Annotated in this window: 104 protein-coding genes and 4 pseudogenes; 27 read left to right on the forward strand and 81 right to left on the reverse strand. The window is 35.4% G+C overall.

The genetic code is table 11. The annotated features are described in order from the left end of the window. Positions 1-105: 105 nt before the first annotated feature. The 9 genes from AC3WVA_RS25310 to AC3WVA_RS25350 form a co-directional block, all read right to left on the reverse strand. Positions 106-1,812, reverse strand: coding sequence for a peptide ABC transporter substrate-binding protein (locus AC3WVA_RS25310; RefSeq protein WP_492322257.1), 1,707 nt, complete (start codon positions 1,810-1,812; stop codon positions 106-108). Positions 1,813-2,119: 307 nt separating this feature from the next. After that, entirely contained in the window at positions 2,120-3,823 is a 1,704-nt protein-coding gene (locus tag AC3WVA_RS25315; protein ID WP_048527599.1) for a peptide ABC transporter substrate-binding protein, read from the reverse strand. A 348-nt stretch (positions 3,824-4,171) separates the two neighbouring features. Next, complete coding sequence (locus AC3WVA_RS25320; RefSeq protein WP_048527597.1) at positions 4,172-5,434, reverse strand: dicarboxylate/amino acid:cation symporter; 1,263 nt, start codon at positions 5,432-5,434, stop codon at positions 4,172-4,174. A 198-nt stretch (positions 5,435-5,632) separates the two neighbouring features. Beyond that, on the reverse strand, positions 5,633-6,670 hold the full coding sequence (locus AC3WVA_RS25325) for an LCP family protein (RefSeq protein ID WP_492322258.1): 1,038 nt from the start codon (positions 6,668-6,670) through the stop codon (positions 5,633-5,635). A gap of 17 nt (positions 6,671-6,687) precedes the next feature. Further along, a complete protein-coding gene (locus tag AC3WVA_RS25330) occupies positions 6,688-7,686 on the reverse strand; it encodes an anti-sigma factor (RefSeq protein ID WP_098520422.1) in 999 nt (332 codons plus the stop codon). Positions 7,687-7,697: 11 nt separating this feature from the next. Then, the gene (locus tag AC3WVA_RS25335; RefSeq protein WP_098346142.1) at positions 7,698-8,231 is read right to left on the reverse strand and encodes a sigma-70 family RNA polymerase sigma factor; all 534 of its coding nucleotides are present in this window, start codon (positions 8,229-8,231) and stop codon (positions 7,698-7,700) included. A gap of 127 nt (positions 8,232-8,358) precedes the next feature. Continuing rightward, a complete protein-coding gene (locus AC3WVA_RS25340; RefSeq protein WP_098346143.1) occupies positions 8,359-8,730 on the reverse strand; it encodes a VOC family protein in 372 nt (123 codons plus the stop codon). 50 nt (positions 8,731-8,780) lie between these two features. After that, on the reverse strand, positions 8,781-9,587 hold the full coding sequence (locus AC3WVA_RS25345) for an ABC transporter permease subunit (RefSeq protein WP_492322259.1): 807 nt from the start codon (positions 9,585-9,587) through the stop codon (positions 8,781-8,783). Beyond that, positions 9,580-10,473, reverse strand: coding sequence for an ABC transporter ATP-binding protein (locus AC3WVA_RS25350; RefSeq protein WP_492322260.1), 894 nt, complete (start codon positions 10,471-10,473; stop codon positions 9,580-9,582). The genes AC3WVA_RS25345 and AC3WVA_RS25350 overlap by 8 nt, the downstream gene beginning before the upstream one ends. 137 nt (positions 10,474-10,610) lie before the next feature. Between AC3WVA_RS25350 and AC3WVA_RS25355 the strand changes: the two genes are divergently transcribed. Further along, a complete protein-coding gene (locus tag AC3WVA_RS25355; protein WP_141539493.1) occupies positions 10,611-11,231 on the forward strand; it encodes a TetR/AcrR family transcriptional regulator in 621 nt (206 codons plus the stop codon). A gap of 25 nt (positions 11,232-11,256) precedes the next feature. Here AC3WVA_RS25355 and AC3WVA_RS25360 read toward each other — a convergent pair whose 3' ends face one another. The 8 genes from AC3WVA_RS25360 to AC3WVA_RS25395 form a co-directional block, all read right to left on the reverse strand. Beyond that, positions 11,257-12,288 carry an oxidoreductase gene (locus AC3WVA_RS25360; RefSeq protein WP_098520421.1) on the reverse strand — a complete coding sequence of 344 codons (1,032 nt, stop codon included), beginning with the start codon at positions 12,286-12,288 and terminating at the stop codon, positions 11,257-11,259. Between the two features lie 271 nt (positions 12,289-12,559). Beyond that, positions 12,560-14,983, reverse strand: a complete 2,424-nt coding sequence (gene parC / locus AC3WVA_RS25365) for a DNA topoisomerase IV subunit A (RefSeq protein WP_098880508.1) — start codon at positions 14,981-14,983, stop codon at positions 12,560-12,562. A gap of 1 nt (position 14,984) precedes the next feature. After that, positions 14,985-16,949, reverse strand: a complete 1,965-nt coding sequence (gene parE, locus AC3WVA_RS25370; protein ID WP_048527581.1) for a DNA topoisomerase IV subunit B — start codon at positions 16,947-16,949, stop codon at positions 14,985-14,987. A gap of 376 nt (positions 16,950-17,325) precedes the next feature. Further along, entirely contained in the window at positions 17,326-17,739 is a 414-nt protein-coding gene (locus AC3WVA_RS25375; RefSeq protein WP_048527578.1) for a CoA-binding protein, read from the reverse strand. Positions 17,740-17,818: 79 nt separating this feature from the next. Next, positions 17,819-19,060, reverse strand: coding sequence for a S1C family serine protease (locus tag AC3WVA_RS25380; protein WP_087958760.1), 1,242 nt, complete (start codon positions 19,058-19,060; stop codon positions 17,819-17,821). A 201-nt stretch (positions 19,061-19,261) separates the two neighbouring features. Then, the gene (locus AC3WVA_RS25385; RefSeq protein WP_001044683.1) at positions 19,262-19,939 is read right to left on the reverse strand and encodes a response regulator transcription factor; all 678 of its coding nucleotides are present in this window, start codon (positions 19,937-19,939) and stop codon (positions 19,262-19,264) included. An 18-nt stretch (positions 19,940-19,957) separates the two neighbouring features. After that, the gene (nrdG, locus tag AC3WVA_RS25390) at positions 19,958-20,410 is read right to left on the reverse strand and encodes an anaerobic ribonucleoside-triphosphate reductase activating protein (RefSeq protein ID WP_048527575.1); all 453 of its coding nucleotides are present in this window, start codon (positions 20,408-20,410) and stop codon (positions 19,958-19,960) included. Continuing rightward, a complete protein-coding gene (locus tag AC3WVA_RS25395; RefSeq protein ID WP_098346147.1) occupies positions 20,407-22,263 on the reverse strand; it encodes an anaerobic ribonucleoside triphosphate reductase in 1,857 nt (618 codons plus the stop codon). Before AC3WVA_RS25395 ends, nrdG begins: the two co-directional genes overlap by 4 nt. Positions 22,264-22,488: 225 nt before the next feature. Here AC3WVA_RS25395 and plsY point away from each other — a divergent pair, with 225 nt between their 5' ends. Both plsY and AC3WVA_RS25405 read left to right on the forward strand, forming a co-directional pair. Further along, positions 22,489-23,085, forward strand: a complete 597-nt coding sequence (gene plsY / locus AC3WVA_RS25400; RefSeq protein ID WP_000258967.1) for a glycerol-3-phosphate 1-O-acyltransferase PlsY — start codon at positions 22,489-22,491, stop codon at positions 23,083-23,085. A gap of 108 nt (positions 23,086-23,193) precedes the next feature. Continuing rightward, positions 23,194-23,484 carry a HesB/YadR/YfhF family protein gene (locus AC3WVA_RS25405; protein ID WP_001054449.1) on the forward strand — a complete coding sequence of 97 codons (291 nt, stop codon included), beginning with the start codon at positions 23,194-23,196 and terminating at the stop codon, positions 23,482-23,484. Between the two features lie 26 nt (positions 23,485-23,510). On the opposite strand, the gene AC3WVA_RS25410 is transcribed toward AC3WVA_RS25405, so the two are convergent. After that, on the reverse strand, positions 23,511-23,930 hold the full coding sequence (locus AC3WVA_RS25410) for an acyl-CoA thioesterase (RefSeq protein ID WP_000495807.1): 420 nt from the start codon (positions 23,928-23,930) through the stop codon (positions 23,511-23,513). Positions 23,931-24,039: 109 nt separating this feature from the next. On the opposite strand from AC3WVA_RS25410, the gene AC3WVA_RS25415 reads away from it, so the two are divergent. Next, positions 24,040-25,332: a glycoside hydrolase family 18 protein gene (locus AC3WVA_RS25415; protein WP_048527572.1), complete on the forward strand. Its 1,293-nt coding sequence runs from the start codon at positions 24,040-24,042 to the stop codon at positions 25,330-25,332. A 28-nt stretch (positions 25,333-25,360) separates the two neighbouring features. On the opposite strand, the gene tlp is transcribed toward AC3WVA_RS25415, so the two are convergent. The 5 genes from tlp to AC3WVA_RS25440 all read right to left on the reverse strand — a co-directional run bounded on the left by tlp (position 25,361) and on the right by AC3WVA_RS25440 (position 27,759). After that, positions 25,361-25,558 carry a small acid-soluble spore protein Tlp gene (gene tlp / locus AC3WVA_RS25420; protein ID WP_001133509.1) on the reverse strand — a complete coding sequence of 66 codons (198 nt, stop codon included), beginning with the start codon at positions 25,556-25,558 and terminating at the stop codon, positions 25,361-25,363. A gap of 99 nt (positions 25,559-25,657) precedes the next feature. Next, entirely contained in the window at positions 25,658-25,792 is a 135-nt protein-coding gene (sspN, locus tag AC3WVA_RS25425) for an acid-soluble spore protein SspN (RefSeq protein ID WP_000527987.1), read from the reverse strand. Positions 25,793-25,835: 43 nt separating this feature from the next. Next, on the reverse strand, positions 25,836-25,979 hold the full coding sequence (locus AC3WVA_RS25430; RefSeq protein ID WP_001254697.1) for an FbpB family small basic protein: 144 nt from the start codon (positions 25,977-25,979) through the stop codon (positions 25,836-25,838). Positions 25,980-26,120: 141 nt separating this feature from the next. Beyond that, a complete protein-coding gene (locus AC3WVA_RS25435; RefSeq protein WP_098346150.1) occupies positions 26,121-27,068 on the reverse strand; it encodes a 3'-5' exonuclease in 948 nt (315 codons plus the stop codon). A gap of 115 nt (positions 27,069-27,183) precedes the next feature. After that, positions 27,184-27,759, reverse strand: coding sequence for a TlpA family protein disulfide reductase (locus AC3WVA_RS25440; protein ID WP_098346151.1), 576 nt, complete (start codon positions 27,757-27,759; stop codon positions 27,184-27,186). 483 nt (positions 27,760-28,242) lie between these two features. On the opposite strand from AC3WVA_RS25440, the gene AC3WVA_RS25445 reads away from it, so the two are divergent. Next, the gene (locus tag AC3WVA_RS25445; RefSeq protein ID WP_098346152.1) at positions 28,243-28,449 is read left to right on the forward strand and encodes a hypothetical protein; all 207 of its coding nucleotides are present in this window, start codon (positions 28,243-28,245) and stop codon (positions 28,447-28,449) included. An 11-nt stretch (positions 28,450-28,460) separates the two neighbouring features. Continuing rightward, positions 28,461-28,793, forward strand: a complete 333-nt coding sequence (locus AC3WVA_RS25450) for a YmzC family protein (RefSeq protein ID WP_098346153.1) — start codon at positions 28,461-28,463, stop codon at positions 28,791-28,793. Between the two features lie 22 nt (positions 28,794-28,815). Here AC3WVA_RS25450 and AC3WVA_RS25455 read toward each other — a convergent pair whose 3' ends face one another. Both AC3WVA_RS25455 and acnA read right to left on the reverse strand, forming a co-directional pair. Then, positions 28,816-30,474 carry an ABC transporter ATP-binding protein gene (locus AC3WVA_RS25455; protein ID WP_141539492.1) on the reverse strand — a complete coding sequence of 553 codons (1,659 nt, stop codon included), beginning with the start codon at positions 30,472-30,474 and terminating at the stop codon, positions 28,816-28,818. Between the two features lie 116 nt (positions 30,475-30,590). Beyond that, entirely contained in the window at positions 30,591-33,314 is a 2,724-nt protein-coding gene (gene acnA / locus AC3WVA_RS25460) for an aconitate hydratase AcnA (protein ID WP_098346155.1), read from the reverse strand. A gap of 291 nt (positions 33,315-33,605) precedes the next feature. On the opposite strand from acnA, the gene sspO reads away from it, so the two are divergent. Continuing rightward, positions 33,606-33,755, forward strand: a complete 150-nt coding sequence (gene sspO / locus AC3WVA_RS25465; protein WP_048527565.1) for a small acid-soluble spore protein SspO — start codon at positions 33,606-33,608, stop codon at positions 33,753-33,755. A 41-nt stretch (positions 33,756-33,796) separates the two neighbouring features. On the opposite strand, the gene pdaB is transcribed toward sspO, so the two are convergent. Together pdaB and AC3WVA_RS25475 are read right to left on the reverse strand one after the other, a co-directional pair. Then, positions 33,797-34,522, reverse strand: a complete 726-nt coding sequence (gene pdaB / locus AC3WVA_RS25470) for a polysaccharide deacetylase family sporulation protein PdaB (protein ID WP_141539494.1) — start codon at positions 34,520-34,522, stop codon at positions 33,797-33,799. A gap of 45 nt (positions 34,523-34,567) precedes the next feature. Further along, positions 34,568-34,831 carry a hypothetical protein gene (locus AC3WVA_RS25475; RefSeq protein ID WP_048527564.1) on the reverse strand — a complete coding sequence of 88 codons (264 nt, stop codon included), beginning with the start codon at positions 34,829-34,831 and terminating at the stop codon, positions 34,568-34,570. A gap of 121 nt (positions 34,832-34,952) precedes the next feature. On the opposite strand from AC3WVA_RS25475, the gene AC3WVA_RS25480 reads away from it, so the two are divergent. Together AC3WVA_RS25480 and AC3WVA_RS25485 are read left to right on the forward strand one after the other, a co-directional pair. Beyond that, positions 34,953-35,075, forward strand: a complete 123-nt coding sequence (locus AC3WVA_RS25480) for a small acid-soluble spore protein P (RefSeq protein ID WP_016086814.1) — start codon at positions 34,953-34,955, stop codon at positions 35,073-35,075. A 124-nt stretch (positions 35,076-35,199) separates the two neighbouring features. Next, positions 35,200-35,586: an Hsp20/alpha crystallin family protein gene (locus tag AC3WVA_RS25485; RefSeq protein WP_048527563.1), complete on the forward strand. Its 387-nt coding sequence runs from the start codon at positions 35,200-35,202 to the stop codon at positions 35,584-35,586. 193 nt (positions 35,587-35,779) lie between these two features. On the opposite strand, the gene AC3WVA_RS25490 is transcribed toward AC3WVA_RS25485, so the two are convergent. Together AC3WVA_RS25490 and AC3WVA_RS25495 are read right to left on the reverse strand one after the other, a co-directional pair. Further along, positions 35,780-37,018 (reverse strand): MDR family MFS transporter, encoded by a 1,239-nt coding sequence (locus AC3WVA_RS25490; RefSeq protein ID WP_098346156.1) that lies wholly within the window; start codon positions 37,016-37,018, stop codon positions 35,780-35,782. Between the two features lie 68 nt (positions 37,019-37,086). Next, entirely contained in the window at positions 37,087-37,494 is a 408-nt protein-coding gene (locus AC3WVA_RS25495; protein WP_000965138.1) for a hypothetical protein, read from the reverse strand. Positions 37,495-37,631: 137 nt separating this feature from the next. On the opposite strand from AC3WVA_RS25495, the gene AC3WVA_RS25500 reads away from it, so the two are divergent. Further along, complete coding sequence (locus AC3WVA_RS25500) at positions 37,632-38,834, forward strand: alanyl-tRNA editing protein (protein ID WP_166688688.1); 1,203 nt, start codon at positions 37,632-37,634, stop codon at positions 38,832-38,834. Between the two features lie 44 nt (positions 38,835-38,878). Here the strand turns inward: AC3WVA_RS25500 and AC3WVA_RS25505 are convergent, their stop codons facing one another. After that, positions 38,879-39,322 carry an NUDIX hydrolase gene (locus tag AC3WVA_RS25505; RefSeq protein WP_098346158.1) on the reverse strand — a complete coding sequence of 148 codons (444 nt, stop codon included), beginning with the start codon at positions 39,320-39,322 and terminating at the stop codon, positions 38,879-38,881. A gap of 104 nt (positions 39,323-39,426) precedes the next feature. Between AC3WVA_RS25505 and AC3WVA_RS25510 the strand changes: the two genes are divergently transcribed. Beyond that, a complete protein-coding gene (locus AC3WVA_RS25510; protein WP_098346159.1) occupies positions 39,427-40,008 on the forward strand; it encodes a DUF6434 domain-containing protein in 582 nt (193 codons plus the stop codon). Positions 40,009-40,015: 7 nt separating this feature from the next. Here AC3WVA_RS25510 and AC3WVA_RS25515 read toward each other — a convergent pair whose 3' ends face one another. The 5 genes from AC3WVA_RS25515 to AC3WVA_RS25535 form a co-directional block, all read right to left on the reverse strand. After that, the gene (locus AC3WVA_RS25515; protein ID WP_098346160.1) at positions 40,016-41,107 is read right to left on the reverse strand and encodes an acetyl-CoA C-acyltransferase; all 1,092 of its coding nucleotides are present in this window, start codon (positions 41,105-41,107) and stop codon (positions 40,016-40,018) included. Continuing rightward, positions 41,100-42,563 carry an acyl-CoA synthetase gene (locus AC3WVA_RS25520; RefSeq protein WP_098346161.1) on the reverse strand — a complete coding sequence of 488 codons (1,464 nt, stop codon included), beginning with the start codon at positions 42,561-42,563 and terminating at the stop codon, positions 41,100-41,102. Before AC3WVA_RS25520 ends, AC3WVA_RS25515 begins: the two co-directional genes overlap by 8 nt. Positions 42,564-42,628: 65 nt before the next feature. Further along, the gene (locus AC3WVA_RS25525; protein WP_098520418.1) at positions 42,629-43,204 is read right to left on the reverse strand and encodes a biotin transporter BioY; all 576 of its coding nucleotides are present in this window, start codon (positions 43,202-43,204) and stop codon (positions 42,629-42,631) included. Positions 43,205-43,327: 123 nt separating this feature from the next. After that, positions 43,328-44,941, reverse strand: a complete 1,614-nt coding sequence (locus tag AC3WVA_RS25530) for a long-chain fatty acid--CoA ligase (protein ID WP_048527556.1) — start codon at positions 44,939-44,941, stop codon at positions 43,328-43,330. A 322-nt stretch (positions 44,942-45,263) separates the two neighbouring features. Further along, positions 45,264-45,467 (reverse strand): hypothetical protein, encoded by a 204-nt coding sequence (locus AC3WVA_RS25535; protein WP_000810212.1) that lies wholly within the window; start codon positions 45,465-45,467, stop codon positions 45,264-45,266. Positions 45,468-45,619: 152 nt separating this feature from the next. Between AC3WVA_RS25535 and AC3WVA_RS25540 the strand changes: the two genes are divergently transcribed. Both AC3WVA_RS25540 and AC3WVA_RS25545 read left to right on the forward strand, forming a co-directional pair. Next, the gene (locus tag AC3WVA_RS25540; RefSeq protein ID WP_048527555.1) at positions 45,620-46,432 is read left to right on the forward strand and encodes a GNAT family N-acetyltransferase; all 813 of its coding nucleotides are present in this window, start codon (positions 45,620-45,622) and stop codon (positions 46,430-46,432) included. 171 nt (positions 46,433-46,603) lie between these two features. Continuing rightward, on the forward strand, positions 46,604-46,816 hold the full coding sequence (locus AC3WVA_RS25545) for a CsbD family protein (RefSeq protein ID WP_000160409.1): 213 nt from the start codon (positions 46,604-46,606) through the stop codon (positions 46,814-46,816). Positions 46,817-46,917: 101 nt separating this feature from the next. Here the strand turns inward: AC3WVA_RS25545 and AC3WVA_RS25550 are convergent, their stop codons facing one another. From AC3WVA_RS25550 to AC3WVA_RS25565, 4 genes are all read right to left on the reverse strand, one after another. Then, positions 46,918-48,396, reverse strand: a complete 1,479-nt coding sequence (locus AC3WVA_RS25550) for a DUF4822 domain-containing protein (protein WP_098346202.1) — start codon at positions 48,394-48,396, stop codon at positions 46,918-46,920. A gap of 432 nt (positions 48,397-48,828) precedes the next feature. Next, positions 48,829-49,080: a DUF2164 domain-containing protein gene (locus tag AC3WVA_RS25555; RefSeq protein ID WP_001983516.1), complete on the reverse strand. Its 252-nt coding sequence runs from the start codon at positions 49,078-49,080 to the stop codon at positions 48,829-48,831. Between the two features lie 11 nt (positions 49,081-49,091). Continuing rightward, positions 49,092-49,550: a peptidoglycan recognition protein family protein gene (locus tag AC3WVA_RS25560; protein ID WP_098346164.1), complete on the reverse strand. Its 459-nt coding sequence runs from the start codon at positions 49,548-49,550 to the stop codon at positions 49,092-49,094. Positions 49,551-49,563: 13 nt separating this feature from the next. After that, on the reverse strand, positions 49,564-50,385 hold the full coding sequence (locus AC3WVA_RS25565; protein ID WP_141539491.1) for a protein phosphatase 2C domain-containing protein: 822 nt from the start codon (positions 50,383-50,385) through the stop codon (positions 49,564-49,566). A 126-nt stretch (positions 50,386-50,511) separates the two neighbouring features. Here AC3WVA_RS25565 and AC3WVA_RS25570 point away from each other — a divergent pair, with 126 nt between their 5' ends. Beyond that, positions 50,512-51,321: a YitT family protein gene (locus AC3WVA_RS25570; RefSeq protein WP_000251342.1), complete on the forward strand. Its 810-nt coding sequence runs from the start codon at positions 50,512-50,514 to the stop codon at positions 51,319-51,321. A gap of 20 nt (positions 51,322-51,341) precedes the next feature. Here AC3WVA_RS25570 and AC3WVA_RS25575 read toward each other — a convergent pair whose 3' ends face one another. Then, positions 51,342-51,713: a VOC family protein gene (locus tag AC3WVA_RS25575; RefSeq protein ID WP_492322261.1), complete on the reverse strand. Its 372-nt coding sequence runs from the start codon at positions 51,711-51,713 to the stop codon at positions 51,342-51,344. 235 nt (positions 51,714-51,948) lie between these two features. Here AC3WVA_RS25575 and AC3WVA_RS25580 point away from each other — a divergent pair, with 235 nt between their 5' ends. Beyond that, on the forward strand, positions 51,949-53,481 hold the full coding sequence (locus AC3WVA_RS25580) for a BA3702 family sensor histidine kinase (RefSeq protein WP_492322262.1): 1,533 nt from the start codon (positions 51,949-51,951) through the stop codon (positions 53,479-53,481). A 44-nt stretch (positions 53,482-53,525) separates the two neighbouring features. Here the strand turns inward: AC3WVA_RS25580 and AC3WVA_RS25585 are convergent, their stop codons facing one another. The 11 genes from AC3WVA_RS25585 to hutP form a co-directional block, all read right to left on the reverse strand. Further along, a complete protein-coding gene (locus tag AC3WVA_RS25585) occupies positions 53,526-54,134 on the reverse strand; it encodes an alpha/beta hydrolase (protein WP_071757717.1) in 609 nt (202 codons plus the stop codon). 24 nt (positions 54,135-54,158) lie between these two features. Further along, on the reverse strand, positions 54,159-55,097 hold the full coding sequence (locus AC3WVA_RS25590) for a ring-cleaving dioxygenase (RefSeq protein WP_071757718.1): 939 nt from the start codon (positions 55,095-55,097) through the stop codon (positions 54,159-54,161). Positions 55,098-55,431: 334 nt separating this feature from the next. Further along, positions 55,432-56,910, reverse strand: coding sequence for a sodium/proline symporter PutP (gene putP, locus AC3WVA_RS25595; protein WP_142321022.1), 1,479 nt, complete (start codon positions 56,908-56,910; stop codon positions 55,432-55,434). A gap of 291 nt (positions 56,911-57,201) precedes the next feature. Beyond that, the gene (locus AC3WVA_RS25600) at positions 57,202-58,770 is read right to left on the reverse strand and encodes an FMN-binding glutamate synthase family protein (protein WP_098346168.1); all 1,569 of its coding nucleotides are present in this window, start codon (positions 58,768-58,770) and stop codon (positions 57,202-57,204) included. A gap of 66 nt (positions 58,771-58,836) precedes the next feature. Continuing rightward, on the reverse strand, positions 58,837-59,964 hold the full coding sequence (locus tag AC3WVA_RS25605; protein ID WP_195756196.1) for an alkene reductase: 1,128 nt from the start codon (positions 59,962-59,964) through the stop codon (positions 58,837-58,839). 591 nt (positions 59,965-60,555) lie between these two features. Continuing rightward, positions 60,556-61,017, reverse strand: a complete 462-nt coding sequence (locus AC3WVA_RS25610) for a CarD family transcriptional regulator (protein WP_174888006.1) — start codon at positions 61,015-61,017, stop codon at positions 60,556-60,558. A gap of 283 nt (positions 61,018-61,300) precedes the next feature. After that, on the reverse strand, positions 61,301-62,272 hold the full coding sequence (gene hutG / locus AC3WVA_RS25615; RefSeq protein WP_195756195.1) for a formimidoylglutamase: 972 nt from the start codon (positions 62,270-62,272) through the stop codon (positions 61,301-61,303). Then, on the reverse strand, positions 62,251-63,522 hold the full coding sequence (gene hutI, locus AC3WVA_RS25620; protein WP_098520413.1) for an imidazolonepropionase: 1,272 nt from the start codon (positions 63,520-63,522) through the stop codon (positions 62,251-62,253). Before hutI ends, hutG begins: the two co-directional genes overlap by 22 nt. A gap of 12 nt (positions 63,523-63,534) precedes the next feature. Beyond that, a complete protein-coding gene (gene hutU, locus AC3WVA_RS25625; protein ID WP_195756194.1) occupies positions 63,535-65,193 on the reverse strand; it encodes a urocanate hydratase in 1,659 nt (552 codons plus the stop codon). A gap of 23 nt (positions 65,194-65,216) precedes the next feature. After that, positions 65,217-66,734 carry a histidine ammonia-lyase gene (hutH, locus tag AC3WVA_RS25630; RefSeq protein WP_098346171.1) on the reverse strand — a complete coding sequence of 506 codons (1,518 nt, stop codon included), beginning with the start codon at positions 66,732-66,734 and terminating at the stop codon, positions 65,217-65,219. Positions 66,735-66,838: 104 nt separating this feature from the next. Next, the gene (gene hutP, locus AC3WVA_RS25635) at positions 66,839-67,279 is read right to left on the reverse strand and encodes a histidine utilization transcription antiterminator HutP (RefSeq protein WP_000926516.1); all 441 of its coding nucleotides are present in this window, start codon (positions 67,277-67,279) and stop codon (positions 66,839-66,841) included. Positions 67,280-67,473: 194 nt separating this feature from the next. On the opposite strand from hutP, the gene AC3WVA_RS25640 reads away from it, so the two are divergent. Then, on the forward strand, positions 67,474-68,430 hold the full coding sequence (locus tag AC3WVA_RS25640; protein WP_141539489.1) for a class I SAM-dependent methyltransferase: 957 nt from the start codon (positions 67,474-67,476) through the stop codon (positions 68,428-68,430). Positions 68,431-68,433: 3 nt separating this feature from the next. Here AC3WVA_RS25640 and AC3WVA_RS25645 read toward each other — a convergent pair whose 3' ends face one another. Together AC3WVA_RS25645 and AC3WVA_RS25650 are read right to left on the reverse strand one after the other, a co-directional pair. Next, the gene (locus AC3WVA_RS25645; protein WP_098346173.1) at positions 68,434-68,937 is read right to left on the reverse strand and encodes a DJ-1/PfpI family protein; all 504 of its coding nucleotides are present in this window, start codon (positions 68,935-68,937) and stop codon (positions 68,434-68,436) included. A gap of 65 nt (positions 68,938-69,002) precedes the next feature. Beyond that, positions 69,003-69,581 carry an AAA family ATPase gene (locus tag AC3WVA_RS25650; RefSeq protein ID WP_098346174.1) on the reverse strand — a complete coding sequence of 193 codons (579 nt, stop codon included), beginning with the start codon at positions 69,579-69,581 and terminating at the stop codon, positions 69,003-69,005. Between the two features lie 253 nt (positions 69,582-69,834). Here AC3WVA_RS25650 and AC3WVA_RS25655 point away from each other — a divergent pair, with 253 nt between their 5' ends. Together AC3WVA_RS25655 and AC3WVA_RS25660 are read left to right on the forward strand one after the other, a co-directional pair. Beyond that, positions 69,835-70,131 (forward strand): hypothetical protein, encoded by a 297-nt coding sequence (locus tag AC3WVA_RS25655; RefSeq protein ID WP_000262403.1) that lies wholly within the window; start codon positions 69,835-69,837, stop codon positions 70,129-70,131. 103 nt (positions 70,132-70,234) lie between these two features. Next, on the forward strand, positions 70,235-70,675 hold the full coding sequence (locus AC3WVA_RS25660; RefSeq protein WP_098346175.1) for a DUF2621 domain-containing protein: 441 nt from the start codon (positions 70,235-70,237) through the stop codon (positions 70,673-70,675). Positions 70,676-70,705: 30 nt separating this feature from the next. Here AC3WVA_RS25660 and AC3WVA_RS25665 read toward each other — a convergent pair. Beyond that, a pseudogene (locus AC3WVA_RS25665) lies at positions 70,706-71,097 on the reverse strand (hypothetical protein); the annotation flags it as partial. On the opposite strand from AC3WVA_RS25665, the pseudogene AC3WVA_RS25670 reads away from it, so the two are divergent. Then, a pseudogene (locus AC3WVA_RS25670) lies at positions 71,095-71,996 on the forward strand (DUF7927 domain-containing protein); the annotation flags it as partial. The pseudogenes AC3WVA_RS25665 and AC3WVA_RS25670 sit on opposite strands and share 3 nt — an antisense overlap. Positions 71,997-72,059: 63 nt before the next feature. Here the strand turns inward: AC3WVA_RS25670 and AC3WVA_RS25675 are convergent. The 3 genes and pseudogenes from AC3WVA_RS25675 to AC3WVA_RS25685 form a co-directional block, all read right to left on the reverse strand. After that, entirely contained in the window at positions 72,060-72,566 is a 507-nt protein-coding gene (locus AC3WVA_RS25675; protein ID WP_001028640.1) for a CcdC family protein, read from the reverse strand. 90 nt (positions 72,567-72,656) lie between these two features. After that, positions 72,657-73,364 (reverse strand): cytochrome c-type biogenesis protein CcdA, encoded by a 708-nt coding sequence (ccdA, locus tag AC3WVA_RS25680; RefSeq protein WP_098346176.1) that lies wholly within the window; start codon positions 73,362-73,364, stop codon positions 72,657-72,659. Positions 73,365-73,380: 16 nt separating this feature from the next. Continuing rightward, positions 73,381-73,524 (reverse strand): annotated as a pseudogene (locus tag AC3WVA_RS25685) (peptidase T). A 325-nt stretch (positions 73,525-73,849) separates the two neighbouring features. Here AC3WVA_RS25685 and AC3WVA_RS25690 point away from each other — a divergent pair. Further along, a complete protein-coding gene (locus tag AC3WVA_RS25690) occupies positions 73,850-74,758 on the forward strand; it encodes an EamA family transporter (RefSeq protein WP_098346177.1) in 909 nt (302 codons plus the stop codon). Between the two features lie 238 nt (positions 74,759-74,996). Continuing rightward, complete coding sequence (locus AC3WVA_RS25695) at positions 74,997-76,142, forward strand: M20 peptidase aminoacylase family protein (RefSeq protein WP_098346178.1); 1,146 nt, start codon at positions 74,997-74,999, stop codon at positions 76,140-76,142. A gap of 36 nt (positions 76,143-76,178) precedes the next feature. On the opposite strand, the gene AC3WVA_RS25700 is transcribed toward AC3WVA_RS25695, so the two are convergent. The 3 genes from AC3WVA_RS25700 to AC3WVA_RS25710 form a co-directional block, all read right to left on the reverse strand. Further along, a complete protein-coding gene (locus AC3WVA_RS25700) occupies positions 76,179-77,123 on the reverse strand; it encodes an ABC transporter permease (protein WP_098346179.1) in 945 nt (314 codons plus the stop codon). Further along, positions 77,116-78,027 carry an ABC transporter ATP-binding protein gene (locus tag AC3WVA_RS25705; protein ID WP_141539488.1) on the reverse strand — a complete coding sequence of 304 codons (912 nt, stop codon included), beginning with the start codon at positions 78,025-78,027 and terminating at the stop codon, positions 77,116-77,118. Before AC3WVA_RS25705 ends, AC3WVA_RS25700 begins: the two co-directional genes overlap by 8 nt. A 90-nt stretch (positions 78,028-78,117) precedes the next feature. Then, a complete protein-coding gene (locus AC3WVA_RS25710; RefSeq protein WP_098346181.1) occupies positions 78,118-78,684 on the reverse strand; it encodes an ABC transporter permease in 567 nt (188 codons plus the stop codon). A gap of 179 nt (positions 78,685-78,863) precedes the next feature. On the opposite strand from AC3WVA_RS25710, the gene AC3WVA_RS25715 reads away from it, so the two are divergent. Further along, entirely contained in the window at positions 78,864-79,496 is a 633-nt protein-coding gene (locus tag AC3WVA_RS25715) for a YgaN family protein (RefSeq protein WP_098520410.1), read from the forward strand. A 28-nt stretch (positions 79,497-79,524) separates the two neighbouring features. Here AC3WVA_RS25715 and alsR read toward each other — a convergent pair whose 3' ends face one another. Then, entirely contained in the window at positions 79,525-80,430 is a 906-nt protein-coding gene (gene alsR, locus AC3WVA_RS25720; RefSeq protein WP_048527530.1) for an acetoin biosynthesis transcriptional regulator AlsR, read from the reverse strand. Between the two features lie 152 nt (positions 80,431-80,582). Here alsR and AC3WVA_RS25725 point away from each other — a divergent pair, with 152 nt between their 5' ends. Beyond that, complete coding sequence (locus AC3WVA_RS25725; protein ID WP_000872364.1) at positions 80,583-80,948, forward strand: CidA/LrgA family holin-like protein; 366 nt, start codon at positions 80,583-80,585, stop codon at positions 80,946-80,948. Beyond that, entirely contained in the window at positions 80,945-81,622 is a 678-nt protein-coding gene (locus AC3WVA_RS25730; protein ID WP_000578956.1) for an LrgB family protein, read from the forward strand. The genes AC3WVA_RS25725 and AC3WVA_RS25730 overlap by 4 nt, the downstream gene beginning before the upstream one ends. An 11-nt stretch (positions 81,623-81,633) precedes the next feature. Here the strand turns inward: AC3WVA_RS25730 and AC3WVA_RS25735 are convergent, their stop codons facing one another. After that, entirely contained in the window at positions 81,634-82,047 is a 414-nt protein-coding gene (locus AC3WVA_RS25735; RefSeq protein WP_048527527.1) for an NUDIX hydrolase, read from the reverse strand. Positions 82,048-82,189: 142 nt separating this feature from the next. Between AC3WVA_RS25735 and AC3WVA_RS25740 the strand changes: the two genes are divergently transcribed. After that, on the forward strand, positions 82,190-82,396 hold the full coding sequence (locus tag AC3WVA_RS25740; RefSeq protein ID WP_000624203.1) for a DUF3903 domain-containing protein: 207 nt from the start codon (positions 82,190-82,192) through the stop codon (positions 82,394-82,396). A 415-nt stretch (positions 82,397-82,811) separates the two neighbouring features. Here AC3WVA_RS25740 and AC3WVA_RS25745 read toward each other — a convergent pair whose 3' ends face one another. The 12 genes and pseudogenes from AC3WVA_RS25745 to AC3WVA_RS25800 form a co-directional block, all read right to left on the reverse strand. Beyond that, the gene (locus AC3WVA_RS25745) at positions 82,812-82,958 is read right to left on the reverse strand and encodes a BC1881 family protein (RefSeq protein WP_048527526.1); all 147 of its coding nucleotides are present in this window, start codon (positions 82,956-82,958) and stop codon (positions 82,812-82,814) included. Positions 82,959-83,330: 372 nt separating this feature from the next. Continuing rightward, a complete protein-coding gene (locus tag AC3WVA_RS25750; protein ID WP_098346183.1) occupies positions 83,331-84,350 on the reverse strand; it encodes a nuclease-related domain-containing protein in 1,020 nt (339 codons plus the stop codon). Between the two features lie 119 nt (positions 84,351-84,469). Beyond that, positions 84,470-86,233 (reverse strand): ABC transporter ATP-binding protein, encoded by a 1,764-nt coding sequence (locus AC3WVA_RS25755; protein ID WP_088314459.1) that lies wholly within the window; start codon positions 86,231-86,233, stop codon positions 84,470-84,472. Continuing rightward, on the reverse strand, positions 86,233-87,984 hold the full coding sequence (locus AC3WVA_RS25760; RefSeq protein WP_492322263.1) for an ABC transporter ATP-binding protein: 1,752 nt from the start codon (positions 87,982-87,984) through the stop codon (positions 86,233-86,235). The genes AC3WVA_RS25755 and AC3WVA_RS25760 overlap by 1 nt, the downstream gene beginning before the upstream one ends. Positions 87,985-88,107: 123 nt before the next feature. After that, on the reverse strand, positions 88,108-88,329 hold the full coding sequence (locus tag AC3WVA_RS25765; RefSeq protein WP_001123316.1) for a YneF family protein: 222 nt from the start codon (positions 88,327-88,329) through the stop codon (positions 88,108-88,110). A 78-nt stretch (positions 88,330-88,407) separates the two neighbouring features. Next, a complete protein-coding gene (gene sirA, locus AC3WVA_RS25770; protein WP_048527522.1) occupies positions 88,408-88,848 on the reverse strand; it encodes a sporulation inhibitor of replication protein SirA in 441 nt (146 codons plus the stop codon). Positions 88,849-89,004: 156 nt separating this feature from the next. Then, positions 89,005-91,005, reverse strand: a complete 2,001-nt coding sequence (gene tkt / locus AC3WVA_RS25775; RefSeq protein WP_098881564.1) for a transketolase — start codon at positions 91,003-91,005, stop codon at positions 89,005-89,007. A 223-nt stretch (positions 91,006-91,228) separates the two neighbouring features. Further along, positions 91,229-91,712, reverse strand: a pseudogene (locus tag AC3WVA_RS25780) (coproporphyrinogen III oxidase). A gap of 89 nt (positions 91,713-91,801) precedes the next feature. Then, positions 91,802-92,605: a phosphonate ABC transporter, permease protein PhnE gene (gene phnE, locus AC3WVA_RS25785; protein ID WP_492322264.1), complete on the reverse strand. Its 804-nt coding sequence runs from the start codon at positions 92,603-92,605 to the stop codon at positions 91,802-91,804. Beyond that, positions 92,605-93,399, reverse strand: a complete 795-nt coding sequence (gene phnE / locus AC3WVA_RS25790) for a phosphonate ABC transporter, permease protein PhnE (RefSeq protein WP_492322265.1) — start codon at positions 93,397-93,399, stop codon at positions 92,605-92,607. The genes phnE (AC3WVA_RS25785) and phnE (AC3WVA_RS25790) overlap by 1 nt, the downstream gene beginning before the upstream one ends. Beyond that, positions 93,396-94,169, reverse strand: a complete 774-nt coding sequence (gene phnC / locus AC3WVA_RS25795) for a phosphonate ABC transporter ATP-binding protein (RefSeq protein WP_492322266.1) — start codon at positions 94,167-94,169, stop codon at positions 93,396-93,398. The genes phnE (AC3WVA_RS25790) and phnC overlap by 4 nt, the downstream gene beginning before the upstream one ends. 83 nt (positions 94,170-94,252) lie before the next feature. Further along, positions 94,253-95,191 (reverse strand): phosphate/phosphite/phosphonate ABC transporter substrate-binding protein, encoded by a 939-nt coding sequence (locus AC3WVA_RS25800; protein ID WP_492322267.1) that lies wholly within the window; start codon positions 95,189-95,191, stop codon positions 94,253-94,255. Between the two features lie 183 nt (positions 95,192-95,374). Between AC3WVA_RS25800 and AC3WVA_RS25805 the strand changes: the two genes are divergently transcribed. Further along, on the forward strand, positions 95,375-96,958 hold the full coding sequence (locus tag AC3WVA_RS25805) for a bifunctional metallophosphatase/5'-nucleotidase (RefSeq protein WP_492322268.1): 1,584 nt from the start codon (positions 95,375-95,377) through the stop codon (positions 96,956-96,958). A gap of 39 nt (positions 96,959-96,997) precedes the next feature. On the opposite strand, the gene AC3WVA_RS25810 is transcribed toward AC3WVA_RS25805, so the two are convergent. Beyond that, positions 96,998-97,237, reverse strand: coding sequence for a DUF896 domain-containing protein (locus AC3WVA_RS25810; protein ID WP_000948565.1), 240 nt, complete (start codon positions 97,235-97,237; stop codon positions 96,998-97,000). A 45-nt stretch (positions 97,238-97,282) separates the two neighbouring features. Next, positions 97,283-97,939 carry a YneB family resolvase-like protein gene (locus AC3WVA_RS25815; protein WP_000991471.1) on the reverse strand — a complete coding sequence of 219 codons (657 nt, stop codon included), beginning with the start codon at positions 97,937-97,939 and terminating at the stop codon, positions 97,283-97,285. A gap of 141 nt (positions 97,940-98,080) precedes the next feature. On the opposite strand from AC3WVA_RS25815, the gene lexA reads away from it, so the two are divergent. After that, positions 98,081-98,701, forward strand: a complete 621-nt coding sequence (gene lexA, locus AC3WVA_RS25820) for a transcriptional repressor LexA (RefSeq protein ID WP_492322269.1) — start codon at positions 98,081-98,083, stop codon at positions 98,699-98,701. Positions 98,702-98,788: 87 nt separating this feature from the next. Here the strand turns inward: lexA and AC3WVA_RS25825 are convergent, their stop codons facing one another. From AC3WVA_RS25825 to AC3WVA_RS25845, 5 genes are all read right to left on the reverse strand, one after another. After that, a complete protein-coding gene (locus AC3WVA_RS25825) occupies positions 98,789-99,595 on the reverse strand; it encodes a DUF4097 family beta strand repeat-containing protein (RefSeq protein WP_492322270.1) in 807 nt (268 codons plus the stop codon). Continuing rightward, complete coding sequence (locus tag AC3WVA_RS25830) at positions 99,596-100,138, reverse strand: DUF1700 domain-containing protein (RefSeq protein ID WP_048527514.1); 543 nt, start codon at positions 100,136-100,138, stop codon at positions 99,596-99,598. It abuts the gene before it with no gap. After that, positions 100,131-100,454, reverse strand: a complete 324-nt coding sequence (locus tag AC3WVA_RS25835) for a PadR family transcriptional regulator (protein WP_001102620.1) — start codon at positions 100,452-100,454, stop codon at positions 100,131-100,133. The genes AC3WVA_RS25830 and AC3WVA_RS25835 overlap by 8 nt, the downstream gene beginning before the upstream one ends. Before the next feature lie 370 nt (positions 100,455-100,824). Then, positions 100,825-101,055: a BhlA/UviB family holin-like peptide gene (locus tag AC3WVA_RS25840; protein WP_033690712.1), complete on the reverse strand. Its 231-nt coding sequence runs from the start codon at positions 101,053-101,055 to the stop codon at positions 100,825-100,827. 171 nt (positions 101,056-101,226) lie between these two features. Continuing rightward, a complete protein-coding gene (locus AC3WVA_RS25845; RefSeq protein WP_098881576.1) occupies positions 101,227-102,222 on the reverse strand; it encodes a GH25 family lysozyme in 996 nt (331 codons plus the stop codon). Positions 102,223-102,465: the final 243 nt, after the last annotated feature.

The raw sequence follows: 102,465 nt of genomic DNA on the forward strand, positions 1-102,465 counted from the left end.
CATCAGCTGTAAATTTAGCCATAGAAAAACTGCACCTCCAATTGTTAGACTGTGTCTAACAATTGGGGTGCAGTTCAGTTCCTAATTTTAAACACGCTCTTTTTGTTATTTTCCTTCCGTTACATACGCCCACTTAAAGCTATATTCTGGACTGATGTTATGTTTCACAATTCCTTTTACATTCGGTTTCATTACATATGCTCTTCCTGTTTGATATAAAGGAACTAACCCTGCATCTTCTTCAAGGAATAATTTTTCTGCTTTCCCTAACGTTTCCCAACGCTTCTTCGCATCACCCATTAATTCATTACCTGCTTTTTGTACCATATCGTCATATTTTGCATTTGAATAACTCATTTGGTTATATGGACTCTTCGATTCAAACATATCAATAAATGTCATTGGATCCGCATAGTCTGGACTCCAACCTGCATACGAAATTTCATAATCTTGTGCTGACTCTAATTTCAATTTTTGTTTAAATGGTTGAATTTTCGTATTAATCGTTACACCTTTTAAATTTTTCTCAATTTGATCTTTAACATAATCAGCAATCTTTTTAGCAGTTCCATCATCATAGCTTAGTAATTCAATTGTAACTTGATCTTTTCCAAGTTCTTTTTTCGCTTCTTCCCACGCTGCTGCACCTTTTTTCGGATCATATTTCAGGCCATTTTTAAATGTATCTTGGTAATCTTTACCGTCTGGTCCTGTCGCAAGTCCTTTTGGTACTAATTGATCTGTTGCTTTTGAACCATTATTTAAAATAACATTTGCTAAACCTTTTTTATCAACTGATAATGCGATTGCTTCACGAAGTTTTGTGCTCTTTAACGGCGTATCTTGTCCGTTACGCTTTTGATTTAAGCGTAAGAAGAATGTACTTGATTCTGCATACTCGCCATATTCTTCTTTGTTCGATTTATATTTATCTACAAACTCTCCTGATAGTAGTGTGAAATCAATTGATCCTGTATCATATAAGTTTACTTTCGTCGCAACTTCTTTTACTACACTGTAGTTAATTTCTTCTAATTTCACAGTCTTATTATCCCAGTACTTATCATTTTTCTTTAGCTGCCATCCTTGTTCATGTTTCCAGGAAGCCATCACAAACGGTCCATTATATAACGTTGTATCTGCTTCTAAACCGAACTTATCTCCTTTTTCTTTTACGAATTTCTCATTTAAAGGATAGTATGACGGGAATGCCATTAAATTCAAGAAATATGGTACTGGCTTTTCTAATTCTACTTCCAGTGTATAATCATCTACTGCTTTTGCCCCTAAATCTGTTAGAGGTTTTTCACCTTTATTAATTGCCTCTGCATTTTTAATATAGTAAGCAATAAACGCGTATTCTGCCGCTGTATTTTTGTCAAGTAAGCGCTGCCATGCGTATACGAAATCTTTCGCTGTTACAGGATCTCCATTCGACCATTTTGCATCTTTACGTAATTTAAATGTATATTTTTTGCCATCCTCGCTTTTCGTACTAGATTCTGCAGCAGCTGGGATTGGCTTATTATCTTTATCCAAACGATATAATCCTTCCATCGTGTTTCCTAAAATTTGTGACCCTAACGTATCAGTAGATTTAGACGTATCCATCGTCGGAATCTCTTGATTCTCTGTACGATTTAACACTTGTTTCGCTGCGTATTTAATTTCGGATTTGTTCTCTTCTCCACCACCGCTAGACGTCGTAGTTGATTTCTTCTCCCCACCAGATCCAGAACAAGCTGTCAACGCCATACTCATCGCTAAAACTGGCGCTACAACCGCCGTGAACTTTTTCATCTTTTTCTTCATTTTTGTACCCTCCCCAATTATATGTACGAAACTAATTTTGAGAGATTTTCTAATAACTAGTTATCAGAAAATTCTTATTAATTAATATTCTACTAATTTTCCCGATTTTGTAAAGTTATTTTTAAAATATTTAGAAAATTTATTTTACTTAACGATAGTAACATTCTATTTTCTATGACCATACTATACGTATCCTCCATCTACTACATTTCATTTCTTCTCCACTCTTTCATTTTCGCGTTCAATCGTACAATAAAAAAAGTACTTCAAGGCATGTAGACTGCTTTGAAGTACTTTTTCAACTCTATTATTTTTCAGTAACATATGCCCACTTATAGCTGTATTCTGGGCTAATATTATGCTTAACAACACCTTTTACATGCGGTTTCATAACATAAGATCTAGCACTTTGATATAAAGGTACAAGGGCAACATCTTCTTCAAGAAGTAATTCCTCTGCTTTTCCTAGCTCCTCCCAGCGTTTCTTCGCATCAGTCATTAATTCTCCACCAGCTTTTTTGATTATTTCATCATATTTCTGATCAGAGAAACTCATTTGGTTATGAGAGTGCTTACTTTCAAACATATCTAAATATGTCATTGGATCCGCATAATCTGGGCTCCATCCACCATATGAAATATCATAATCTTGATCTGATTCTAATTTAAGTTTTTGTTTAAACGGTTGTAGTTTAATATTTACTGTTACACCTTTTAAGTTTTTCTCAATTTGATCTTTTACGTATTCCCCAACTTTTTTCGCATTACCAGTATCATAGTTTAAAAACTCAATTGTAACTTGATCTTTTCCAAGTTCTTTTTTCGCTTCTTCCCATGCAGCAGCTGCTTTTTTCGCATCTGGTTTAATACCGTTTTTAAACGTTTCTTGGAAATCTTTTCCATCAGGGCCAGCTGCTAAGCCTTTCGGCACTAAATAATCTGCAGGTTTTGACCCATCATTTAAAATAACATTTGTTAAATTCTTTTTATCAATTGATAGTGCAATTGCTTCACGTAATTTTTTACTCTTTAATGGTGTATCTTGTCCACCACGTTTTTGGTTTAAACGTATAAAGAAAGTACTTGGTTCGTTATACACCCCATATTCCTCTTTATTATTTCTATATTTGTCAACAAATTCACCTGTTAATAAGGAGAAATCAATTTGACCACTATCATATAAATTCACATTAGTTGCTGGCTCTTTTACAACACTATAGTTAATTTCATCTAATTTTACAGTCTTTTTATCCCAATATTGATCATTCTTCTTCAGTTTCCAACCTTGCTCATGCTTCCAATCAGTAAGAACGAATGGTCCGTTATATACAGTTGTATCAGATTCTAAACCGTATTTATCCCCTTTTTCTTTTACGAATTTCTCATTTAATGGATAGTACGATGGGAATGCTACTAAGTTTAAGAAGTATGGTACTGCTTGTTCTAATTCAACTTCTAAAGTAAGGTCATCTACTGCCTTTACTCCTAGTTCAGTTACAGGTTTTTCTCCTTTATTAACTACTTCTGCATTTTTAATCGGGAATGCGATAAATGCATACTCAGCAGCTGTTTTTGGATCTAATAAACGTTGCCATGCAAATACGAAATCTTTCGCTGTTACAGGATCACCATTTGACCATTTTGCATCTTTACGTAATTTAAATGTATATTTTTTACCATCCTCACTCTTCGTACTTGATTCTGCCGCAGCTGGGATTGGTTTATTCTCTTTATCTAAACGGTATAAGCCTTCCATTGTATTCCCTAAAATTTGAGAACCCAAAGTATCTGTACTCTTTGAAGTATCCATTGTTGGAATTTCCTGATTTTCTGTTTTATTGAACACTTGTTTCGCTGCTAATTTTTCTTCTGATTTGCTATCTCCGCCAGAGCTAGAATTTGTGTTTGTCTTCTTATCTCCGCCTGATGTAGAACATGCTGTTAATGCCATACTCATTGCTAAAACTGGTGCTACAACCGCTGTTAGTTTTTTCATTTTTTTCTTTTTCACTTTCTGTACCCTCCCTAATTCTTAACGCTCTCATTTAAGAATTTTCTGATAATTCCGTTTTTCTTTATATATTTATCAGAAGATTCTTATTAACTATTATTCTACTAATTTTTTGAGTTTTGTAAAGTGTTATTATTGAAAATTTTTAAAAAATTATTTTTTTACAGTAATATTCATAAAAATTCCATATTCTTTAGAAACACTATACCTTATTGAATTCTATGTATTGATTTAATAGTCTTTATATACCTTCACTATAAAACACTTGTAAATTATTGTTAATAAATAATGTATATCGTAACAAACCTCTTTTCTACAAAAATAAAAAAGTCAGCTTTGCTGACTTTTTTATCCGACCATTTTCTCTCTTTTCATTTCCTCTATTACTCTCGTATACTTCTCTTCATCAAATTCATTTTCACTTTTTGCAACAACTACAGTCGCAATACCATTACCAATTAAATTGACGATAGCACGTGCTTCTGACATGAAACGATCTACACCAAGTAATAGTGCTAACCCTTCTAACGGGATAACATTCATTGCAGATAACGTAGATGCTAGTACAATAAAGCCTCCACCTGTTACTGCTGCTGCCCCTTTAGATGTAACTAATAAAATAGCTATTATAGTTAATTGTTGACCTAGTGAAAGATCGACGTGAAAGACTTGAGCTAAAAATATTGTAGCCATCGATAAGTAAATTGTCGTTCCATCTAAATTAAAAGAGTATCCTGTCGGAATAACTAAACCTACTACTGGCTTCGAACATCCGAAGTCTTCCATCTTTGTCATCATTCGTGGCAATACTGATTCTGATGATGATGTCCCGAGAACAATGAGTAATTCTTCTTTAATGTGAGCTAAATATTTCCACAAACTAAATTTGTACAATTTACAAATAAAATTTAAAACAATAAAAACAAATAATGCCATTGTTGCATATACACAAATCATTAATTTACCAAGTGGTATTAACGTACTTAAACCATATTTACCAATCGTAAACGCCATCCCACCGAATGCTCCAACCGGTGCTAACTTCATAACAATAGATAAAATATTAAAAAATACTTTCGATAATCTTTCAAAAAAGTCGATAACCGGCTGTCCATTTTTCCCGAGCATCGTTAACCCTGCACCAAATAAAATGGAGAAGAACAGCACTTGTAAAATATCACCTTTTGCAAATGCTTCAAACATGTTAGACGGCACAATATGTAAAAAGAAATCCATCCACTTCATTTCTTGTCCGCTTTGTACATATTGTGAAACATCTCCACCCTTTAGCTTTGAAGGATCTAATCCATCTCCGGGACGTACAACATTCGCTACGATGATACCAATAAGTAAAGCCGCTGTTGTAACAATTTCAAAATATAATAGTGCCTTACCACCAACACGACCTACCTTTTTCATACTTCCCATACTTGCAATACCAAGCACAATCGTTAAAAAGATTATCGGTGCAATGACCATTTTAATCATATTGATAAACGTTTCACCAATTGGCTTCATCTCTTGTCCAACACTCGGCCAAATTGCCCCTACTGCAATACCACATATAATGGCCACTATAACTTGGAATGTTAAATTCTTTACAAGTCTCATTTTTAATACTCCCCTGTTTTTCATTTCTCCCAAACTATTTTAATCAATGATATATATTCTATGTGATAGCCCCCTTGTTATTTAACTTAAACCACAACTTTATGTTACACTATTATCTTTAATTTGAAAATAGTATATAACATTGAAAAATAAATGACATACTATTATACATAATAAAAAGCAGACATTACGTCTGCTTTAATTCTCCTCAATCTGTTTTTGACTTAATCCTAGATGCGTTCTAAGCGTATTACTCAAACTCTGCAAATCTTTTTTATTAGGATTATAATAATATACACGTTGCCCATTTGGACCGTTAGGTAAATATAAATCATCACCAGCTAATTGTATTTTTTCAACTGAACCGTTTAAACCGTATTTATAAAAAGATAAAATATCATCCATTACTAAATTTGTTTTAAAATCCCCGTCAACCGCCTCAACTATTTTTTCTAGCTTCGTAATCGAGCCTACACTTTTTAATTTACTTAACATCGCTTCAATAACAAGTTGTTGGCGCTGACCTCTCATTGCATCACTATCAATATGACGCGTTCTTGCTAGCGCAAGCGCTTCTTCCCCTGTTAATTTTTGTAGTCCTTTTTTCAAATGAATCGCGTCAGGTTCATCTTTACTATTTTGCTCCGTAAATTCAACTGGGACATCTACTTCAATCCCATCTAATCCATCAACAATTTTAGTAAATGCATTAAAATTAAATTTCAAAAAATAATCAACAGGCACTTGTAACAATTTTTCTACCGCTTCCATTGAAGCTTGCGGCCCTCCATCTTTACCATTTTTAACGAAACCACTTCCATATGCATGCGTTATTTTATCTTTTTTCTTTTCAACTGGAACATATGTGTATGTATCACGTGGTATACTCGTTAATTTCACTGTCTTATCATCTTTATTAAAAGTAGCTAACAGTAGCGCATCTGTATGAAATGCACCATTATACTCCTTTTGTCGTTCTTGATTTTCATCAATACCCATAATTAAAAGTGAAACATTATTTGTAATCGGCTTTACAGCTTTCTCACGTAAATTTGATTTTTCACCGCGTGCTAAATTCAAACTAGATTTTTCTACGAGATTAGAAGTTTTCATATACACATAAGCACCATATCCAACTCCGCCAAATAATAATGCTGCTAACAATACACTTATTATCATTGTCTTCTTATATTTTCTTTTATTTTTCTTTTCTCTTGAAGAAGAGGTATTCTCCATATATTTCCCTCCGTTTTCTATTCATCTAATATGTTTTTCAATTTTTCATACTTAGCGCGATCCTTTTGAAATACATTCTCTTTCAATCCTTTATTTATTTGTATCCATTCAGTCGTAATCGAATATTGGATCATGCCTTCGTGGAAACTAAGGAACTTTAGCATGACCCCTGTATTTTTCTCTACAACCATTTCAAATTTCCCTCTTAAATCTTCAGATGTACTTACAGGCATTTCTATGTTTATTGTCCCTTCTATTTTGTAGCAATCCAGTCCAAGGTACTTCATTTCTTTATAGTTCCAATCTTTATATCGGATTAATAAATCAGTAAATTCTGATTGAATACTATACTTCGCGAAGCCTATATATTCATCATCATATCTTTTTTTCTCACCTGATTTTCTCAATAATCTTTCCGTAGGATTTAATTTTAATAGTTCATAGTTTCTTTCTTTCGGGCTCCATTTCGTCTCTTTATATGTATACTTCTCATCATCAAATTCTTTTTTCTTGCCCTCGTTATATATAATTGTTCGTTTTTTCGTTAGCTTATCTTCTTTCGAAGAGATACCACTTTGTTGCTCCGTATCAATCGCATATTTGTATGTTGTAGCAATTCTTGACGAACTAGAATATTCCTCAAATTGTCCTGAAATATTTTTAAAATGATCAATGGAATCCAGCATCTTTTCATGGATCTTTTCTTTATCTGGATAGTTTACGTTCGATTTTATTTCTTCTTCATTTTCATAATCAGAAAACGCCTTTTTCTTTACATATTCAAATACCCCACCATTTTGAGCAAAAATTTGATCAGAAAACTCCGACATAGACACAATTGAAAGTGTTAGAATCGCAGCACTTATAGCCATCATATGAACTCTGTAACCTTTCTTTTTTACCGGGAGATTATGTAGTGTACGATTAATCTTTTCATTTAACTCTGGCGGTACTATAACATTCTCTTGGTTTATTCTCTTTTTTAATTTCTCATCAAATAATTTTTCGTTATCCATCCTATCCCCCCCTATTCCATCTTTAATCGCTTTTGCAGCTGTTCCCTCGCGCGTGACAATCTCGATTTCACTGTTCCTTTTGGCACTTCTAAAAGCTTCGCTATACTTTCTTGATTCATATCTTCATAATAAAAAAGCACCGTAACAGCTCTTAACTCTTCATGTAATGATTGAATCGCATTACACAAATCTATATCTTCATACTGATCGCACGCACTCATATTGTAATCATTCTCTTCTGTCACAATTACATTTTTATACGCTCTAATAATATTATTACATTCATTCATTAAAATTCGAATTAACCAAGTTTGAAAAAATTCTTCCTTCTTTAATTTTTTTATATTTTCATAGGCTTTTAAAATTGTTGTTTGTATCGCATCCTCTATATTTGCCTCATCACGTAGCATAGCCTTTGCAATGCGATACATCTTCACTTTTTCTGTATGTATAAGCGTCATAAATGCTTCATGATCACCTTTTTTCGCTAAAGAAACATCCGTTTCTTCTTTTACAATCATTTTATATAAAGGGATTACTTTCACAATTGCTCCTCCTGTTTCATCCTCACTTCAAATTTAACTTTACATGTATTAGACGGATGAGCCTAGAAAAAGGTTCATTTTTTTGAATATTTTCATAAAAAAAGGTAAACATTTTTCATGTTTACCTTTACTCAGATGTAATTCTAAGGAAATACCCATCTGGATCCACAATTTTAAATCCTCTCATTTCCCATGGATACGTTTGAATTTCTTCTTGTATTGTGCACCGATTCTCTTTACAACGTTCATATACTTCTTCAATCCGATTGACAACAATAATTAGTTCAAAGCCATTCCCCTTCATTTCTTTTCGATTGTAAAAGTAGTGATTTTCATTCAATCTTGAATCACTAACTAATAATAAAGAAAACTGGTCATGATTAAAACGCGCTCCATGCATACTTCTTTTATACAACTTTAAACCAATTACTTCTTCATAGAACAATAATGACTTTTCGATATCATTTACATATAGCTGCACCCGAAACAAATGATTCATTCGTTTCCTCCTCATAAAAAAAAGCCCACTTTATCAGTGGACTTTCTACTTTACAACGGTAAATCCCTCTTTCTAAACACTACAATCGGGACGATGAAAATACAAAGTGCTCCAGCAGTTAAACCTATACTCACTGGCCATATATTATACGTTCCCTCAGCAATTTCTTTCGGACGAAATAGCGTAAATAATGATATATTTCTCATCCACTCTAACTTATCACTTAATTTACCTACCATATCCGTTACGAAAAACAAAATTGTTAAACTTGCTGAGTAGCTCAGTGCCTTTCTCTCGTCATTACATATACAAGAAAAGAAAAATGAATAAGCACTAACGACTAAAAATATGAGCCCTCCGACTACGTTTATCTTCAGGAATAATTCTTTATTTAAATTATTATCTTCTAAAAACCATTCTGCACCTACTATACCTGCTACATACGTAACAGCTACAATAATTAATAGTCCCAATATAAGAATAGACGCTTGCGTGATTGCAATTTGTACTCTAGATACAGGCGTTGCGAGCAAATATGCCATCGCTCCTTTATCTACATGACGAGCAATTAAATGCGTCGCAACTGTTACACAAAAAATTGTCAATATGATAATAAACAATAGACTATAATATTCGCCAGCTAAAAAATCCATTACATTTTGAATCGGGCTTTCCATGCCAACGATTTTTTTCACACTATCAGGCATAGCACTTATTAATTCATTTAACCCTTTCGCTGATACCATGGAAGGGAAGATCCAAATTAACAACCATAAATATAAGGCTGCACCAGTGGCATAACTCAAAATACTTTTTTGTGTTTCTTTCAAACTAGCTAAAAACAGTTGCTTATTCATGCTTTAGCCCTTCTTTCTTATCGTAATAATGCATAAATAAATGTTCTAAATCCATTGCTCTCGTTTGAAGTGCCGTTACATTATAGTTTGAAAGTATTTGTAAAACAGTTTGATAGTTTCCTTGTACGATAATCGATGCTTCTCTACCTTTCACCGCTTCAAATTGTAAATTACATTGTGTAAGAGATTCAATCTCTTCTTGCGACGATACGGTTACATCTATTACCTGTCGTCTCATGCTTTGTAAATCATGAATATTTTCAACTGTTACAAGGCGTCCATCTTTAATTATAGCCACTCTGTCGCAAGTTCTCTCAATCTCAGTAAAAATGTGCGATGACATAAGGATTGTTTTCCCTCTTTGCTTTTCCTCCAATATTAAATCTATAAATACTTGCTGCATAAGTGGATCGAGTCCTGAAGTCGGTTCATCTAAAATTAACACTTCTGGATCATGCATAAAAGCAGCAACAATGCCTAACTTTTGCTTCATTCCTTTAGACATTTTTCGAATCGGTGTTTTCACATCAAATTGTAGACGTTCTATTAATTCATCTCGCTTTTTCGTATCCTTTAAGCCACGCATTCCTTGCATTAACTTTAAAAATTCTAATCCATTCATTCCTTCAATAAAAGAAATTTCGCCTGGTAAATAACCAACTTCCCTTTGAATTTTCGCTGCTTCATCCCAGCAATCTAATCCAAAAATTGTCGCTTTACCAGCTGTCGGTTTTATAAATCCCATTAAATTACGAATTGTTGTGGATTTCCCAGCACCATTTGGTCCTAAGTAACCAAATACTTCTCCTTCTTTTACATCAAATGTAATATGAAACAAACCTTTTCCATTTGAAAACTGTTTTGTGACATTTTGAACTGAAATCATAATTCCACCTCATTTTTTGAAATATTTAATATGTGATATTTCAAAATCATTGTACTCCTCATCTTTCATATTCGCAACAAATTTTTGAAATATTTATATGTTCATATTTCAAAAATATTGTTTTCCATTATTTTTTCTTGTATATTTTAATTGAGGTGATTGCATTGAACGGCTTTGAAAAAGTGAAAGAAAAGAAAAAACGTGCCATAAAAGAGGCAGCCTTCTTATTATTTTCAGAACGTGGATTTAATGAAGTAAAAATAGAACATATTGCAAAAGAAGCAAATGTTTCTCAAGTTACTATTTATAATCATTTCGGAAGTAAAGACGCGTTATTTAGAGAACTTATACAAGAATTTATAATATCTGAATTTCAATATTATAAAAAACTTGCGGAGGAAAAATTACCTTTTCATGATATGATGCAAAAAATGATTGTACGAAAAATGGACACTGGTGGTTTATTTCAGCCCGATATGTTACTGCAAATGATGCAAAGAGATGAAGAGCTCCGAGAGTTTATTTATAGTTATCAAAATGAAAAAATCCTGCCTTGGTATTTAGAAATATTAGAACAAGCACAGCAAAAAAATGAAATCAACCCTCATCTTACTAAAGAAATGATGTTGCTATACATTCAAATGTTTACTAAATTAGGTGATGAGTTCGGAGCACAGCTTCTTGAAGGAGATCGCGAAAAACATATACAAGATATCGTTACGATGTTCTTTTATGGACTGTCCGTCCCAGAAAAGTAAAAAAGACACGAAATTCGTGTCTTTTTTACTTTATTGTGATAACTCTACCTGTCTCACTACTTTCAATTGCTAATTGAATAAGCCTGATAACTTCTAATCCTTCTTCTGCTGTCACAGGTGGTTTCTCGCCATTTACAATGCTGTCTCTTACACCTTTATAATACATGTCATAACAGCCAACTTCTGTCGGAATACGTACTAATTCTTCTTCTGTTTCTAGAGTAGCAAAATTCTCTTCAACGTCTACTCCATAACCGGTATCGCCTGGCTTCATTCCATTTTTTAATTGTTCTTCCTGTGAATCCATACCGTATTTCACGATAGAACCTTTATCTCCATGCAGTGTAAAGTGTGGACCTGCTTGCTTTACGTAACTGCTACTATGTAAAGCGATACGCTTCACACCGTAGTGAAGTATAACATGGAAATAATCATCAATTTCTGCACCTGGTCGTTGTTTAATTACATCTGCACTTATCGCATCTGGTTTCCCAAATAATGATAATGCTTGGTCAATTAAATGCGAGCCTAAATCATATAATATTCCTGATCCTGGTAAATTCTTTTCTCTCCAGCGGTCGCGTACATGTGGACGAAAACGATCAAAATGCGCTTCATATGCATATACATTCCCTATTCTATTTTCTTCTAACAATTTCTTTATCGTTAAGAAATCATTATCAAAACGACGATTATGATATACGCTTAACACCACATTATGCTTCTGTGCTAATGAAATAAGCTCTTTTCCTTCTTCAATTGAAACAACAAATGGTTTTTCTACAACAACATGCTTACCATTTAATATTGCTTCTTTTACATATGGAAAATGAGTTGTATTCGGTGAAGTAATGACCACTAAGTCAATATCAGCTCGCTTCACTAATTCATCAATTGTACTAACGACATTAGCATTTGGTAACGCTTCTTTTACTACCTCTTCTTTTGAAGATAATACGGCACGAATATCGTATTCCTCTATCGTTTGTAATAATGGGATGTGAAATGTTGTACTAGAAAATCCAAATCCTACAATCCCTACACCTATTTTTTTCATGTTGCCCCTCCATCTGTCCCGCTTTAACGGGCAGTAAAATTCCTACCTCAAAATTCTGCGAAAGCAAAGAAATTAAGTAAGAAATCAACTGCCCGTTAAAGTCCGATTGGTTCAACTCATAATCAGTGTGGATAAAGAAAATCCCCACTGATTAAAGTTTCATTTTATGAGAACGATTTCATGCAATTATTATAACAAGATTATTATTATGTACATAATAATTTGCCTAGAAAAAAGCACCTTGCTATTATTCATAACAAGATGCCTTTCTTTACTCCGGTCGTTTTTTTGTCCACGTTTCAATAACTTCACCAGTATCATTAACATCTAGTACTAAACTACCGTTACTATACCGGTCTTTATTTCGATACGCTTTCGGATCAATTTCTTCTACGATATGTTTCTCTGTCTTCATGTAAACTAGTTCATCATCTCGAACGATTTCAATACCGACAATACGGTATGGATTACGTTTTAACTCTTTGAAAATAACAAGTCCTCGCTTCGCCCTCGTTGATTTCTCAATTTCTGATGCTTTTAGACGTTTCACAGCACCGCGCTGCGTTACGAGAATAAGTTGATCTTTTTCACCATTTAACGGTTTACCAGAGGCGACATAGTCATCTTCTTTTAAATTAATTGCTTTTACACCAGCAGCTCTTACACCAACTGGACTTACTTCATCTTCATGGAAAATAAGTGCATATGCACCATGCGTTGCAAGAACGATATCACTCGTTCCATCTGTCGCAAATATATCTACTACTTCATCATCTTTTTTCAAGTTTACAGCAACAAACGCCCTCGAATAGCGCTGTACTTTATACAGATTTAATTCCGTCTTCTTAATCATACCATTCTTTGTTACAAATACGATAAATCGCTTTTCTTCCTCAAAATTCGGTACGACAGTTGCCCAAATAATGGTTTCATCCCGGTCGAGTGAAACGATATTAGCAACGTGCTGACCTAAATCTTTCCAACGAATATCTGGCATTTCGTATACTGGCAGATATATATAGTTTCCTTTATTCGTAAATAAGAGGACTGTCTCTGTCGTATTCGTATCGAATCGTTCAAGTAAGATGTCACCCTCTTTCATACCGAAGTCTTTGCCATTTGAGGCATTATGCGAGCGCCATCCAGTACGTTTCACATATCCTTCTTTCGTTACAGTAACGATGACATCTTCTTGCGGGATCATTACTTCCACATCTATTTTAATTTCTTCGATTTGGTCTTCAATAATCGCACGTCGATCATCACTATATGTTTTCTTAACTCTCTTTAAATCTGTTTTAATTACTTGAAGTAATCTTTTTTCACTCTGTAAAATTGCCTGTAATTCCGCAATTTTTTTATTCAATTCATCTGCTTCTTTTTCTAATGCCGTAATATCTGTATTTGTTAAACGATATAATTGCAACGAAACAATCGCTTCTGATTGTGCTTCTGTAAAACCAAATTTTGTACTTAAATTATCTTTCGCATTACGCTTATCTTTAGAAGCTCTAATCGTTTCGATTACTTGATCTAAAATTGATAATGCTTTCTTTAAACCTTCAACGATATGTTGACGATTTTCTGCTTTTCTCAACTCATACTGAGAACGCTTTGTTACAACTTCTTTTTGGTGCCCAATATATGCATCCAAAATTTTTGGTAATGTCATAAGTGTAGGACGACGATTATTTATCGCTACCATATTGAAGTTATATGGAATTTGTAAATCTGTATTTTTATATAAATAATTTAAAATACCTTCAGAATTTGCTTCTTTTTTTAATTCTACGACAATACGAAGCCCTGTACGGTCAGTCTCATCACGTACTTCAGCAATACCGTCTAATTTTTTATCTAGACGTAGTTCATCCATTTTTTTAACAAGGTTCGCTTTATTCACTTCGTAAGGAATTTCAGTAATTACGATTTGTTGTTTTCCACCACGAATCGTTTCAACTTCTGCTTTTCCGCGAATAATAATTTTACCTTTACCTGTTTCATATGCCTTTTTAATACCATCAATCCCTTGAATAATACCACCAGTTGGGAAATCAGGTCCTTTAATAACTGTTAATAAATCATCGACCGTACTATTTGGTTTATCAATACGCATCATCGTTGCATCGATTACTTCACCTAGATGATGAGGCGGAATTTCCGTCGCATAACCAGCTGAAATCCCTGTAGATCCGTTCACTAATAAGTTAGGGAACATTGCTGGAAGTACAACAGGCTCTTCACTCGTATCATCAAAGTTTGACACAAATTCCACTGTTTCTTTATCAAGATCACGTAATAACTCAGATGCAATCGGTGATAAACGGGCTTCTGTGTAACGCATTGCCGCTGCTGGATCACCATCAACGCTACCGTTATTACCGTGCATTTCAACTAAAACATTACGTACTTTCCAAGTTTGACTTAAACGTACCATCGCTTCATATACAGAGGAATCACCGTGCGGATGATAATTACCAATAACGTTACCGACTGTTTTAGCTGATTTCCGGAACGCTTTATCATGTACGTTTCCTTCGACATACATAGAATATAAAATACGCCTTTGTACTGGTTTTAAGCCGTCACGCGCATCTGGAAGAGCGCGATCTTGAATAATATATTTACTATAACGTGCAAAGCGATCACCTAACACGTCTTCAAGCGGGAGGTCATGAAACTTCTCTGCTTGCATGTTATTCCACCTCCGTCTCCATAATCATTTCATTTTCTAAAATATTTCCTTCTTCTTGCATACCAAACTGTACATTACGCTCAATCCATTTACGGCGCGGTTCTACTTTATCGCCCATTAATGTTGTTACGCGGCGCTCTGCTCTTGCTGCATCATCAATTTTCACGCGAATTAATGTACGCGTTTCAGGATTCATCGTTGTTTCCCATAATTGATCTGCATTCATTTCACCAAGTCCCTTATAACGCTGTAACATATAGCCTTTTCCGACCTTCTTCGTTACACCGTCTAATTCTTCATCTGACCAAGCGTATTCAATTACTTCACTCTTACCTTTCCCTTTACTTACTTTGTATAAAGGAGGAAGTGCGATAAACACTTTACCAGCTTCGATAAGTGGTTTCATATATCTGTAGAAGAACGTTAATAACAACACTTGAATATGCGCTCCATCTGTATCGGCATCGGTCATAATTACGATTTTATCGTAATTAATATCTTCCACATCAAATTCATTTCCTACGCCACCACCGATAGCATAAATGATTGTATTTATCTCTTCATTTTTAAATATATCAGCAAGCTTTGCTTTTTCTGTATTAATTACTTTACCACGTAATGGTAATACCGCTTGGAAACGTCGGTCTCGACCTTGTTTCGCAGAACCACCGGCAGAGTCACCCTCTACTAGGTACAGTTCATTTTTCTGTGGGTTACGTGATTGTGCAGGTGTTAACTTACCACTTAATGTACCTTCTGATTTCTTTTTCTTTTTACCAGTACGTGCTTCCTCTCTCGCTTTACGAGCGGCTTCACGCGCTTGCGCTGCTTTAATTGCTTTTCTCACAAGAAGTGTAGCTACGTCCGGATTTTCTTCTAAAAAGTAAGCTAAATGCTCTGATACAATAGCATCAATTGAAGAACGAGCTTCACTTGTACCTAGTTTCCCCTTCGTTTGTCCTTCAAACTGAAGTACTTCTTCTGGTACACGTACAGAAACGATAGCTGCTACACCTTCACGAATATCTGTACCTTCTAAGTTTTTATCTTTTTCTTTTAATAATGAAACTTTACGAGCATACTCATTAAACACACGAGTCATGGCTGTTTTAAATCCAGCTTCATGTGTTCCACCGTCTTTTGTACGTACATTATTTACGAATGACAAAATATTTTCTGAGTAGCCATCGTTAAATTGGAATGCTAGCTCTGCTTCAATTCCATTTTGTTCACCAGTGAAATATACAACCGGGTGGATTGAATCTTTTTCTTCGTTTAAATATGAAACGAAAGCTTCAATTCCTGTTTCATAATGAAACACATCTTCTAAATCATTTCTCTCATCTTTTATTGAGATTTTCATCCCTTTTAATAAAAATGCAGATTCACGTAATCTTTCACATAATGTTTCATAGTTATAATTTGTCGTGCTGAAAATCGTTGTATCTGGTTTGAAATGCATTGTCGTACCAGATTCTTTCGTCTTTCCGATTTTCTCAAGCGTCGTTACAGGAACACCACCATTTTCAAAGCGTTGTTCATAAATATTTCCGTCACGCTTAATCGTTACGACTAACCATTCTGATAAAGCATTTACAACCGATGCCCCAACACCGTGTAAACCACCACTCGTTTTGTAACCACCTTGACCAAATTTACCACCAGCATGAAGTACAGTTAAAATAACTTCAGGTGTAGGTTTCCCAAGTTTATGCATTCCCGTAGGCATTCCTCGCCCTTTATCTATAACGCTAATACTATTATCTTTATGTATTACGACAGAAATTTCGTCGCCAAATCCCGCTAACGCTTCGTCAACGGAGTTATCTACTATTTCGTATACTAAATGATGCAATCCACGGCTGTCCGTGCTCCCGATATACATACCCGGGCGTTTTCGAACGGCTTCAAGTCCTTCTAACACTTGAATCGCATCTTCATTATATTGGAACTGATGCTTCGCCAAACTCCTTGCCCCTTTCCTAATCAAAAATCAGAACATATGTTTCTATTATAGAATAACGCCTCGACTATAGTTTTGGCAAGTTATCTTATCTCTTTTATATACCATTTTCAATAGAAAAATCCTTGTTTTTTCACAAGGATTCCTCTAGGCTACTATTTCAGAAAAATAATCGTTTGTCAACGAGAAATGGATATGTATGCCAAGATTACACATTCCAAACCTTTATTATGATCCAAATGATCAAGATCCAAAACGGGATTACAAGTAACAATCCCCAAAAACAGCCTTTAAAAAATCTCATGATGAACACCTCGTTCATCGGCCCTACTTACCTATAACGAGGGCTGAAGCAATCTTTCTAACTTTACAATCTATACTATTTTGTCATTGCATGTTCTACTTTTATACAACGATCCATAATAACAGTATAGTCTTTTTCTTTTAAAAGTTTATATGTATCTTCATCTTGTACTCCTAATTGTGCCCAAAAAATATCTGCATCAATCTCAACAAACTCTTTTGCAACATCCATTAAAAACTCTGAGCGACGAAATACATTTACAATGTCAACATGTTCCTTAATATCCTTTAGTGAAGCAACTGCTTTTTCTCCAAGCACTTCATCGACTGTTGGGTTTACTGGAATAATGCGATACCCAGCATCTTGCATTGCTTTTGACACCATATAAGATGTACGTTCTGGCTTATCCGATAATCCAACAACTGCAATCGTTTTGCTTTTCTTTAATACTTCACCAATTTCCGTACGAGTTGGGTTTTCAATCATCATAATCAATCCCTCCTATTCCTTTAGTATAGCCGATAAAGAAAGTCTCTTTCAACATGAAAGAGACTTTCTTTTATTCCGATTATTGATTCTTTGTAGCTGAGTTATCTGCTAAAGTAGCTGTTTTCGTCATTTTTTGACCGTTACGATAGAATGTAACTTCTACTTTCTCGCCTACTTTTTTCTTTTCATATAAATATTTACGGAATTGAAGTGAGTTTTCTACTTTTTGATTATCTAATGCTACTACAATATCATATTGCTCTAAACCAGCTTTTTCTGCAGGTGATATTGGGTAAATTTTACCTAATACAACGCCATTTGTTACTTCTTTTGGCACTTTCAATTGATTTACTGCATAAGCTTGCACATCTTCTAATGAAACGACACCTACTCCAAGAGCTGGACGTTTCACTACGCCGTCTTTTTCAAGTGATTCAATAACTGGCTTTGCGATATTAATTGGAATAGCAAATCCAATTCCTTCAACTTCTTGTTGTGCAATTTTACTTGAATTAATCCCAATTATTTCACCGTTTTGGTTAAATAACGCACCACCACTATTACCTGGGTTAATTGCTGCATCTGTTTGAATAACTTGAGCATTCCAATCCGCACGTTTATCGCCATCGATATCTACTGGAATCTCACGTTCTTTACTACTAATAATACCTTCTGTTACACTTCCATCGAACCCTAGTGGGTTACCGATTGCAATTGCTTTTTCACCCGCACGGAGTTTACTTGAATCACCTAAAGTAGCAACTTTATTTACGTTAGATCCGTCAATTTCAACAACAGCTAAATCTAACCAAGGGTCTTTCCCTACAAGCTTTGCATCTACTTTTTTGCCGTCACTTAATTTTACAGCAAGTTTATTCGCCCCATCTACTACATGGTTGTTTGTTACAATATATGCTTTATTTCCTGCTTTTTTATAAATAACACCTGATCCTGAACCAGCTTGTTGTTCTTGACCTGTCGGTTGCATTGCAAATGGATCAATACTTTGTTGCATATTAATAACGCCTACAACAACATCTTTCGCGCCTTCAATCATACCAGGTAAATCCGTTTCATTTTTTGCTTTATTGACAACAGGAACTACAGTACCTTCAACTTTTGAATCCGAACTGAATGATGATACAGCCGCTCCATTATTTTGAGCCCATGGCATATATGGTGCCGCAAAACTAATTGTGACAGCCCCAACTACAGCTCCGACTAAACCTGTGAAAAAATAACCTTTTTTACTACCTGATTTTCTCACTTCTCTCGTTTCACTATGCTCTTCATTTAAATTTGGTCCGTCGTAATATCCCATGTTTACTTCCCCTCTCTGGTGAATTCGTATTTTCAGTATAGTCACGTTTTGTGTCCTTCTTGTGAACTCATCGTGAAATCCAATTAAAAAAATACTCTTATCTAACATTGTAGACAAAAAATGTATTTTTTGTACATTCTACCTGCCAAAGAGGATATAAAATCGTCATTTCCCTATGTTAAAGTACACAATTCGTTACAATTATTCTTCAAATTTATAACCAACTCGAATAACAGTACCGATATGCTTCGCTTTATCCCCTAGCTTATTTCGTAATTTTTTAATATGAGTATCCACCGTTCGGTCATCACCATAATAGTCATATCCCCATAACTGATCTAATAAATGCTGACGTGACAACACAATTCCTTTGTTCTCCATTAAATAAACAAGAAGTTCAAACTCCTTATGTGTCAATATAATTTCTTCTCCATCTACTAAAACAGTTCTAGATAGACGATTCACTTCTATTCCAGCTAGAGACATAGCATTTTCTTCTGCTACTCCTACGACGCCATCCGCACGTTTTAATAACGTCTTCGCGCGAGCTACTAACACTTTCGGGCTGAAAGGTTTCGTTACGTACTCATCTGCACCTAACTCGAACCCTAGTAATGTATCATCCTCATCTGAACGCGCTGTTAACATAATGATAGGTACCGCTGATTCTTTTCTAATTCGTCTACAAACAGACCAGCCATCTATTTCTGGTAACATAATATCTAACATAATTAAATCAATTTCATGCTCTGCAAATAATTCTAACGCTTTTTTTCCGTCTTCTGCTTCGATTACTTCAAAGCCTTCATTGCGAAAATAATCACTAACGATTTCACGTAATCTTCTTTCATCTTCAACAAGTAATACTGTTTTATTCATATCATCTATCCCGCCTTTTTACTCTTTCAATCGAATAATACGTTGATTGGAGCTTCCGCGAAATGGAAGTGTTAAATCTTTTTTCTCGATTTCAAATCTTCCATCGACTAAAACATCCCCATAATGTAACAACTCTATCATATCATTATTTTGAGAACTCTGTATCTCTTCTAATGTATAACCTGTATACATCCATAGATTTTTTTTCAAATCTTTCACTGCTTTTGCTACTTTTTTCACTTCAGCAGCTTGAAAAAATGGATCTCCACCTGAAAATGTTACATCAGTTAATGGATTACTTGCAATCTCTTTCACAATTTCTGCTACTGCCATTTCAGTTCCATTACAAATATTCCACGATTTCGGATTATGGCAACCGAAACAACGATGCGGACAGCCCGCAAAAAACACGACTGTCCGCAACCCTTCTCCGTCTACTACACTATCATGAATGATGTTCATCACTTTCATTTATGCTTCACCCGATCCATCTCTTCACTACGTTTTGCACTATTCCACTTTGACATATCTCCTACAAGATATCCTGTTATACGGCGAATTCTTTCTATATTAGCCTCGTCTCCATTTCTGCAACTTGGACATTCATTTTCAATGACTCCGTGATAACTGCAACACTTACAACGGTCAACAGGATGGTTAATTGAACCGTACCCAACGCCATGATCTGCCATCGCTTGTACAATTTGTTTTAACGCCAGTTTGTTATGCATAGCTGCTCCGTCTAGTTCAATATACGTAATATGTCCCCCGTTACATAAGGCATGGAAAGGTCCTTCTAAACGAATTTTATTTATCGCTTGCATGTTATAGTAAACTGGGATATGGAATGAATTCGTATAATAATTATGGTTCGTTATACCGCTAATCACGCCAAATTCTTCCTTATCTTTTTTCACAAACTTTCCTGATAACCCTTCTGCAGGAGTTGCAATGACTGAGAAATTCAGTTCATATTCTTCTGTCGCTTTATCCATTCTATCTCTCATAAAGGAAATGATTTCATAACCGAGTTTCCATGATTCTTCATCTTCTCCATGATGTTTTCCTGTTAAAGCTACTAAACACTCCGCAAGACCGATAAAACCAAGACTTAACGTCCCTTGTTTTAAAATCGATGCTACAGAATCTTCAGGCTGTAACTTTTCGCCACCGCGCCATACACCTTGTGAATATAAAAATCGAAAGTCTCTTGCTCGCTTCGTACATTGATACTCAAATCTCTCTAATAATTGCTTAATTCCTAGATCTAAGTAATAATTTAACGCTTCAAAAAAAGCTTCCTTTGAACCACTAATGAGCGCTAGTTTCACTAAGTTAATAGACGTAAATGATAAATTTCCTCTTCCAATCGCTGTTTCTTCTCCGTGTATGTTAGACATAACACGGGTACGACATCCCATGTAACACACTTCACTTTCCGGTCGTCCATCATAATGCACTGCATTAAATGGCGCATCTAAAAATGAAAAGTTAGGGAATAATCGTTCCGCCGTTGTCTCTAACGCTAATTCAAATAAATCATAGTTCGGATCGCATTCTTCAAAGTTCACACCCTTTTTCATTTTAAAAATTTGAATAGGAAAAATTGGTGTTTCCCCTTTACCAAGGCCAGCTTGTGTTGCTTTTAAAAGCTGTCTAACTAATAATCGTCCCTCTTTTGTTGTGTCTGTTCCATAATTAATAGAAATAAACGGGACTTGTCCTCCGCCCCTACTGTGCATACTATTTGAATTATGAATGAAAGCTTCACACGCCTGATACGTATCATTCTCTGTTTCTTTCCATGCAAATTCTTCTATTTGTTCTATCGTAAGCGGATATGACTGCAATCGTTTTTTATGTCTCGCTACTGTTTTTCTCACATACGGAGCTAAATCAATATCAAAGAGTGCAAACGATTGACCACCGTGCTGCATATTTTGATTCGCTTGAAAAATAATAGATGAAAGGGCCAATGCACTTTTAATGTCTTGCGGTTGTCTCATATGCCCATGTCCGGTATGAAAACCGTTCGCAAGCATTTGCGCTAACGGAATTTGCGAACAAGTCGTCGTTCCCGTCGCATAAAAGTCTAAGTCATGTGGATATAATATATTTTGATTTATCGCTTTTTTCACTTCATCTGACAATAAATTTTCAACAGCGTAATATTTCGCACTCTCAGATGCGAACGTTCCCATTACTCCCATCGGAGAGCGGCCATCTACATTTGCATTTTCTTGCATTAAATCTTGTTCATTGCCGTGGACAATCGCTTCAAACACTCTCATTAATTCTTCTCCACGTGTATTTTTTTGTAACATTTATAACCCTCCACCAATATGTTGTTGTCTTTTGATTAAAATGTTACTACATATAGTCTGATTGTTTCTGTGAGAAATGTAACATTCCTGTGAAATTTTTTTCACGAAATAATGAATTTTTCATTTACAAAAAAGAAATGTGCTCTTTACAAATGTATGGTACAATATACGGGAAAAACTCTTTTTACCCTTTATCAACACATTTGAATAAAGGAGACTGAACTTATGGTTACTACATATCTTTTATTTATCGTTGCCTACTTACTTGGCTCGATTCCATTTGCACTAGTCGTTGGAAAGATTGGTTATGGAATTGACATTCGTGAGCACGGAAGCGGTAATCTAGGCGGAACAAATACATTCCGCACACTAGGGAAAAAAGCAGGTTTTATCGTTACAATTGCTGACATTTTAAAAGGTACATTAGCAACAAGTCTACCGATTATTTTCGGATTAGATGTTCACCCACTATGGTTCGGATTAGCAGCTGTTCTTGGACATGTGTATCCGATTTTCGCGAAATTCCGTGGTGGTAAAGCAGTTGCAACTTCTGCTGGCGTACTCTTATGCTACTCACCAGTTGTTTTTGCAATATTAGCTGTTGTCTTTTTCAGCCTTTTATTTACAACAAGATACGTATCACTTTCTTCTATGGTAACAGCTGTCGTTGCCGTTATCGCATCAATTGTTAGCGGGGATAAAATCTTCATTATTGCGATGTGTTTATTAGCAGGTATGGTTATTTATAAACACCGTGCAAATATTGGACGAATTATAAATAAAACTGAACCGAAAGCAAACTTTTCAAAAAAGCAAAAATAAGATCGTAACCCACATAACGCAAAAAGAAAACGTGAAGCATATTAATAGCGTCTTTTTGCGTTATTTTTTATACTAAAGAAAAAGCAACATAATTTGGAGGAACTATACATGAATCTTTCCGTAACAAAAGAAGCAGCACAATGGTATAAAAACGAATTAAACTTACAATCGGGTGAAACACTACGCCTTTTCGTACAATACGGCGGTTGCAGTACAGTGCAAAAGGGACTTTCTTTAGGTATTCGTAAAGATGATCCTGCACATCCTGCTGTTCAAACTCAAGAAGAAGGTATTAACTTCTTTATTGAAGGCGATGATGAGTGGTTCTTCGATGGACATAATTTATCTGTTACATTTAACGACGGTGATGATTTCCCTCAATTTAATTATGAAAAATAAAAAAACGTGGCATCTGCCACGCTTTTTTATTTTTTCTTAATTTCCTCATATTTCGCATACCACTCAGGATAGAACTTTTTAAATGAAACGGGCCTGAATCCTTCTTTTTTCGCACAAATATTCGTCGTACTCGCAGTAATACAAAGGTCTCCATCGCCATTATAAATTTCATATCCATATACAACACGAAGCGGGCTCACAGTGTCCACCCACGTTTTCACAATTGCCTTTTCACCGTAACGCATCGCTTTACGATATGAAATTTGCAAGTCTAACACAGGAGAAATAATGCCCTCTTTCTCCATTTCAACATATGAAAACCCTAAATCTTGTATAAGTTTCGTACGGCCTAATTCAAGCCACACTAAATAGTTTGAATGGTAAACAACACCCATTTGATCTGTTTCCGCATAACGGATTTCAACTTCATGTTCTGCTACAAACATATGTATTCGCCTTCTTTCACTTCTGCTACCTTGCATACATTTAATCATAATACAGCGGAATCAAAAATAAAATAAAAACAGTGAATCTTTTACCGAAAGGAGCAAGCATATGATTCAAATTGTAACGGTTCGTAGTGGCGATAGCGTATATAGCTTGGCATCAAAATATGGATCAACACCTGACGAAATAGTAAAAGACAATGGACTAAATCCATCTGAAACACTCGTCGTTGGTCAGGCTCTGATCGTGAATACGAAAGGGAATAATTATTATGTACAGCCTGGCGATAGCCTATATCGAATCTCTCAAACATATAACGTTCCTCTCGCTAGTTTAGCTAAAGTGAATAACTTATCTTTAAAATCCATTCTCCACGTTGGACAGCAATTATATATACCGAAAGGGACGAAACGAGCGGTAGAATCCATCGCTTATTTACAACCTTCCACTATACCCATTAAAGAAAGTTTAGTTAATGCTACACGTGCCATTAATCCATTTTTAACATACTTAGCTTACTTCAGTTTTGAGGCAAAAAGAGATGGTACATTAAAAGAACCAACCGAAACAGCTAAAATCGCTAATATTGCAACGCAAGGTAACACCATCCCTATGCTCGTTATTACAAATATTGAAAACGGAAATTTTAGTGCCGATCTGACATCAGTTATTTTACGCGATGCAACAATCCAAAACAAATTTATTACAAACATTTTGCAAACTGCTGAGAAGTACGGTATGCGAGATATTCATTTTGATTTCGAGAGTGTTGCACCCGAAGATCGCGAAGCGTATAATCGTTTTTTACGAAATGTGAAAACACGCTTACCTAACGGATACACGTTGAGTACAACGCTTGTACCGAAAACAAGTTCTAATCAAAAGGGAAAATTTTTCGAAGCTCACGATTATAAAGCACAAGGACAAATTGTTGATTTCGTCGTCATTATGACATATGACTGGGGATGGCAGGGTGGACCACCGATGGCGATTTCTCCTATCGGTCCTGTAAAAGAAGTACTTCAATACGCAAAATCTCAAATGCCTCCACAAAAAATTATGATGGGGCAAAATTTATACGGATTCGATTGGAAACTTCCGTTCAAACAAGGAAACCCACCTGCAAAAGCAGTTAGCTCTGTTGCAGCTGTTGCACTTGCTCGTAAATACAATGTTCCTATCCGCTATGATTTCACAGCTCAAGCTCCACATTTCAATTACTTTGACGAAAACGGTGTACAACACGAAGTTTGGTTTGAAGATGCGAGATCTATTCAAAGTAAATTCAATTTAATGAAAGAACAAGGCATTGGCGGTATTAGTTATTGGAAGATCGGCTTGCCATTTCCACAAAATTGGCGTTTACTCGTTGAAAACTTTACAATTACGAAAAAGGGCTGACAAAAGTCAGCCCTTTTTGTACATTCTGTTAAGATTCATCTTTGATTTCACTTTTTAATGAGTCAATACTTTCTAAACGTCTTTGATTTTTTGCTTCAATAGCAGAACGGTCTTTTTCATTAGAAAGCTCCGCTGTTTCTTTTGCTTCATTAAAGTTATCAATTGTATTTTGCACCATTTCTTGTAACTTTTCAGCGTTATCACTTCGATTATCTGGATTTGGCATGTACTTTCCTCCTAACATTGTATATACACATCATCTTAAATTACCTATCTTCCCTCAAATTTATACATAAAAAAGGAGAATACAATATTCTCCTTTTCTTTAACCGTTATCAACAATCGGTTGTTTGCCCGTTTGGTCTTGCATTTGCTTTCCTTTATTGCCACCAGCTTTTTTTGATTGTGTTCCAATATGATTCGGTGCAAAGTCTTTTGAATTCTTTTTCGGATTACCCATTACTATCGCCTCCTTAACACTAGTATCGTACTAGTGTTAAGAATTATTCAGCTTGCTTAAAAAGTTTCATTTCATAACGTTTTTCAATACGCTCTTCAATACGATCGATTGCATCGCGATCGCTTAATAATTGTTGTTTATTTTCTTTCACAAGTTCGTCAAATGATTTACGGCGACTTCTTCTCACGCTGTTCACCCTCTCTCTTTCGCATTCTTACTATACATAGTATGAGCAAAGGAAAAACTCTTTAATCAGATTTGCAAGAAAATTTTATGTTTTAGTACTCCTAAAAAAACTCCGTGTACGTTTTATTGTACACGGAGTTTTTTATACCATAATATTTAAATACTCTTTTAACTTTTCATCTGCATTCATTTCACTTTGTTTATAATCATGCAGCGCTTGCAATACGAAATCATACTGTTCTAAAATATAACTTTCTAATTTCAGGACGTCCTCTAAGCTAGTAAGCATAATTCTCGTATTACCAACTTCACTTTTTAACGCCGGTTCACATTTTAAACTCGTACATATTTCTTTCACATCATCTTCTAATATCTCTGTTAATATGTATTTCTTTCGTCCTTTTACTTTTACTCTCATAACTGGATAAAATGCTTTTATATCTAAATAGCTTCCTACGCTCATACAACGAACCCATTCGATATCACGTTTATTTCGTACAAGTACCCCTTTTACTGCTTCATATACTATTGTTTCATCAAGTACTTCTGTATTCGATTTCCTTTTCGCCTCTTCTTCAATAAAGGCACATTTTTGATAAACTGCTGCACAAGTAATACAATCATCAAATGCATTATGAGAACTTAAACGAATGCCAAGCATTCGCTTTAACGTTTCAAGTTTATGATTCGGCGCGTGCTTCATATATTTCTTTGCTAGAAACACAGTATCAATCACTTTATTTTGCGGTTCCGGTAATCCAAGCATATTCACATTACTTTTCAAAAAGCGCATATCAAAAGATGCATTATGAGCGACAATTACATTTGTATGTAAAAATGCTAAAAATAAAGGTAACACTTCTTCAATCGTCGGTGCGTCCGAAACACGATAATTTGTAATACCTGTTAAACTCGTTATTCGGTCCGGAATTGAACGCTCTGGATTCACATAGGAAACAAATTGATCTACTAGTTCATGATTGCAATATTTTACTGCTGCGACTTGAATAATTTTATCATTATAAGGGTTAAATCCTGTTGTTTCAAAATCAATTACAACATAATCTAACGGTAAGGATATATTCCCCACTCCAAACACTCCTTTACCTCTAAACGTTTATATTTCTTTTATCATAACATGCTGCTATCACTACGTGAAAAAGAAAAGGCAGAAATGATAACTTTCCACCTCTACCTTTTCACCATTATTTTAATTTAGCAATCCGTTTCTCCATCTCTTTTTGCGTCATCGGCCCAATAAACTTATCTTGAATGACACCTTTCGTATCTATAAAGTACGAAGTTGGGATCGTAATGACTTTATAAGCTGTTGTCACATCAATATTCTTGTCCAATAAGATAGGAAAAGTAATTCCTTTTTCCTTAGCAAATTTACTTACCTTTTCTACTCCCCCACCTTTTTCTGAAGGCGTATAATTTATTGCTAAAATTTCTACGTTCTCTTTATGTTCTTTATAAAAAGCTTCCATATCCGGCATTTCTTGCTGGCAAGGCCCACACCACGTTGCCCAAAAGTTTACAATCACTTTCTTTCCTTTTAAATCTGATAACTTTACATTTGTTCCATCTAACTTCGTTAATGTAAAGTCTGGTGCACTCTTCCCTATTTCAATACCATTACTTGCAATCATCTCTTTCATAGCAGCTTCACTTTTTTCTTGCTCTCCTTGTACCGCCTGATCGTTTTTACCAAACTGTTCATAAGCTGCATATCCCGCTAAACTAAGTAACACTACAATAATCGTAAGCTTCCGCCACATTTTATATCACCCTAACGTGTTTATCTTCTAATAGCTTAATCACTCAAATACTCTATACCTTATTTTAGCTTATACGGACAAGCTTGGAAATATTCACAGTCGAAATAATCTAAATATTCGTAACTAAGATGAAATATTTTCCTTTTTACCATATAATTAGAAATATATACGAAACCTGTGAGGTGATATGTATTTTACAATTGCTAATCAACCCATTCACTTTCGTTTTTTTCACTTTACCATTACTATGTATTTGTTTGAGCAGTTTGCTATACAAATTTAAATTGGCTGCTATTATTATTTCTTTTACTGCCCCTTTTATATTTTTCATTATCGTCTCTGAATTTGACATACACCTAGCTTTACAAAGCTTTGATGCTTGGATCGTTTTTAGTGTTGCTTATTCTGTACTTTCCTACATAACGGCAGCATTAATAAGAAGAAAACGGCACATATAGAAATGTCAAAAAGGAGGGTATTTTTATGAATTTATTTGAAAAAATACTATTATATATTCTTAGTTTTATATTTTCTCCAATCGGCATTATCACTTGGATCATCTCGCTCTTCAGTAAAGATCCTGAAAAAAGGCAAGTGGGACGTATTTGCCTCTATATTGCTTTAATCTCACTTATCCTATTAGCCGGCCTTGGTGTTCTTACTTTCTTCACTACTACTACTATACAGTAGTTATAGAAAGGATGATTATTTTGGGAGAACATCCTATAAGTAAAGAACTTCGTTATATACGAATATGTTTAGTTATTTTAGTAATTGTTCTTTTATTTTTCAATGGTAAAAAAGTCGTTGAAATTTCTACAAATCATGATTCTATAGAAAATGTTTCGACCGGTAATATGACACAGATTGCTGAAAACACATTCGCTATTCAAGAATATAACCCATCTCTAAGCAGCGAACATACGGTCAAAATTTTTAAATATAATCCAGATACAAACCAACTTACTCTGATGAAAGAGTTTGATGCTAGCAATACTGAGTCTTATACGTATCAACTTAATACGATTGAATAAAGATAAGAGCACTATGTCGCTCTTATCTTTTTATTAACATCTTTTTGAAAAATGACTTATATGTTAATAATTCTCTAGGATCCCTATATTCCACAATAATTCCATTATTCATGACAACAACTCGATCCGCTATCATCGCCCTCTCTACATCATGTGTTGCCACAATTCTCGTTACTTCGCTTCCTAATCCTTCTATCATATTCCAAATAGTTTCTTGATTGTTCGAATCTAATCCCGCAGTCGGTTCATCTAACATAATAAGATTCGGATTTGAACCTATTGCTCGCAATAATGCCAGACGTTTTCTTTCCCCTCCCGAAAACTCTTCACCGCTTTTATGTAATACAGTTTGAATTCCTTCTGATAAATCTATAATAATCGGTTTCACATTAACAAGTTCCATATTTTTTTCTAACTGGTTTTCTAAATACACTTCCCCGAAATACATATTCTCTTTTACTGTCGTTCGGAAAAAGCGAGGTTCTTGCCACACTGTCGTCATACGAGCCTCATTACCATGATAAACAATGCTACCGTTTGATGGTTTATACAACCCTGCCATTAATTTTAAAAGCGTTGTTTTTCCTGCCCCACTTTCTCCTATAATAATAACGAGTTCGCCAGGATTAATTTGCAAATCAATATTCTTAATTCTGCATTTCTCTGCACCATTCTCCTGAAATGAAGCATTTGTTACCGTCATCCCCATCGCTATTTCTTGATTACTATTTGCCACTCGTTTATCTAAAAAAGAAAAAACTCTATTTGCCGAAGCGATTGCAACTTGTGTCATCATTAATAAATCGCCCACGTAACGGACTGGAAAAAAGAGCATTTCAATTGTCGCTAACACTACTACAAGTGAACCAACTTCCATTTCCCCTTTCATTATTTTTTGCATGCCTATAATGAGAACAACGATATATGCTCCTGTTTCAATCACTGTTCCAACTACTCCAATGCAATGTTGCATCATCGTCTTCTTTACTTCTGTTTTATAAGATTGTGCTGTTACTCCTTTAAATAAGCGAATGGCCCACTTTTCTTTTTGCAAACTACGTAAATCTTGAGCTCCTTTTACAAACTGTGACACCATCTCTACAACACTTGACTGATTCTCTTGAGCAATGCTTGCAATATTTCTTACCTTTTTCCCCATCAGTACCGGAACCGTTGCACTTAAAAACAAAAACGGAGTTACCCACAATATGAACTTTATATCTATATGTTGTAGTGCTATGAACGCGCCTATAAATTGCGCAATGGCGTGTATATATTCTATTAATATAGAACCATATAATCTGACCCAATTCGGAATATCAGACACAACTAACGTCTCTAACTCTCCTTGTTTAATTTTCTCACTTCCTTCAAACGGTAATAAGAAAAAATGAAGTAATACATCTATACGCTTCTCTCGTAATATTCGCTGACTTGCTTTGGAGCTTACATAATCAAATGAAAGATTGTTTATCCACATCAACAATCGACTAGCTGCAAACAAAGTAACATAAAGGTACGCTCCCTTCAGCTCTCGTTGAATAAGGTTATCTACAATTAGCCCCATGAATAGTGGACGGGATAAGTTTAAAATAGCAGCAAAAATCCCGCTGCATACAGCTGCTATTACTAACATTTTTTCTTTCTGTAACGGTAACAATATTCTTTTATATTCTTTCATGATGTCCCCTCCATTTTTATAGTAAAAAGAAAGGGATGAAACCAAATGGTTTCATCCCTTTCCATAAAATAAGGAAGCTAACAGTTGTTAGCTTCCTTATCGTTCATTTCAATTATTTAGTTCGACACTTTAGATTCTTCAATTTTCTCACGAAGAACCATTTGTAAGATACCACCGTGACGGTAGTAGTCAATTTCAACTTCACTATCGAAACGAGCTACTACTTCAAATTGTTTTTCGTTACCATCTGCATCAGTTGCAACTACTTTTACAAGATCGCGTGGTCTAACTGTTTTGTCAATTTGAATTTCAAATGACTCGTTACCAACAAGACCCAACGTTTCAGCGCTTTCGCCATCTTTAAATTGAAGTGGTAACACACCCATTAATACTAAGTTACTACGGTGAATACGCTCGAAGCTTTCTGCGATTACTGCTTTAATACCTAATAAGTTTGTACCTTTCGCAGCCCAGTCACGAGAACTTCCCATACCGTAATCTTTACCAGCAACAACTAGAAGGCCTGTGCCATCTTCTTTATATTTCATAGCAGCATCATAGATAGATGTTACTTCACCAGTTGGCCAATATGTTGTATATCCGCCTTCTGTTCCTGGTGCGATTTGGTTTTTAATACGAATGTTCGCGAATGTACCACGCATCATAACTTCATGGTTACCACGACGAGAACCGTAAGAGTTGAAGTCAACTGGTTGTACGCCATTTTCTAATAAGTAGCGTCCAGCTGGTGTGTGCTTACCGATTGAACCTGCTGGTGAAATGTGGTCTGTCGTTACAGAGTCACCAAATTTACCAACTACGCGCAAGCCTGATAACGTTTCAACTTCACCTGGTTCTTTAGATAATCCTTCAAAGAATGGTGGGTTTTGAATGTATGTTGAATCATTATCCCAAGTATATAAAGCTTCATTTGAAGTTTGAATTTCATTCCAACGCTCATTGCTATTAAATACTTGTGCATATTCTTTCTTGAACAGTTCAGATGTAACAACGCTTTGAACTACATCTTCAATTTCTTTAGCTGATGGCCAAATATCGTTGAAGTAAACGGCATTGCCATTTGCATCTTTACCGATTTCATCATTTTTCAGGTCAATATCAACAGTACCTGCAAGTGCATATGCCACAACAAGTGGTGGTGATGCTAAGTAGTTTGCCTTTACAAGCGGGTGAATACGACCTTCAAAGTTACGGTTACCAGATAAAACAGATGTTACTAGTAAGTCATTTGCTGCGATTGCTTCTTCTAATTCTGGCGCTAATGGGCCAGAGTTACCGATACAAGTCGTACAACCGTAACCAACTGTTTGGAAACCTAATTGATCTAAATATGTTGTTAAACCTGATTTATCTAAGTATTCAGTAACAACTTTAGATCCTGGTGCTAATGATGTTTTTACGTACTCAGGTACTACAAGCCCTTTTTCAATTGCTTTCTTCGCAACTAAACCTGCCCCGATTAATACGTATGGGTTTGATGTATTTGTACAGCTTGTAATTGCAGCGATTGCAATTGCACCTGTTTTCATCGTTACTTCTTTATCTTCTAATGTAACCTTCACTTCTTTATCGAACTCTTGCTCATTAAATCCAAGTCCTTGTGTTCCAACTGGCGCTAAAACAGCTTTGTGGAACGCATCTTTCATATCTGAAAGTGGAATTAAATCTTGTGGGCGTTTCGGTCCAGAAAGGTTAGATTCAATTGTATTTAAATCAATTTCAACAAGATCAGTGTAAATTGGATCTTTGCTGTCTGCTGTATAGAATAAGCCGTTCGCTTTACAGTATTCTTCAACAACGCGAATTTGCTCTTCATCTCTACCTGTTAAACGTAAGTATTCTAATGAAATATCGTCGATTGGGAAGAATCCACAAGTTGCGCCGTATTCTGGTGCCATGTTTGAAATTGTTGCACGGTCAGCTAAAGGCATGCTCTTTAGTCCATTACCGAAGAACTCAACGAATTTACCAACTACACCTTTTTGACGTAATACTTGCGTTACTTTTAATGCAACGTCAGTTGCTGTAGTACCACTTGGAAGTGTACCAGTTAATTTCACACCGATTACTTCAGGTACTGGGAAGTATGAAGGCTGTCCAAGCATTCCTGCTTCTGCTTCAATACCACCAACGCCCCATCCAAGAACACCGATACCATTGATCATTGTTGTATGTGAGTCTGTTCCAACTAATGAATCTGGGTATGCAACTAAGTCACCTTCAGCATTTTTCACAGCGTGAACAACTGGTGCTAAATATTCAAGGTTTACTTGGTGTACAATACCTGTAGCTGGTGGAACTGCACGATAGTTATCAAATGATTTTTGTGCCCAGCTTAAAAATTTATAACGTTCTTCATTACGTTTAAACTCTAAGTCCATGTTGAATGCAAGCGCGTCTGCCGTACCCGCTCTATCAACCTGTACAGAGTGATCAATTACAAGGTCTACAGTAATTTCCGGATTGATTTTATCAGGATCTCCACCCATGTCTGCCATTGCTTTACGAAGCGAAGCCAAATCAACAACAGCCGGAACACCAGTGAAATCTTGTAAAATTACACGAGATGGTTTAAATGGAACATCGATATCTCGCACATCTTTCGTTCCCCATTTCGCTAAATTTGTAACATGCTCTTCTGTGATTACACGTCCGTCTACTTGACGAAGTACTGATTCAAGTAAAACTTTCACGGAATATGGTAATTGAGATACGTTGCCAACCCCTGCGTTTTCAAGCGCTTTCAAATCATAATAATGATACGTTTTTCCATCTACTTCAAAAGTTGCACGTGATTGAAATGGATTATGTTTGACCATTATGTTTCCCCCCTGTTAAACGTGACTAAGTTGTCTGAATATAAAATGTAGACAAACTTTTCAATACCTTACGATAATATCTTATTACAACTTTCTAAATAAGTAAATAATAAGAAACTTATAGATTATCATAAGTTTTCTTTATGTTTCTAAATTTGAATAGTGTTCCTGCTCCTTATGAATACTATTACCATAAAGTAAAGTGCTCTATTAGCGCTTTACTTACAGTTCATACGCACTATGAACTGCTCATCATTCAACTTACAAAAAAAGTTATAGAGGTGAAATAAAATGGGTAAAAGAAAAGCAAATCATACTATTTCAGGAATGAATGCGGCATCTGCACAAGGACAAGGAACTGGTTATAACGAAGAGTTTGCAAGTGAAAACTTAACTGCTGCAGAACGACAAAATAATAAGAAACGCAAAAAGAACCAGTAACGAAAAATCCCAAAAGGAACATTCACCTTTTGGGATTTTTTCTAATGTTTATAACGTAACAATTCCGAAACCGTTACAAATCGATAGCCCTGCTTTTTCAGTTCAGGTAAAATTTTTGCTAGTGCTGCTACTGTTTGACTACGATCATTTCCTCCATCATGTAACAATACGATATCTCCACTTTTAGCATGTTTCACTACATGATTTACGATAAATTCAACCCCTGGATTTGCCCAATCACGTGGATCTTGATGCCACGACCATAGTACAGTTTGATACCCCGCTTCTTTCGCGGTTTTAAATACAGCATCGTTAATATATCCGCCAGGAGGACGGAATAGCAAAGGTTCTTTCACCCATTTTTTAAAATATTTCTTTCCATCTAAAATATCATTTTCCAATTTTTCATCTGATGAATTACTCGCATACAAATGATTCATCGTATGATTTCCAACTTCATGTCCCTCTTTTAACACTTGTTTCACCAAATATGGATTACGCTGCACTCGAAATCCAATCATAAAAAATGTCGATTCTGCTTTATATTGACGTAATAAATTTAAAATTTGTGGTGTATAAGTTGGATCTGGTCCATCATCGAATGTAATGGCAATAATCTTTTCATTATTAGGTACTTCCCACGTTACATAGCCAGTTGGTTCTAGCTCTTTTCTGAGCAACATTTTCGCTTCCACTTTTTCAACTTGAAATATATGTACTGCGCATAATAAAGAAAAAACGAATAGAAAAATTTTCTGTTTTCGCATAATTTTTATTAAAGTAAAAGGTTGTCGAATACACAACAACCTCATTTACTTTTCTAATCGATCTACATGTTGCATAATATTTTGGAGATTATTTTCGTATTGCTCAAGTTGTGGGCGTTGTGTTTCCGAAGCTACTTCTAACGCATTTTGAATCTGTTCATACGCCTCCTGAACCTCTTGGCGCAACCCTTTTAAATCGTGACCGTAGTTTGGATCATTTTTTACAATGTTGTTATATGCATGTTCTGCTTGTGTAACTCCTTGCTGCGCTGCTTGAAAAGCTTGTTGTTTATCTTTATGATATGGCATTATATAATCCCCTTTCCATAATAGTTAGTCCCAATTATCTTTACCCTTTTTTCTAAAAACATTCTCGTATAAATTTGCAAACTTCTCTCATTCTAAAGAGAAAGAGGAGGTGTCACATACAATGGGAAAAAACAATCGTGAAACAAAAGAAAAAAAGGGACAACCTGAACCATTAAGCGGATCTCATAAAGTAAAAAACCGTAACCATTCACGCCAAAAAAATCATGCACATCATGATATGTAAAACAAAAGGCTCACACTAGCTACCTTTATCACATACAATGTTTATATTTTTACATTTATTCTTCACCCTTACTTCATTCATGCATAACATAGTATGAATTGAGATTTCACGGAGGGTGTCTTACATGGGCAAGAAAAAGAAGGATTGTCTTTTTCATGTTGATGGTTTTGAAGAATGGATGGATCAGTTTTGTTCTGACTCTTGTAGTAACTTTAGTTTCCCAAATCAAATTCATATTGACCTTTGCGAAACTGAACAAGAATACATTTTGGAAACAGATGTACCAAATGTATCCGAACAAAATGTAGTCATTGAAAAGATGAAGACAGGCCTAAATATTTGCATACTTCATAATAATAGTTCTTTACAGCGGATCATTCCTTTACCCGCTACTATCATTTATAAGAAGATGTTAGCCTGCTTAGAGAATGGATATTTAGCCATTCATATCTCCAAAAATGAAGTTGCTAATAAACATGAAGAAAAAGTTCTTTTTCAAATTGAGAATTAAAATAAATACAAAAATAAGCCCCAGCCGTCTGCTGGGGCTTATTTTACCCCGCGTTAACGGACAGTAAAACTCCCACCTCAAAATGCAGTTGGAGCAAAGAAGTTAGGTGGGAGTCGGGCTGTCCGTAAACGTCCGATTTGTGAGGGCTGATAATCAGTGGGGGATGAACTCCCCCACTGATTAAAGTTTCACTTTATTTCGCATGTAGTTCTAAATTACAATTTCTATCATCCCTTTTTTTCAATAAACCTTTTGTAACTAAAAGTACAGGAAATGCTACAGTTGCAAATATAGCTAGCGCTGAAAAAACAATAAATCCATTTTGGTACCCGTAATAATCGAGAAGTACTCCCCCGAACCACGGACCAATTACTGCTCCAATTCCTGAAAATCCCATTGCTCCAAAATATGTACCTTTTAAATGCGAAACAGCTATATCATCTATAAATACGTCCGTCATTGAAAACATGAGAACTTCTCCAATTGTAAAAATAATTGTGCACATAGCAGCACCTAGCATAGATTCTACTATTCCAAATCCAAACAATCCTCCGCTCACAAATAAAGTTCCCACCATAATGGATACTAACGGTGTATACTTTTTACAAACTTGAATAATAGGGTATTGGATTACGACTACAACAATCGCATTTAAAGCTAACATATATGAAAATAATTTCACTCCATCCTGAAATATATGTGCATTTGCAAAATATTGAGATACTGTCGTCGTTAAATGAGAAAAACCACAATTACTCAAAATAATACCAACTAGTGCAACTAAAAAAACGACATCCTTTCGCAAAATGCGAAGTGCATTTAACATCGTGACAGGCTTTTCTATCTTTACTTTCTTTTTTTCAATCGGATACTTCTTAAATTGGAACGCTAATATAGCTGTATATAGAATGTATACTCCAGCTGCTACTAAAAACGGAATTGTTGATTTTGCGCTTCCAATCTGTAATCCGACAAGTGGGCCAATCGCCACTCCAACATTGATTGCACCGTAACGCAAATTATATACGAGTAAACGATACTCAGGTTTCGTTAAATCTGATAATAACGCTCTTGACGTCGGTTCAAAAAAGGACCTACATAATCCATTCAAAGCATTTAATAAAAAGAAACTTAAAACATGATCTGCAAGTGAAAAACCAATGAATACAAAGACCCAAACAATCATGGACCATATTATAATCATATTTCGACCGAATCGATCTGATAAATTCCCTCCGATAAAACTAGCAAACACTCCAACAAGTGCACTCGTTCCGATAATAGCACCCGTCATTCCAGCTGATACACCTTTCACAGTCGTTAAATAAATTGCTAAAAAAGGAATACTCATTGACGTGGCGAACCTCGCAAATAAAGTCCCTATTATAATTGTCATTCCTAACGGATGAATATTTTGCAACTTCCCCTTCATCTTAAAAACCTACTCTCCCTGTTCTTACATAAAAAAAGAAAGCAAAGGATCTGCTTTCTTTTCCCTTTTTATACTTGCGCTGTTGATACCCGCGCTGTTCTCGTTATATCCATATCTATGCCATATGTAAACTGTAATTCTTTACAAACATCTTTAATTAAAATTGTGACATTATACTTCTCATTAAATTGTAAAACGATGTTTTCTACTTCTTCATATGTATACTTATATTCCCCTGTAATGACACTTTTCAGATCAAAACATTCATTTATACAAAGTTGTACAAGCAGCTCGTCATATTTCTCTATTACATCTTCTTTTTTCCACAGTACCTCTTTTACATATAACCGATCAAATTTCACACTTTCTCGATTACAGTCCGTTAAAATCCGGGTCATTTCATTTAATTCTCGATACAATTCAGAAATATTTTTGCTTAAACTAAGTAGTTTATCTACGCCGTTTTCATATAACATATTCATTCCACCCCCGCATTTTCTTTTTCTTATTATAGCAAGAAAATTCTAAAAATAGTTTCTTTCTTCTGAAATATTAGGAAACTAATTTCAATTGCTTTACAATGAAACTATTGAACACGAAAGGGGAAAGAAAATTGGAGAAAAAATTATATTACACTGACGCTTATAAGCAAGACTTTACTACTACAATTATAAAGCAAGATTATGATAAAGACGGTAACTTATACGTTGTTTTAAACGAAACGGCATTTTATCCGACAGGTGGCGGACAACCATTTGATACTGGTACACTAAATGAAATCGATGTAATCAATGTAGAAGAGGTAAATGGAGAAATTCGTCACTTCATTGTAGAACAATTACATACAGAAGAAGTTGAAGGGAAAATCAATTGGGAGCGCCGTTTTGATCATATGCAACAACATGCGGCTCAGCACATTTTATCTGCTGCTTTTTGGGATCATTTTAACGTACCTACGATTGGATTCCATCTTGGTAAAGAGACGGTAACAATTGATTTAGAAACAGAAAATCTGCATGCAGAAACAGTTGAAAAAGCAGTACAAATTGCAAACAAAATTGTTTTTGAAAACCATCCCATCCGCATCCAGTGGATGAACTTAGAAGAAGCGAAAACATTGCCCCTTCGTAAAGAACCGACTATGACAGAAAATATACGCGTTGTTATTATCGAAAATTATGACTACAATGGCTGTGGCGGAACACATCCGAAACGTACTGGTGAAGTAGGTCCTATTCAAGTACTAGGATGGGAGCGTAATAAAGGCGGGATAAGATTAACGTTTATAGCTGGCTGGCGTACACTAAATCTTATGGAGCAACAGCAACAAATTATAAAGGATGTTTCTAAACAATTAAACAGTAGCGAGATTGATATTCCAGCAAAAGTAGCACAACTGCTTACTTCTCAAAAAGAAAACGAAAAAGCAATACAAACGATGAATGAAAAATTATTATATGCCGAGGCAAATGAACTACTGCAACAGCCTGCCGAAATACATGCTGGCATACTTATTTCTCAAGTATTTACAAATCGTTCTATGCAAGAAATCGCAAAACTTTCTGCTATTATTATAGAACAACAAGAGCATGCCATTACATATTTCGTTATCGAAAATGAGGACAAATTACAATGCATCCTCGCTTGCGGAAAAACAGTCACACTTGATATGAACGCACTTTTAAAAGATGCTCTTCCTACAATTGAAGGCAAAGGTGGCGGAAATAAAAAAAGTGCGCGCGGCGGCGGAAAAGCGATTATGACCGGGGAAGAGTTTTTAAATCAACTTGTTTCTTCTTTAGAGTCAGCAGTGTAAAACATGTCTATGAAGGATAGCTAACTGCTATCCTTCAACTATATTTACAGGCCTATATGTTGTTTCAACCCTTGATAACTCCCTGCATTTGCAAAACCGCCACTTATAAGAGTGATAAAAATTTTCGAAAAACCATACTGACTTAAATCTTTAATCGGTACCATTTGCACATCATGAATCGGATTATGATCAAACTCATTAGAAGGTAGCGTAATTTCACCCTCAATCCTTTCAAGCAGAAACGTAATATGTAATAAAGATGGGCTAGCATCCGGTTTATCGCAAACATAGAGTAGCTTCTTAATTTTAACTTCTAACCCTGTTTCTTCTCTCATTTCTCGAATCATTGCTTCTTCTAACGTTTCACCGTTCTCTACTCTTCCTCCAGGTAAAGACCAATTCCGATTAGCAACTTTTTGCTTTACTAGTAATACCTTTTCATCTTCAATTAAAATTCCCGTAACTCGAACTTGCATTACATTTTCCATATGCAATCTCCTCTTCCCGTTATATTTACAAATTAATCCTTCCACAAAAAGAACGTATGTTTTATAATTAAAGAAAATTATGGAAGAAAGAAGTTGTTACATCTATGCGTCCACCTTTAACAAAGTCTATATCACTTGAAGATTTCCAAAACTTTTATTGGTTAAAAGCAGAACTCCAAACATTTTGTCGTGAGCATGGTTTGCCAGCTAGTGGCTCTAAGATTGAAATAACCGAGCGTATCTCACATTATTTACATACTGGTAAAATATTAAAAAACAGCTCTGGTCAAAAGGTGAGTAAAGCTTCCCTCTCTTATAAAGAATTTTCTCTTCAAACGATTATTACTAACAATCACCGCTGTAGCGAAGATGTTCGTGCTTTTTTCAAAGAAAAAATCGGAGCAAACTTCCGTTTTACAGTAGCTCTCCAAAAATTTTTTAAAGAGAATGTTGGAAAAACATATGAAGACGCGATAACGTTTTGGTATGAAGAAAACGAACGAAAAAAAGATCCTACATACAAAACAACTATTAGCGCGCAGTTTGAATACAATCGCTTTACTCGCGACTTTTTCGAAGATCCAAATAACAAAGGCAGATCAAAAGCTGATGCTATCGCTGCTTGGAATGAAATAAAAGCAAAACCTGGTAGCAATGCCTATGTTCCTCAAAAAGTAGAAAACTAGTTCTTTTCTAGTCTTCTACTTTTTCAAATAATAGTGCTAACCCTATTCCACCACCAATTCCTAACGTCGCAATTCCATATTTCATATACTCCCTTTGTGCCTGATAAAACAAACGTGTTACAAGCATAGCACCAGATGCACCGTACGGGTGACCGAGCGCAATTGCTCCACCATTTACATTTAATTTTTCAAAAGGAATTTGTAACTCCTTTGCACAAGCAATAACCTTTGAAGCAAATGCTTCATTAATTTCAAAATAATCGATGTCCTCTACTTCCATATTCATTTCGTTTAATAATTTGTTCACCGCAAATATCGGACCAGTCCCCGGAAGATTTGGATCCACTCCAACTACAGCACTACGAACGAAACGAAGTACAGGCTTGTATCCTAATTTTCGGGCTTGCCCCTCTTCCATTACAAGAACAGCACATGCTCCGTCATTTACACCGCACGAATTACCTGCCGTTACTGTACCATTTTGTAAAAATGCAGGCTTAGTTCTTTTAATCATTCTTTCATAATTCATTTCTCGTTTTATAGCTTCGTCAAAAGAGCCATTAAACGGAATTATTTCATCTTGTAAATATCCATTTTCTACTGCTTGCAGTGTCCGCTTATAACTAAGACAAGCGTATTCATCTTGCATTTCTCGCGTTATATTATAACGCTCTGCAACATATTCAGCCGCCACTCCCATATTAGGATCACCAATTATTTCCGGTGAAAATCGCGCTCTATTTTGAAAAGGTGATGTACTTGTACTCTCTACTCCTCCTGCAATATAACAATTACCTGCCCCGCCTTGAATGAAATGACATGCGGTGCGAATCGCCTCCAATCCAGCACCACATTGCCGATCAATTGTTACACCAGGAATATGATAGCCAAGTCCTGCCTCTAAAGCAGATAATCTCGCAACATTCCCTCCTGGTCCAACAACATTCCCTAATATAACATCGTCTATTTCTCTCTCAATTCCTTTACTTAAAAACGTGAGAAGCGGCGTTACTAATTGCTGAACTTCATAATCTTTCAACATCCCATTTTTCTTACCAATAGGTGTCCTTTTCGCTTCTACAATAACCGCTCTATTCATATATCTTCTCCCGGTTTTCAATCATATTTTTCGCTGCAATACGAGCGATTTTACCGCTGTCTGTATACGGTATTTCATCTACAAAATGCCATTCTTTCGGTATTTTAAACGAGGATAATCGTTGTAAGCAAAAACTTTTTAATTGTTGCTTCGTAGCACTTCCTTTTACGATGGCGACAGGCTTTTCACCCCAATAACTATCATTCACACCAACTACAACTATTTCATCTACAGCTGGATGTTCATGTAATACACTTTCTATTGCTTCTGGGAAAATATTAATTCCTCCAAATAAAATCATATTCTTCTCTCTACCGACAATATAAATAAACCCTTCTTCATCTTCATACCCTACATCCCGTACCGTCATCCAGCCATCCGTACTCATCTCTGGAACTAAAATCCCATTTAATATGTATCCCATAAAAAACTGATCACTTTTCACATAAACAGTTCCTATCTCACCTTTCTGTACTTCTTCTCCTGCTTCATTACATATTCGAACTTGCACATTGTGACAAGGTTTCCCTACTGAATTTGGCCTTCTATCGCTTTCTTCATCAATTAGCGCTGTTACAAAACTTAGTTCCGACGCACCGTAAAATTCATATTTTTGCGCATAAGGAAATATACTCTTAATTTTTTCTTTCGCTTCAGCTACCCATTTCGCTCCTGACGAAATAATTTTCATTTTATTTTCTATTACTCTATTTTCTTTATATAAAGATTCCAGCATTGTCGGCACTGTATACATGACCGAAATATGTTCTATTTCTAACCTATCCAGCACTTGATCTGAAATAAACTTTCTCATAATATGCACCGTTTGTCCTATATGTAATGCACTTATTGCACCGTATAAAAAAAGAGAATGAACGAGCGTCCCAGCTATTAAAATAGAATCTTCTTTTTTCATATGAAAATCATGTATATTGCAATCAAAACTATGAACCCATGATTGTTGTGCACGTAAAAACGCTTTTGCTTTTCCAGTTGATCCTGATGTAAATCCCATATAAAACGGAGCATTTTGTACATTTTCTACAGGCTGATATGTAGGAAGATAGTGCTCTATCATTCTTTTCCACTCATCAATTTCTATTACTCTTCCTTCTTCATCCGGTAGATCATTTACCTTATATCGCTCTGTCACAATCACATCCGGATTACTGATTGCAATTCTTTCTTTAAGCTCATCCTGTTTCCACCTTATATCTAATGGTACACAAACCCATCCTGCCATAGCAGCACCTGCAAATAGTTGTAAAAACTCTATACGATTTTCTAATACAATTGCTATCGTTTTATTCTTCGATTCTTTTTCACTCAACCAGTTTGTTACTTTACATACTGACTCAAACCAATCTTTATATGTTAAAACTCGATTATTTTCCTTTATTGCTATTTTATTTGGTTGTAACGAGGCATGCTCTTTATATTCTTTTGTAATCCCCATTTGAGACGTCCTTCCCTTACAAAATAATAAAAAGAAACACGCAATGAACGTGTTTCTTCTCTTTCTTATCCTGCATTTGTATATTTCCCACTCTTTAGGGCAGGCGTAATAATATGTTTCAATGAACGATGTAATTTCGTTACGAGAATTGCTCCTATAATCGCTTTTATGCAATCCCCTGGTAAAAATATAACACTTACTTTCATCGTCTGCCATATAGAAATATCCATTACGAAAGCTTGTACAATAATACCAAATACATAAACTACGAAAATACCACCAATTATATTAATACATAATACCTTTATTATAGAAACTTCACGTAAACGCTCAATTAAATAACCGATGACAAACGCTCCAACGATATAACCGAGTAAATATCCTGCACTTGGTCCAACAAATACACCTGGACCACCGCGGCCACCAGCAAGTAATGGTGCACCTACTCCTACAATAAGTAAGAAAATCAGCTGACTTAATGCACCTAGTCGTGACCCTAACAACCCACCAGCAAGCATAACACCAAGTGATTGTAATGTAATAGGAACTGGTGTTATAGCAAGAGCAATTGGAGGTATTAACCCTAACACTCCCATAATAGAACTAAATAAAGCGACGAAAACTAAGTTTTTTGTATTCATATTTGCTTCTCCTATTTGTAAACTTGAAATGTTTTTCAGGTAACATATTATAGGAGTTATATTATCTTTCTATTTAGCTTTTGTCAACTTGTTTTCTTTATCGGTTTACAAACATAATTTTTATTATTTTTCTTTATGCAAATGCTCAAGTTCTTTCCGAAGCGCCTGCTTTAAAAACTTCCCAACAGATGTTTTCGGTATTTCTTCCATAAATACAATATCGTCTGGTAACCACCATTTCGCAAACTGTGGTTTTAAAAATTCATATATTTCTTCTTTCGTTACCGTACTATTTTTCTTTTGAACGACGCAGGCAACTGGGCGCTCTTGCCACTGCGGATGAGGAACGGCAACGACAGCTGCTTCAAATATAGCATCATGTGCCATTAAAGCATTTTCAAGGTCAACTGAAGAAATCCACTCGCCCCCGCTTTTAATGACATCTTTCGTACGGTCAACGATTTTCACGCAGCCTTCCTCGTCAACTGTTACAACATCACCAGTATATAACCATCCATCGCGAAAACCTTCAACAGTACGCTCATCGTTATAATAGCTTTCAGCGATCCATGGCGCTCGTAAACATAGTTCTCCCATCTCCGTACTATCCCACTTCACTTCACCATTTGTGCCAACTACTTTCATCTCTACACCAGGGACAAGATACCCTTGTTTTGATCTAATTTCTAATTGCTCTTCATATGATAATTCTGTTTCATAACTTTTTAAACGTGCAAGTGTTACGAGTGGGCTTGTTTCGGTCATACCATATGCATGGATGAACGGAACATTATATTTCTGTTCAAATGCTTTAATAACACTTTTCGGTGCAGCTGCACCACCGCATAGTATTCTCGTCATACTAGATAAATCGTAACTATTATTTTCTAACTCTTGTAATACACCGAGCCAAATTGTTGGCACACCAGCAGCTAACGTCACTTTTTCAGATTGGATCATTTCTAATAAAATTTTTGGCGTAAACATCGGTCCTGGAAGAACTTGTTTTGATCCAAACCAAGTAGCAGCGAAAGGGAGTCCCCAAGCATTCACATGGAACATCGGTACAATCGCCATTGCTGCATCACTTTCCGATAAAGCAGCTGTATCCGCTAAACCGAGTGCCATGCAATGCAGTACAGTACTACGATGCGTATATACAACACCTTTTGGATTTCCTGTAGTCGCTGACGTATAACACATACCAGCAGGTGTATTTTCATCAATATCTTTTACAAATTGGAAATTTGGATCGCCTTCTTCTAATAGCTTTTCATAATGATATACAGGTTCTAGCGTAGTATTTGGTAGTTCATCTTTATCAGTCATAATAATGTAGGCTTGTACTGTTGATAGTTGTGATTGAATATTTTCAACGAGTGGTACGAGATCTTCATCTATAAGTAGAATGCGATCTTCTGCGTGCTGAATAATATATGAAATATGTTGAGGAGATAAACGAATATTAATTGTGTGTAAAACGGAAGCAATACCAGGAATAGCAAAATATGCTTCCACATGTCGATGATGATTCCACGCTAACGTTCCTATACGCTCGCCTTCTTTAATTCCTAACTTTTTTAACGCACTGGAAAGTCTTCTCGTCCTTTCACCTAACTGCTTATACGTTAAAGTCGTAATTGTATCATGTGTCCGTGAAACAATTTCTTTCTTTGAAAACAGTTTTTCTGCTCTTTCCATCATAGAACTAATTGTTAGCGGTACATTCATCATCATATTGGTTATATCCTCCTTTAAAGCGTTTTCATTTTTTGTTTATTATAACAGACTTCTACAAATAACTACTATATTTTTCTGTATTTTCTGAATTATTTCTTTGGAAATAATTCAGAGCAAGAAAAAACATGTTTTGATACGTTGATTCGAAACATGTTTTTTATTTTTTATAAACTATCTACCTTTTCCCTTACATTCTTCTATACATTTTTGTATGTCATATAGCGACAGTATATGTTGTCATCTCTTTATATAAGGCGTATTCATATATATGTAAAATATTACTCCTATTAACTTCTCTAATAAAACCACTTTTCAATAATCATAACGGCTTCTGCTTAAACTTTTCATAATGTCGTACTTTTAATAAAAGGACATTCCCGCAATCTGTACAAATATAAGCATCTACTGGTGAAGATGTGAACATCGTCTCCTTTTTCCGTATTTGTGCATAACCGACAAACTCACCTTCTCCTATATTTTGAGAACCACAATTAGAGCATGTCTGCACGTCTTTCTGTTTCATGAGAGCACCACCTTTAATCTGTTTCTACTCCCTTCGACAGTTTACTTCCATTTCCCTTCCAAAAAACCTCTTATTCTCTTACATTTCAACAGGAATCTTAGAACACACATCGTATATGTACTATGAAATATATTTATTGACGGAGGAATTTTATGACTACGATTATGACGCTTAATACAGCTCAAGAAATTGAAAACGCAGAAATACATATGCTTTCTTCTAGATTAACGCTATTGCAAGCAATAAGCGGAAATCCAATGCAAATACAAATGAAAAAGTTCGGGAGTGCCACTGCTTTTTCATCAAAAGTAATTGCTGGTCCGGCTTTTAATACGGTAAAAGGTATTACATTTACAAATACAGATACGGTAGATGAAATTATCTCTTATTATCAATCACTACAAATCCCTTGTCGTTTTGAAATTACACCCGCTCAAGGTACAGCTGAACTATTTCATTACTTATCTGAAAAAGGTTTTTATCAATCTAGCTTCCATACTGCTTTATATAGTATACCGAGAGAAGATTCATCCCTTCTTCCTTCTAACATTTTAGTACGCCAACTAAAAGAAAATGAATTTCATATTTTTGCAGACATATATGTACGTGGATTTAACATGCCATCCTTTACAAAAGATGGAGTTCGCCAAAATAACGAAATTCTTTACGATAAACCAGGATGGCATTTTTTCATAGCAGAAATTCAAAATACTCCTGCAGGCATTGGTGTCCTGTACATAAATAATGGGATTGCTTCATTAGCTGCTTCTGCTACTTTGCCAGAATTTCAACGTAAAGGCTGTCATACTGCATTAATTCAAAAACGAATAGAAAAAGCTATAGCGACAAACTGTCATTTAATAGTTGGACAAGCCCGCTTTGGTAGCAGCAGTCAAAACAATATGGAACGTGCCCATATGAAAATTGCTTATACAAAATCAATATGGACTGCAAAAGACATATAATTAACATTCCTTCTCCTTGCATTACAATCTTATACATTTTATGACAATTCTTTTTCTATACCATTAATCATTTGAATATTCAAACTAGATTTATTACGCTATTACTAGATACATCATTCAACTTGCAATATGAAAAGAGAATTCTAATCAAACTACAAGGAGGAGAAATGTATGACTAAACATGATCATGGTTTAAAAGAAAAAGTAGAAGGTGCTATTGATAAAGTAAAAGGCGAAGTAAAAGAAGTTGTCGGGAAAGTAACTGACAATAAAAAATTACAAGCTGAAGGAAAATGGGATAAAGTAAAAGGCACTGCTAAAGATACGGTTGGTAATGTGAAAGAAAAAGTACATGAATACAAAGAGCATAAAGAGAATAAATAAAAAAGAACGAAGATGTATAGTTGTTTGCCCATAAAATCATTTTAAAACGACAAAAAGATGCCCGAAGGCATCTTTTTGTCTATAAACAACTATTTTACATCTTACTTTGTGAAATTTGGTTTTAGGTCACCTGTATACGGTTCGTGCTCAACAAAGATTTTTATATCTTTTCCATTCGCATCTTTCCCTAGTCTTGTATACGTAAATTTCTTTTTATTTAACTCTGTAAGTTCAAGAACCGCACCATATTTATTATTCCCTAACGAAGCGTGAGCCCTTATTTTATTACCATGTACAACATCAAAGAAACCATAGTCTCCACGACTTTCTCCTGTATTCACATTGAAAAACTCATATTTATTTGTATTTTTATCGTATTTTGCTAGACTAATAAAGTTTGAGTTGTATTTTGTTACATCATTACCTTGTTCGTCTAATACTACCGTTCCATTCCATAGTGTACTAGATAAAATTTTATCTCCATCAACGTCCGTAACTATTTTCCCCGTCGAGCTTTCTAAACTTTTATCAGGTCGCGTGAAAGAAAGTTCTTTTTCATGATAAGGAACATGTTCAACAAACACTTCTACATCGTTTCCTTTTGCATCTTTCCCCATTCTTTTATATGTAAATTTCTCCTTATCTAATTGCGTTAATTCAACAACCGCCTGATAATTTTTCGTTTCAGAAATCAACACTCTTTTCTTTCCATCATTCGTTATAAAAAAGGTACCGCTATCATTACGACTATCTCCTGTATTTGCATGAAAAAATTCATACCTTGCAGTTTTAGCATCATATTTTGCAAGCCCGATGAAATTTTGATTTTCTTTCGTTACATCATTATGATCTTTGTCATAGACTTTTGTCCCTTGCCAATTCGTTTCACTGAGTATACTAGCCAGTATTTGCCCTTTCGTTTGTTTAGTTCGCTCAGTTTCTTGTATTGCATTGTATAAAAATTGTGCGTACTGTTCACGTGTCACATCCATACTTGGAGCAAAATTCCCTCCTCCTACTCCTTTTGCAATATTATTTGTTTGAACAGCACTAATTGCATTTCTTGCCCATGAGTTCGGTGAAACATCAGTAAAAGTGTGATCACTCTTTGCCTGTAAATGAAAAGCATTTGTAAGAACCTGAGCCATTTCTGCACGTGTTAAGGATGCCTTCGGTCTAAAGTTCCCATTCTCGTCACCCGTAAAAACACCCATTTCTGTTAAAGACAAGATTTCCTTTATATAGCTTGTCGAATCTTCACTTATATCCCCATATGGGTTCTCATAACTTTTGTTTTCTACTATATTAAAATAACGATACATTAACGCTGCAACTTGCTCACGTGTTACATTATCTCCAAAACCAAATCTTCCATCATCATAGCCAAAAATGATTTTCTCACCTGTTAATTGCTGAATCGCCTCATATGCCCAGTGCCCCTTTGGAACATCTTTGAATACACCAGTATGATTCGTTTGTGGTGTAGCCGCTTCTGCTCTCACCTCTCCATTCGTTTCACTTAATAAACTTCCACCTAAAACTGCTGATATGATACATGTTTTTAAAATTGTTTTATTCATAGCTTCCCAATCCCTTCCTTCATTTAACAAAGAATTACATCACTTATCTTTCAAAAGAAAATTCTATGTGAGCAATTCATGTTTTAAATTTTGATTACAGCTAATTGGATACAAAGTGTTACACCGCCAAAGTTCTTTCTCGTAATATTCATAGCTACTATATATAGGAATTATAAATAGCAACTATAAATTGCCCATAAATAAATTATAAAAAAAAGATAAAATTAACATAATATATTTTTAATCTCACTCTGTAAAAAAACGTTATTCTTTCTCATCTAGCTTGTTAAGAAAGAATAACGTTTTTTAATTCTAGGATCCCGGCAAAAAAGAGGTTTTATTTTATATGTCCAAAAACAATTTCACGGCCCTTACCAAATAAAATATCGGAAAGAAGCCGTGGCAAATACTTATTTCATAATTGGCGAAAGTTTACTTCCCTTCACTCTTCTCTAACACATACAAATCTTCTTCAATATTAGATAGTTTCTCTGTTACAAGCTTTCTAGCATCTCCAATTGCTTGATTGTATGCAAATGGTCCTACTAATTTAATCATTTCTTCTATTAAACGCTCTGCTTGGAAGCGCCCAATTTCATCTAAATCTTCTTCAACGAAAAATTGCTGAATTTGTGCTACTAGCTCTTCTTTTTTATCATTTGGTATTTTTATATTCATCATCATATATTACTCCTCTATATGTAAGATAGTACGTTTCTTAACTCTACCATAGAAAAACGCTTTCCAGGACAACTTTTTGTAACGCCTTCTAGCTCCCTGTGACCGAGTATACTTTCTTTCTTTATAGCAAACTGTTTCATAAACATTTTACATAAAGAATATAATGCATTCATTTGTGCGGTAGTTGGATCATATTTATCAAAATTACCCGTCATACATATTCCAATTGTATCTCTATTATTATCTTTCGCATGTGCTCCAATATGTAAACCGCGTCCTTCGATTACAGTTCCATCTTCTTCAATAAAATAATTGTAACCGATTCCGCTCCATCCTCTTACTTTTTGATGAAATTCATGTGTTTTATACACATCCCATCCATCTTCGGATGTATGGTGGATAATCAGTTTGTTTACTTTTTCTAAAGGAACTAATTCATCTTGAAATGTTAAATTAACACATTTGATTTCCATTTGAATATCCCCCTTAAAAATCAATCATCATAATTGTTTTATCATCTGGTCGTATTCTCTTTTCCACTTCTAGCTCTTCAATAATTGCTACATATTCATTTATACTATTCGCTCTTATATATGCAACAGTTTGTTCGAGTGGCCAATCTGGGTGGAATAATCCGTCTGAACAAATAAAAATCCCACTCACTTCATCTATATGTAATTCCCCATGCTGCAAATAATGAATCGCTTCTTTCATTCCATTCGCAACGGAATACCCATCCTTTACATTTGCAAGATAACGATTATATTTTAACTGTTCTCGCACATCTTGAAAAACATGTTCTTCTGGTACAGATAATCCCTTTTTACGATCTTCTTCTCTTTTCTTTTTTGCTCGTTTACTAATTCCTTCAACTGTGTCTTTCGTTAATACTTGCATCGTTCCATTTTGAAGTATTGCGACAATCATACAGTCCCCTAACTGTACGTATTCAATTTTCTCACCATCTATTTGAACGGCCGCAATACATGTACACCACAAATGCTCTTTTTTTCTCGTGTCTACTTCATATTCTAGCATTTTTCTTTGCAATGCTTCATTTGCTTTTGCAACTGCAACTTGTAAACTATGATTTTCACGTAATGAAGCAAAATAACTTGCAAATAAATGCGAAGCGATGTATGCTCCATTATGTCCCTTTTCATCACGAAACGGCACAAGCGGTGTTGCTCCATCGCATACACCATACATCTTTTTTTCTTCATTACAAAAATAAGAATCCTCACATTCTCGCTTCAACGGGCTTTTCTGTTGATATCTTTTTATCTTCACAACTGTATCCCCTTTCAAATGATAAAACACTCGAATTATTTTGATTAATCTAATTTTCCAAAATAAACTGTTTTTACCCAAAACTTTCAATATCATATATAATCTTGAAATAATATGAATTTTTTAGTGAAGGACGGGAAAGAGATGGTCAGATTTCTTGGTGTTATTATTGGTTCTATTATTATTGCGATTGCCTTTAATCTTTTCCTTATCCCCCACAAAATTTTAAGTAGTGGAATTGGCGGAATTGCTATTATTTTAGGGATTGTAACTCCTGTAAACACAGGTATTATTAACTTTGTATTAAACTTACCTATCCTTATTTTAGGATACATAGGGCTTGGAAAAAAAGTAATTTTTAACACTGTTATCTCTGTTATTGTATTATCTGTTGCATTATACTATGTTCCAGTGAAAGTCGTAGCAACAGATCCACTTTTATCATCTATCTTTGGTGGTGTTATTGCCGGAGCTGGTATCGGTCTTGTCTTTAACTGCAATGGCTCAACTGGTGGATTTGATATTATCGGTATGTTGTTATCTCGCAAACGAGACATTAAACTTGGCGGATTCCTTATTATTTTAAATGCAGTCGTTGTAATCATTGCAGGATTCTTCTTCACTTGGGATGTTGCTCTTACAAGCTTACTTTCCATTTATGTAACTGGTAAAGTGATCGATGCTATTCATACGAAACATCGAAAGGTTACACTTATGATTGTAACAAATGAAGCAGAAAAAATGAAAAAACAACTTCTTTCAACTGTTGTACGTGGAATTACATTACTCGATGGCGAAGGTGCTTATTCTAGCGAAAAGAAACGCGTACTTATGACAGTCGTTTCTCGTGAAGAATTAGCAAGTATGAAATTAACAATTTCTGAAATCGACCCTCATGCATTCGTTAACATTACTGAAACGGTTGAAGTATTAGGATTGTTTAGAAAAGGTTAAAAAACTAGGTGGAAATCCACCTAGTTTTTATTTTCCATAAATTCAATTCGATTTCCGAACGGATCTGATACATAGAATCTAATTACATCTGGACGTGCATGATCATCTATTACTTCAATACCTTGCTTTATTAACTCTTGTTTAAATTCATCTATTCTTAAAACATAAAAAGCTGGATGCGCCTTTTTAGCTGGATTGAAGTTTTGCTCAACTCCGATATGAATTTCTTGATTTCCACACTTAAACCAACATCCACCACGCTTCTTTAATTCCTTTGGTTTCGGTATTTCCTCCATACCAATTTTTTCACCATAAAACGCTCGTGCTTCTTCTTCACACCCTACAGGCGCAGCTACTTGCACATGATCAATCCCTTGAATATAATTTCTCATTTTCTTTCCCCCTCTTTTATCCTAATATTATAAGGAAAACCTACTCCTGTAACTTACAAATGATTTATAAAACAATATAAGCTCCCCTTATTACGACCTTATACGCACTTTTCCAAAATAAAGAAAACAAAAATTATTATATAACTTCCATTTTTTATAGAAATACACATTACATCTATATTATAGTTATGAATAGACAAATCTTTTTAGATGCTATTTGTACGGAGGAACTATTATGAGTCGTAAAAAATATTCATCAACTCAAAGAAAACGTCATCCGAACATTTCTAGACGTTTGCGAAACCATATACAAGATCGTTCATTAACAGAAATGTACGCATCTCTGTTCGAACACAATCCTGATAGTATTATTTCATTAAATTTGGAGGGCATTATTTTACATATAAATCCTTCTGCCGAAAAAATATTAGGTTACTCTTCTTTAGAATTAGAACAGAAAAATATTATCTCTATTTTAGAAGCCCATATTTCTGAGCAAGTATTACAAAATATAAAGAATACGGAAGCGGATAATCAACAAGAATATATTTTATCTATTTATCATAAAAATGGATTCTTATTAGATGTCGTAACAAAACTAGTACCTATTTTTGTCCAAAATCGTCTAACTGGCGTATATGCCATTATGAAACCTCTTGAAAAATCAGAAAGAATTGAGAATATGCTAAAAGAAAGTGAGAAGAGATTACGTACATTAGTGAACTCCATGCCTGCGTTTGTTATATTTAAGGATCATGAAGGACGCTGGCTTGAAGCAAATGACTATGCACTTTCTTGTTTCAATTTCCACCATGTACCTTATCACGGGAAAAAAGATAGTGAACTCATTCAATATAACGAAGCCTACCGAGAAGCTTTTTTACATTGTGAAGAAGTCGACGAACTAGCATGGCAACAAAGACAAATTCTTCATGGTGAGGAATTCATTATTCATAGAGATGATTCCGACCTAATCTTAAGTATATCGAAAGTTCCACTTTATCATCCTGACGGCTCGCGAAAAGGTCTTATCGTAATGGGAAGAGACGTTACCGAACTAAAAGAAACGGAAAAGTTATTACGAAAATCAGAAAAGCTCGCGGTAGTCGGACAACTGACAGCTGGAATCGCCCATGAAATTCGAAATCCACTCACTTCTCTAAAAGGTTTTCTAACATTGCTACTCCCTGAAATAAATGAGGAGCAAAAATGGTATATCGATGTTATGTTAAGTGAGATTTCACAGATGGAATCTATCACTAGTCAATTTATGGCGATGTCTAAACCACAAGTATTATCTATCCAAACTTGTAACATACAAACTTTAATTGAAGAGGTAGTTACATTTATTTTACCAACTGCTGTTATGCATAGTGTTCATATCATTATGGATCATTTTGATTACAAACATGATATTCAGTGTGATGGTAACCAACTAAAACAAGTTTTCATAAATATATTAAAAAATGCGATAGAAGCGATGCCAAATGGCGGAAATATTTACATCCAAACAAAACCATTTGATGATGCTTTCATTTTAATACGGATTATTGACGAAGGTTGCGGTATCCCAGAAGACCGTATCTCTCGTCTAGGGGAACCGTTTTATAGTTTAAAAGAAAAAGGAACTGGACTAGGATTAATGATGTGTTACAAAATAATTGAAGAACATCATGGTAAATTATACATTTCAAGCGAATTAAATAAAGGTACGATCGTTGATATTCAATTGCCACTTTCTTCATCTCATCTTACGATTCAGTCATAAATAAAAAAAGAAACATCTGCTAATTGTTAGCAGATGCTTCTTTTTTAAAATACTTTATCATACCATTCTTTTGCTTTTTCTACTTCATCCATTGTTAATTGATGACCTCTATTTTCCCAGTGCATTGTTACGTTTGCAGTTGCACTTTCTAATAGCACCTTCAATTCCTCTGACTCTGCTGATGAACAAATCGGGTCATTTGTCCCAGCAGCGATAAACACGGATTTCCCTGCTAAATTAGGCAATTGCGTTCCTCTTCGCGGTACCATTGGGTGATGGAGCACAGCACCTTTCAACGCATTTTCGTAATGGAATAATAAACTTGCAGCAATGTTTGCCCCATTTGAATAACCGATAGCTACAATGTTATTTCTATCAAATTCATATGTTTTTGCAGCTTCATCTAAAAACTCATTTAATTCCTTCGTACGGAAAATCAAATCTTCTTCATCAAAAATGCCTTCTGCCAATCTACGGAAGAAACGTGGCATGCCATTTTCTAATACATTTCCTCTAACACTTAATACAGATGCTTCTGGGTCAATTATTTCTGCGAGTGGTAATAAATCTAATTCATTACCTCCTGTACCATGAAGTAATAACAACACTGGTTTTGACGTATCTTTTCCTTTTTGAAAAACATGTTTCATCATAATCCTTTTCCCCTTTCAATCACTTTAATCTAAATTTCTCACTTCAAATGGTAGAAGTGTTTGTTCAATTTGGTTTCTATGTGATTCATATTGCTCCGGTAACTTTAATTCCTCACCCATCGTCTCTAACGATTCGTCATGAGCGAAACCAGGAGGGTCTGTTGCAATTTCAAATAAGATTTCCCCGTGTTCTCTAAAATAAATTGCGTTAAAATAATTGCGATCTTGTACAGGAGTTACGTGATATCCAAAACGAGACACATGCTCTTTCCAGTCTAGTTGATCATCATCATCACTCGCTCTCCAAGCAATATGATGAACTGTACCAACACCCATTTGGCCACGCCCGATTGTTGATAATCTCAAGTCGATAATATTTCCAATGTCAGCAGAAGAACGGAATCGAACGAATTCACCTTCTTCTCCAATTTTCTCAAGACCCATAACATGCTCTAACAATTCAGCAGTTTTTTGAGGTTGTGCCGATAAAAGAACAGCACCGCCAAATCCTTTAATTGCTACTTCTGGCGTAACTTCTCCAAAAGTCCAATTATTTAATTCGCCCTCTTCTCTTTCTACTAATTCTATATGCAAACCATGTGGATCATCAAATTCTAAATACTGCTCTCCAAATCGAGTCATTTTTGTATATGCAACATCGAATTTTTCTAATCTATGTTCCCAAAACTCCATTGCACCTTTTGGTACGACATAAGACGTAATGCCTACTTGCCCATCTCCAATAACGCCTTGACGAGCACCAGCCCATGGGAAAAACGTAATAATTGTTCCAGGTTTTCCTCCTTCATTCCCAAAATAAAGATGGTACGTGCCCGGATCATCAAAATTCACAGTTTGTTTCACTAAACGTAACCCTAATACACCAGCATAAAAATCTACATTTTCTTGTGGATGCCCTACGATTGCTGTAATATGATGAATCCCCATTGTTTTCTTTTCCATTTCGTTCACTCCTTTTAGTCCCTTATAAAATTTTTATACATTAAAATTCATTATTCATTTTGTCCATACTGCATAGTAAAATCCGTCATGATAATTTTATCTCGAATTCGAGATTTTAATTATAAAATCACACTTTAACTTCCAACTCATCAAAATCATCTCAAATTCGAGATAATACTCAAAAAAATATTTACTGCATTTGAAATCTTTATTCAAAGTACAAATTACCTTAAACTTAAACTTATTATAAGTTACTTACTTTTAGTTGTCAATAAGTTCCTTATTTTCATTTTAAATAAAAAGAGAGTAAACGCCAGTTTACTCTCTTCGTTAATTATTTCGTTTCCTCTTCAAGCACTGCTTCCATCTCATTAAATTCACGATGAATTGCTTTCACAGGTTCTTTTGTTACTAAACTTACAATAATAACAGCTAATAAGCTACAGAAGAATCCAGGTACCATTTCATACATAGTCGCTTTTAAACTTGGAATTTGTACCCAAGTAATTACAACTACTGCACCTACAATCATCCCTGCAAGAACGCCCCATTTGTTCGTTCTTTTCCAATATAAACTTAATAAAATTGCAGGTCCGAATGCTGAACCAAATCCTGCCCAAGCATAACCGACAAGTGTTAAAATTGTATCACTTGGATGATAAGCTAAAACAACTGCGATCATAGCTACTACTAATACTGACAGTCTACCGATAAATACAAGTTCTTTATCACTTGCGTTACGACGGAAAAATGTTTTATAGAAATCTTCCGTTACAGCACTTGAAATAACGAGTAATTGCGAGGAAATACTACTCATAATCGAAGCCAAAATAGCTGATAGTAAAAACCCAGTGATGTACGGATGGAATAAGATATTTGAGAATGTTACAAAGACCATTTCTGGATCTTGTAATGTCGTATTATTTTTAGCGTAATAAGCAATACCAATTAAACCAGTAAGCATTGCACCTATAATGGAAATCGTCATCCAACCGATACCGATTCTACGAGAAGTTTTTAAATCTTTAATTGAGGTAATTGCCATAAAACGGACAATAATATGCGGTTGACCAAAATACCCAAGACCCCATGCTAAAAATGAAATAATCCCAAGAATTGTAGTCCCTTTAAGCATATCTAAACGCGATGCATCAACTTGCTTAATTGTATTGAATGTTTCTGTTACACCGCCCACATCTGTAAAAGCAACAATTGGTACTAATACAAGAGCAATAAACATAATACACCCTTGCACAAAGTCAGTCCAACTTACTGCTAAAAAGCCACCGAATAGTGTATAAGCAACTACGACACCGACAGTTACAAATAAACCAACTTTATAATCTAGGTTGAAAGAGTTCTCAAACAAACGTCCACCTGATACTAAACCAGCCGACGCATAAAATGTGAAAAATACTAAAATGACGATAGCGGAGACAAAACGAAGTATTTTTGTACGATCTTTAAAACGATTCTCTAAAAAGTCTGGAATCGTAATTGAATCATTTGCCACTTCTGTATACGTTCGCAAACGGGGGGCAAGAATTAAATAGTTTGCATAAGCACCTATTAATAAACCTATTGCAATCCATATACTTGATAATCCTGTCGCATACATCGCACCAGGTAATCCCATTAGCATCCAACCACTCATGTCAGAAGCACCAGCTGATAAAGCTGTAACTGCTGGACCGAGTCCCCTTCCGCCTAACATATAATCTGATAAATCGGATGTCTTCTTATAAGACCAATAACCGATATACAACATACCTGCCATATAAATAGCAAGCGAAACCATAATCTCAATCTTCACCAAATCTCTCCCTTAGTTACATAAGCCATTCAAAATTTCGAAAAATGACTTTTTCTATTTTCTTGTTTTCGCTTATGGTTCCCTACCTTACCAAACATTTTTTGTTCTTTCAAGTGAACAAGCCCTTTTCACTACATGTGAAAACCTTTATAAACGCCTTTATCCCAGTGGATTACCCGGCTTTCAAAAGAAATTAAAATAAAAATATTCAGAAATTAAAAGACGCCTATTTTTCAAATAAAAAAGCCATACAAATGTATGACTTTTAATTTATTTAACATAGCTTATTTTCTATTCATAAGTAGGAAACAATTGTGAAAGAGGAACGATCCGTCCCATCTCATCTTTAAACACAATATGCTCTCTCGTTAAATGACGCGGACTCTTTACTCCCGCTGCTGCTGCAAGTGAGAATAAACTGTATCTCATACTAACAACGTAATTCATTACGCGCCATTTTTTCTCATACGGATCTAGCGCTTTTTGATAGTGCGGATTCGTCGTGGCAACCCCAGATGGACATTGTCCGGAATTACATTGAAGCGCCATGATACAGCCACTTGCCATCATAAATCCGCGTGCTGAATTTACGGCATCTGCTCCAATTGCTAAAGCAATTGCCACTTTATCTGGTGTAATTAATTTCCCTGAGGCAAACACTTTGAATTTATCCCGAACACCATAATGACTCGCTGTATCAATACAAGTTAATAATGCTGGAATAAGCGGCATCCCCATACTATCTGCCATCGATTTATACGTTGCTCCTGATCCACCTTCTGAACCATCAATTGTAATGAAATCTGGATAGATGTTTAACTCTTTCATCGTTTTGAATAAGTCTTCTAGCGGCTCTTGTTGTCCAATTACAATTTTCATACCGACAGGTTTACCGCCATTTTCTTGCAAACGCTGAATAAAATACAGTGTATCTGCTGCATTATTTAAAAATGAAAATCGATTTGGTGAATTAATTGTCTCGCCTTCTCGTACATTCCGAACAGAAGCAATCTTTGCATTTACTTTTTGCCCTTCTAAATGACCACCACGTATTTTCGCACCTTGCCCAAATTTCAATTCGAATGCTTTAATATTACTTTCTTTCGCTTTCTCCATAAATTTCTCCATTGAAAAATTACCATCCTCATCACGATACCCGAATAAACCTGGACCAATTTGTGCAACAATATTTGCACCTGTATGTAAATGTTCTGGTATTACACCACCTTCTCCCGTATTAATCCACGAACCGCCAGCCATCTTCGCACCAAAACCACTCGCTAAAATATAATTTTCGCCAATCGCACCGTAAGAAGTTGCTGATGCACCAAACATACCATACAGTTTCCATGGATATTTACGATTTTCACCGACGATAATTGCATCGTCTTCTTCATATAGCCAAAGATTAGTTGTATCCGCTGTCAATTTTTCTCTTCGTGAAAATAACCCTTCTTTATGAATCACATACTTTTTCCCTTCACGTTCTTGCGTTACATTCACACTTAATTCATCTGTTAATATCGGAAATAATGTATTAGTGATATAATAGCCAGATGCATCAAAATCTCGTTTCGATCCAAATCCGAGTATTTCAGAACGATACTTTGCGAGAAACATTACACTTTGAAAATCATAACGCGAAAAAGGCTTTCCATCCGTATCATGATCAAACCAATATTGCCGAAATTCCGGTCCGATTTTTTCAAGTAAATAGCGCATTCTCCCTAAGTATGGATGCAGCTTTAATATAGAATGATGCGTCCGTTTTTTAATGAAAAATGTAATAATAAAAAAAATGATTAATAATAGCATCAATAAGAGCAATATACTAATAATAACGAGTAGCGTTTCACTCATCCCGCTTCCTCCTATGAAATCCATAATAAAAGGAGAACACCTGATGTGTTCTCCTTTTATCTTTATTCAAATTAATGTAGCAAGATGCTCTTTCGCATCATATTCAACTAAACTTTCAGCATTTTTAATTCGATGAACAAAATCTGGATTAGCAATTAAAGGTCTTCCGAATGCCGCTACATCAATTGTTCCTTCTTGCAACGCTTTTTCAGCTTCTTTCGGATTTAAATTTCCTACTCCTATGATCGTACCATCCCAATATTTTCTTACTAATTGATGAAAATTCTTTCCGTCAGCAATAACTGCCGTATAATTCATCGTTGAAGGGTGAATCATCGTTAACCCAACTTCTTTGAACATATTTACAAACGTTTCAATTGCAAACTCAGGATTTTCCCACATATAAGTAGGATTATCACCTTTAAAAGCAGAGAAGCGAAGAAGTGTTTTATCAGCTCCAACAGCTTCTATTACAGCCTCAGTTACTTCTTTCATAAACGTTAATCTTTCCTTTAAGTCACCGCCGTATTTATCAGTACGCTTATTTGCAAACTCATAAGTAAATTGATCAATTAAATATCCGTGTGCGCCGTGAATTTCTACTCCATCAAATCCAGCTTCAATCGCATTCTTCGCAGCTTGTGCGTAATGACCAATCACTTCTTGTATTTCTTCTAACGTCATTGCTTCTGGCGTATCAAACGGTTTACGAAAACGTGGAACATTTCCTTCTGCAGCAATAGCAGACGGTGCTTGTGGCATTTGCCCACCAATTATTTCGTGATGACTCATACGTCCAACATGCCATATTTGAGCAATAATCGTTCCACCTTCTTTATGTACTGCCTCTGTAACAGGCTTCCAAGAATCGATTTGTTCTTGTGTATAAATCCCTGGTACTCCCGGATTCCCTTTTGCTCTTGGGCTAATGACGATTCCCTCTGTAATAATGAATCCAACTCCATCAGCTGCACGCTTTCTATAATACTCAACTACATCAGTGCCAACGACTCCCGTTTCATGATTCGCGAAACATCTCGTCATCGGTGCCATTGCTATACGATTACGAAGAGACCAAGATCCAATTTGAATCGGATTAAACAACTTCGTTTCTTCAATATTTTCAAAAGATCCCCAAGCGTTTATATTTGTTCCTTCATAAATACTTGCTGCTTTATTATTTGAATTTGTCATTTTTCTTCCTCCTAAAAATATTCTTACTATAATCGCATCATACTTACTTTTAGATAGTAACGTCAATTTATACGCTTTAACCACAAAACATTCGAATATCAAACAAATAGAATGCTATAAATAAACTAAAAAAGGTTTCCTTAGTAGGAAACCTTTTTTAGTTGACCATATATGGTTATCAATTTCTTTATCTCTTTTCTATAAAGAATTATTATCTTTTCACTTATAAAAAATCCCTTATCAATAGAAGTGGAAATGGTTCAGTATTCTTCTAAAAATAATAACTTATAAACCTAAAACAATGAAAGCCCTACCTCTCTTTCATCCTTACGGCTCCTCGTCCGTGCCAGTGTGAATCAGGATTGCAAAAATCAAGTAACTATTCTATCGAAGTGTTTAATTAAACTTCGAACATTCGTAAAGAATTAAAAAATAAAAATGGATTTGATTGTAGTAATAACAAACGAGGTTAATGCTCTAAAAGTGGTTTGAAAAAGTTGAATGTCTTTGAAATGATTAATTTTCTATAATTATGTTCCCAAAAAATTCAAAATCTTTTTTTGGGATGTAATACATTATTTGTAATGAATCTTAACAAAAGCTTTTTATTTGACTTTCTGTGATACCTTCAATTAATCCCAGTTCACTAATCAAAAATTCGTGTGCGTTATCTAACATTTTCTTTTCGCTTGCATTAAGTGCTTTTTCTTTCTGCATACGTAATAAATCACGTACAACTTCAGCACCTTCTTGTATTTTACCCGTCTTTATTTTATCAGTGTTCAATTTATACCTTTGTTTCCATGTAAGTAATCTATCAGATTCTCCATGTTGAAAAACATCCAATATGTGTGCTATTGCCGTTATATCCGTGACTGGTCGTATATTTGAGCTCAATATTCTCTCTGCCGGAATCATTACTTCCATATTACTACCCGACATTTTTATAACATAATACTGTTGTTTTTCTCCTGCGATTTCCTTCTCTTCTACGGCTTTAATTATACCTGCTCCGTGCATTGGATAAACAATGTTATCGCCAATTTGAAACAAATAATCCACCTCCATATATGGTAACCTTCTCAATCTTAACACACAATCACTTTTTTAGCAAAATTTTTATTTTATCACAAAATTATTTTTTATGTCAATTCTTTCTAACTAAGAAAATAAATTCGTAAAACATCACTAAAAACCTGTAATCTCATTAACTTTTCCACACATATATACATTCTAATTTCACCTTCTCTTTTTACATAAAAACACATTACTACTCATATGAGTAGTAATGTGTTTTTTATACGGAATCGGTAAAAATTCTCTATTAACTTCACGCCTATATACTAACCTGCTTACGGACTGTTTCCCTCGCTAAAAGAAAACTCATAATCACTTGCGCAGCTACTCGACTCGTCATATCTCTGAAATCGAGGGTTGGATCGATTTCTACAATATCCATACCTTGCACAAGCGGTTCTTTACCAAGGAATTCAATCGCATCAAGTAAAGTCATACTATCCATTCCGCCAGGGCCAATTGCTGGACAACCTGGTGCGAATGCTTGATCTAGTACGTCCATATCAAGAGAAATGTAAATAGAAGTCACGCCTTGCTTTCTTAATACTTCAATACTTTCCGTCATAATATCTTTTATTTCTCGCTTTCGTACATCTTTCATTGTATACACTGTCACCCCATGTTCTTTTGCATATTCATGGTATGCTCGTGCATTTGAAAAATTACGAATACCGATTTGAATGAGTTGTTTTCCTGTAATGACACCATTTTCTAGTAAACTACGGAAAGGGGTACCATTTGACGGACCACCATCATCTAAATTACGTAAATCATGATGGGCATCAAATTGAATAATACCAATCTTTCCTTTACTGTTTGCAAATCCTGTTATACTCGGAAAACTAATCGAATGATCCCCGCCAAGAACGATTGGTATCATATTCGGATTTACTTTCGTTACATGACCAACTGTTTTCACAATTCGGTTATGACTCTCTTTTATATCCGTCACATGCATCGTAATATCGCCGCAATCATATAAGACACTTTCTTTCATATCATGTTCTTCTGTAATTGCGTACGTGCTATATGCATCTAACATCGCACGAATTGTTTTTGGTGCAAAACTTGCTCCTGAATGACTAATAGATGGTTTAGAAAGGGGTGCTCCAATTAAGGCAGCACCGAATATTTCTACGTCTTCCTCCCAATCTTTAATCATTTCACTCCATTTCGTCACTTCACGATCGATAAACTTTGCATTCTTCTTTAAATAGTGGCCGTGCTCCACGATTGTTCACCTCTTGTATATGCGATATTACCATTCTTCCATACTGTATTTACATGACTTACGCCGTAATGATACGGTACGTAAGCATAATTGTAAGCATCCCATAAAACTAAATCTGCCTTACGACCAACTCTAATTTTCCCAGCTACATCGCCTCGATTAATAGCATAAGAAGAGTTAACTGTTACCGCGTTCCAAACTTCTTCTGGTGTCATTTTCAGCTTCAGCATTGCGATGCTCATAATAAGCTGAATGTTTTCAGTTGGACAGCTACCCGGGTTAAAGTCTGTAGCTAGTGCAACAGCAACACCTTCATCGATCATTTTACGACCGCGGGCAAAGCTTTCTTTATTTAAATAGAAAGTTGTTCCCGGTAATAAAGTGGCTACTGTATTAGAGTTTGCAAGCATTTCAATTCCTTTATCAGAAGCGCCAACTAAATGGTCGGCTGATGCTGCACCAATTTCAGCCGCTGCCTCCGCACCACCAAGAGGGTCGATTTCATCTGCATGAATTTTCACATCAAAGCCAAGCTCTTTCGCTTTTAATAAAAACTCTTTTGACTCTTCGACAGAGAACACGCCTGTTTCGCAGAAAATATCAACAAATTCCGCTAATTGCTTCTCTTTCATTTCTGGCAGTAAGTCTAACATCCATTGTAAAAATTCTTTCGATCTACCTTTATACTCTTTCGGAACTGCGTGAGCACCTAAAAATGTAGAAACTAAATCAATTGGATGCTCTTTTTGTAACTGTGCCGTTGCCTCTAATTGTTTCCATTCCGTCTCATCATCCAATCCGTAACCACTCTTCGCTTCTACAGTTGTAACTCCGAAAGATAGCATACGGTCTAAATGGAATTTCGCTTTTTGAACAAGTTCTTCTTTCGACGCTTGCTTCGTTGCATTTACAGTTGAAAGAATACCTCCGCCTTGTTCTAAAATTTCTAAGTACGGCACTCCTTGTAGTTTAAGTGCAATTTCGTTTTCACGAGACCCACCAAATACAAGGTGAGTATGCGGATCAACAAGACCAGGAGAAACCATTTTCCCGCCGCAATCAATAACTTCTTTCGCTTGTAATCCTTTCGCTTCTTCCGCTGTTCCAACGAAAGTAATTACGCCATTTTCAATTCCAACCACACCGTTTTCGATAACAGGAAGCGTGTTCATCGCTTCCCGTCTTAACAAGCCATCTTCTTGATTCATTGTTAGTAATTGACCGATATTTATTAGTAAAGTGTCCAGCATGTTTTCTCCTCCTTATTTCATCATTGGAATGTTAACGCCTTTTTCTTTCGCAGTTTCTACAGCTAAGTCATATCCTGCATCAACGTGACGAACAACACCCATACCAGGGTCAGAAGTTAATACGCGCTCAATTCGTTTTGCTGCTGCTTCTGTTCCATCTGCAACGATAACCATTCCAGCGTGAAGTGAATAACCCATACCAACGCCGCCACCGTGGTGAACAGATACCCAACTTGCACCGTTTACACTGTTAATTAATGCATTTAAAATTGGCCAGTCTGCTACTGCATCACTACCGTCTTTCATCGCTTCTGTTTCACGATTTGGAGATGCTACTGATCCGCAATCTAAATGGTCACGGCCGATAACGATCGGTGCTGATAATTCACCATTTTCCACCATTTCATTAATGATGCGACCAAATTTCGCGCGCTCACCGTAACCAAGCCAACAAATACGTGACGGAAGACCTTGGAACTCAACTTGCTGACGTGCCATACGAATCCAGTTACATAAATGTTCATTATCAGCAAACTCACGTAAAATTACTTCGTCTGTTTTATAAATATCTTCTGGATCACCAGAAAGTGCTACCCAGCGGAATGGTCCTTTTCCTTCGCAGAATAATGGACGGATAAATGCTGGAACGAATCCTGGGAAATCGAATGCATTTTTCAAACCTTCATCGAAAGCAACTTGGCGAATGTTATTTCCATAATCAAATGTAATTGCACCTTTTGCTTGCATAGCAAGCATTGCTTCTACATGTTTTGTCATGCTTTCTTTTGATAATTGTACGTAGCGCTCCGGATCTTCTTCACGAAGTTTTGCTGCTTCTTCTAATGTGTAACCTACTGGAATATAACCGTTTAATGGATCATGAGCAGATGTTTGATCTGTAACTAAATCTGGCGTAATATTACGCTTCACTAGTTCTGGTAAAATCTCTGCCGCATTTCCTAATAAGCCAATAGAAATTGGTTCTTTCTTCTCTTTATACTCGTTTGCAACCGTTAATGCTTCTTCTAATGATTCTGTATACATATCACAGTATCTCTTTTCAATACGACGATCGATACTGCGCTTATCAACATCAATAGCGATAACAACACCGCCATTCATTGTTACAGCAAGAGGTTGTGCACCACCCATACCACCTAAACCAGCGGTAAGTGTTAATGTACCTTTTAATGAACCACCGAAATGTTGACGTGCCGCTTCACCAAACGTTTCATATGTTCCTTGTAAAATACCTTGTGTTCCAATGTAAATCCAGCTACCTGCTGTCATTTGTCCATACATCATAAGACCTTTTTTCTCTAGTTCACGGAAGTGATCCCAGTTCGCCCACTTCGGTACTAAGTTTGAGTTCGCTAAAAGAACGCGTGGTGCATCTTCATGTGATTTAAAGATAGCAACCGGTTTTCCTGATTGAACAAGTAATGTTTCATCACTTTCTAACGTTTTTAATGAATCTATAATTGCATTGTAGCTTTCCCAGTTACGAGCTGCACGGCCAATTCCGCCATATACAACTAATTCTTCTGGCTTTTCAGCAACTTCCGGATCTAAATTGTTCATTAACATACGAAGTGCAGCTTCTTGAACCCATCCTTTCGTTTGTAACTCAGTACCTCTTGGCGCACGAATTGTTTGTTTTACTTTTTCCATTTCAATCTCTCCCTTTTCTCATTTTATAGTGCTGCGTTTACATCTAATCTTTCTTTTATCGAATAATTCATTTTTAACCAATACGCAATATTTTCAATATCCGTTGAGAATATGCGGTCATTTGTAATAGAAGGCACTTGCTGACGACCTTGATGGTAGAAACTTTTCGTCACTGTACTCATGTTTTCAATACCGCGATATTCTGCTGCTTGCATCGCACAAATCATTTCAATTGAAAGAACGCGTCTTACATTTTGAATAATTTGATGTGCATGACGTGAAGCGATTGTTCCCATACTTACGTGATCTTCTTGGTTAGCTGATGACGGGATTGAATCCACACTCGCCGGATGTGCTAACGTTTTATTTTCAGAAACTAATGACGCTGCAGCATATTGCATAATCATTGCACCAGACTGAAGTCCTGGTTCTGGACTTAAAAATGGAGGTAAATCATTTAATTGCGGATTTACTAAACGCTCAATTCGACGCTCTGAAATATTTGCAAGTTCCGCCATTCCTACTTTTAAGAAGTCCATCGCAAACGCAATCGGTTGACCGTGGAAATTACCACCCGAAATTACTTTTTCTCCGCCATCAAAGATTAGCGGATTATCTGTTGCTGCATTCATTTCAATTTCTAATTTTTCTTTCACATAATTTAAAACTTGCCAAGAAGCACCGTGTACTTGCGGGATACAACGAAGTGAATATGCATCCTGTACACGTAGTTCTCCTTGTTTTGTTGTTAACTTACTGTCGTGAAGGATGTCACGAATTCTGCTCGCTACTTCCACTTGCTCTTTATAACCACGTGCTTGATGAACATTTTCATCAAATGCATCAATAATGCCTTGTAACCCTTCAATTGTCATCGAAGCAATGAATTCAGCTTGATATGCCGTTGCTTCTGCTTCTATATAAGAAAGAACTCCTTGCGCTGTCATCGCCTGCGTGCCATTAATTAATGCAAGACCTTCTTTCGCCTCAAGTTCAATCGGCTCAAGACCTTCTTCTGTAAGAGCCACCATCGCATGAACACGTTTCCCTTTATAGAACACTTCCCCTTCGCCTAATAATACGAGCGCAAGATGAGATAAAGGCGCTAAATCGCCACTCGCACCAAGTGAACCTTGTTGCGGAACGACTGGGTGAATTTTGCGATTTACAAACTCAAGAAGCATATTTACAACAAGCGGTCTAACGCCAGATACTCCTTTAAGCATCGTGTTCGCTCGTAAAATTAACATACCGCGTGATACTTCCTCAGGAAATGGATCACCTATCCCGCATGCATGTGACTGAATTAAATTGTGTTGAAGTGCCTTTACATCATCTTTTTGAATAAGCACGTCACTGAACTTTCCAAATCCAGTTGTAATACCGTAAACGACTTTCCCGTCCTCTACAATTTTCTCAACTACTTCGCGGCACTCCGCTACCTTTTGCATACTATTTGGACAAGCTGTTACACCTTCTCCTTCAAGTAACAACCTCTTCATTTCTTCAATTGTCAATGTGTGTCCTGTTAACGTAATCATTCTTTTTTCCTCCTTAAAAAGGCAAAAGGGGACCTTATCTTTTTAAGACAGACTTCTGTCTTAAAAAAGTAAGGCCCCCTTCTAACTAATAGACTATGGGCAAATCATATGTGATTAATTCCTAAACCAATCGCCTCATGCTCAGATCCTTTTACAGGTGCACCAATCGTTCCATATAATGCAACAGCAACCCATTCGCCTTCTTTTTTTCCGTCGTATGGTGTACCGCGCACAATCGCAAAGCGAAGTCCTACTGTACGAAGAACGTCTGCTAACTGAATTTGACCTCTCGTCACTCCGTACAAAGCTTCCATAATTGCGTGATAAAGTGCATGTGTTTCTCTGTAAACATCTGTTTCAATAACTTGGTTGCTTTTAGCCGCTGTTTCCATTGCTGCTACAACCTTTTGCGAATTCATCGAACCCACTTTCCCCGTACAATACTTCCAACCTTTTGGGATAGATAATACAGGGCTTTCATTCTCATCCGCAAGTGCCAACAGCATGGCCATACGACCAATTCGATGTGTTCCTTGAAGAAGCATGTGACTCTCTCATTTCTTTTAATTATTTGAATATTTCTTAATTTAAGAATATATGAAAACGGTTAAATCGTCAATAGTTTAAACTCACATTCAAACATTTTTTTCATCTTCTCCATTTGTGTACACAAATGATTTACACAAATTTTCCAGGCATGCTATAGTCTCAATAACAGATGCAAAGGGGCGAGATTTCATTGACAAAGCGAAAAGATATTCATTTTCGAATTGAAGAAAAATTACTTGAAAGGTTTGAATCTGCACTTCATTACGAAGGTTTAAAGAAAACCGACGTATTAACGCACGCAATTCAGCAATTTTGCACGAAGGTGGAATGCGAAAAGATGAATGATGTAAAACGCCAATACAACGTAAGCAACCATTTACAAACACGTATCGATACGCATAAACATTATGAAGAAAAACATGTGAATTTAGATGAAGTCGTCATGGATCATTTACAACTTCAAGGAGATGAAAAAATATTAGAGGTTGGGTGCGCTAACGGGAGTTTTCTTTCCCTTTTACAAACTAACGGTCATACAGGACATTTAACAGGTTTGGATCAATCGAAAACGATGCTTTCTGAAGCCACAATAAAAAATAGCATAATTGAATGGAGGCTAGGTGACGCTGGTAAACTTCCTTTCGAAGCTAATTGCTACGACTGGATCGTCGCAAGACATATGTTATACCACATGAAAGACGTCGAAAAAACAGTCCAAGGATTCCATAAAGTAATACGTCCTGGTGGCTCACTTTTAGCTACAACAAATTCTGACGTTACATTACCTCGTATAGTTGAAATGTGTAACCGCATGTTAGACGCATTTGATTTACCGAAAACAACATCTTCAGTCACGCCATTTTGTTTGGAAAATGGTAAAGAGATATTACAGTCTGTTTTTCCAACTGTTGAAGAAGCAGTTATTCATAATGCTCTCATTTTTCATCATGCTACTCCAATTGTAAACTATATTTCTAGCATGTTTCCATCACTAAATATACCTGATAATACACATCTTCACGCCGAAATGAAGAAATGGCTAAAAGAAGAAGTAGAAAATGAATTGTCACTTCATAACGGTATATGGCGCGATCCGAAAACGTTAGCCATTTATCGATGTCAAAAAGAAAAAGCTAGCATTAGCTAGCTTTTATACATTCTCAGGCAAAAGCTCCTCCATCATCACATTCCCCTTACCACTGTAAAAATTTATATTATGTTCGTTTGTTACCCCAAAATAAGAGGCAATCGCTATTCCAAATGGTACAAATGCATGCCCCTGTGCTGTAATAATATTTGAGTGCTGCACAACTTCTTCATACACAAAATTTTCTACCGGAAAACAATCCAATTTTCGGTAGTCCATAGTTACCGTATACGAGATTGCTCTGAATAAGCCTGCTTTTGCTATCGCATACGGTCCAGCACAAATAGCAGCTACTAATTTTTCTTGTTCGTGAAATTGACAGATGACTGAGAAGAGTCCTTCTGCCTCCTTCATTTGTATTGCATCTCCACCTGGAATGATAATCCCCTCATATTCTTCTACACGCACTTCACTTAATTCTATATGTGATTGCACTTGCAAACCTGTTTCACTTATAATCAATTCTTTTGTTACACTCGCTGTAATGATTTCAAATTTATTTTTCAGCTATGCTGTAGCTACCGTTATTTCAAACTCCGCAAATGTTGGGTACACAAATAAAAGTATTTTTTTCATAACCCTCTCTCCTTTAACCAATTCATAAAATATACCTCTAAACCTTCCACTGTTAATCTGTTCGTGTCCACATAAGTTACAGGAAATTGTTTATACCAGTCTTTTTCCGTTTCTACTAATTTAAATTGCTCCTCAAATGTACTTCGTTTTCTTGTCCTATCGTTATTTTTTCTATCATATACATTCTTTTCCGTCACATCTAAATAAAAAATAGCATCTGAGCGACATTCTCTTAATTTATATAATTCATCTTTCAATTCTGTTTCTATGTCCCACCCTTTTTCTATAATCATTGGATAAAAAAGTGTGTAAAATTCAATATCTTCAGGTCCACGATCAAAAATAACGAATGAATCTTTCACATTTTGAAACTCCTTTATTTTTGCTTCCATAAACATTTTTTGATTTATAATAAATCCTTCTTTTGAATTCATATTCAAATTTAATTGCTTTCGCTTTTCTACAATTGGATAAGGATTTTCATATATAACCGAAAGCCCACATCGCTCTAACCTCTTAGCTAATGTTGTTTTCCCACTTGCCATCGGTCCTTGTAGTGAAATTACATACCCCATCCCTCTCAGTCCTTTGCACTTTAGTACACCTATAATATACAGAATTTTGAAAACCATCAACAAAATATATATCATCTTGTTTCTTATTCTTATCTAACTTATAATAAAAATAGAGATTATGACGGACGCATCGATAATGTAAGCTTGGAAATCCAAGCTTACATTATTTTTTGCTTTCCCTTTTCTAATAAAAAGAGTATACTAGTTTAGAACGTATGTTCTTAATGATTACATACAGTAAGGAGATAGAACAATGGTATACGATACAAAAGCAATTTCTTGGAATGAGTCTTTAAAACAACTTCAACGCCGCTATACAAACAAACAAGTTGACCGAAAAGAATTTGAGGATATTGAACTGATGGAATTCTTCCGCGATAACGACTACATTTCTTTACCTACACATATAAGCGGCCTATCAACAGCACGTTTTACTTCTTACTCTATTTTCACAACTGAAGATAAAGATCGTAAAGTTGGCACATTAATCATTGAATATGTAGAAGATGATAATAATAATTTATGTGTGGAACAACTATACTTTGTTTAAATGATAACGCTTGGTCAAAATGACCAAGCGTTCTTGCTTTCTATGAATCTCACTGTTTATAATATGAATAATAGAAAACCGCAATCATTAAGGGGGGATATACTTGCTCGAAGGATGGTTCAGTTGGTTTATTGTGCTATGGACTGTTATTTTATTAGGACTCATGTCTATCGGTGGATACTTTATGTTCAGAAAATTTTTAAAACGATTACCAAAAGAAGATGGTATGTCTATTTTAGATTGGGAAGAGCACTATATTAATAAAACTAGGCATTTATGGAATGACGAACAAAAACAATTGTTAGAAGAGCTCGTAAGTCCTGTTCCGGAACTATTTCGCGATGTTGCTAAATCAAAAATTGCGGGCAAAATTGGAGAACTGGCATTACAAGAAAAGGCCTCTATAATTACACAAGATTTAATTATTAAAGGATATATTATTGCTACACCAAAACGCGACCATAAATTTTTAGTGAAAAAACTACAAGAAAAAGAGATTGATTATTCTCATTATGAATCTTTACTAACAAAATCCTCCTCATAAAAAAAGATTGCTAGATTATAGCAATCTTTTTTAACTTACAGTTACAGATTTTACGGCTGTTAATCTAGCTTCTGCCAAGTCTATTTGTAATCCGACCGCACTCGTATAAATTGTATCGCCTGTCCCTGTAATGTTGACTTGTGTGGATGTCGTATTTGGTGCAATAGAACCTGTTGCATTTACATTTGTAATATCAAACTCAGCTCTCGCATTTGCATTTGTAGTTATTCCAGAAAAATTACGATTTGCAAAACTACCAATTGTATTTAAATTCCCATTAATATCATTTACTTGCCCTCTAAAAAAGTTTCCTATTGGATTATTCGGTCCTGTTAATGTCACAGAGTTCAATTGAAAATTATCACCTGTAAAGTTCGGATCACCATTCACCCCATTACAAAAGCTCTTGCTGTCACCGTCCTACTACAATTACTCCTGTAAACGTTGGGACTATTAATCCGATAAAAACCGCTGATAAATCCATCGTTTCAGTAGGTGATACGATTACATTTACTATCACATTCCAAAATGAAGGTACGATTCCTGTCACTGACATTTCTGTTACAGACTCACTTCCTGTCGGCACATCATTCATTCCAAATAGTGTCACAATTAATAACATTCCCGTTCCAAACGCAAATCCATCCACAGGCATCCCAGTCGGAACTCTTAATCCAACACAGAATCAGTAACTATTTCATTCCAAGTACAGGTTATTACACTTCCAGCTAATAGAATGATTACAAATATCGCTTCCATTACGTATACTTCTCAACCTGATCCGACTAGACCACCTATCACAACAACGACAACAACACCACCAATTACGATAGAAGTAAACCCTAATGAGCCAAACACATTTATTAAGACCGCAAATGTAAATCGTGTAGAACTCGGTGAATTCAACACATATACACTTATCTTTAATAACAATGGCGCTACTCCTGCAAATAATGTACTCATTACTGATTCACTGCCTCCCGAAGTTACTTTCTATCCAAATTCAGTAACAGTAAACGGCGTTTCACGTCCTGGAAGTAATCCGACAATTGGTATTCTTATTGAAACTGTTAATCCAGGTGAATCCGTTGTTGTCCGTTTTATCGTTCAAGTAACAGCAGAGCCGCGAAACGGTCTCATTCAAAATACCGCCCGCATTCGCTATACACTTAGACCTGATCCTACTAAGCCACCGATTCCTGTTGATGAGACTACAGAGCCAAATATTATTCCATTTATCGGTCCGTTTGTATCACCAAATTTAAATTGTTTCTTTAATGGGGAACGTTTTATACGGCGCGGCTGGGACAGAAGATGTTAACAATATAAAATAAAAAGACAGCGTCAAAAAACGCTGTCTTTTTATTTTATACATATACAGTTTTTAAGTTAATTTCATATCTTTTTCATTATAAAAACCATCTTCTTTTTCCATTTCCTTCTGTAATTTCGTAAAGGAACGGTACATCGCAATTCTCCATGACACAATCATCGCGAACGCCAGTAAGAAGAACATACCACTAAGTTGTCCTAAATCAAGAGATTGGCTTAAGTATGTTTTAAATACAATTCGCACGACAAGTAATCCAATTAATATAAAAACAAAGGCTTTTGAACGCTTCAAATAAATTTCTTGTCCTCTAATTTCAAATTTAGATGTTTTAATAAGAAAAATAGAGAAGATCAAACCGACACCAATTGCTTCTAACATTTCTGCTGGAGTTAATCGAAATTCAGGAAAAACATACATCAATGCGCCCGTACTCATAAAAAATGGTGGAAGTATAATTTTTTTCAATGTTGCAGGTTTCTTAGCTGCTTTTAAACGAATAAACATCGCACCGACAGCCATACAAACAGCAACGATACTGGATAAAACAACTATGTTCATATTTTCTCATCCTTTTTTGTGGCTATATGCAAAATATACTTTCATTATATGCTTTTCCGTTAGTATTTCCAACATTTTCACAGAATAATACTAAAAACCAGTAAAACCACCAAATAAACTTGAGAAATATACGATAATTTTCGTCATCCAGTTAAAGTATAGGAAGATACCCATGATAATCATAACGTATCCCCCGATTTTCATGAATTTCATACTATTTCTTTTAATCCAAGACATTTTTGTAATAAAGAATGATAGCACGAAAAATGGGATAGCAAATCCAAGTATGTATGCAATCATATAAATCATTGCTGATTCTGGGTTCGTTGCTGCTAATCCAATGACAGATACTAAAATCGGTCCTGTACAAGGTGTCCACCCTGCTGCAAATGCCAATCCAATTAGAACAGATCCAAAATAGCCACTCGGACGATTTTTAAACGTAAATTTACGGTCTTGCATTAAGAATTGCGGTTTAAACACACCGACAATAATAAGACCGAACACGATGATAAATATACCACCTAACTGTCTAATTAAATCTTTATAATCTGTAAAGATTCCTCCGATAAAACTTGTACCAAATCCAATTGCAATAAATATAATTGAAAATCCAAGTAAGAAAAACGCTGTATGTATCATACTTCTTTTGCGAAGCATTGCATTTTCTTCTTTCAACTCAGAAACCGACATACCTGTTATGTACGATAAAAATGCCGGATAAAGCGGTAAGCAACATGGGGAAATAAATGATAAAAACCCTGCACCAAACGCTAAAAAAATACTAATATCTTGCATTACCTCACTCCTCTCCTTACATATTGTAGCAAAAACATATAAAAATACTATGAACAATTCGTGAAATCACTTTTCCAACGTGATAATAAGAAAAACTACTCTTTCACACAATTTCTAAAAAAACGTTTTCATTTCCTTCTATTATATAGAAAAATCTCAATTGGACTACGAAACTTCTCTAATTGTTATTAACATAACAAAGGTAACATAGTTTCTCAAATGATTAGCATGTTACGAGTACGTCTATCTACATATTAATTAAAAAAATTTTTTTCAAATGCTGTCTTTATACAATACAAACCTGATTTTATAATACTTCTATTATTACTAATTTCAAGATTATGCATAAATATCATACTTTTATTATTATTCTATAAAATTTCACACTTTTCTTTTATTTGACCCTTCATTTTTAATTTTGTATACTCCCTCTAGTTATATATGTCCGTTACGGAACAATTTCATATAGATGGGAGGAATTTTTCATGCTTCGTTATTCTCTTTTAGTTTTATTAGGAGCGTGTAGTTATGGGATTTTAGCTATTTTCGTTAAACTTGCATATGCGGAAGGGTTTTCACTTGGAGAGGTAATCGGCAGCCAGTATTTGTTCGGTTGGATTATTTTGCTTGCCATTACACTTCTATTTTCTAGACATCGTGTTCCATTAAAACAAGCGTTAATTTTATTCGTTGCAGGTACATCTGCAAGTTTCACTGGAATTTTTTATTATGCTTCATTAAAAACTGTACCAGCATCCATTGCAATTATACTTTTATTCCAATTCGTTTGGGTCGGAATTATTATTGAAGCAGTCGCAACAAAAACATTGCCTTCAAGAGAAAAGGTAATTTCCGTTATTATCTTACTTGCAGGTACATTTTTATCAAGTGGTTTACTAGAAAAATCAGCAGGTGATTTCGATACGACTGGAATCATATTAGGTTTATTATCTGCTGTTACATTTGCAACATACATTTTTGTGAGCGGAAAAGTTGCTGTTGAAGTACCTTCATTGCCGCGCGGTGTTCTCTTAATGGCAGGCGCTTTAACTTTAGTAATGATTGTATTCCCGCCAACATTTATTTTGAATGGTGCAATTTCTGAAGGACTTTGGAAATATGGTTTAGGTTTAGGAACATTTAGTATCGTTATTCCTTCTATCGCCTTTACAATTGGTATTCCAAAAATCGGTTCTGGCTTAGCAACTATTCTTGGTGCAGCAGAACTACCAGTTACAACACTTATGTCTGTCTTCGTTTTAAAAGAAGCTGTGCTATCTTCACAATGGTTCGGTGTATCCCTTATTTTAATCGGTATTGCAATCCCGCAAATTGCCTATGCAATGCGTGGACGTTATCGTAAACATCATACACACAAAAAATTGGCAGCATAAAGTGAAACTTTAATCAGTGGAGGGGCTTCATCCCCCACTGATTATTAGTTGAACCAATCGGACTTTTATGGGCAGTAAGACCCCCACCTAAATTCTTTGCTTTCGCTGAATTTTGAGGTGGGGGTCTTACTGCCCATTAAAGCGGGATAAAACGGGAGAGGATTTTCATTTGAGAATCCTCTCCTTTCTTATTGTATACTTAATGTAAATACTTCATTTAAGAAAGAGGGCATTATAAGTGGCAGCAAATCGAGAGCAATTAACTGAGACGCTAATTTCTATTCGTCGAAATTTACATGAGCATCCAGAATTATCATACGAAGAATTTGAAACGACGAAAGCTATAAAAAATTGGTTAGAAGAAAAAAATATTACGATTATAAATTCTAATTTAGAAACAGGCGTTATTGCTGAAATTTCAGGGAATAATAGCGGACCACTTATAGCAATCCGCGCTGATATTGATGCTCTTCCTATTCAAGAAGAAACAAATTTGCCGTACGCTTCAAAAATTGACGGCAGGATGCATGCTTGTGGACATGATTTTCATACAGCTGCTATTATAGGTGCCGCTTATTTATTAAAGGAAAAGGAATTTTCTCTTAGTGGAACGGTACGCTTTATATTCCAGCCAGCTGAAGAGAGTAGTAATGGTGCTTGCAAAGTCATTGAAGCCGGACATTTACATGGCGTTCAAGCTATTTTCGGTATGCATAATAAACCTGATTTGCCAGTAGGTACAATCGGTATTAAAGATGGTCCACTGATGGCCGGAGTTGATCGATTCGAAATTGAAATTCACGGAGTTGGTACACATGCAGCTGTACCAGATGCTGGGGTAGACCCTATTGTCGCGTCTTCTCAAATTGTGATGGCACTACAAACAATTGTAAGCCGAAATATAAATTCTTCACATAATGCCGTCGTCAGTGTCACAAACATCCATTCAGGAAATACGTGGAACGTTATTCCTGAAAAAGCTACGCTGGAAGGAACTGTACGTACATTCCAAACGGAAACACGCGAAAAGATTCCAACACTCATGAAACGTATTATCCAAGGGGTTTCTGATGCATTAGGTGTAAAAACAGAATTTCGTTTTTATGCAGGTCCTCCTGCTGTTCATAACGATACATCTCTAACAAACTTATCGACTCAAGTTGCCGAAAATATGAATTTAAATATCATCACTCCTACCCCGTCAATGGCCGGAGAAGATTTTTCTTTTTATCAACAAGAAATACCTGGTTCATTCGTCTTTATGGGAACGAGTGGTACACATGAATGGCATCATCCCGCTTTTACAGTAGACGAGCGGGCATTACCTATAAGTGCAGAATACTTCGCTTTGTTAGCTGAAAAAGCACTTAAGCAATTCGCATAAAAAAGAGCCGTTAAGAAATACTTAACGGCTCTTTAATTAAGTTAAATCACGTTTTAAAAATGCGGTATAGGAAATGCTTAAAAATACAAATAAATATAGTAATAACATACATGAAGCAAACGAGAACGTTACTCCATCAATAAAACTGCCATTCTTTGAAATACTGTATAAATCTGTGTTTGCTGGCAATAAATATTTCGCCCAATCATATCTAGTTGCTGCTAGTAATGCGATGTTTCCAGATAAAGCAAGAAATAGTGAAATACCAATCGCACCTCCGCTAGATCTTGTTAACACAGAAATCATAAATGCAAACGCTGCATACACAATCGTCGGCAACCAAGATAAAATATAATACTTGCTAGCTTCTACAAAAATATTTTGTTTTATTATATTTCCATCTTGGAAAATAAACTCGCTCCATGCAGGCTGCTGGAATTTATAAATAACAAGTCCACTTAAAGTGGAGAAAATCATATTAAATATAAACAATAACGCTGCAAATATTACAATTGCTAAAAATTTGGCTGTCAAAATTTTAAAGCGACTTGCTGGTCGTATCGTTAAAAATTTATATGTTCCCCAGCTATATTCATTCGCAAAAATTGTACTTGCATACACGAGGATAAACGGGAGTAATATTGGAAATACGATAAAACCTGTATCTCTCATGAAAGAAAGTGGAGAACTGCTTGCTGGTGCTGTATCTGTGTCTAAGTACTTCATCTTAAGCTGATATTCCTTTACAAGCTCGTCCCCAGATCGTTCTGCTAAAATAGCTTCTTTTTTCATGCCTAGCTTTTTCTCAATTTCTACAGTTCGTTCTGTATAATCCGCTTTCCATCCTTTTGTTTCCGGTTCCAAATACTTTACCGTAACCCATCCTAATCCGATTACTAATACTGCAATAACCGCAAATGGAATAATCGTTCGCTTTCGCTTAAATATTTTATACAGTTCGTTATACACTAAATTAAACAATATCTTTTCCCCCTGTTAATTCTAAAAATTGCTCTTCTAACGTTTTTCTTTCTTCATATACACGATACACTTGAATGTTTTTCTCAAGCAATATACGAATAACATTTGGGATTTCTTCATCTTTTACATGAATAAGGAGATCATTACCTTTTATTAAAACATCTTGTTCTAACATTTCTGCTGCTTTATTCGCATCATCTACACGTATACGGATTGTCTCCATCTCTTCACTTTGATTATGCTGAATATTTTGCGTCGCCACGTATTCTCCGTGTTGAATAATGATAACTCTGTCACACATTAATTCAACTTCTGAAAGTAAGTGACTAGATACAAGTACCGCTTTCCCTTGTTCATGCGCAATTTTCTTTATGTACATTCTCATCTCATGTATTCCACTAGGGTCTAATCCATTCGTTGGTTCATCTAATATCAATACATCTGGATCGTGAATAAGCGCTTGAGCAATTCCTAAACGTTGTCTCATGCCGAGTGAATATGCTTTTACTTTGCGGTCAATTACTTGTCCCATTCCTAACAATTTCACTACTTCATCAATACGTTCTTCTGTCACGTTCCCATTCATTCGTCCGAAATATGTTAAATTTTCATAGCCACTCAAGAAAGGATAAAATTCCGGTGTCTCAATTACTGCTCCAATTTTCGAAGCAGTACTTTCAAATTGCTGTTTTACAGATTGACCATCAATCCAAACTTCGCCCTCTGTCATACGAATCATACCGACCATCATTCTCATTAAAGTCGTTTTTCCAGCACCATTTGGCCCGAGCAGGCCAACTACTTCACCTTTTTTAACTTCGAAACTAATATTTTCTACAAGTGTCCTTGAACCGATTCGCTTCGTTAACCGCTCAACCTTTACAATTGATTGTTCATTTGTCATTCTATACAACCTTTCCTTCCCATTCTTTGTCAGGCCTTTACACTGTAACATGATTATTTTTCTGTGTAAAATAGAAAAAGGCATGATTTCTCATGCCTTTTCCTTGAAATGAAACGAATTTTTATCTTGTAAACTTTGAACAAATCGAAAACATTGCATCATCGATAATAGGAAGATAACAACCATAATTATACTAACAACTACTATTGCATACATTGTAATCGGTGCACTATTTACCCCTTGTATTCCTACTATTTTCATAAAGATAATCGTAAATAATTTCAAAAATAACATCCCATTAACTAATCCAAAAACAAACGCTGCGCCATAAATGAATAATTGCTCCTGGCATAATACACATAGTACGTTCCTATTCTTTGCTACATAAGATTTAAATTCCTCTTTCCTCACTTGCAGAAGAGAAAACATTATTTTATATGTAGTAAAAATACATATAACAATGAATATAAGAAACAGCGTGTAAAAACACATTTGAAATAAAAGTGTAGTCCCTAATTCCCCAATAGCCCCTTTATTAAATTGGAGCGATATCATAAAAAACAAAACCATAGTACTCATAGCAATCCACATAAATTGCTTCATCCTTTTGGCAGCAAATGTTGTTATATTTTTTCTCACTAACTGACATAAAGACATATGTTCTTCCCCTACCTTACTTCATAACAAACTCATTCTATACTACTAGTGTATAAAAATATGACATTTTAAACATCGCACTACAATCTGAATTGTTTCTAAGTCTTTAGTCCTAGAAAACAAAAATGGCAAAAAAATCATATTAAGAATATATTTGTAAAAAAAAGAGGGGGGATTGCATGCGTATAAGATTACTATCAATCTTGTGTTTATTATTTCTCACTAGTTGTAGCCCACTAAAAGAAAATGAAGTAGCCTCTGTTAAACCATATAAGTTAACAAAAGAACAATCTGATATTCTACAAATGACTCCTATAGGAGAAGGAAATAGAATGTTTTATAACGTTACACTAAAAAATGAAAAAGATGAAATACATGCTACGATTGATTATTATCAAAATGGTAAAAAAACAAACGAAATTGCGAATATAGCTGCCTCACATTTTCCAAAAAAGAAAGTAAAACTTTCTTTTTTGCCACCTCAATCCCAACTCGATAAAGATGTACAAACGCAAAAACATTGGTATGTTAATATTGAAGGTAGTTCCATGCTCGTTCCTGAAGAAACACCACCGATCGTAACTAGCTCTACATCTACTACTATTCAATCTGCTATTAACTTAACATACAATCAAAAAACGACTTTAGCCGCTATTATAAAAACGAATAATGAAACCGTAAGAGTGCTAATGCTTGAGGAAAAAAACTCTATTGACCAACTATTACAAGAAAACGAACATGTTTACCTCTTTAGCATAGAACTAAAAAGAACACTAAAGCGGAAATGCAATAGTATTGCATTTCCGCTTTAGTGTTTAATAAGGTGTACTTTTTAATAAATTAATTAATCTCATCCTCAACTTCAATTCTTTTCTTCTCTCTTGCAATTTTTAAAAACTCTAAAAGTTCTGGATTAGTATTCATTTTTTTGTAAGCTACTGACATTTCCGCAACAAAATTCGAATCACATAATTCTTTATATACGACTTCTGTTTTATACAATTTATTTGCTGATACAGGTATTACCGTAATTCCGATTCCTGCCGCCACAAGTCCCATAACTGTTTGATATTCTGTTGCCTCTTGTACGATACGTGGACTAAACCCAACTTCACGGCAAAGTGATAAAATTGTATCATATAATGCTGGCCATACTGGTCTCGTAATAAATACGAACGGTTCATCTCTTAAATCTTCAATATGTATTTCATCCTTTTCAGCAAGTGGATGTGCCTTCGGTAAACATAACGTACAAGAAAGCTTTTGAATTGGTTCTAACTCTAGCAATTGTGTTGGAATTGGCGGACGTAAAAAACCAATATCAATACGGTTATCGTGAAGTGCATGCACCTGATCTGGTGTTGACAGTTCATGTAGGGCAACAGACACTCTCGGAAATTTCTTTCTATACTCCCTTACGATAGATGGTAAAATATCATATATCGCCGCACCTACAAAACCAATTGAAAGTGAGCCCACTTCTCCCCTTTGAGCACTTTGTGCAATCTCTACTGCTTTTTCAATTTGTTCGAACGCTTTTTTCACTTCTTTTAAAAACATTTCTCCAGCTTCTGTTAATTCAACCTTTCTCTTCGTTCTTGAAAATAACATAACTCCCATTTCTTTTTCTAATTGCTGAATTTGTTGACTAAGCGGTGGTTGTGTCATTTGTAAACGAGCGGCTGCTCGTCCAAAGTGTAACTCCTCTGCCACTACAACAAAATATTGCAAATGCCGTAATTCCATTTTGGACACCCTTTTCACTTTCGATTAATACATCTAATATATTAATAACATATAATTTATATATTAGACAAACTTTTTGAATGAACGTATAGTAGAAATTGTTAATTCTTTTTTACAATTTTTATGTAAAAAAAGAAAGAGGTGGTTACTGTATGAAATGGTGGAAGTTAAGCGGACAAATTTTATTATTATTTTGTTTCGCTTGGACAGGTGAATGGATTGCAAAACAGGCACACCTCCCAGTTCCAGGAAGTATAATCGGTATTTTTCTATTGTTAATTTCATTAAAATTTAACCTAGTGAAAAAAGAGTGGATACAAGACGGAGCAGACTTTTTATTAAAAGAACTTATTTTATTTTTCATTCCTTCTGCAGTCGCTGTCATACGCTACAAAGATACACTATCACAATATGGAATCGATCTTATTTTAATTATTATGATTAGTACACTTTGTGTCACTCTCGTTACAGGACTCTTAACAGAATTGCTACTAAAGCGGAAAGGATCCGTGCAATGATCGGCTTTCTTTGTTTATTATTAACACTATTCACATATTGGATATCGAAGAAAATGTATCAACGCTGGAATTGGAGCTTACTTTCTCCTCTTCTCGTTTGCCCTATTATTTTAATTGCTTTATTACTCGGACTAGATACACCTTATGAAACATACGAAACAGGTGGTCAATGGTTAACAGAATTATTAAAACCTGCAACAGTTGCTTTTGCATGGCCAATCTATAAATATTTTGATTTACTTAAGAAACATGGAATAGCTATTTTACTCAATGTCATTGTCGGTTCATTTTTATCAGTTATTACTTCAGCACTACTAGCAAATTATTTTCAAATTGATTCATCATTAGAACATAGTTTAGCACCTCATATTGTAACGACACCAATTGCAATGGCCATTTCAGAAATGATCGGTGGTATGTCACAATTAACAGCCGTATTTGTTGTTTTAACTGCGTTAACAGGGGCATTGCTCGGTCCTTCTCTCATACGTATATGTCGTATTAAAACAGCGCTCGCAAAAGGCATTATGTTAGGCACGAGCGCAAATGGAACCGGTACCTCAAAAGCATTCGAAATTGGCCCTGTAGAAGGAACAATTGCAAGTTTATCTATGCTTTTAACAGCAGGAGCTAGTTTAGTTATTGTTCCGCTTTTCTTATCATGGATACATTAAAAAGCAAGTGTCTAGACACTCGCTTTTTCATTTATATATGTATTTAAAATCTCATAATCCTCCGGGAAAGATAGCGTTAATTCCTTTATTTCATCTATCCTCTTCCAAGCAATTTCATATATTAATTCATCAGGATCTTGGATTTTCATACTACCACCTATTGTTTTAACGACATAATAATGGACGTATACAGGAACCCCGTATGTAATACCTTCTTTTTCATATATTTTACTTACAACTTCCACATTGTAACCTGTTTCTTCCCAAACTTCTCGAATACAACATTCTTCTAGTGTCTCTCCCTTTTCAAGCCCGCCACTTGGAACAGACCACCTTTTTTCTTCACCCTTTTGTCCTTGTAACACCATTAGAATTTCATTTCTTTCGTTTACACATACTGCTGCACAACCTATCCATCTTTCCATATACATCCCTCCCCTACTACTATTCGTCTTCTTTTTTATTTTCTCCTTGAAAAAAAGAGGAAAATAGTAAAACAATGACGAAAGATTACATCAACTTCAAAGGCAATCCCTTCTTAGAAATGAAAAACGGAAGGATGAAAATATGATTTCTAAATATGTTGTGGAATGTGTCTTTTGTGAAGAAAATCGAAAACCTCGCCAAGCTATCGTAACCGTTCCCGCCACTACTCAGCTACTAGCCATTGAAAAAGTGCGTGCGGAATGTAAACGTCGTTTCGGAAAAGCTTTATTATTGCAAACGGAAATTAAAGAAGAAATAACTTTTGAACAAAAAGAAAGCCGACCATAAATTGGTCAGCTTTCTTATCCGATCATATTTTCACATGAAGATTAGGGGCATCCTCTTTAAGGATCGGGATTTTTCCATTATGTACGTTCCATAATGGTCATCGAACAATATATTTCTATGCAATTAATTATTGAATAGAATAGGGCAAAACTTGTTCGCATTTTTAGAAAAGGGATAGGGATATAATTCAAGTAGTACTTCGAATACTCGAACTTTACACTCATTATATTAAAGCAAATCCTTTTATATGGGAAATATGAATTACTTACATAATTCATTCGTAAAACATATTAGTTTGCTATATTATTTTTATTCCATCAATAACATACATAATTGGTGAACACTTCAAAGCCATACAAATAAAAAGCACCCTGGGCGGATGCTTTTCATACTTTTCTAAATCGATACTATGTACTTAGTCTTGATTAATCAAAATTACCGCAGGACCAGCGACTACTACTCCAGCTACTTCTATCTTTTCAAATTCTTTTACTGTAATAGATATAACCCCTTCTCTTTCCATCAATTCTTTACTCAGGGCTTCAGTCGGTATAGCTTTCACCGTCTTACCTCCTTTTCATTTATACAATATGATACAGTAAAAATTTAATCAGTAGAGCTTCAGTCCACTCTGCATTGATAACAATTGAGCTACCCGTTTATGCACGATAAAAATAACCCAATGCATCTATATATATGCATCACCTCCGCTTTCATTCCTTATTCCACTCAATATCCTTCCTTACCTTCCGTAACATATTGAAAAATAAAAAGAAGCTATAATATATAGCTTCTCTACGGTTCTTTAATCTCTTTGCACCTTATATTCCATAACTTTACCATCTCTATCAAATTGTAAAACAAGATGTTCACTATCTATAGGAATAAAGCCTCGTTCAGTTCCCAAATAGTACGAAGTGATAACCCCGTCTTCTTAATTCATTATATAATTCATTCGATTAATAGTTTCTCGAAGCTTTTCTAACTCTTTCTCTGTATATATTACTTTCCCTGTTAAGATCTCATTTCTGAAGAACGTTACAATTTGCTCTCTATCTTTTAATCTCGGCGTTTTTTCTTCAGAAAGATCTAGCACTTCTTTCCCGCTCTCATTATAAAAATATACAATCGGTTTTACGTTTTCCTTTACAATATCAACTTGCTTTTCTTTCAAACAATTGTATAGAATATGCGATAGTTTCTTCGCTCTATATACTGGATTCCCTTCATTTTTCACTTGTATCGTTAATGAATCTTCACCTGTAATGTATGCAAACGTCTCTTCTTTCTCCATCTCTTGTTGATACTTGCCAATTTCCTCAATCATAAATGAATATATACTAGCATTTTCTTTCGTTATGCCATGAATTAATTGCCCTGTCCATTCTTTCGTCTCAAGTACATATATACCCGTCTTGCTTAAGACGAGATGATGAATTCGAAGATCATTTCCTCCATGCTGATTTGTAATAAAAACATTCGGCATAATATGAAATTCATTATGTAGTATTATGCCTTGCTCTACGAAACCACGCTTCATATATTGTAATGTTTCGTGTGTGCTCACTTCAGCTCCATTTTTCGTATACTCTCGCAAATCTGCAATTAACTTTTGAAACATATGTATTTCGTTACTATGTTTTTCTTGCATTTCACTGCGTTCTTTACTATGTTGCACAGCTAATTGATTTTTCATCATCCGCATATTTTCAAGTTCTCTAGCTGCACTTATTTGTAAATCATTGTATTTTTTCTGCTCCATATTTTTCAATGTATTTTGTTGCTCTTTATACTCTGTAACCGTAGCTGCAATTTCATTTTCGTACGTTTCAATTGCTTGTTTCTTTTCAAATTCTACTTGCTGGCTTTCTGATTCTAGCTGTTTATTTTTATAAAACAGTACGAATACTGCAGCTAATAATAATAAAATTACACCCATTAGCACATAATCCATATATTTTTCTCCTTCATTTCATTCCCTACTATTTTCCATACATATTTCTACTCCATTATACTATGTTATCCTTATATTTTTTGTAAAAATTTCATGCGCAGTCAAAAGACCTTGTAATTCTACAAGGCCTTTTGTAAACTTCCTTTATTTTGTAGTAAATACATATTATAATACAACCCTTGTTTACTCAGTAATTCTTGATGTGTTCCTCTTTCTACTATCTCTCCATCATGCATAACAAAAATTTGATCTGCATCTTGAATTGTAGATAATCTGTGGGCAATTGCTATAGTCGTTCTCCCTTTTCGCATTTGCTGTAATGCTGTTTGGATTGCATCTTCTGTTTCTGTATCAATATTAGCTGTTGCTTCATCCAATACTAATACTTTCGGATTCGTTGCTATCGTTCTAGCGAAGGCAATTAATTGTCGTTGACCACTAGAAAAAGCGGCTCCTCTTTCTACTACTTCCGTTTCATACTGCTCTGGTAATTTCTCAATAAACGTATTCGCTTGCACAAATTGCGCTGCTTCTTTTACTTCTTCATCCGTAATCTCTTCATTATACATACGTATATTTTGTTTTACATTTCCCGCAAATAAAAATGCATCTTGCAACACGAGTCCTATTTTTTTTCTAATTTCTTGTTCTGTAAATTTCTCTAAATCTACACCATCTATTACAATATTTCCGGAATTAATATTATAAAATCGCATTAACAAATTCATAATGGTACTTTTTCCACTACCAGTGTGTCCAACGAAAGCAACCGTTTGCCCTTGTTTCACGTGAAAAGATACATTTTTTAAAACATCTCGTTTACCATCATATGAAAAAGTAACATTTTTAAATTCAATATCTCCATTAACGACTTGAGGATTTCCCTCCCCTTTCTGAACTGGCGCTAAATCTTTTTCATCCATTAAATGAAATACACGTGATGATGAAACAAGTGCCTGTTGGAAAAATGATAATTTCATCATCATCTCATTTACAGGCTGGAAGAAACGGTGTATATAGTTAACAAAGGCATATAGAACTCCTACTTCAACAGGGCTCTTTAAAGCATCAATTCCAAATAAACCAAGGACTAACGCAATAGCTACAATATGAACTAAATCCGTTGCTGGGCGTAAAAGTAACGCATCTAACTTTAACGTACGTCGCCCTGCACTATAATGTTTATCATTCACTTCTTCAAACTCTTTTCTCATGCGCTTTTCTTGTCTGAACACTTGAACAATATTCATTCCTTGAATGGACTCATTTAACTTTGCATTTAGCACGCTAAGTTGATTACGTACTTCTAAATAAAAAACTGCACTTTTCCGGCGATATAGCACCATAATTGCAAACATGATCGGAATTAATACGAGAGAAAATAGAGCTAATTTTACATTTAATAAAAACATTGCTACTACAATACCTATTAAAAAGACTACATTTTTGACAAATGTGGACAATACACTTACATAAAAATCTTTAATTGCTTCCGTATCATTCGTTATGCGCGATACGAGCGTACCAATCGGCGTACGATCAAAGAAACTTAATGACAACTTTTGAACATGATCATATACTTCCACACGCATATCTTGAACAATTTTAAAAGCGATATTTTGAAAATATAATAAGTCTAAATACGTAAATAATACTTTTAATAAATGAGCAATAAGATACACTACAAATAATGTAACAAGTGCTGATTGATCAAAGTTACGTGGTACTAAATGTTCATCAAGAAATTGTTTAATTAAAAAAGGCCCCATCATTTCGGTTACAGTTGCACCAACTAAAAAGATAAATGCTAAAGATAGCAATCCTTTATATGGCTTCATATAAGAAAGTAACCTACTTAAATCACTCTGCTTCTTCTTAGTCATCATACGCCTCCTTTCTCGACTAATGCTTCTAACTGCTGGCTCTCATACATTTCTTTATACCAACCGTTTTCTTCCATTAATTGCTCATGTGTACCTCGTTGCACAATTCGCCCATCATCCACAACAAGTATAAGATTGGCATGTTGAATTGCACTTAAACGATGAGCAGTAATAATCGTTGTTTTCCCTGCTCTTTCCCTCTTTAATGCGCTTAAAATCGTTTCTTCTGTTTTTGCATCTACTGCTGATAAACAATCATCCATAATTAAAATTTCAGCATCTGTTAATAAGGCACGCGCAATAGAAATTCTCTGTTTTTGACCTCCAGATAACGAAACTCCTCTTTCTCCTACTACTGTTTCATACCCTTCTGAAAATTGGAGGATGTCATTATGAATACAAGCGATCTCTGCAGCACGGGTAATTTCATTATATGTAGCATCCGCCTTTCCAAAGGCAATATTTTCTCCAATACTCGCTGAAAATAAAAAATGATCTTGCGGCACATATGAAATGGCAGAACGAACACCGTAAAGTGTTACATCACGAATATCCCGCTCCCCAACTTTTAATTCACCATTAAAATGATCATACTCACGGATTAAACATTTTAATAACGTCGTTTTCCCCGCACCTGTACGGCCGACAACGCCTAGTGTTTCACCTTTCTTCAAATCAAAGTGAACATCTATTAGCTGCAACAATTCATTTTTCTTATATGAAAATGAATCAACCGCAAATGTCACATCACCGCTTGCTACTTTATGTACAGCATCTTCTCTATTTACGACATCTGATTTTTGAGAGAGTATTTTCTCTACACGATCATACGAAGCACGCCCACGCTCCATAATATTAAACAACCATCCAAACGCTAACATTGGCCAAACGAGGGTACCTAAATACGTTGTAAATGTAACAAGATTACCTACAGTTAATTCGCCTCTCACAACTAATACCGACCCGTAACATACTGCAATTAAAAAAGAAAATCCAACGATAAGTGAGATTGTCGGATCAAACAACGAATCAATACGTGCGACTAACATATTTTTATGTACAACATCTTCTGACTTTTTTCGGAATGCTTGTAAATCTTCTTGCTCTTGTCCAAGGGACCGGATTACCTTCATCCCACTCATACTCTCTTGCACTTTATCATTGATTTCCGAAAACGATTGCTGCGCTTTATGAAACCTTTTATGTAATAACGTTCCATAATAGTTTGTCGAAATCGCTACAATCGGCATTGGAATTAAGCTTAACAATGTTAACTTCCAACTAATTGTAAAACCCATCGCTACGAGTACACATCCCCCAACTGCTAATGAGTCAACCAGTGTTAAAACGCCCGATCCAGCAGTTTGTTGAATCGCCTGAATATCATTAGTCGCATGCGCCATCAAATCACCCGTACGACGTGATTGATAAAAAGATGGACTCATCTTCGTAAAATGTTCGTATAAATTCTTCCGTAATTGACGAGCTAGTTTTAACGAAGATCCAAAAATCATAATACGCCATAAATAACGTAATATGTACATAGTAATCCCTACAACTACTAACAGAATAACCCACTTCAACAATTTTTCAGATGTTAATGTTCCATTACTAATTTCATCTACTACAATACCTAGTACTTTCGGGGCTACAAGTTCAAGAAGCGCGACACCAAATAACATAATAATTCCGATTATGTACGCTCGTTTTTCCTGTTTAAAAAACCACGCTAAATTAATAAATACCTTCATTCTTCTCCTCCTCCCTTAAAATGAGCGATGTTTTCAGTTTACCAAAGATACAGAATTTTTAAAAGTTTTAAACTCTATAACTAACAAAAAGAAAAGACACTCTTAGCGAGTGTCTTTTAGCGCTTATTTTGTTTGTTGCTTGCTCATTGCGCTCATCATTTGATTGATTTTCTTTTGGGAAGGTTTTTGTCCCATTTGCATCATCATCATTTTTAACATTTGTTCATTAATTGGTGGATTTTTTTCTAAGTAGTTCATCATGTATTTGCGGGCAATGAAAAATCCTAACGCCACGCCTGCTACTAGTGCTACTACGCCCACTAGAATACCTAACCAAATTGGCATATATTTTCCTCCTTCATGTTGTCTACCTTACAGTGTACTAAAACCTTTTCAATAAGACAAGATACAATTCGACATTTTTTACACATATGTTCGTACTTGTTTTAGAGGATTCAGCCATCCGTACTTTGTATTTTCATAATCCATAGCTAAAAATGTTAATTCACACTTCCTTAACACCTCAAAGAAAGTCGTTTCCATAGAGACATTTCCAGAGGTATTCATACGAATATAGTGTGGCTTCACCATTATTTCGCCGTATTCCGCTCCTGTATAAAGTGTATGTGTATGATGTGTTCGATCATATTTACCAAGAACGCGCAAAGCTTGTTCTAATTTATGATGAATTTTCATTACTTGTAATGGCATCGTTATATACATCATTTGTTTATATAACACTTTTCTCTCCGAAAGGGACCCAGATTCTGAAAATCGAGCAAATAAATCAAAAAACAAATATTCACGACCAAAGTAAGCCTTCGCAATATCCTCTTGAATTAAATACAATTCATACGTTTTCATCTTTCGCCTCCCAATCTGGACAACCTTTTCTCTTCATTATATAGAAGAAATTTTGCAATGATTGTCTGACTGCGGAGAGATAAAAAACTTTTTCTGTCGAAAAAACTCATTTACATAGAAAAACCTCTCCATGCTGGAGAGATTTTTCTAAAATCATTAAAGCATTTCTTTTACTTTACGAACAACGTTCTCTACAGTAAATCCATACTCTTCCATAATCTTCTCACCAGGAGCAGAAGCACCGAATGTATCGATACCTAACACATCTCCTTCAAGACCTACGTAACGGTGCCATCCGAATGTTGCACCCATTTCGATTGCGAAACGTTTTGTTACTGCTTTTGGTAATACAGATTCTTTGTACTCAGCAGTTTGAGCTTCAAAGCGATCCATAGATGGCATGCTGACAACAGATGCGTCAACGCCGTCTGCTGCTAGAGCTTTTTGTGCTTCAACAGCTAGACTTACTTCAGATCCAGTTGCAAGTAAGATTACATCAGCTGTTTCTTTTTTGCTTGCAGAAACTACATATGCACCTTTTGCTACTTTTTCATACGTATCGTCTTTTGCACCTTCTAATGTTGGAAGGTCTTGACGAGTTAATACTAAAGCAGTTGGTTTGTTTGTAGATTCTAGAGCTAGTCTCCAAGCTGCAACAGATTCGTTGCCATCAGCTGGACGAATAACAGATACATTTGGCATTGCACGTAGCGCTGCTAATTGCTCGATTGGTTCATGTGTTGGACCATCTTCACCAACAGCGATACTGTCGTGTGTGAATACATACGTTACTGGCAATTGCATTAATGCTGCAAGACGAATTGCTGGACGTAAGTAATCAGAGAATACGAAGAACGTACCACCGTAAGTTTTTAAACCGCCATGTAGTGCAATACCGTTCATTGCTGCACCCATTGCGAACTCACGTACACCGTACCAAATATTTTTTCCGCTGTAATCATCTCTTGTAAAGTCTTTTTCGTTATTCATATATGTTTTGTTAGAACCAGCAAGGTCAGCAGATCCACCGAAGAATGATGGTACAGACTCTGCAATTGCATTAATTACAGCACCTGAAGAATTACGAGTCGCTGCTTTTGATCCTAATTCATAAGTTGGTAAGTTTTGCTCCCAACCTTCTGGAAGAAGACCATTCATTGCTGATTGCAGTTCGTTTGCTAATTCTGGGTATTCTTGTGCATATTCACCTAGCATCGTATTCCACTCTGCTTGCGCAGTTTCACCAACATCTTGTACTGTTTTACGGAAGTTGTCATATACTTCTTCTGCTACATGGAAATCTTGCTCAGCTGTCCAAGCATATGCTTCTTTCGTTAACTTTGTTTCTTCTACACCAAGTGGAGAACCATGTGAAGCTGATTTTCCTGATTTGTTTGGAGAACCGAAACCAATTGTCGTTCTTACTTCAATTAGCGTTGGGCGTTTTTCGTCAGCTTTCGCGTCTTCGATTGCTTTCGCGATAGCTTCAATATCGTTTCCATCCTCAACACGGATTACTTGCCATCCGTATGCTTTGTAACGATCTTCTACGCTTTCAGAGAATGAACGATTTAAATCGCCATCTAATGAAATATCATTTGAATCGTAAAGCACAACAAGACGACCTAATTGTAAATGAGCAGCTAATGAAGATGCTTCAGCAGAAACGCCTTCCATTAAATCTCCATCACCACAAATAGCGTATGTATAATGATCTACTACATTATACGCATCACGGTTATATTTAGCAGCTAAATGTCTTTCAGCCATTGCCATACCTACAGCAGTTGAAATACCTTGTCCAAGTGGACCAGTAGTTGCATCTACACCAGCTGTATGACCGTACTCAGGATGTCCTGGAGTTTTGCTTCCCCATTGACGGAAGTTCTTTAAGTCATCCATTGTTACATCATAACCAGATAGGTGAAGTAGGCTGTATAATAACATTGAACCATGACCTGCAGATAATACGAAACGATCACGGTTAAACCACGTTGGGTTATTTGGATTGTGTTTCATAAATTGAGTCCATAATGTATAAGCCATTGGTGCTGCACCCATTGGCATTCCTGGGTGACCAGAGTTTGCTTTTTCAATCGCATCGATGGATAATGTGCGAATCGTGTTGATAGAAAGTTGTTCGATTGAATGTGACATGCTATTCTTCCCTTCGCTTATATTAGTAAACGTTTTATACATTTATATGATAGCTTCCCACGCAAGATTATACAACATGTATCGACAAATATGTTGATATTTTTTTGGTTTTTTATAAAAAAATCAATGATTTCAGGAATGTATGGGCATTCAATATGACATACTTTTTCATTGTTTTTATTTTAAAAAGAAAGGGAATTATCTGTATATTTATTCATCAATTTTAAATTCCATAATGCAAAATATATCCTTCCCCATTTTTCACTCTACGAAGCAAAAAAAATAAACGACCGTAAGTCTTGGCATAATTTATCTCGATTAAATACGTATCTTTCATATTCTCCATCCGTATTATTATCATTTTCCCATTGAAACTGTCCTGTCAATTCGATTATTTCTGGCGCTAAAGAAAACATGCTAACGAGCGAACAAAATAACTGTTCTGCTATCACTGCCCCTCGCTGTTCTATTTTTGTAATACCATAATAATGAATTCCAAATCCTTCTGCTCTTTTCGCTGGATAATAGGTCGGAATCCAATGAATGAAATCTAATAGATATACGATTAGCTCATCACTTAATACAACACACTCATCTATCGTTGCCTCTTCTTTATATAACAAACAAAGTTCAATCCAATCTATACCTTTAAAATCTAATCCTTTTTTTTCATTTGAAACAAATACAAAATCATGTTGTAAAGCCAAAATATCCCCCCTGTTTTTCCATAATGTCTACATTCATTATTCTTAATTATATAAAAAAAAGCACCTTTTGTAGGTGCTTCTAAAATAACTTATACGATTTTCTTTCGTATCGAACTTGAAATATAATCAATGATAATTACCATTAAAATGATACCCAATAAAATAATTCCCACACGAGACCAATTGCGTGAACTCAGTGCAAAAATGAGAGGCGTACCAATCCCCCCTGCTCCAATAACACCTAAAATAGCAGCGGATCGTACATTAATTTCGAACCTGTATAACGTATACGATAGAAAATCGGGTAATACTTGCGGTAATACTGCATACCAAAGTATTTGAAAGCGATTCGCGCCTGTTGCTATTAACGCTTCCGTCGGTCCCTTGTCTATATTTTCAATTCCTTCTGAATATAGTTTTCCTAACATCCCAATAGAGTGTAACCCTAAAGCTAGAACTCCGGCAAAAGAGCCTGGTCCAACAGCTTTTATAAATAAAAGAGCCATAACTAATTCAGGGAATGTACGAACAAAACTAAGTACAAATTTTCCAGTTCCTGAAGTTAATTTCCCAATGCTTATATTCGTTGCTGCCCAAAAAGCGAATGGAACAGATAAAAAGGCAGAAATAAATGTACCTAATATCGCAATTGCCAACGTATCAATTAAACCATGTACTAAATCTTCACCATCTGGCAAAGATACATACGACCAATCCGGATTCAATACACCTGTCATAATTGCTTTTGTAATTTCTCCCGCCGTATCTTTGATTCCTTCTAACGGTACTCCTGAAAAAGCCCATACATATACAAATGTAAGTGCTATAAAAATAATCCAGCGATACATACTCGGTTTCTTCGGTTTTGGTACGATTAACGTCGTTTTACTCATTATAATTTCTCCCGCAACAATGTACTTACATAATCAATTAACAATACAACAACAAGAGTATAGATAATAATAGAGGCAGTTTGTTCATATTGTAAAAATCCAAGTGTACGATCATAATATAATCCAATACCGCCAGCCCCTACTAAACCTAAAACAGCTGCTGCACGTACGTTCACCTCAAATGTATAAAGAACATAGGAGACAAAATGTGCTTTCACTTGCGGAATTACCCCATACATAATCCATTGTACTTTATTTGCTCCTACTGCTGTCATCGCTTCTAATGGACCTGGATCAATTGATTCAATTGACTCGTACAATAATTTTGCCACAAGCCCAATTGAGAAAAAAGTAAGAGCCAAAATACCCGGAAGTGGTCCTATTCCAAAAGTAGCTACGAAAATTGCCGCTAATAATAAATCTGGTATCGTTCGGATAAAATTTAAAACCAATCGAGCTGGACCGTACAAGAATGTACTAGTAAACACATTACTTGCCGCAAATAGTGCCAGTGGAATAGCTAAAATCGCTCCTAAAGTTGTCCCAATAATCGCCATACGTATTGTATCTAACATCGCTGTTGTAATAACTTGAAAATAACTCCAATCTGGCGGCACCATCTCTTTTAATAAATCCATCATATTAGGAAAACCAATTACTAGTTTTGAAAATGATGCGTCAACCTGTACACTACTTCCCCACAACAGTAAAATGACTAGAAGAAACGTTAACATATGTTTCAACTTACTCGGCGGCTTCGGTATCGATTTCGAATATATCGTTACGTCACTCATTTAACTGCCACCTCTAACAATTCACTTTGCTGCGTTACGTCTCCATAAATTTCAGCAAATTTTTCATCCGTTGCCTCTTCTACTGAACCATCAAAAACAATTTCTCCTGCATGTAATCCAATAATGCGTGTCGCATATTGCCTAGCTAAATCAATAGAATGCAAGTTTACAATTGTTGTAATTCCAAAATCTTCATTGATTTTTTTCAAATCATCTAATACTTGCTTTGTTGTTAGCGGATCTAACGATGCAACAGGTTCATCTGCCAATATGATTTTTGCTTCTTGCGCTAATGCTCTAGCAATCGATACCCGTTGCTGTTGTCCTCCTGATAATTCATCAGCTCTCGCATATGCTTTTTCTAAAATATTCACCCTTTTTAACGATTGAAAAGCAAGCTCCAAATCTTCTTTTGGAAATAGACCTAACGTTGTACGCAGTGTTGAATGATACCCAACACGGCCAGCTAATACATTTTTCAATACCGTTGATCGCTTTACAAGGTTAAAACTTTGAAAAATCATACCAATATCTCGGCGCATGCGTCGTAAGCCTTTTCCTTTCGCTGCAGTAATAGACTCCCCTTCAATCATAATTTCGCCTTCTGTAATCTCATGAAGTCGATTTACCGATCTGAGAAGTGTAGACTTTCCAGCCCCTGACAGCCCTACCATTACAACAAATTCATCTTTTTGAATATTCAAATTTATATTATTTAATCCTTTTGTACCATTCGGATACACTTTGGAGACATTTCGAAACGATATCACACATCTTACCTACCTTCTATGTATTCAAAACGGCAAACTAACTGAAAACATATCATTCCAGTTAGCTACCATTTCCATATGTATTATTGCGTTTTTACTTTCTTTCCATATTCACGAACGATATCAAATTTACTATCATCAGATTTAACATATCCTTCATGTGAATATACTTCTTTTATGATTTTGTGACCTTCCTCATTCTTTCCTATTTCAATGAAAGCGTCCTGTAATTTCTTACTCCACTCTGCATCTAAATCAGAACGTACTGAAATCGTATCGTTCGGAATCTTCTCTGTAAATTTCACTATTTTTGTTTGATCGAATATATTCGGATAATCTTTTTTTACAATATTACGAGCATCTTGGAATACAACAGCTGCATCTACATCACCATTTAAAAGAGCAATAAGCGACTGATCGTGACCTTTTAATGTAACAGGTTTCACATCCTTTAGCGGATCAATTCCCTCTTTTAACAATACAGCCGCAGGCCATACATATCCCGCTGATGATGTTACATCTTGATAACCAATTTTTTTACCTTTTAAATCTTTTACACTATTAATGTTTGAATCTTTCTTAACTACAAACTCAGATTTATAAAAGTCTACTAAATCCTTTGTAGGTGCTCCTGTTTCATCATCTACTCCAAAACGTTGCGCTTGTAAAATTACGTTTGCAGCCTTTTTCTCATGTGCTAGCACATACGCTGTTGGAGGTAAAAAACCTACATCTACTTGCTTAGATGCCATCGCTTCTACAATTGTATTGTAATTCGTTGAAATACTAACTTTTACCGGTATATTTAATTTATCACTTAATAGCTTCTCAAGTGGTTTTGCCTTCGCCTCTAACGTATCTGCATTTTGAGAAGGAACAAATTGAACATTTAAAGTCTTTGGTACATAACCTTTTTTCGTATCTTCATTTTTACTTGCACTTGATTCTTTCGTTCCACAACCACTTAATAATCCCACCGCTAGTACAACTGCCGTACTCATTGCAAAAACTTTTTTAAACATATTAACGCCTCCATTTCTATTGTTATAAATTACCTTTCTTAAACATGAAGAAATATATCACACATTTTTATTAATAATTGCTTATTTACAGAATCTTTACACATTCTATACACTCTCACTAAAATTCTCTTCATATATTTGATATGCTTAACTAGTAGATAATAATAGAAAAGGTGAATGATATTGAATCAAAATCAAATTGTAACTTTAAACATCTTATTAACAAGTGATATACACGGTACTGTTTATCCAATTCACTACCAAGATAACTCAAAAGCTGAAATTGGTTTAGCTAAAATTTCTACTCTTATAAAAAAAGAACGTTCCCAAAATAGAAACGTCCTATTAATTGATAACGGTGACTTCATACAAGGAACACCCTTTACTTATCATTACGCTACATATGAAAAAGATAAGAAAAATCCAATGTCTTTATTGGCGAACTATTTACGTTATGATGCTGCAGTGATTGGAAATCATGAATTTAATTACGGAATTGATGTCTTAAATAATGCTATTTCTACTGCAAACTTCCCGTATTTATCAGCAAATATTTTAGATAAAAACAGTAAAAAACCTTATTTCGGGAAACCATATGTAATAAAACATATTGAATCAAATATAAAAATTGCTACTTTAGGGGTAACAACGCATTATATTCCAAATTGGGAACAACCCCATCACATTAAAGACTTACAATTTGAAGATGCATTAGAAACAACACAAAATTGGGTTTCTTACATTCGTGAACACGAGAAACCAGATTTATTAGTCGTAGCGTATCATGGGGGATTTGAACGGGATTTACAAACCGGAGTACCGACTGAAGTTTTAACAGGTGAAAACCAAGGGTATGCTATGTGTCATGAAATTGAAGGAATAGATATTTTGCTAACAGGCCACCAACACCGAGAAATCGCTGATACCGTAATAAACGGTGTAACAATTTTACAGACCGGATGCAATGGACACTCCGTTGGAAAAATAACAGTAACATTTGAAAAAACAGAACAAAAATGGGTGAAAAAAGAGAGTTATTCACAATTATTGCCCGTGCAAGAAATTGCGGCGGACCAACATATTCTTTCCTTAGTTGCCGATTATGAAGAGAAAACACAAAATTGGCTCGATCAACCTATTGGAACCATCCACGGTGACATGCAAATTTCAGATGCTATGCAAACTCGTTTGCAAGACCATCCTTTTATTGAATTTATAAATAACATACAGATGGAGATAGCTAATGTTTCTATTTCTTGTACAAGCTTATTTCATAATACATCTCCAGGTTTTCCTAATCATGTAACAATGCGTGACATCGTTTCTAATTATATTTATCCAAATACATTACAAGTAATTAGAATAACTGGAGCAGATATAAAAGATGCCCTTGAACTCTCTGCTTCTTATTTCACATTACATACAGATGGAGATATTATCGTAAACCCTACCTTCATAGAACCAAAGCCGCAACACTATAATTACGATATGTGGGAAGGGATTTCGTACGTATTAAACATTTCCAAACCTATTGGCGAGAGAGTAGAATCTTTACAATGCAAAGGCATCCCCCTTAATATGGATGAAGAATATGACGTCGTTATGAATAATTATCGCGCTAGCGGCGGAGGAAACTTCTTTATGTTCCAAAATAAGCCCGTAATAAAAGACATACCAACAGATATGTCTGAACTGATCGCTAATTATATTTTGAAACACAAAAAGATAGAGGCAACAGTTAATAACAACTGGAAAGTTATTAAATAAAGAATGTAATAAATAAAAAAGATGGGCTTCGCCCATCTTTTAGTTTAATTTTGCATTATCTTGCTTTTTTAAAGCTTTTAATTTCGCCGGTGTAACGTCTGTACCTTGTTCGTTAACGACTTTAATTCCTTTAAGTTCGTTTAACATATTTTGACGAAATCCTTTTAAATATTGTTCACGTAGCGATTGACGCTCACGTTGTTCTTCTTCAGTTAAACCTTCAGCTTTTGCTTTTTTCGCTAAGAAGTTAATGCGTTCAACGAGTTCGTGACTAAGCATCTCGAATCCCCCTTCTAATCAAAACTGATTATTATCATACAATAGTTACTCTTCTTTATCAAGCAATTGCTTCGTATACTCTACATATCTACGATGTACCGTCGCTTTTGAAACGTTATGCCCAAAGCCGCGAAGCGTCGCTGCAATTTCCTCGAAAGTAAGTTCACTCTTGCGCAAACGTACAATTTCCTCAATCGGTACTTCTTTCTTCTCTCGCCCTACACTTAAATGACGATTCTTTAAATTATTTTCTGGACGATAGCCTTTTTCTACTGCTCGTTGCATACCACGTTTAATTTTCAAGTTATGAATCTTCCTTTGGTACTCTTCAACAATACCGATAATATCTAATACCATCGAATCAGAATCCGACAATTGTAATTCTCCATTATGCGTATGCGTGTATACTTTTATTCCCTCTTTATGTAAACAGTGCATTAATGCAATTTTTGCATTCCCTCTACCAAGGCGCGTTTCATCTTGTATGAGTAACACATCAATTTGTTCATCTCGAATTGTATCAAGCACTTCTAATATGCCGTCACGTTCAATTGTATAGCCACTCGCCTGCTCTTCAATCACCTTAGTAACATTCATTTGATAGCGCTCAGCTAAATGCAATAATTCGTCTTTTTGACGTAATAATGACGTTTCTTGCGCTTCTTTCGTTGTACTCACACGCGCATAAATAATTGCATTCATTATGAACCCCTCTTTCTCACTATTATTTCCCTCCAGTGTAACATAAATTCGCCTTTTGTTCGAACTTATGTTTGTAGAATGTTTTTTCGCATGTTATACTTATTAATAAGAAAAATGAAAGAAAACGAGGTGTTAGAAAACATGGAAAAGTTAACGAAACGCCAGCAAGACATTCTCGACTTTATTAAGCTAAAAGTACAAGAAAAAGGATATCCACCTTCCGTACGTGAAATTGGTCAAGCAGTCGGCCTCGCTTCTAGTTCTACAGTGCACGGACATTTATCACGACTAGAAGAAAAAGGATATATTCGACGCGACCCAACAAAACCACGAGCAATTGAAATTTTAAGTGACGATCGAATGGATGCAGAAACACAATCTGTTATTCAAGTTCCAATTGTCGGAAAAGTTACTGCTGGATTACCGATTACAGCAGTTGAAAGTGTAGAAGATCACTTCCCACTTCCAGCTAGCATTGTCGCTGGAGCAGACCAAGTGTTTATGTTACGTATTTCTGGAGATAGTATGATTGAGGCTGGTATTTTCGATGGAGATTTAGTTGTCGTTCGCCAACAACAGTCTGCATATAATGGTGAAATTGTAGTCGCTTTAACAGAAGATAACGAAGCAACTGTTAAACGTTTCTATAAAGAAAAAGACCATTTCCGTCTACAACCGGAAAACTCTTCATTAGAACCTATCATTTTAAAACAGGTGTCAGTTATCGGTAAAGTAATTGGCGTATATCGTGATTTACATTAAGAATATAAAAGAAGATAATTACCTTATTTACATACGGTAATTATCTTCTTTTTTTGTATTTTGATAGATTTTCATACATTCTATTTCTTATGAACGCGTTTCAATCGTCACATCGCCCGCAGCTGTTTTACCGCTAATCTTTTTACTACCCTTGCCAATCGTTATATTTTTATTTTCTTCATTAAAAATCATTACTTCGCCAGCAGCGCTTTGCCCAGTTATAACTGCATCTTGTGGTTTTTCTAATAAAGTAATATCCACATCCCCAGCGGTCGAACTTGCCTCTACATCATATTTAGGATCATGATCCATAATATGCACTTCTCCACTAGCCGTTTTCGCTGTTACTTTCCCTATTACCTTTTTAAAGTTTACCTCACCAGCTTTTGAAGATCCTTCCACACTTTTTGCTGTAACATGTTTCAAAGCTACTTCTCCGGCGAGTGCCCCAGCAGTTACATGATCACTGTTTACATCACTTATTTCTATTTGTCCAGCAGATGAATTTACTTTTATCTCTTCGTAAGAGCGTTCAGGCACAAGGAGAGTCACTGTAGACGTTTGAAACCTAAAATCGTAAAACGAAAAATTAAATGAAGCACCTTTTTCTCTTTCCCCAATAATTTTTAATGTGTCACCATCTTCAGCAATACGAATCTCTTGTTTACGTGCATCTCCTGATTGCTTTACATAAAAAAAAGAATCAGGAGATTTTTGGACGACAATATCCCCAGCATCTAACTTAACTTCTATATTTTTTAATGTTTCGTTTTTAATAACATCTTCCTTGTTTCCTTTTTCCGCAGTTTGTACTGCTTTTTCATATGTTTGTGAAATCCCGATTACTCCAATAATGATACAAGCGATTGCTGCTAACAATATTTTTTTCATCATCTACTCCCCTTTTATCATTTTGAAGTTCCATATTACATAACGTACACATAACCTTTTAAACCACATCGTACTATAATAAGCGACAATACATAACAACAAACCTATCCCAACAAACGTTATACTTACGAATACATCTAACCATATAAATGTACCCATAAATACTTTTCCAATAACAAAAAATGGTGTCACTACACTAGCAATCCCACCAACCCAAAAGGAAAATATAAAAGCGATAATTGCGACTAACGGACCTAATACAATAATGAAATTAAACAAACTAAGTCCAATCGCTGCCATGACAGCTCTTGTTATATTCGAAGTAGATGGGTCCTTTTTCATTTCATCAAAGCGATACAAAGCAAGTAAATCTTTCGCAATTACTTTTGGCGAGCCAAGACCCTTTATTATTTCCGATTCAGTTTTCCCCTCTTCTTTACCAAACTGAAAATGCTCTTCATAATCTAATAAAATATCTTTCCTCTCTTCTTCCGGTAACTTTCTAAGATGACTTGATAATTCTTTAAGAAACTGTTCTTTACTCATCCCATTCCACCCCTTCAATAATTTCTTGTACGCCTTTTGCAAAATCACGCCACTCTGTTACTAACAAATTCAGTTGCGTTTCCCCTTGCTCAGTTAGTTGATAATATTTACGAGGTGGCCCCTCCGTAGATTCTTTTAAATACGTTTGAAAATACCCTTCTTTCGTTAAACGACGTAACAAAGGATACACTGACCCTTCCGATATTAAAAATTTATTTGAGATTTGCTGAACTAGTTCATAACCGTAACAATCCTTACGTTTCACAAGTGCAAGTACACATAGTTCTAACACACCTTTTTTAAACTGAACGTTCAAGGACAATCCCCCTTTCTCATTTCAGTACTGTTCAATACACGGTACCTTACTTATCCATAATATACCACTTGGTATTATTTATTGCAAGGTACTCAACTATATATATTCCTTAGATTTAGAAAATGAATAAACGAACTCTTGAATAAGAACGTATTATCACTAAACATCATTCCAGGTTTCATTTCATTTACATTAATATTGAAATTCATTCACTCTTTCCTCTTGAAGAATCAACCATAACCGTATTCACTATAGATTAATGAAAAAAGCCCCAATACTTAGCGGTATTAGGGCTTTTTTTCATTTATCTATAGTAGTCGAATTTTTACTGGGAAACCTGCATACGCGACAAATAATTTAATATTATATTTTATTTCTCATCCCCGTTTCCCAAGATTTTTTGTTTAACATCTGATAAATCCTTCGATAACGAACTAAATGCTTTTGCTTGTTCTTCAATGACCTGCTGATTTTTTTCAATAACTTTTTGATATTGTTCTTCACGCTGTTCATTCTTTTTTTGCGTAGTAAACAGCATCCACACAAATAAAGCTGCGAATGCTCCTTGTTGAATCATTGAATTTAAGATCTGTTCTTCTATTATTCTCACTCCTTTTCTAATCTAAATAATTACTCATTCGAGTGACTCTAATCTTTTATCATCTTTTAACACCAATATGTCCTTATCGCTCTCTCTGTCTTATAATTCTTACTAAAGCTATCTTTTATGTCATAACTTTATAAAATACAAAAACAGTTACTACTGGAGTTTTTATCGAATATCTACAATGTCAAAGTGTTTCTCTGGTGCCCAACTATTCCCACCAATATCAATCCAGCCTTCTTTACGGAAGAATACTGTGAGAGGTTTTTTTGAGTTAATACTGCCTTTGTATGCGCCATCAATTCCATCACAATAGCTTACTTCATATCCTTCTGGGAATTTTGATATTGCTTTGAAGGGTCTCCAATAATAATGCTCTGCCTTTACCCAACGACTTCTACCTAAATCTAACCAAACATCATTATCTTCTCCCCAGTACGCATCCCAATATAATACTTCTGCTGCTGTTGTGAAGTCCCCCAGATATTTACCGTGTGGTCTATCATGATAGTTAATGCCATAGCCTTCCCAGTATATTGATCTTGCCATTCCAATCCCCTCTGGTTGTGGTGTACCAACAGCGCCACCCTTACCTGTAAACCATTCAAGAGATTTTTCACCGTTTAAATAATTTAAATCTACATTACCAGTTACGCCTGCAAGATTACCAGTTTCTGTATACTGCCATAAATCACAACTATATGCTGGTTTATTTCCATAACGTGGAATCCAAAGGAAATCCGCATTCACAGTATTTAGTCCATAGCTTGTATACATGTGGTGTGATACATATAGTCCCACTTTCCAGCCTGCTGCACGGCACGTATCAATAAATGCCTGAGAAGCTTTTGCTAAGTTAGCCGCTCCACAACTTGCTAAAGTATCATCTTCTACATCTAATACTAAAAATTTTGCCTCTTTATCAGCGCGCGCCATAAAATCATTTGCTTCTACAATAGCATCCTGAACACTTACATAACATCCATAAGCATAGTGTCCAAATGGAACACCATAGTCTTTACAACCTTGCACATACTCTTTATAACGTTTATCAATTGTCCTTGACCCATATTGTACACGTATAATAGCAAGGTCTAGCTCCTTACTAGCTGCAGCCCAATTTATTGAATTGTTGTGATGAGATAAATCTGCAATTTTCTTCATTTCCATTTTCCTTCTTTCCCCTATAAAAATTTAAGAATAAAAAAACAACTCCTAACAGAGTTGTTTTTATCGAATATCTACAATGTCAAAGTGTTTCTCTGGTGTCCAACGATTCCCACCAATATCAATCCAGCCTTCTTTACGGAAGAATACTGTGAGAGGTTCCTTTGAGTTAATACTGCCTTTGTATGCGCCATCAATTCCATCACAATAGCTTACTTCATATCCTTCTGGGAATTTTGA

The sequence above is a fragment of the Bacillus sp. EB106-04-02-XG92 genome, assembly GCF_058791995.1.

Excerpts from the sequence above, each read along its gene's own strand:
- AC3WVA_RS25490 (WP_098346156.1), bottom strand. The coding sequence starts at position 37,018 with ATGAAGGGGAAGTTGCAAAATATTCATCCGTTAGGAATGACAATTATA.
- tkt (WP_098881564.1), bottom strand. The coding sequence starts at position 91,005 with ATGTCACATTCAATCGAACAACTTTCTATCAACACGATTCGCACATTA.
- AC3WVA_RS25520 (WP_098346161.1), bottom strand. The coding sequence starts at position 42,563 with ATGGGGATTACAAAAGAATATAAAGAGCATGCCTCGTTACAACCAAAT.
- AC3WVA_RS25375 (WP_048527578.1), bottom strand. The coding sequence starts at position 17,739 with ATGATGATTGAAAACCCAACTCGTACGGAAATTGGTGAAGTATTAAAG.
- lexA (WP_492322269.1), top strand. The coding sequence starts at position 98,081 with ATGGAAAAGTTAACGAAACGCCAGCAAGACATTCTCGACTTTATTAAG.
- acnA (WP_098346155.1), bottom strand. The coding sequence starts at position 33,314 with ATGGTCAAACATAATCCATTTCAATCACGTGCAACTTTTGAAGTAGAT.
- AC3WVA_RS25450 (WP_098346153.1), top strand. The coding sequence starts at position 28,461 with ATGATTATTTTGGGAGAACATCCTATAAGTAAAGAACTTCGTTATATA.
- hutI (WP_098520413.1), bottom strand. The coding sequence starts at position 63,522 with ATGCTGGACACTTTACTAATAAATATCGGTCAATTACTAACAATGAAT.
- AC3WVA_RS25405 (WP_001054449.1), top strand. The coding sequence starts at position 23,194 with ATGAATCTTTCCGTAACAAAAGAAGCAGCACAATGGTATAAAAACGAA.
- AC3WVA_RS25655 (WP_000262403.1), top strand. The coding sequence starts at position 69,835 with ATGGTATACGATACAAAAGCAATTTCTTGGAATGAGTCTTTAAAACAA.
- AC3WVA_RS25570 (WP_000251342.1), top strand. The coding sequence starts at position 50,512 with ATGGTCAGATTTCTTGGTGTTATTATTGGTTCTATTATTATTGCGATT.
- AC3WVA_RS25830 (WP_048527514.1), bottom strand. The coding sequence starts at position 100,138 with ATGAGTAAAGAACAGTTTCTTAAAGAATTATCAAGTCATCTTAGAAAG.
- ccdA (WP_098346176.1), bottom strand. The coding sequence starts at position 73,364 with ATGCAAGATATTAGTATTTTTTTAGCGTTTGGTGCAGGGTTTTTATCA.
- AC3WVA_RS25515 (WP_098346160.1), bottom strand. The coding sequence starts at position 41,107 with ATGAATAGAGCGGTTATTGTAGAAGCGAAAAGGACACCTATTGGTAAG.
- AC3WVA_RS25320 (WP_048527597.1), bottom strand. The coding sequence starts at position 5,434 with ATGAGACTTGTAAAGAATTTAACATTCCAAGTTATAGTGGCCATTATA.
- AC3WVA_RS25560 (WP_098346164.1), bottom strand. The coding sequence starts at position 49,550 with ATGGAAATCAAATGTGTTAATTTAACATTTCAAGATGAATTAGTTCCT.
- AC3WVA_RS25415 (WP_048527572.1), top strand. The coding sequence starts at position 24,040 with ATGATTCAAATTGTAACGGTTCGTAGTGGCGATAGCGTATATAGCTTG.
- phnE (WP_492322265.1), bottom strand. The coding sequence starts at position 93,399 with ATGAGTGACGTAACGATATATTCGAAATCGATACCGAAGCCGCCGAGT.
- AC3WVA_RS25715 (WP_098520410.1), top strand. The coding sequence starts at position 78,864 with ATGCGTATAAGATTACTATCAATCTTGTGTTTATTATTTCTCACTAGT.
- hutU (WP_195756194.1), bottom strand. The coding sequence starts at position 65,193 with ATGGAAAAAGTAAAACAAACAATTCGTGCGCCAAGAGGTACTGAGTTA.
- AC3WVA_RS25825 (WP_492322270.1), bottom strand. The coding sequence starts at position 99,595 with ATGATGAAAAAAATATTGTTAGCAGCAATCGCTTGTATCATTATTGGA.
- nrdG (WP_048527575.1), bottom strand. The coding sequence starts at position 20,410 with ATGAAAGTGATGAACATCATTCATGATAGTGTAGTAGACGGAGAAGGG.
- AC3WVA_RS25530 (WP_048527556.1), bottom strand. The coding sequence starts at position 44,941 with ATGATGATGAATGTACCGCTAACAATTAGTTCTATGATGGAAAGAGCA.
- AC3WVA_RS25350 (WP_492322260.1), bottom strand. The coding sequence starts at position 10,473 with ATGATTTCAGTTCAAAATGTCACAAAACAGTTTTCAAATGGAAAAGGT.
- parC (WP_098880508.1), bottom strand. The coding sequence starts at position 14,983 with ATGCAAGCAGAGAAGTTTCATGACCTCCCGCTTGAAGACGTGTTAGGT.
- AC3WVA_RS25555 (WP_001983516.1), bottom strand. The coding sequence starts at position 49,080 with ATGATGATGAATATAAAAATACCAAATGATAAAAAAGAAGAGCTAGTA.
- AC3WVA_RS25385 (WP_001044683.1), bottom strand. The coding sequence starts at position 19,939 with ATGAATAAAACAGTATTACTTGTTGAAGATGAAAGAAGATTACGTGAA.
- AC3WVA_RS25550 (WP_098346202.1), bottom strand. The coding sequence starts at position 48,396 with ATGAATAAAACAATTTTAAAAACATGTATCATATCAGCAGTTTTAGGT.
- AC3WVA_RS25760 (WP_492322263.1), bottom strand. The coding sequence starts at position 87,984 with ATGAAGGTATTTATTAATTTAGCGTGGTTTTTTAAACAGGAAAAACGA.
- hutP (WP_000926516.1), bottom strand. The coding sequence starts at position 67,279 with ATGCTTCTTCAAGGAACACATCGAATTGGTCGTATGGCCATGCTGTTG.
- AC3WVA_RS25800 (WP_492322267.1), bottom strand. The coding sequence starts at position 95,191 with ATGTTTAAAAAAGTTTTTGCAATGAGTACGGCAGTTGTACTAGCGGTG.
- AC3WVA_RS25735 (WP_048527527.1), bottom strand. The coding sequence starts at position 82,047 with ATGGAAAGATGGATAGGTTGTGCAGCAGTATGTGTAAACGAAAGAAAT.
- plsY (WP_000258967.1), top strand. The coding sequence starts at position 22,489 with ATGGTTACTACATATCTTTTATTTATCGTTGCCTACTTACTTGGCTCG.
- pdaB (WP_141539494.1), bottom strand. The coding sequence starts at position 34,522 with ATGCGAAAACAGAAAATTTTTCTATTCGTTTTTTCTTTATTATGCGCA.
- AC3WVA_RS25650 (WP_098346174.1), bottom strand. The coding sequence starts at position 69,581 with ATGGGGTATGTAATTTCACTACAAGGACCGATGGCAAGTGGGAAAACA.
- AC3WVA_RS25675 (WP_001028640.1), bottom strand. The coding sequence starts at position 72,566 with ATGAACATAGTTGTTTTATCCAGTATCGTTGCTGTTTGTATGGCTGTC.
- AC3WVA_RS25395 (WP_098346147.1), bottom strand. The coding sequence starts at position 22,263 with ATGTTACAAAAAAATACACGTGGAGAAGAATTAATGAGAGTGTTTGAA.
- sirA (WP_048527522.1), bottom strand. The coding sequence starts at position 88,848 with ATGAAAACGTATGAATTGTATTTAATTCAAGAGGATATTGCGAAGGCT.
- AC3WVA_RS25705 (WP_141539488.1), bottom strand. The coding sequence starts at position 78,027 with ATGACAAATGAACAATCAATTGTAAAGGTTGAGCGGTTAACGAAGCGA.
- alsR (WP_048527530.1), bottom strand. The coding sequence starts at position 80,430 with ATGGAATTACGGCATTTGCAATATTTTGTTGTAGTGGCAGAGGAGTTA.
- phnE (WP_492322264.1), bottom strand. The coding sequence starts at position 92,605 with ATGAGTAAAACGACGTTAATCGTACCAAAACCGAAGAAACCGAGTATG.
- AC3WVA_RS25755 (WP_088314459.1), bottom strand. The coding sequence starts at position 86,233 with ATGACTAAGAAGAAGCAGAGTGATTTAAGTAGGTTACTTTCTTATATG.
- AC3WVA_RS25580 (WP_492322262.1), top strand. The coding sequence starts at position 51,949 with ATGAGTCGTAAAAAATATTCATCAACTCAAAGAAAACGTCATCCGAAC.
- AC3WVA_RS25540 (WP_048527555.1), top strand. The coding sequence starts at position 45,620 with ATGACTACGATTATGACGCTTAATACAGCTCAAGAAATTGAAAACGCA.
- AC3WVA_RS25455 (WP_141539492.1), bottom strand. The coding sequence starts at position 30,474 with ATGAAAGAATATAAAAGAATATTGTTACCGTTACAGAAAGAAAAAATG.
- AC3WVA_RS25310 (WP_492322257.1), bottom strand. The coding sequence starts at position 1,812 with ATGAAGAAAAAGATGAAAAAGTTCACGGCGGTTGTAGCGCCAGTTTTA.
- AC3WVA_RS25765 (WP_001123316.1), bottom strand. The coding sequence starts at position 88,329 with ATGCCAATTTGGTTAGGTATTCTAGTGGGCGTAGTAGCACTAGTAGCA.
- tlp (WP_001133509.1), bottom strand. The coding sequence starts at position 25,558 with ATGCCAAATCCAGATAATCGAAGTGATAACGCTGAAAAGTTACAAGAA.
- AC3WVA_RS25345 (WP_492322259.1), bottom strand. The coding sequence starts at position 9,587 with ATGAATAAGCAACTGTTTTTAGCTAGTTTGAAAGAAACACAAAAAAGT.
- AC3WVA_RS25605 (WP_195756196.1), bottom strand. The coding sequence starts at position 59,964 with ATGACAAATTCAAATAATAAAGCAGCAAGTATTTATGAAGGAACAAAT.
- AC3WVA_RS25545 (WP_000160409.1), top strand. The coding sequence starts at position 46,604 with ATGACTAAACATGATCATGGTTTAAAAGAAAAAGTAGAAGGTGCTATT.
- AC3WVA_RS25585 (WP_071757717.1), bottom strand. The coding sequence starts at position 54,134 with ATGATGAAACATGTTTTTCAAAAAGGAAAAGATACGTCAAAACCAGTG.
- AC3WVA_RS25575 (WP_492322261.1), bottom strand. The coding sequence starts at position 51,713 with ATGAGAAATTATATTCAAGGGATTGATCATGTGCAAGTAGCTGCGCCT.
- AC3WVA_RS25410 (WP_000495807.1), bottom strand. The coding sequence starts at position 23,930 with ATGTTTGTAGCAGAACATGAAGTTGAAATCCGTTATGCGGAAACAGAT.
- AC3WVA_RS25810 (WP_000948565.1), bottom strand. The coding sequence starts at position 97,237 with ATGCTTAGTCACGAACTCGTTGAACGCATTAACTTCTTAGCGAAAAAA.
- AC3WVA_RS25845 (WP_098881576.1), bottom strand. The coding sequence starts at position 102,222 with ATGAAGAAAATTGCAGATTTATCTCATCACAACAATTCAATAAATTGG.
- AC3WVA_RS25495 (WP_000965138.1), bottom strand. The coding sequence starts at position 37,494 with ATGTTATATGAAAACGGCGTAGATAAACTACTTAGTTTAAGCAAAAAT.
- AC3WVA_RS25525 (WP_098520418.1), bottom strand. The coding sequence starts at position 43,204 with ATGAATACAAAAAACTTAGTTTTCGTCGCTTTATTTAGTTCTATTATG.
- hutH (WP_098346171.1), bottom strand. The coding sequence starts at position 66,734 with ATGATTACGTTAACAGGACACACATTGACAATTGAAGAAATGAAGAGG.
- AC3WVA_RS25445 (WP_098346152.1), top strand. The coding sequence starts at position 28,243 with ATGAATTTATTTGAAAAAATACTATTATATATTCTTAGTTTTATATTT.
- AC3WVA_RS25330 (WP_098520422.1), bottom strand. The coding sequence starts at position 7,686 with ATGGATAACGAAAAATTATTTGATGAGAAATTAAAAAAGAGAATAAAC.
- AC3WVA_RS25380 (WP_087958760.1), bottom strand. The coding sequence starts at position 19,060 with ATGGGATATTACGACGGACCAAATTTAAATGAAGAGCATAGTGAAACG.
- AC3WVA_RS25510 (WP_098346159.1), top strand. The coding sequence starts at position 39,427 with ATGCGTCCACCTTTAACAAAGTCTATATCACTTGAAGATTTCCAAAAC.
- AC3WVA_RS25480 (WP_016086814.1), top strand. The coding sequence starts at position 34,953 with ATGGGAAAAAACAATCGTGAAACAAAAGAAAAAAAGGGACAACCTGAA.
- AC3WVA_RS25340 (WP_098346143.1), bottom strand. The coding sequence starts at position 8,730 with ATGAATCATTTGTTTCGGGTGCAGCTATATGTAAATGATATCGAAAAG.
- AC3WVA_RS25440 (WP_098346151.1), bottom strand. The coding sequence starts at position 27,759 with ATGTGGCGGAAGCTTACGATTATTGTAGTGTTACTTAGTTTAGCGGGA.
- AC3WVA_RS25730 (WP_000578956.1), top strand. The coding sequence starts at position 80,945 with ATGATCGGCTTTCTTTGTTTATTATTAACACTATTCACATATTGGATA.
- AC3WVA_RS25725 (WP_000872364.1), top strand. The coding sequence starts at position 80,583 with ATGAAATGGTGGAAGTTAAGCGGACAAATTTTATTATTATTTTGTTTC.
- AC3WVA_RS25740 (WP_000624203.1), top strand. The coding sequence starts at position 82,190 with ATGATTTCTAAATATGTTGTGGAATGTGTCTTTTGTGAAGAAAATCGA.
- AC3WVA_RS25710 (WP_098346181.1), bottom strand. The coding sequence starts at position 78,684 with ATGTCTTTATGTCAGTTAGTGAGAAAAAATATAACAACATTTGCTGCC.
- AC3WVA_RS25360 (WP_098520421.1), bottom strand. The coding sequence starts at position 12,288 with ATGAAAAAAATAGGTGTAGGGATTGTAGGATTTGGATTTTCTAGTACA.
- AC3WVA_RS25600 (WP_098346168.1), bottom strand. The coding sequence starts at position 58,770 with ATGAGTGAAACGCTACTCGTTATTATTAGTATATTGCTCTTATTGATG.
- AC3WVA_RS25750 (WP_098346183.1), bottom strand. The coding sequence starts at position 84,350 with ATGGATTATGTGCTAATGGGTGTAATTTTATTATTATTAGCTGCAGTA.
- AC3WVA_RS25325 (WP_492322258.1), bottom strand. The coding sequence starts at position 6,670 with ATGGAGAATACCTCTTCTTCAAGAGAAAAGAAAAATAAAAGAAAATAT.
- AC3WVA_RS25505 (WP_098346158.1), bottom strand. The coding sequence starts at position 39,322 with ATGGAAAATGTAATGCAAGTTCGAGTTACGGGAATTTTAATTGAAGAT.
- sspN (WP_000527987.1), bottom strand. The coding sequence starts at position 25,792 with ATGGGTAATCCGAAAAAGAATTCAAAAGACTTTGCACCGAATCATATT.
- AC3WVA_RS25590 (WP_071757718.1), bottom strand. The coding sequence starts at position 55,097 with ATGGAAAAGAAAACAATGGGGATTCATCATATTACAGCAATCGTAGGG.
- AC3WVA_RS25690 (WP_098346177.1), top strand. The coding sequence starts at position 73,850 with ATGCTTCGTTATTCTCTTTTAGTTTTATTAGGAGCGTGTAGTTATGGG.
- AC3WVA_RS25815 (WP_000991471.1), bottom strand. The coding sequence starts at position 97,939 with ATGAATGCAATTATTTATGCGCGTGTGAGTACAACGAAAGAAGCGCAA.
- AC3WVA_RS25475 (WP_048527564.1), bottom strand. The coding sequence starts at position 34,831 with ATGCCATATCATAAAGATAAACAACAAGCTTTTCAAGCAGCGCAGCAA.
- sspO (WP_048527565.1), top strand. The coding sequence starts at position 33,606 with ATGGGTAAAAGAAAAGCAAATCATACTATTTCAGGAATGAATGCGGCA.
- AC3WVA_RS25485 (WP_048527563.1), top strand. The coding sequence starts at position 35,200 with ATGGGCAAGAAAAAGAAGGATTGTCTTTTTCATGTTGATGGTTTTGAA.
- AC3WVA_RS25535 (WP_000810212.1), bottom strand. The coding sequence starts at position 45,467 with ATGAAACAGAAAGACGTGCAGACATGCTCTAATTGTGGTTCTCAAAAT.